The sequence below is a fragment of the Buttiauxella sp. BIGb0471 genome, from assembly GCF_024807715.1.
Classification (GTDB): Bacteria; Pseudomonadota; Gammaproteobacteria; order Enterobacterales; family Enterobacteriaceae; genus Buttiauxella; species Buttiauxella agrestis.
The window spans coordinates 346,030-461,372 of sequence record NZ_JANUEU010000001.1; the positions used below are offsets into that span (position 1 = coordinate 346,030).

The following is a 115,343-nucleotide window of genomic DNA, read 5'->3' on the forward strand; positions in this document are numbered from 1 at the left end:
GGGCTGTTTGTGCAGTTTGCTATGGCAATCTGGCTGGTGGTGAGCACTGGGCTGGATCTCGGCTTTTGGTCGATGGTGCTGGGGATTGCGGTATTTGTCGGCTGCGTGTCGATGGTTTCTTCGAATGCGATGGCGGTTATTCTTGATGAATTTCCCCATATGGCGGGAACCGCCTCTTCATTGGCAGGGACATTCCGCTTTGGTATCGGTGCATTAACGGGCGCATTGCTCTCGATTGCGACCTTTAACACCGCGTGGCCAATGATTTGGTCGATTGCGGTTTGCGCTACGTGTTCAATCGTTTTCTATGTCTATGCCAGTCGCCCTCGCTTAACCACGAAATAATCCGAAAGTCTTAAAACGGGTATCGCCAGATGCCCGTTCTTTAATCCAAATCAACGAAAATCCCACCCAAACGCCTACAATTTGTTTCTCAAATGTAAACGCATCAACAACAAAAAGTCACATTCTTGTAGTTAAAAAGGTTGAGTTACATCGCAGAAAGCGTTACATATAGCGCCGAAACGTGTGCAGCTCCACAAAAATAAAACGTTAAATGTGAAATGGTAGACAAATAATTACAACGGATGTAAGCGGTTTCCAGGTTGTTTACACACAATTAACCAACATTGTGTTAACCTTTATGTAAATCGTTTGTGAAATAATTTTGGATTTTTTTGGGGATACCACAGTGAATACGTTACAGCTTTCCATCGTTCATCGCTTACCACATAGCTATCGTTGGCTGGCAGGTTTTGCGGGTTCCAGAGTTGAACCGATTCCGCAAAATGGGCAGGGTGCCGAAAATTGTCTGATTGGCCTTAAATTGCTGAGCGACAGTAACAGTGATTCAGCCTGGCCGACGATGCAAAAATTAAGCCTCGCGTTACGAGATATTGAAGTGGATTCTGCGGTTGTCGAGTGTGAAGGCCAGCCTTGTCTGTTTGTTAATCGCCAGGATGAACAAACCGCAACCTGCCGCCTGAAAAACTTTGGCGTCGCGATTGCTGAGTCTTTCTCCAGCGCTAATCCATTTTAACGCTTAAATTCATCAGGCAAGTGCGAGTAACTGGCGTGTATATTCCGCCTGAGGCGCGGCAAAAATTTGCTGACATGCCCCTTGTTCCACCACTTCACCCTGCCGCAGCACCACAACCTGATGGCATAAAGACTTCACCACTCGCAAATCATGGCTGATAAAAATGTAGGCCAGCTGATGTTTTTCCTGCAATGACTTCAGCAGTGCAAGAATTTGCGCCTGGACTGAGCGATCGAGCGAAGAGGTCGGTTCATCAAGAATAATCAACTCTGGCTGCAAAATGAGCGCCCTGGCAATCGCAATGCGCTGTCGCTGCCCGCCTGAAAACTCCGCTGGATAGCGATGCATTGTTTCCGGATCTAATCCCACTTCCTGCATGGCAACGATCACTTTCTGCTCGCGTTGCGCAGCACTTAACGCAGGTTGATGGACGCGCAAACCCTCTTCAATAATCTGTAAAACATCCAGTCGCGGATTTAACGATGAATTGGGATCCTGAAAAACGACCTGAATACGACGGCGCAAAGGCAGCAGCTTTTTGCGGTTAAGTTCATGCAACGCCACCCCATCGAACCAAATCTCACCGCTGGAATGAATGAGCCGTAACAACGCAAGGCCAGTGGTACTTTTCCCCGAACCCGACTCCCCAACCAGGCCGATACTTTCACCGGCTCGAAGTGAAAAACTCAGATCTTTAATCCCATAGTTGTAGCCGATGGTTTTCTTGAGCAGGCCCCGACGAATGGGGAAGGCGACTTGTAAATCATGAACTTTGAGTAGGGGAGAAGTCGACTCGTCAACCGGGCGCGGGCTGCCAGAAGGTTCTGCCGCCAGCAGTTGCTGAGTGTAGGTATGTTGCGGCGCAGATAACAATTTCACCGCCGAGTTTTGCTCAACACATTTGCCGTAGCGCATGACCGCCACATTATCTGCCAGCTTTTTGACGATACTCAGATTATGCGTGATAAACAACAGCCCCATATTTAGCTCTTGTTTGAGTTCTTTGAGCAGTTGCAGAATTTGCGCCTGCACGGTGACGTCCAGTGCGGTCGTCGGTTCATCGGCAATCAGCAGTTCCGGGCGGGTGAGCAGCGCCATTGCAATCATTACGCGCTGGCGCTCGCCACCGGAAAGCTGGTGCGGAAAGTCATTTAAACGATTTGCCGCGTTGCGAATGCCGACTCTATCGAGGCAAGTCAGCATTTCTGCGCGTGCCGCTTCACGGCGCATGCCACGGTGCAGGGATAACACTTCATAAAGCTGCTTTTCAATATTATGTAACGGATTGAGCGAAACCATTGGCTCCTGGAAAATCATGGCGATTTTATTACCGCGCACGGTACGAAGCAGTCGTTCAGGCGCGTGTAATAATTCCTGGCCTTTAAAGAAGATTTCGCCAGCGGGATAAAGCACCGGCGGGGCGGGCAATAAGCGTAAAACTGATAATGCCGTAACGCTTTTTCCGGAACCTGACTCGCCAACCAGCGCCAGCGTTTCGCCCGCGTTCACCTCAAGTGATAAATCATCCACCACTTGCCTGATGGTATCGCCGCTGCGAAAAGCCACGGATAAATTCTTAATGGACAGCAGTGGAGTCGTCATATCAGTGCGCCTTACTCGGGTCAAAGGCGTCGCGCACTGCTTCGCCAATAAAAATAAGTAACGTCAGCAAAATGGCCAGAGAGAAAAATGCGGTAATCCCAAGCCACGGAGCCTGAAGGTTATTTTTCCCTTGCAACAGCAATTCACCGAGGGACGGAGAACCAAGCGGTAGTCCGAAGCCTAAGAAATCCAGCGAGGTGAGAGTGGTAATGGAACCACAAAGAATAAACGGCAAAAATGTCAGCGTAGCCACCATGGCATTTGGCAGCATATGACGCAGGATGATTGACCTGTCACTCACACCCATGGCCTGCGCGGCGCGAATATAGTCGAAATTTCGCGTACGGAGAAACTCAGCACGTACCACGCCCACCAGACTCATCCAGCCAAACAAAACGGTAATACCCAGCAGCCACCAAAAATTCGGCTGAATGACGCTCGAAAGCAGAATTATCAGGAATAACGTCGGCATTCCTGACCATACTTCGATAAAACGCTGCCCCCATAAATCCACCCGCCCGCCGTAATAGCCTTGTACCGCTCCTGCAAGGATGCCAATAACGCTGGAAAATAGCGTCAGCATCAGGCCGAAGAGGATTGAAATACGCGTGCCGTAAAGAATACGCGCCAGCACATCGCCGCCATTAGCGTCTGTTCCAAGCCAGTTCTGGCTGCTCGGGGGGGAAGGAAAAGGAACCGTGGTGGCAAAGTTAATCGCATTAGAACCAAAGCGGATCGGCGCCCACAGCACCCAACCATTTTGGTTCAGGCGCTGCGCAAGCCACGGATCCTGATAATCAGCAGGGGTTGCCAACGGGCCGCCGAAATCGCTTTCACTGTAATTGGTGAGGAAAGGAAAATAGAGACGTTCCTGATAATGCACGATGAGCGGACGATCGTTGGCTATCAACTCAGATCCAAGACTGAGCAAGAACAGAACGCCGAATACCCATAGCGACCAATAGCCACGTTTGTTTTGGCGTAAACGCGCCCAGCGGGCCTGATTAACGGGACTTAAATGGCTCATCCTCGCCCCTCGAAATCAATACGCGGATCAACCAGCGTGTAAGTAATGTCGCTCAGAATATTAAGCAGTAGACCAATCAGGGTAAAAATGTAAAGCGTGCCAAACATCACCGGATAGTCGCGAGAAATAGTCGAGTCATAGCCGAGCAATCCCAGTCCGTTAAGTGAAAACATCACTTCGATCAGCAGCGACCCGGTAAAAAACATACTGATGAACGTGGCAGGAAAACCGGCAATCACTAAAAGCATGGCGTTGCGAAACACATGCCGGTAGAGAATCTTATTTTCATCCAGCCCCTTGGCTCGAGCCGTAACGACGTATTGCTTGCGGATTTCGTCGAGAAATGAGTTTTTCGTCAGCATCGTTAACGTTGCAAAACCGCCGACGACGGTCGCCAACACCGGCAGCGTTATGTGCCAAAGATAATCAATGATTTTCCCGTACCACGGCAGGGTATCGAAATTGGTAGAAACCAGACCACGCAGCGGGAACCAGTCCAGATAACTGCCGCCGGCAAACAAAACAATCAGCAAAATAGCGAACAGGAAGGCTGGGATCGCATAGCCAATAATAATAAAAGTGCTGCTCCAGATATCAAAACTGCTGCCATTGCTGACCGCCTTGCGTATGCCGAGCGGAATCGACACCAGGTAGATAATTAAGGTGCTCCACAAACCAATCGAGATAGAAACCGGCAGGCTTTCTTTGATGAGATTTAAAACCGATGCGCTGCGAAACAGGCTGTTGCCGAAATCAAAGCGCAGGTAATCGCCCAGCATTTTGAAGTAGCGTTCATGAATGGGTTTATCAAAGCCGTAGCGATGGGTGATTTCGGCAATCACTTCCGGGTCGAGGCCGCGAGCACCGCGATACTGGCTGTCAGTTGCGTTAGCTACGCCAACACGCGCATGGCCGCTGCCCATGGTATCTGTTGCCATACCAGGAACGCCGACGCCGTGACCCAACTGTATGGCGGCGATAGCCTGATCAACAGGGCCGCCTGGCGCTATCTGAACAATGAAAAAATTAATGGTGATAATCGCCCACAACGTAGGGATGATTAGCAGCAAACGACGTAACAGATAACTTCCCATGTTGTGCCCTTAACGTCGGTTTTCTGGTAGTTGAGCGGCTTTGTTTACGTCATACCACCAGGTATCAAACCCGGTGGTATATAACGGATGAATCGCAGGTTTTGAGAATTTACTCCACCAGGCAAAGCGGTCTGCGGCCATGTACCACATAGGAATCATGTAATAATTCCACGTCAGAACACGATCCAGTGCGCGGCCTAACGGCAGCAGTTTCTGTTTATTACCTTGATTAGCCACAATTTCAGAGGCCAGTTTGTCGATGACCGGGTTTTTTACGCCAGGGGCATTGTAGGTGGAATCGACATATTCGGATGCCCACGCGATTTGTACATCAGCACTGGGGTAAGGCATTGCGCTGTAGAGCGTCGGCATCATGTCATAATCGCGGGTACGCAGGCGGTTGGTCAGTTGCGAGTTATCGACCTGGCGAATTTCCATCGTGACCCCCAGGCGTTGCAGGTTGTGCTGGAAGGGTAAAATCCATTGTGTATTACCGGTAGTGGCCGTCAGTAATTCAAAGACGAAGGGTTTCCCCGTTTTAACATTGATAAGTTTTTGGTCTTTAAGTTCCCATCCCGCCTCTTTGAATAACGTCAGAGCTTTGAGTAGATTGTCACGATCAAAACCATTGCCGCTGGATTTTGGCGGGTTGTAGACAGTCGTGAAGATTTCTGGCGGTAAATCTTTTTTCATCGGGGCCAGTAAAGTCAGCTCATCGGCATCAGGGTAATCACGAGCGGCATACTCGGTGTTCTGGAAATAGCTGTTGGCACGGCTGTAGGCGTTATAAAACAGCGCCTTGTTCATCCATTCAAAATCAAATGCCAGGCCAACGGCTTCGCGGACTTTTCGGTCTGCAAAGATCGGGCGTTGGACATTAAAAGCCAGCCAGCGCGTATCTTGCGCCGCTTCGTTAGGCTGTTCTTCTTTGACGATGAAATGATTAGCGAAGTTTTTGCCGATGTAACGGGTTGCCCAGTTCTTGGCCGATGCTTCGTTGCGAAAATCAAACGCACCGGCTTTGAAGGCCTCGAAGGCGACATTATCGTCAAGATAATAATCATAACGGATGGAGTCAAAATTCCAGCGCCCACGGTTGACGGGCAAATTGGCGGCCCAGTAATCCCTGACGCGTGAATAGGTGATGTACTGCCCCATGCGCCACGCGGTAATTTTATAGGGGCCGCTGGCTGGAGGTGGTTTAGAAAGCGGGTCGCTGAGCTTATGGTCTTTCCAGAATTGCTCAGGGAACACTGGCAGAGAGAACAGCCCCAGCATTCGTTCTTTGCTCGGTTCTGCCAGCTCGATGCGCACCGTTAAAGGCGCGATAGCTTTGACCTTCGCACCTTTATAAATCAGGCGAAACTGCGGTACACCTTCGGTCATGAATTTATTAAAGGTGAAAGCAACGTCGCTGGCTTTTATCGGGGTGCCATCGTGAAAACGCGCCCTGGGATTGATTTCGATTTCAGCCCAGGCAAAGTTGTCAGGGTAACGCGCCATTTCACCAATTAACGGGTAGTAGCTGCCGGGTTCATCATCGGATGTGGTAAACAGCGTGTCATAAAGAGTTTCAGTGCGCACACCGGCATTGCCACGCAAAGCATAACGGTTGAAATTATCAAAGGTCCCTATCGCCGAGAGCGTGATGTTTCCGCCCTTTGGGGCCGCAGGATTGACGTAATCGAAATGGGTGAAGTTAATGGCGTATTTAGGCTCACCTAAAACGGCAAATGAATAACTTTCCTTGATGTTTTCGGCCTGGCTTTGGAAAGTCATCAGGCAAAGGCTTAGCAGAGCGAAGGCGCGAGCTAACATCGTATGGGCCAATCCTTGTAACGTCATGATGATGAATCATAAGTTATACCCACGATACTTCAAGCCGCATCTTTGTCAGACGTCAGGAGTTACTCTGAAAAACCCGCACCTTTAAGCTCATCGTACGTTTTTGTTTCCTCTTCCCATTTCTTCAATTGCTCGAAGGTGAGAGGGCGTGCGAAGTAGAAGCCCTGCAAGTAATTAACACCCTGTTCCATTAGCCATCTGGCTTGCTCTGGCGTCTCAACACCTTCGGCAACGGTGGTCATGCTCAGTTTTCGGGCAAGCGTTAACACCGCATCAAGCACCGGAGAAGTGACCGTTTCAAGGCCAATAGAATTCACAAAGCCTCTGTCTATCTTGAGATAATCAAGTTTGAAACGCTCAAGATAAATCAGTGCACTGTGTCCGGTTCCAAAATCATCAACCGCAATTTCATACCCTTGCTCGTGCATCCAGTGGAACAGACAGCTGGCTTCGTTTTCCTTAACCATATCGCGTTCCGTGATTTCAAAAATTAGCTGAAAATGAGGAGGGGGTAATGAGGCTGCAAAAGCCTGAATATCTTCTTTGAAAGTGGGGGAGTGCAGATGGCTGGGAGCCAGATTGACACCGAGTCGCGCTCCTGCGGGTAAAACTTGTTGCAGCCTTCTGGCATCACGCGCAATTAACTCAAATAAATGGCGTGTGAGGGGAACAATCAGTTGCTGTGCTTCTGCAAAAGCAATAAATGCATCGGGGGGGATAGACCCGGCAATAGGATGGTTCCAGCGCATCAAGACTTCAACGCCGGACATTTTCAAGTTTTTGGCATTCACAACCGGTTGATAAACGACATAAAACTGCCCGCGTTTAATCCCTGTGAGAATTTCTTTACCTGAGCGTAATCGTACCGTCAGTAACCAGGCGCATAACGCTGCGCCAATAATACCGAAGACAAGCCCGGTCAGGATGGAGATTTGAATATCTTCAACGGGCCAGGTTTTGCCGTACAACGCTATCCTGATGGGATAGCCTTTGATGGAGACCACGCGAGTGGGATGCTGCGGCAGCTCAGATACATTCATCACATTGCTGGAAAGGGTGGTCAGCGCTTTGTCGCCAGCGATTATCGCCATCGATAGCACATCACTTTGGCGGGTGGAGAACAGTAAATAAGGTGTGAGGTTCACATTCAGCGTCGCGAAAACACCTTTCCCTTGAATCACCGGGTTTTTAAACCATGCGGCAATCGTGGGTTTGCCCGGCATCATGGGAGTGCCATGTAAGATATCAATATCGATATTGGCGTTGATGTCTATATCAGGGACAAGCTCATGCATATCGAGCATCATGCCGCCCGTTGCAGAAGAGCAGTAAGCAAAACCATCACGAACTAAAACAAAAGCGCGAACGTTAGCGTTAAAAGCAGCGCTTGATGTCAGCTCGCCCGAAACCTGGTGGCAATCAGAAAGGGTTAATGGCTGAATACCGCTCGTCGTGGATTGAAGATCTTGAAAAAAGTTACTCAGATAATCGCGGATATCTGTGGAAAGCGTGTCATAGCTTGCCTCCCGCTTACTGTGTAGCGTCAGACTGGTTATTCCACCGATCAGCAGTGCGGTAAGTACACCAGCCAAAATACTGAAGGCGGCGATTTGCCGGACTGAGGTGAAGTATCGTGAAAAAAGTATTTTCGAAAACATGGATAAATGGTTCCTGCATGAGCAAGAGACTTATTGTTTATAAGTATTTTTTCCGACTATAACGCAAAAGTTGCAACTGCGTCATAAAGTTTCGAACGTAAATTATAAATATTGTTAAAACGGATAAGCGAATGAATTCTAAGCCAAAATTTAGGCAATAAAAAACGCTGCCTGGGCAGCGTTATTTTATCGTCTCGTTGTTTTGCTTTTTTTGCAGTACAGCCAAGGGAGTAACTGTCTGCAGTCAGTGCATTAACTGCGGCTCAATACACGGCGCGCTTCGTTATAACGCTTTTTCCAATACGGCTCGTCCATGCTTGAAATCGTCACACCACTGCTGGTGGAAGCATGTACAAACTGATTATTACCGATGTAGATACCAACATGTCGACCCGTTGAACCTGCGCGGAACAGAACTAAATCACCCGTACGTAATTTACTACGTGAAATTGATTTACCTGAATCCTGCTGTTCAGACGTTGAACGAGGCAATTCTAAACCAAATTGTTCGCGGAATGTACGCTGCACGAATGCAGAACAATCAATTCCACTTCTATTGCTGCCACCAAGACGATAACGAACGCCTTTCCAGCTTGCATATTGATCCATGAGACGTGATTTCACATCTACATTACGGACCATCTCTTCGAATTCATCCTGAGAAGCTTGCAGTAAAAAACCATCTTTATTGCCGACTGCATGCTGCTCAGAATGCATATTTGCTGTGTTTGTCGAACTACATGCTGACAGCATTACTGCCACAGCAACAGCGGGAATTACCCGCAAGATATATCTCAAAATAGGCTGAGATTTGACCATTATGTTTGTTATCCCTTGGTGTCCTTAACGATAAATATCGTTATACAAAATGCCAACGTGACGAGACTAATTATCTGGGCTCCATGAAACAATTGCTTAAGAGCAAAACTGTGGCATGACGCACAAATTTATTCACACTGCGAATGTATTGGCTTAAAAGCACAAAACGTATCCGAGGTTACCCTATCAACACTGGCGTGGCGAGAGGTTTTGAAGGTTTTTTTATAAGAAATTGTGATGTTAAAAGAGAACAAGAAATATTGCGCAATTGTTAACCATTGCTGGTGTTTATATATGCAGGTGATTCATTTGCCTGGAGAAGGTGAAAGGTTAAATATTAGGCCATTGGCGGTGTTGGATAAAAAAACATCAGTGAACGTTTCCGAACCCTGATGTTTAACGGGAAATGATGTTTATATGATGTTGCTTGTTTATTTCTTTCTGCCCGGCAAATAACGGTCCAGTAGGCTAATTAACCTGTCGCTTAATGGGGTTAATAATGCCCAGGGTAAACAGACAAGCGCCACAGATAACGAGCCAACGAAGATATCGGTGAACCAATGCGCACCAATCATCACGCGCGGCAACATGAAGATCAGGAAAATTATCACCGCAATGGCAAACGCTTTTTTGCCGAAATATCGCAGCATGAAACCAGTGAAAATCAGAAGCATTAATCCATGATCGCCAGGGAAACTGTCTGACGAAGCATCCTTAGTGGGGAAATGCAGCAATTCGCTGACGCGATAAATATCGGTGAAATAAAGCGTCGGGCTGACGTGAGATTCCGGAATTAAATGGCCGAGCTGATTAATGATAATTGCGCAAAATAGCATCACAATTCCCATGATAACCATGCGACGGCGACCGATTGCGGACTCTTTGCGCCAGTACCAGAAAAACAATGAACCCATGGCTAAAAGTGAAATACCATCGAACACCCGGTTATTGGTTATTGCCACCAGTTCCAGAAAGGCGCGGCTTTTAACCAGTGCCTGGTTGAAGAAATGGAAGATCGTGGAATCAAGCACGAACCATGAACCATGGCCCGCGGGCAGATACCAACTAAAAAATAATGCTAAACCCAGGGCGTTTAGCACCAGAATCAGGGGGAGTCGAATATTATTCATGCAAAACCACAAAATCATTAACAAAGGTGAAAGGGTAGACTTACAAACTTAAACGTAGCTTCAACAACGAGTTTTGTAACGCGTTCCAGTCCACTTCACCGCTATGAATCAACTCTATACGGCTATCTGGCGGAGCAACGTTCTGCGTCTCGATATGAAAATCCTGTCCCTGACGATTAATGCGCACTAAACCCTCCGTGATGCGCAGGACTCCTTTCACGCGTTCAACGGGAACAAGTCTAGCCCATTCCAGAATACCCACTGTGTCAAAAAGTGTGTCTGCATCAAAAATCCAGCCGCAGCCTGTATAGCCCTGGCCGCTATTAATGCTGCGTCTCCAGCGTTGATGCTCAGGCAAACTGAGGGCGGCAAGCCCACGCGCCGCAGCATGGCTATGGCTATGTTCCGGGCTGGATGGCAGTTCCCGCAGGTTCAGCCGTGGTTTGTCGAGCAGGTTGATATCAATGTTGCCGTTCTGCGCATGGATAACTTCACGTTCACCGCCTTCACGTTGTAGCCATTCGCTCAGGGCGCTCCGGCTCACTTCGCTTGCGTGGTCTTCTTTATTAGCAATGATGATATCGGCGGCGGCGAGCTGGTCGCGGAAGTTGTCATTATTGACTGTGCGTTCGTCCAGCAACTGGCGTGGATCCAGCAAACACAGTGTCGCGTTGAGTTCAATCCACGGTTGGTAAACTTCGGCGGTGAGCATATCAAGAATTTGTTTCGGATGACCGAGGCCGGTGGGTTCGATAAGCAGGCGGTCAGGTTTGCCCTGGCGCAGCAAAGTATTCAGGCCGACCTGCATCGGCAGCCCGTTCACACAACACATGCAACCGCCGGGGATTTCTTTCAATAATGCGCCGCTGTCGGCTAACAACGCGCCGTCGATACCGACTTCGCCAAATTCGTTGACTAGCACCGCCCATTTTTCATGTTCAGGTTTATTGGCCAGCAAATGCAAAATCGTGGTGGTTTTTCCGCTACCGAGGAACCCGGTAATTAAGTTAGTTTTAGTCACAGGCGCTCCGGACAGGTTAACTGAATCTTTAAGTTTCCCTATCCTGAACGACATTGACCAAAAATTGAAGCGTGAACGGTCTTCATGTCCCTATGAAGACATTTTGATGATATTAATCGACAAGTTTTGCTACAGCTGCGCGCGCGCCGTTGGCTGATAATTCATTCCATGCGGAAGTGACGCGAGTTACAAATTCTTCATTCAATGGCAAGTCACTGCCAAAGATTTCGTGCAGGCTGAGTAGGGCGTTGACGCGTTCATCATCGGTGCTGTTTTCGACCAGTGTTTTGATTTTCACCGCCAGCGGGTCGCGAATATCAATCTCGTTCCCGGCATCATCGCTGCCGCTTACATAGCGCATCCATCCGGCAATTCCCAGCGCCAGGCACGGCCACTCATCGCCTTGTTGCAGATGCCAGCGGACACTCTCGAGCATGCGTTGGGGCAGCTTCTGGCTGCCGTCCATCGCGATTTGCCAGGTGCGGTGTTTCAGCGCTGGGTTATCAAAGCGCTCAAGCAAGTTATGCGCATACTGCGGCAAACTCACGCCGGTGACACGTAAAGTCGGTGCCTGTTCTTGCATCATTAAGCGGTGCGCAGCCTGGCGGAAATTCTGGTCGGCCATACAGTCATTAATATGCTGGTATCCCGCGAGGTAGCCAAGATAAGCCAGGAAAGAGTGGCTGCCGTTGAGCATCCGAAGTTTCATTTGCTCCCACGGCATCACGTCATCGACCATTTCTACACCGACTTCTTCCCACGCTGGGCGGCCTGCCACAAAATTATCTTCAATCACCCACTGAATAAACGGCTCGCCTGAAATTGCACATGGGTCTTCAACGCCTAACACATCTGTAATTTCTTGTAGCGACTCGGGCGTTGCCGCAGGCACGATTCTGTCGACCATGGTACTCGGGAAGGTCACATGTTCGCGGACCCAGTCGGCTAATTCCTGGCTGCGAGTTTCCGCCATACCAATGACTGCGTTACGCACCACATGGCCGTTATCAGGAATGTTGTCACAGGACAGCACGGTAAACGGACGCAGGCCGCGTTCACGACGGCGATTCAGGGCTTCAACCAGAATACCCGGTGCGGAATGGGGCTCAGTCGGATTTTGTAAATCGTGAATAATGCGTTCGTTATTGCTATCAAGCTTGCCGGTTGCCGGGTCGATGCAATATCCCTTTTCAGTCACGGTAAGAGACACAATCGCGACCTGGGGTTCGCAGAACTTCTCAATGATGGCATCCAGCCCATCAAGTTTAGCATTTAGGCATTCGTTAACCGCCCCGACAATAATCGCCTGGTTGCCGTCACGACCCTTTTCCAGCACGGTATACAAATGATCCTGCGCGCGCAGTGCACTCATTAACTTATCGCCGCTAAACAGACTTATTTCGCAAATGCCCCAGTCACCGCCTAGCTTATTGAGCACCCGGTCAGTCAACAGCGCCTGGTGTGCGCGGTGAAACGCACCAAAACCAAAATGGACGATGCGGGTTTTTAAAGCCTTGCGGTCATAACCAGGCTGTTGAATGACGGCAGGTAACGTGACTGAAGCAATTGTGTTCATAAAATGCAAATCCTGATTAACCAATTAGTAACATGGCTTAGTCTAAAGTTATATGACAACAAATTAAATTGGTGTGCTGCCTTTATCCCTTTAATGTGAGCTGGATCAACCAATATCACCGCAAAATTTGACCGGATAGAAGAATCCGGTATGGTAGTCAGCAATACAGTATTTATGAATTGGTATGACAACTTAACTGAGGAACTGTCGATGGAACAAACATGGCGTTGGTATGGCCCAAAAGACCCGGTATCTCTGGATGATGTGCGTCAAGCGGGCGCGACCGGTGTCGTTACTGCTCTGCATCACATCCCAAATGGTGAAGTCTGGCCGGTTGCCGACATCAAAGAGCGTCAGGCTGTATTGGCAGCAAAAGGGCTAACCTGGTCCGTGGTAGAAAGTATTCCGGTCCATGAAGAAATCAAAACGCATTCCGGTGACTACGATAAGCATATCGCCAACTACCAGCAGAGCATTCGTAACCTGGCTGAATGTGGCATCGACACCGTGTGCTACAACTTCATGCCGATTCTGGACTGGACACGTACCGACCTGGAATACCAATTGCCAGACGGTTCAAAAGCGCTGCGTTTTGACCAGATTGCTTTTGCAGCGTTTGAGCTGCACATCCTCAAGCGCAAAGGCGCTGAAGCGGATTACAGCGAAGAAGAGCAGCGCCAGGCGCTGGACTACTTCAACAATATGTCTGATGCCGAAAAAGAAAAATTGACCCGTAATATCATTGCCGGGTTACCTGGTGCGGAAGAGGGTTACACCCTTGACCAATTCCGTGCACGCCTGGCGGAATACGATGGCATCAGCAAAGATCAACTGCGTGAAAACATGGCCTACTTCCTGCGTGCGATTGTTGCCGTAGCAGAAGAAGTTGGCGTGCGTCTGGCGGTTCACCCGGATGATCCACCGCGTCCGATTCTGGGCCTGCCGCGTATCGTTTCAACCATTGAAGATATGCAGTGGCTGAAAGAAACCGTCGACAGCATTTATAACGGCTTCACCATGTGTACGGGTTCTTACGGCGTTCGGGCTGATAACGATCTGGTGCGGATGATTGAAACCTTCGGCGATCGCATTCACTTTACTCACCTGCGCGCAACGTGCCGTGAAGATAACCCGAAAACCTTCCATGAAGGCGCACACCTGCAAGGTGATGTGAACATGGTTGCGGTAGTGAAAGCGATTTTGACTGAAGAACAGCGTCGTAAAAACGCCGGTGACGTGCGTCCAATCCCAATGCGTCCGGATCACGGCCATCAGATGCTTGACGATCTGCACAAGAAAACCAACCCTGGCTACTCAGCGATTGGCCGCCTGAAAGGTCTGGCTGAAGTACGTGGTGTGGAACTGGCTCTGAAACAGACGATGTTCCCGGATCTGCTGAAGTAAGATTTCAAGCCCGATAGAAAACGCGCCTTCTGGCGCGTTTTTTTATGGCTGCATCATAGACCTATTTATACAGACCCAGGTTACCCGTGAGCCCGGTGATTTTTTTCTTCGGTCCAATTAACCCGATTGCGACCAGCTCGATGTTATTGCTCGAAACAGCAGCAATACGTTCCCCATATTCATCATATGTCTTACAAGACTGCGCCAGAGCGCTGAAGGGCATCGTATAAATCTCTTCGTCAGCTTCAGCAATGTTGAGCAGCTCCTGTATATAAGCTCCGGGTGCCAGCAGAATCGGCAAAGGGGCATATATAACGCCAGGATAATTGACGGCATCTGCACTTTGCATGTCAGGACCCACCAGATTTTCCACCGTATGGCCGAAACTCATACCAATAACGCTGGCGGCGTTGATGGCAAGCCCAGGGCTTAGGTCTTTATCAATAATAATTGTGCTTCGATGTAGGCTGGCGTCGAACTTCATATTTTATCCTCGCAGGGGAATCTGGAATGGCTCGTGGAGTCGCTCTTTGTGTTCAATATAATGCGGGAAGCTCGCGGGAAATTGCTGTCTAAATAGCTTGAAAAATGCACGTAATAAGGCAGGATTAACCTAATTATTACCTAAAATTAAAAGGATCTGACCTAATGGCCTTAAGCACAACAGATGTAAAGATTCTTGCTCTCTTACAAAGCGATGCGCGTATGACGAACCAGTCTGTGGCCGATTCCATTGGGTTATCCGCTTCACCTTGCTGGCGAAAAATACGCAAGCTTGAAGAAGATGAAGTGATTCAGGGTTACCGCGCAGTAATTAACCGTCGCAAAATCGGCCTGGCAGTCATGGTGTTCGTTCGTGTAACCATAGACAGCCACAGTGAATCAGAAGCGAAGAAGTTTGAAGAGGAAGTCGCGGCACTTGAGGATGTGGTTGCGTGCTACAGCATCGGTGGCGATGCCGATTTCTTATTGCAGGTGGTGGCGCGCGACCTGGATTCTTATGCGGATTTTGCCATGTCAGTAGTACGTCGTTTACCGGGGATTAAAGAGATGCAGAGTATGTTTGTGCTCAAGGAGATCAAACCGCTGGTGAGCTATCCGATTAAAAAATAATTTTGCCCAAAATAAAAACCCGCCGCAGCGGGTTTGATGTCTGTCGGTTAAACCGCAAAACACTGGTTAGTCTGCGCGACCCATAGAGCGCTTTTCAGCGATATGAATACGGATCTTCTCACCTGTCACCATATATTCTGGAACCTGAATCACCAGGCCAGTAGACATCGTTGCAGGCTTGGTGCGGGAGCTTGCTGACGCGCCTTTAATGCCCGGTGCCGTTTCAACAATTTCCAGGTCCACAGTCTGCGGCAGTTCAAGTGCGAGCAGTTGGCCATCCCAGGTCAGAACCTGCATGTCTGGCATGCCGCCTTCAGGAATGAATTGCAGCTCTTCTTCAATCTGATCTTTGGTGAAGATATACGGGGTGTAATCCTCTTTATCCATGAACACGTATTCGTTGCCATCAATGTAAGAGAAGTCAACGTAACGGCGGGTCAGAGTGATGGTGTCGACAATGTCATCGCCTTTGAAGCGCTCTTCAACTTTCTGGCCAGTGCGGACATCAGAAAAACGCATTTTATAAAGCGTTGCTGCGCCACGGGCGCTAGGTGCCTGGATATCGATATCTTTAACAATCAGCAACTTGCCGTTGTAATTCAGTACCATACCCTTTTTGATTTCGTTAGCTCTTGGCATCGAAGTTTCCTGTAAAAAATTGAGGAGCGAAAATATTGCGTCAAATTACTCGCGAGGCGCATTTCAGGCAAGCGGATTTAATGGATAAATCGACATAGTAAAGCTGCGTCACTACTGCTACAGTCCCGACTCTTGTCAGCCCACCGGAGCATTGATGATGGACTGCCGTCCCGATTGCGGCGCGTGTTGTACCGCGCCATCTGTATCAAGCCCGATTCCGGGCATGCCCAATGGCAAACCTGCGAATACAATTTGCGTTCAGCTCGGCGCGGACATGCGCTGTAAAATCTTTACTTCGCCGTTGCGGCCAAAGGTATGCGCCAGCCTGCAAGCGTCCCGCGAAATGTGTGGTACCACGCGCCAACAGGCAATGGATTACCTGATTTATCTCGAAGCGGCGACCGCGCCTTAAATGTCCTTTATTCTCACCATGCAATACGCGGTGATAGCTATCATGCCCAGCGCGATATAAAACACCGTGTGGTAGTTCCAGATCTCCGCCACCACACCTGCCATAGAGCCTGCGATAATCCAGCCGACACGCGTGGTATTAGTATAAAGCGTCGTTGCGGCACCGGCCTGGCCAGGCATTAAATCCTGAAAATAGAGCATGCCGATACCGGCCAGAATGCCGATGAAAATCGCATTCAGCAGTTGCAAGCCGAGCAGCATATATTCGTTGTGGATCGTCAGCATCCCAATGTAAAACAGCAGGCCAGCGACGCCCGCAATACGCATCAGTAAACGTTTTCCAAAGCGTTTAGCGTAATATCCGGCGATCAGCATGGTTGGGATTTCAAGCCCGGCTGCAGTTCCCATCATCACGCCCGCCAGTTTCTCCGGCAGATGCAATTCATTAATGATGTAGAGCGGCATATTAATGATGTAGAGGCTGTTACAGCCCCACATCATGGTACAAGCGACAAACAGCAGCAGGGCATCGCGACGGTTACGGCGTGGCGCTTCAAGTTTGGTGGTTTTCGCTACCCCCTCTTTACGCATCGACGGTAATAACATCCGTACCATCACGCTGCACACCACAAACGCGAAAGCCGCACACAAATACATGGTGGTAAAGCCAAAACCGAGCGCCAGCGCGTAAGCGATAGGCGGGCCAATCACCCATGCCAGCGAAACCTGCGCACGCAAAATAGAGCTGAACATCACCGCTTCGCGACCCGTGTGGTCGGCGTGTTCGCGCGCAAGGGCAAACATTTGTGGGTTGGCGGTCGAGCCAAAGCTACTCAGGAATACACCGACGAACAGCAACACGAAATAGTTGCGGTTCCAGGCAAACAGCACGCAGGCGAGAGCGCCCAATAAGCAGCAGACAAAAATCAGCGATTTGCGGTCGCCTTTACGGTCAGAACGGCCAGCCAAAAACTGACTGACTAAAATACCGATGACGGCGCTACCGGTGAAAAAGAAACCGACCATCGCTGGACGGACATGCACTTCTTCAGTCAGAAACAAACTCAGAGTCGGGGTTTGTAATGCTCCCGCAATTCCGGTTAAAAAAGCTACAATCAAAAAGGCAGAAGAAGTGATATCAAGGGGCTTACGGGTTGCCGCTATGGGGGAGTTTTGCATTCTCTCGGAGTCGCTTATCAATGAACGCGCGGAGTTTACGCGCCTTGTCTGTAAATAAACAGTTGTTCAAATCAAAAGCGACACGAATAGATAAAACGCCGTTCCTTATTGTGTTCAGCAAAAGCTGACGCTCAATAAAGCCGTGCTGAAAGCACTGTGATGTCGCTCACTTTTGCGGCGTTAGACGCGGCGAAAATGTGCGTAACCTCTAAATTTCGGTAACGAAATCACAACAACTCTTGCCTGATTCGCGGGGAATCATCACACTCCTTGAAACGTTTCAGCGTCGTCTTATTTTGTATCAGGAGTGGGATGGCGCATTTTTTCTCATTGCAGCTGAATCGTTTCAATTCAGCAGGAGAGGAGAACCATGTTCCAGTTATCTGTACAAGACATCCACCCAGGCGCAAGCGCCGGGAATAAAGAAGAAGCCATACGTCAGGTTGCCGCTGCGCTTGCGCAGGCCGGGAACGTCAGCATTGGCTACGTTGAAGGTATGCTGGCCCGTGAGCTGCAAACCTCGACCTACCTTGGCAACGGCATTGCCATTCCACATGGCACTACTGATACCCGCGATCTGGTGCTGAAAACCGGTGTTCAAGTGTTCCAGTTTCCGCAAGGAATCGAGTGGGGCGAAGGCCAAACTGCCTATGTTGCTATTGGTATCGCCGCGAGTTCCGACGAGCACCTTGGTTTACTGCGTCAGCTGACGCATGTGCTGAGTGATGACGACGTTGCTGAACAACTCAAAACGGCAACTTCAGCAGAAGAGCTGCGTGCGTTGCTGATGGGCGAAAAACAGTCTGCATCTTTACTGTTTGATAACTCCTTACTGGCGTTGGATGTGACCGCAACCGACCTGATGACGCTGCAAGCATTGAATGCCGGGCGTATTAAACAGGCGGGTGCTGCAAGTGCTGCATTCGTCAGTGATGTTGTTTCCAGCAAACCGCTCTATCTGGGGCAGGGTATCTGGCTGAACGACAGCACCGAAGGCAATCTCGCCAGTGCGGTGGCTATCAGCCGTCCTGCTTCTGTTTTTGAAGCTGAAGGCCAACCGGTATCGCTTTTGATGACGGTTGCAGTGGCCGACGACCAACCTTTGCAAGTTCTTAATCGCCTGAGCGACATGCTGATCAATAACACGGCTGACCGGTTGCTGAACGCAGATGCGCCAGAGCTGCTGACGCTGCTGACTAGTGATGAAGCCGTGACTCAAAACAGCCTGAGTGCCGAGTTCCAGATTCGTAACGAACATGGTTTACACGCCCGTCCTGGTACGGTGCTGGTGAATACCATCAAACAATTTAATAGTGAGATTACCGTGACAAACCTTGATGGCAGCGGGAAACCGGCCAATGGTCGTAGCCTGATGAAAGTCGTCGCGTTGGGCGTGAAAAAAGGCCACCACCTGCGTTTCACCGCTCAGGGTGATGATGCTGAACTTGCGCTGAAAGCTATCGGTGAAGCGGTTGCCGCCGGTCTTGGTGAGGGGGCTGTATGAGTCGTCGCGTCGCAACAATTACTCTGAACCCGGCTTACGATTTAGTGGGTTACACCCCGGAAGTTGAACGCGGGGAAGTGAACCTGGTGCGTACTACCGGCCTGCATGCCGCAGGGAAAGGTATTAACGTTGCTAAGGTACTGAAAGATTTAGGCATCGACGTCACCGTGGGTGGTTTCCTCGGTAAAGATAACCAGGACGGATTCCAGCAGTTGTTCAGTGAACTGGGCATTGCCAACCGTTTCCAGGTGGTACAGGGTCGCACCCGTATCAACGTAAAACTGACGGAAAAAGACGGTGAAGTGACCGACTTTAACTTCTCCGGTTTTGAAGTGACCCCGGCAGATTGGGAACGCTTTGTTGCCGATTCCCTGAGCTGGCTCGGCCAGTTTGACATGGTTTGCGTCAGCGGCAGCTTGCCGGCAGGTGTATCTCCAGAAGCGTTCACCGACTGGATGAAGCGTCTGCGCAGCCAGTGCCCATGCATCATTTTCGACAGCAGCCGCGAAGCATTAGTCGCTGGCCTGAAAGCCGCTCCGTGGTTAGTGAAACCTAACCGCCGCGAGCTGGAAATCTGGGCGGGTCGTAAACTGCCAGAAATGAAAGATGTGATTGAAGCCGCTCACGCCCTGCGTGAACAGGGGATTGCACACGTGGTGATCTCTCTGGGTGCCGAAGGTGCGCTGTGGGTTAACGCATCCGGTGAATGGATTGCAAAACCGCCAGCTTGTGAAGTCGTCAGCACTGTAGGTGCCGGGGATTCCATGGTGGGCGGACTTATCTATGGCCTGTTAATGCGCGAGTCCAGCGAACATACCTTACGCCTTGCGACCGCCGTCGCCGCTTTGGCAGTAAGCCAGAGCAATGTCGGTATCACCGACCGTCCTCAACTGGCGGCCATGATGGCCCGTGTTGATCTGAAACCTTTTAACTGACAGCAGGAGAGGAACAATGAAAACGCTGCTGATTATCGAACCAGGTCTTGGGCAAGCTCGCGCCTATCTCGCGAAAACGCTGCTCGGAAGCGCTGCGGCTAAAGCACGCTTGCAGATTATCGACAATCCAAACGATGCTGAAATGGCCATCGTTGTAGGGACTGCCATTCCTGCTGATAGCTCGCTGAATGGCAAAAAAGTATATCTGGGTGATATCGACCGTGCAGTTCAGCACCCGGAACTGTTTTTAGGTGAAGCGAAAGACAAAGCGAAGCCTTACACCGCTCCAGCTAATGCAGCCCCGGTTGAACTGGCGAAAGGGCCGAAGCGTATTGTCGCGGTGACGGCTTGCCCAACGGGTGTCGCGCATACCTTTATGGCGGCAGAAGCCATTGAAACCGAAGCTAAAAAACGTGGCTGGTGGGTAAAAGTCGAAACACGCGGCTCTGTAGGCGCGGGTAATGCGATTACTCCGGAAGAAGTGGCAGCAGCAGATTTAGTGATTGTTGCGGCTGATATCGAAGTGGACCTGGCGAAATTTGCCGGGAAACCGATGTATCGCACTTCAACTGGCTTAGCGCTGAAGAAAACAGCGCAAGAGCTGGATAAAGCCGTTGTTGAAGCTAAACCTTTCGAAGCGAAAGGGCAGAGTGCTGCCAGCGCTACAGAAGGGAAGAAAGAGTCCGCAGGCGCTTATCGCCACTTGCTGACAGGCGTTTCGTTCATGCTGCCGATGGTTGTTGCGGGTGGTCTATGTATCGCACTGTCGTTTGCATTTGGTATCGAAGCGTTTAAAGAACCCGGCACATTAGCCGCCGCACTGATGCAAATTGGTGGCGGTTCAGCCTTTGCGCTGATGGTTCCGGTTCTGGCAGGTTACATCGCGTTCTCCATCGCTGACCGTCCAGGTCTGACGCCAGGTCTTATCGGCGGTATGTTAGCGGTGAGTACCGGTTCTGGTTTTATCGGCGGGATTATTGCGGGCTTCCTCGCAGGTTATATTGCGAAGTTGATCAGCACTAAGCTGAAATTACCTTCCAGCATGGAAGCACTGAAGCCTATCCTGATTATTCCTTTGTTCTCCAGCCTGATTGTCGGGCTTGCGATGATTTATCTGATTGGTACGCCAGTTGCGAAAATCCTCGAAGGCCTGACTCACTGGCTGCAAACCATGGGCACGGCGAATGCGGTTCTGCTGGGCGCAATCCTTGGTGGCATGATGTGTACTGACATGGGCGGGCCGGTAAACAAAGCGGCTTATGCGTTTGGTGTCGGTTTGCTGAGTACCCAAACTTACGCTCCGATGGCCGCTATTATGGCCGCAGGTATGGTGCCACCGCTGGCAATGGGTCTGGCAACGCTGGTTGCGCGTCGTAAATTCGACAAAGCGCAGCAAGAGGGCGGTAAAGCAGCGATGGTTCTCGGTCTGTGCTTTATCACCGAAGGAGCAATCCCGTTCGCCGCGCGTGACCCAATGCGTGTATTACCGTGCTGTATCATTGGCGGAGCGGTGACTGGCGCAATCTCTATGGCGGTCGGCGCTAAACTGATGGCACCACATGGCGGATTGTTTGTGCTGTTAATTCCAGGCGCTATTACCCCGGTTGTGGGTTATCTGATTGCGATTGTGGCGGGAACACTGCTGGCGGGTCTGTCTTATGCCTTCCTGAAACGTTCTGAAACAGAGTTAGCGGTTAAAGCGGCATAGTTCCGGCATAGTTCCGAAGGTCGGATAAGCGCAGCGTCATCCGACAAAAATAGCAAGCTCCCGGCATCCACCGGGAGCTTTTTTTATGCCTACGCGGCAGCGGTTTCGTGCTGCTGAGCTTTCAACCAGGCAATCTCTTCAGCCCAGATATCCGGATTCGTGGTTTCCAGAATTAACGGAATACCGTCAAAACGGTTATCGCGCATGATCCAGGCAAACGGCGTGTGGCCGATGTTCCCTTCACCCAGGCTGTTATGGCGGTCAACACGGCTACCAAAAGCACTTTTGGCGTCGTTAAGGTGCATACCGCGCAGATACTGGAAGCCCACAATTTTGTCGAACTCAGCGAAAGTATTTTCGCAATCAGCTTCCGTCCGCAAGTCATAACCCGCCGCAAAAGCGTGGCAAGTATCAATACAAACGCCGACGCGGGATTTGTCTTCCACACCATCAATGATGGCGGCCAGATGCTCAAACCGGAACCCAAGATTGCTGCCCTGGCCTGCGGTGTTTTCAATCACCGCCGTCACGCCTTCGGTTTTATCCAGCGCGATGTTGATCGACTGCGCAATGCGCGCAAGGCACTCTTCTTCAGGGATTTGCATCAAATGGCTGCCGGGATGGAAGTTCAGCAGCGTCAAACCCAACTGCATGCAGCGTTCCATCTCATCAATAAAAGCTTCGCGGGATTTTTCCAGCGCTTCTTCAACCGGGTGGCCGAGGTTAATCAGATAACTGTCATGGGGGAGGATTTGACCCGGACCGTAATTGTACTTTTCACAGGCGCGTTTGAATTGGGTGATAACTTCTTCGGTCAACGGTGCTGCACGCCACTGACGTTGGTTTTTGGTGAACAGGGCAAAAGCAGTGGCTTCCAGCTCGTGTGCGCGAATTGCGGCATTTTCCAGACCACCTGCGGCACTAACATGTGCGCCAATAAACTTCATCATTCTTTCTCCTGTCAAAACCCGCTACCGGGAAACGAACAATGATAGCGGGTTCAGGAGGAAATATCAGGCCATTAAATGGTGGATGCCGAGGTTAATCGCGCCGCCACCGACAATCAGCCAGACAAACAGCACCAGTGCCATCAGCAGCGGGCGCACACCGGCCTTTTTCAGCGCGCTGAAGTGCGTGGTCAAACCTAACGCCGCCATCGCCATTGCCAGCAAGAATGTATCCAGTGTAATCAGGGCATTAACTGCCCATGCTGGCAACAAGTGCAGCGAGTTAAACATTGCCACCACAATAAACAGCACTGCAAACCATGGGATGGTGATTTTGCTTTTCTGCGCCTGACCTGCTGGAGCGAGCTGTTTAACGCGCGCTGCCAGGAAAATCAGGAACGGAGCCAGCATCATTACGCGCAGCATTTTAGCAATCACGGCTGCGTTTTCAGTTTCAGGGCTGATAGCATGGCCCGCCGCCACCACTTGCGCCACTTCATGCATGGTCGAACCGGTGTAAATCCCAAAGGTTTCCGGTGTGAACCACTGTGTGACATACGGATAAATCATTGGATAAATGAAGATAGCTAGCGTACCGAAGATCACCACCGTTGCGACGGCTACCGTCACTTTACTGGCTTCGGCTTTAACCACCGGTTCGGTTGCCAGAATCGCTGCCGCACCGCAAATGCTACTACCTGCACCAATTAACCAACTGGTTTGTTTATCCAGCCCGAACACTTTTTGACCCAGCCAGCAGGCGAGGGCAAAAGTGCTGGTTAATGTCAGAACATCAATAATCACGCCGCTGGCACCGACGTCGGCAATTTGTGAAAACGTCAGTCGAAAACCGTACAGAATGATCCCCAGGCGCAATAAATGCTGCTTGGCAAACAGCACGCCACCATCACAGTGCTGCCAGATTTTGGGGTAGAGCGTGTTGCCAATCACCATCCCGCACAAAATAGCGAGCGTCAGTGCTCCCAGGCCAAGTGCCGCAACGGACGGAATATTGCCCAGCCACAGCGCCAACGCTGTAATTGCCCCTGCCAGCGCAAGCCCTGGCAGAAAGTGCCACAATGTATGTCGATGAGTGGGAATTGATAACGTAGCCATAACCTTCTCCTTTGTATAGCCGTCATACTTCAAGCCGCAGGTGCGTTGGCTGCACGCGCTCACCCGAATCACTTACCGGCGTAAGCTCATCGGGTTTCTCGCGCTTGCCGCCTTCCTGCAACTCGAATTATTTTGGCTTTATTGGCAAAAGAATAAGTCCTGCTGGTTTAAAAATAAAATTGATTATATATTTATAATTAATCTGAATAAGTGTTAAGGCGTGCTTAATATGCATATCACCCTACGGCAACTTGAAGTGTTTGCCGAAGTGCTCAAAAGCGGTTCCACTACTCAGGCTTCGCAAATGCTGGCGCTGTCGCAGTCAGCGGTGAGTGCGGCGTTGTCGGATCTTGAAGGGCAGTTGGGCGTGCAATTATTTGACCGGGTCGGTAAGCGGCTGGTGGTCAACGAACATGGCCGCTTGTTGTATCCGCGCGTGGTGGGTTTGCTGGAGCAGGCAATTGAAGTCGAACAGCTATTTAAAGAAGACAACGGCGCGATTCGTGTTTTTGCCAGTAGCACTATCGGCAACTATATACTGCCGGAAATGATTGCCCATTATCGCCGTGATTTTCCCTCGCTCCCCCTCGAAATGAGCGTCGGCAATAGCCAGGACGTGATTAACGCCGTGGCGGATTTCCGGGTTGATATCGGCCTGATTGAAGGCCCAAGCCACATGACCGAACTGGTGACAGAGCCGTGGCTGGAAGACGAGTTAGTGGTATTTGCACCACCAGATGCGCCGTTATTACAACAACCCGTCACGCTGGACACGCTGGCAAAACAGCCGTGGATCCTGCGCGAGAAAGGCTCCGGCACCCGCGAAATCGTGGACTATCTGCTGCTTTCGCATTTGCCGCAGTTTCATCTCGGCATGGAGCTGGGAAATTCAGAAGCGATTAAACACGCGGTGCGTCATGGCTTAGGGATTAGTTGCTTATCGCGCAGAGTGATTGCCGAACAGCTGGAAAGCGGTTCGCTGGTGGAAGTTCCGGTGCCGCTACCGCGCCTGGTGCGCACGTTATATCGCATTCACCATCGCCAGAAACACATTTCTAATGCATTGCTGCGTTTTTTGAAGTATTGCGATGAATAGTTATTTTTAGCAGATTAATATCTGGAATCATAAGAATAAGCCTGGCCTGGTTGGCAGGTTTATTCATTTTTTAACTTTATTATTTAATGATTGATATTTAACTTGTTAGTATCATTATCGTCACTCCGGTATAACGGCATTATTGTTTATGGCTGCTCATATATAAACGAATTTCAAACGGCATTTAAATAACAGATAAGTCGCTATTATTCGTATTGCATATATAAAAGTGCAATGCGAAGCTGTGCCGGAATTCAATTATAATATATAGGGTTGTTATGAAAAAGTTACTTATTGCAGTCGTTGCTTCTATGGCGTTAGCCGGTTGTGCGCAACAAACCTTTACCATCAAACATGATATTGCTGAAAAGCCGACTCAGGAAGTTAAACAGGCCTTCTTCGTCCAGGGCTTAGGGCAAACGCAGACGATTGATGCCGCTCAGGTCTGTGGTGGTGCGGATAAAGTGGTTCGTACTGAAGTTCAGGAATCCGGAATGGATGTGCTGTTGCGTGTTGTCACGCTCGGGATTTATACCCCGCGTGAAGCCCGCGTATATTGCTCTAAATAAAATATAAAGCCAGTGATTAATACTGGCTTTAATTATCTCATTAAGTTTTTTATTAGCAGTTTGATTGACTCATCGTTTATATATCGCCCTTTAGGATGGCGTTTTTAAACTCAAGGGTTTTCATCATGAAGAGTCTGTTTATTACCGGTGCCACCGGTTTTTTGGGCGGGGCTGTATTAACGCGCGCACTTTCCGATACATCTATTGAATCCATTTTGTTACTGGTTCGGGCAAACTCTCCAAAAGAGGGCGTAGAAAGAATCAGAAATAACCTCGCTAAATTTGGTTGCAGTGAAACCTTACTCACAAAAATAAACGAACGAAATATTTTACTCGGCGATTTAGCTAATTCAGAAGACTTTTTGAATGACGACCGACTTTCTGGCGTGACTCATGTTATTAACTCTGCGGCAGTCGCCTCCTTTGGCGATAACGCACTGATTTGGAAGGTGAATGTCGAAGGCACGTTGAAGTTCGTTAAACGCATGGCCGATGTGGCGGGCTTAGTTCGTTTTGTGCACGTCGGAACCGCAATGTCATGTGTTCCTGAAGCCGGAACGCTGGTCACTGAAAGCATGACGCGCAAGCCTGAAGAAGAGCATCTGGTCCAGTACACCTGGTCAAAATCCACCATTGAACAATTGATGATTGAACATTGCCCACAGCTTCCTTTAGTGATTGCCCGTCCGTCTATTGTCGTCGGTCACAGTGAAGAAGGCTGTCGTCCATCGAGCAGTATTTTTTGGGTATTCCGCATGGCGCTGATGCTCGGGAAATTCATGTGCTCTCTGGAAGATAAGATTGACGTTATCCCCGTCGATTATTGCGCCGAAGCCTTGCTGTTATTAACCAAAAGCGCGGTACTGAGTGAAACGGTTTACCATATTTCCGCAGGCGATACCGGCAGCACGCAGTTTATCGAAATCGACAAAGCCATGGCCGCAGCATTGAATCAGCAACCTATTTCTTCCCACTACCAACAAGTGGATTACAGCGAGCTGGTTAAAGGTCGCCGCGAATTCAAGTCTATTTATGGCCCGTGTAATGAACGTCTCATGCTCAGAGCGATGCGTTTATACGGTGAATTCTCAATGCTGAATGTGCGTTTCTCGAATAAAAAACTGCTGGATTTAGGGATGTCACCGCCGCCTCGTTTTGTTGACTATATTAACCGCTGCGTGGAAACCACCCGCGACTTTAGTATTCCGGAGTTGATGAAGGTCGATTTTAAGTAACCCTTTGAACTCAGTGGGGAAGGGATTCCCTCACATCATAACCCGCGTAATAACCCTTTCTCTGGCCTGTATCATAAGTGCTTTACTTATAATCCGGCCCGGATCATGAAGCTCTCTTATAACAGCGTATTTCTTCTATATGTATGAGACTGGTTTGCTACAATCTCGCCTCATTTTTAGGAAGGACCGCAATTTTCTATGGTTTCTCAAGATAAAACAACACAAGCGCCTGGCTTACGTCGTGAGCTAAAAGCGCGCCACTTAACGATGATCGCCATCGGCGGTTCCATCGGTACCGGGCTATTTGTTGCCTCTGGTGCAACCATTTCTCAAGCGGGCCCAGGCGGCGCGCTGCTCTCCTATATGCTGATTGGTCTGATGGTGTACTTCCTGATGACAAGCCTGGGCGAGCTTGCGGCTTATATGCCGGTTTCTGGCTCTTTCGCCACCTATGGGCAGCAATACGTTGAAGAAGGCTTCGGCTTCGCACTGGGCTGGAACTACTGGTACAACTGGGCGGTGACCATCGCGGTTGACCTGGTGGCATCACAACTGGTGATGAACTACTGGTTCCCTGACACCCCAGGCTGGATCTGGAGTGCGCTGTTCCTCGGCATCATGTTCTTGCTCAACTACATTTCCGTTAAAGGTTTTGGCGAAGCAGAATATTGGTTCTCACTGATTAAAGTCGTCACCGTGGTGGTGTTTATCGCCGTTGGCGTGATGATGATTCTGGGCATCTTTAAAGGTGCGCAACCTGCTGGCTGGAGCAACTGGACAATTGGCGATGCGCCATTTGCGGGTGGCTTCTCGGCGATGATAGGCGTGGCGATGATAGTCGGTTTCTCCTTCCAGGGAACTGAGCTTATCGGTGTTGCGGCGGGCGAATCTGAAGATCCAGGTAAAAATATTCCACGCGCGGTTCGTCAGGTATTCTGGCGTATCCTGCTGTTCTATGTGTTCGCGATTCTGATTATCAGCCTGATCATTCCTTACACCGATCCAAGCCTGCTGCGTAATGATGTGAAAGACATCGGCGTCAGCCCATTCACGCTGGTCTTCGAGCACGCGGGTCTGTTGTCTGCGGCGGCTGTCATGAATGCGGTTATTCTGACGGCGGTACTTTCTGCGGGTAACTCCGGGATGTACGCATCAACGCGTATGCTTTACACCCTGGCGTGCGACGGCAAAGCGCCACGCATTTTCTCTAAGCTTTCCCGTGGCGGAGTGCCGCGTAATGCGCTGTACGCAACAACTGTTGTCGCGGGCCTGTGCTTCCTGACATCTATGTTCGGGAACCAGACCGTTTACCTGTGGCTGCTGAATACTTCAGGTATGACGGGCTTTATCGCCTGGTTGGGGATTGCCATTAGCCACTACCGTTTCCGCCGTGGTTATGTGAAGCAAGGGCTGGATCTCAAAGACCTGCCGTATGTTTCTGGCTTCTTCCCGCTGGGGCCAATCTTTGCTTTCGTCCTGTGCCTTATCATTACTCTGGGCCAGAACTACGAAGCATTCCTGGCTGATAAAATCGACTGGGCTGGCGTGACTGCCACTTACATCGGTATTCCGCTGTTCCTGGCGATCTGGTGGGGCTACAAAATTACTAAAGGAACTCGTTTCGTGAAATACAGCGAAATGACTTTCCCGAAAACGTTTAAAAACGAGAAGTAAAAGTCAAAGTAAAGCAAAAAGGGCGCGATTATCGCGCCCTTTTTGCTTTTGGCAGTCAATAACATTTCATGCCCTTCCCCTGAATGCAGTAGCCAAACATTACAAATTTTAACAATTTGATTGATAACTATTCTCGTTTATTTTATGGTGTCGCCACACTTTACCCCGGCTGGATGTTGGTGAGTAAGGCTTGCAGTCGCTTGCCAATGTAGCAAGCGTCGCATTAGGAATGTGAGCGCAATCTATTTGTTAAATATTGTTTGCCATTCACCTCATGGAGAAAGGAATGTTAAGGTTGAATCCCATCGTCCGGGGAGGACTTTGCGCGTCAATAATCAGTGCTGCGTTTCCAGTCATTGCCACTGAATACGAAGACACCGTGGTTGTGACTGCGTCCGCCAGCGAGCAAAGCCTCAAAGATGCGCCTGCCAGTATTAGCGTTATCACTCAAGAAGATCTGAAAAAGAAACCGATCCAGAACCTGAAAGATGTCTTGCAGGAAGTTCCCGGTGTGCAGCTCACCAACGAAGGGGATAACCGCCAGGGCGTCAGTATTCGTGGCCTGAGTAGCAGCTACACGCTGATTCTGGTGGATGGTAAACGAGTGAATTCGCGCAATGCCGTATTCCGTCACAATGATTTCGACCTTAACTGGATCCCAGTCGATGCGATTGAACGTATCGAAGTGGTGCGTGGGCCAATGTCCTCGCTCTATGGTTCCGATGCGTTGGGCGGCGTGGTCAACATTATCACGCGTAAAGTCGGCAAAGCCTGGCACGGCACCGTAACAGCAGATACCACGATTCAGGAAAAACGCGATCGGGGTGATTCTTATAACAGTAATTTCTTCGTCAGCGGCCCAATCGTTGACGACCTGCTCGGGGTGAAAGTTTACGGCAACCTCGGCAAGCGCGAGAAAGACAAACAAGAATCTTCCAATACCAGCGCCACGGGTGAAACGCCACGCATCGAAGGCTTCACGTCGCGTAGCGGCAGCGCCGAATTTGCGCTGACCCCAACTGAAAACCAGGATATGACTTTCGGTTACGGGTTTGACCGCCAGGACAGAGATTCTGACTCGCTGAATAAAAACCGCATGGAACGCCAGGATTACTCCATTTCCCACAATGGTCGTTGGGATTATGGCAATACCGAACTGCGCTTCTATGGCGACAAAATTGATAACCTCAATCCGGGCAATAGCTCGCCAATCACCTCACGTAATAACAGCCTCGACGGTAAACTGGTTCTGCCATTAGGCGAGATAAACCAGTTGCTGACCTTCGGCGGTGAATGGCGTCACGATAAGTTAAGTGACCCGGTAAACCTGACTGGCGGCACCAGCTCCGAAACATCCGCCAGCCAGTACGCACTGTTCCTGGAAGACGAATGGCGGATTTTCGAGCCGCTGGCGTTGACCACCGGCATCCGTATGGATGACCACGAAACATACGGCGACCACTGGAGCCCGCGTGCCTATCTCGTTTATAGCGCGACAGACACCGTCACAGTAAAAGGTGGTTGGGCGACCGCGTTTAAAGCGCCTTCTTTATTACAGTTAAGCCCGGACTGGACCAGCAACTCTTGCCGTGGCTCTTGTAAGATTGTCGGCAGCTCCGATTTGAAACCAGAAACCAGCGAAAGCTTCGAGCTTGGCCTGTATTACGCCGGTGATGAAGGCCTGCTGGATGGCGTAAGCGGGAGTATCACCACCTTCCAGAACGATCTGGAAGATATGATTGATATCAACCGTACCGCCAATCGTGCGCTGGCACCGTCCTATTCGAATTTTGTGGGTTTTGACAGTGCGGGGAACCCTATCTTCAAATACTACAATGTCAATAAAGCGCGTATTCGCGGCGTGGAAACCGAGGTGAAAGTACCGTTTAACGATCAATGGAAATTGACGTTGAACTACACCTATAACGATGGTCGTGATTTAAGTAATGGTGGTAACAAGCCGTTGTCTTCTCTGCCATTCCATACCGCAAACGGTACGCTGGACTGGGTACCACTGGATGACTGGTCGTTCTATGTTTCTGCCAACTATACCGGCGAGCAGCGTGCGACAACCAGCAGCGAACCCACGCCTGGCGGTTACGTAGTGTGGAATACCGGTGCAGCGTGGAAGGCGACGAAAAACGTTAAACTGCGTGCGGGTGTGCTGAACCTGGGTGACAAAGACTTGAGTCGTGACGATTACAGTTACAACGAAGATGGTCGTCGTTACTTTATGGCGGTGGATTACACGTTCTAAGTTTTTGCCCTCACCCTAACCCTCTCCCAAAGGAGAGGGCCGGGGTGAGGGGAAAAATACTAAGCCAAATGCTCCGCATGAAAACGCAGATGGTCTTCAACGAACGACGCAATGAAATAATAACTGTGATCGTAACCCGGCTGGACGCGAAGCGTTAACGGCCAGTTCTTCTGCCGCGCCACTTCCGCAAACTGTGCCGGTTGTAATTGATCGGCCAGGAACTGATCGGCATCCCCCTGATCGATAAGCACCGGAGTAGACTTGCTCTCGTCAGCCTGCATCAGCAAACAGCAGCTATCCCATTCACGCCATTTCGCTTCGTCAGCACCTAAATAAGCCGCAAAGGCTTTTTGCCCCCATGGCACACGCGTTGGGTTCACAATCGGTGCGAAGGCAGAAACGGAACAGTAGCGGCCTGGGTTTTTCAACGCGATGCTCAATGCACCATGGCCACCCATCGAATGCCCGAAAATAGACGCTTTGTCGCTAATACTGAAGTTATCAGCGATCAACGCGGGCAGTTCTTCATTAATGTAGTCGTACATACGGAAATGCCCGGCCCACGGTTCTTCGGTGGCATTCAGGTAAAAACCTGCGCCCTGGCCGAGATCGTAACTTTCGCTATTAGGCACGTTTTCACCGCGTGGGCTGGTATCCGGCATCACCAGCACAATGCCCAATTCAGAAGCGACACGCTGCGCACCGGCTTTGGTGGTAAAGTTTTCATCGTTACAGGTTAAACCAGACAACCAATAGAGAACCGGTGGAGGAGTGGTGCGCGGCGTTGGAAGAAAAATACTGAACGTCATCTGGCATTTCAATACTGTGGAATCATGGCGCCAGCGCTGCTGCCAGCCTTCAAAACATCGGTGTTCTTCTAGTAGTTCCATCCAGAGGTCCTTATTTATATTCAAGATCGATGAATAACTTTCACTTCTCCCCAGTCTAGTCATGCTGCATCATGCTGGCAACGAAATCGTAACAATCGGGGGTTGTGTGGCGGCACGTATCGCGTTGACGGGATTTTTAGTGTTAGTCGTCGCAATGGGCATTGGCCGTTTTGCGTTCACGCCGCAAGTCCCGTTGATGATAGCAGAAGGGCAACTTACCTTAACCAGCGCGGGTTTGGTAGCAGCGATTAATTACCTCGGTTATCTGGTTGGCGCGTGGGATGCCATGCGGGCGCACCGGCGTGTCGAGATGCGATTAATGGCTGGCGTCTGGGGGGCGGTGATTTTAACACTGCTTTCAGCCACCGTAGATTCCGCACTGTGGCACGCGTTAATTCGTTTTCTTATTGGATGTGCCAGCGGCTGGGCGATGGTATTAATTGCGGCCTGGACGAACGAACAACTGGCGCATTTAGGTAAACCCGGATTAAGCGCTGCGGTATTTGCAGGGCCGGGGGCCGGAATATTTATCAGCGGTTTGCTGGCGGTTGCGATTCACAGCTACGGGTTATCGGCCAGCCATGCGTGGTTGGTTTATGGCGTTTTAGCGCTGCTATTTATTGTGTTAATCGCCCGCAACTTACCGCGCAAGGGCGAACTACATCGCCCGGAAACTGCACCAGAGCCGTTGGTTTTAACGCCGCAGCTTAAACGCCTGGTCTGGAGTTATAGCCTGGCGGGATTTGGCTATATTCTTCCCGCGACATTTCTATCGCAAATGGCCAGCGCCCGCTTCCCTGGCAGCGCGTTTGCGCAGTTCGTCTGGCCTATATTCGGTGGCGCGGCAGTGTGCGGTATTTTGCTCGGTATTGCTGCGCGTCATTTGTTGCAAAGTCACCAACGCCTGGCGCTGGTTCTGTGGCTACAAGCCCTTGGGGTATTCGCCTCAGATATGATTCCCGGTATGTTCGGGCTGGTGTTAGGTTCGTTGCTGGTGGGCGGAGGCTTCTTATGTGCGGTGCAATTATCGCTACTCTGCGGGCGCGAGCTGGCACCAAAACATACCCGCTATATGGCAGGATTACTGACCACCGGTTATGCGATGGGGCAGTTAGTTGGGCCGATGCTCTCGGCATTATCGACGTCACTGACCGGGCAGCTTGAGCCTGCATTATATGTCGCCGGTTTCGCGTTATTGATTAGCGGTGGCCTGGTGTGGCGAAGGTATTGACGATTTCAATAATTATCGTTCGCACTACTGGATTATGCGACCGCGCTCACGCACAATGAGCGCACACTTTGCCCCTATGAGGGCAGGGGTCAGCCACACCTGCAGGAGAAAACAACATGTCATCACTCAGTCCAGAAGCCGCACTGGTTCACGAAGCATTGGTTGCTCGCGGTTTAGAAACCCCGCTGCGCCCACCTGTGCGTGAGCTGGATAACGAAACCCGCAAGCGTGAGATTGCCGAACATATGACGGAAATCATGCAGTTGCTCAATCTCGATTTGAGCGACGATAGCTTGATGGAAACCCCGCATCGCATCGCAAAAATGTATGTCGATGAGATTTTCTCCGGTCTCGATTACGCCAATTTCCCGAAAATCACCGTCATCGAAAATAAGATGAAGGTTGATGAAATGGTCACGGTGCGCAACATTACGTTGACCAGCACCTGCGAACACCACTTCGTGACTATCGACGGGAAAGCGACCGTTTCGTATCTCCCGAAAGACACGGTGATTGGCCTGTCGAAAATTAACCGCATTGTGCAGTTCTTTGCCCAGCGCCCGCAGGTTCAGGAACGCTTAACTCAGCAAATCCTGATTGCTCTGCAAACCCTGCTTGGCACCAACAATGTGGCGGTATCTATTGATGCGGTCCATTATTGTGTGAAAGCGCGTGGTGTGCAGGATGCGACAAGTGCGACCACGACCACGTCGTTGGGTGGATTGTTTAAATCCAGCCAAAACACTCGCCAGGAATTTCTGCGCGCTGTGCGTCATAACTAATCATTAAGTGAGCTGGGTGTATGGAGAGAAATATCACGCTGGATTTTGTCCGTGGCGTCGCTATTCTCGGCATCCTGCTGCTTAATATCGTGGCCTTCGGTTTACCGAAGGCGGCGTATCTCAATCCAGCCTGGTCCGGCTCTGTCACCGACAGCGATGCCTGGACATGGGCGATTCTCGACCTTTTCGCTCAGGTCAAATTCCTCACGTTGTTTGCGCTGCTATTCGGTGCAGGTTTGCAGATGTTGTTACATCGCGGCAAACGCTGGATCCAGTCACGCCTGACGCTACTCGTTCTGCTCGGCTTCATGCACGGCATTTTGCTGTGGGATGGCGATATTCTGCTGGCTTACGGTCTGGTTGGGCTGGTGTGCTGGCGGCTGATCCGCGACGCTCCGGGGATTCGTTCCCTGTTTAATACCGGCGTGATGCTTTATCTCACCGGGGTTGGGGTACTGCTGTTACTGGGCTTTATTTCAGGCGACACGCCAAACCGCTCGTGGATACCAGACGCGGCCAACTTGCAGTATGAGCAGTGGTGGAAGCTAAACGGTGGCACCGAGGCAATCAGTAATCGTATTGATCTTCTCTCCTCGAATTTAGTGGCGCTAGGAGCGCAGTATGGCTGGCAACTGGCGGGCATGATGCTGATGGGCGCGGCATTAATGCGCAGCGGCTGGCTACGTGGCGAGTTTAGTTTGCATCATTATCGCCGCACGGGTTTGTGGCTGATTGTGGTGGGTATGTTAATTAACATTCCGGCGATTTACGCCCAGTGGCATGTGGGCTGGATGTATCGCTGGTGCGCTTTCTTGTTGCAAGCCCCGCGAGAATTGAGCGCGCCGTTCCAGACCGTAGGTTATGCGGCGCTGGCATTTGGCTACTGGCCACAGCTTTCACGTTTGTGGCTGGTGAATGCCGTGGCGCATGTTGGGCGCATGGCGCTATCAAACTATTTACTGCAAACGGTGATTTGCACCACGCTCTTCTTCCGCATGGGCTGGTTCATGAAGTTTGATCGTTTATCCCTGCTGGCCGTAGTGCCTGCCGTGTGGGTTATTAACATTCTCTTCTCTATGCTCTGGCTGCGTTTCTTCCGCCAGGGGCCTGTTGAATGGCTGTGGCGGCAACTCACCGCACGGGCCGCAGGGGTATCACTGAAACATCCAGCAAGATAATGATATACATCACAAACGTTAACGATATGTATGTAACCGTTTTCATTGATGTGATCATCCTCACGTAGTCGTTCACAACTCACTGCCAAAATAGCCACCTTGCCAAATACAGGGTGCATCCATGAGACTTATTCCTCCAGCGTCAGGTCGATACCTATGATCACCATTCGTGACGTTGCCCGAATCGCCGGCGTCTCCGTGGCGACAGTATCCCGCGTACTCAATAACAGCGCATTAGTCAGCGCCGACACGCGTGAGACTGTGATGCATGCGGTGGCGCAACTGGGATATCGCCCGAATGCCAACGCCCAGGCGTTAGCCACGCAGGTGAGCGACACCATCGGCGTGGTGGTCATGGATGTTTCCGATCCGTTCTTTGGTGCGTTGGTCAAAGCAGTGGATGTTGTGGCGCAGCAGCACAACAAATACGTTCTGATTGGCAATAGCTACCACCAGGAAGAAAAAGAACGTCATGCCATTGAAGTGTTGATTCGTCAGCGCTGTAACGCATTGATTGTTCATGCTAAAGCACTCAGCGATCAAGAGCTGGGTGAATTCCTTGATCAAATTCCGGGCATGGTTTTGGTCAATCGCATTGTGCCAGGTTATGAGCATCGCTGCGTGGGGCTGGATAACGTCAGCGGTGCCTTAATGGCAACACGAATGCTGTTTAATCAGGGCCATCAGCGCATTGGTTATCTGGCCTCAAGCCACGCGATTGAAGATAACGCCCAGCGCCGGGAAGGGTGGATGCGGGGCATGACCGAGCAGGGGATAACCCCGCCGGAAAGCTGGGTTGGCGTCGGTTCGCCGGATATGCAAGGTGGCGAAGCGGCGATGGTGGAGCTGCTTGGGCGCAATTTGCAACTCAGTGCGGTGTTTGCCTACAACGACAGCATGGCCGCAGGTGCGTTAACTGCCTTGAAAGATAACGGGATTGTCGTGCCGCATCATGTATCCATCATTGGCTTTGATGATATTCCTATCGCGCGTTACACCGATCCGCAGCTTACAACAGTGCGTTACCCCATTGTTTCAATGGCTCGTCTGGCGACTGAACTGGCGTTACAGGGTGCCGCGGGGACGCTCGATAATGGTGCAACACACTGTTTTATGCCGACATTAGTCCGCCGCCATTCAGTGGCTCCTCGGCAAATTGCGGCACCGATCACTCTCTGAATAAAGTCTTTTATGTAACCGGTTTCAATTTGTGAGTAAATTCACAGTTAATTAACATTGCGATGACTATGATGTCAGCGTTTTATAAGCTGAAACTATATGTAACGGTGATTAATCAGTTTACGTATAGGTATTAAGCCAAAACTATCAAAAAAGCAGTTATGGATCGTTACGAAACACGGAAGAGTTTTTTTAACAGAGAAAAATTTTCGGCATTCAGTAACGTTTTCTTAACAATGCTGCCTGCCTGAATACCACTGAACTACCCTGCAAAAAAACCGGAGATACCATGAATAAGAAGGTTTTGACCCTGTCCGCCATTATGTCTTGCATGTTGTTTGGCGCAGCCGCTCATGCAGCTGATACCCGTATTGGTGTGACCATTTATAAATACGACGATAACTTTATGTCGGTCGTGCGCAAGGCAATCGAAAAAGACGCAAAAGCATCTCCAGATGTAGAGCTGCTGATGAACGACTCCCAGAACGACCAATCCAAGCAGAACGATCAGATTGACGTGCTGTTGGCAAAAGGCGTGAAAGGTCTGGCAATCAACCTGGTTGACCCTGCTGCTGCTGGCACTGTTATCGAAAAAGCCCGTGGTCAGAACGTACCAATCGTGTTCTACAACAAAGAGCCTTCTCGTAAAGCGCTGGATAGTTACGACAAAGCTTACTACGTAGGTACCGACTCTAAAGAATCCGGTGTGATTCAGGGCGACCTGATTGCTAAACATTGGGCAGCAAACCCAGCGTGGGATCTGAACAAAGATGGTCAGGTTCAGTTCGTTCTGCTCAAAGGCGAGCCAGGCCACCCGGATGCTGAAGCTCGTACCACTTACGTTATCAAAGAGCTGAACAACAAAGGTCTGAAAACCCAACAGCTGCAGTTAGATACTGCAATGTGGGACACCGCTCAGGCGAAAGATAAGATGGACGCATGGTTGTCCGGTCCGAATGCTAACAAAATCGAAGTGGTTATCGCCAACAACGATGCGATGGCAATGGGTGCCGTAGAAGCGTTGAAAGCACACAACAAATCTTCTATTCCAGTCTTCGGTGTGGATGCCCTGCCAGAAGCGTTGGCAATGGTTAAATCTGGCGCAATGGCCGGTACTGTTCTGAACGATGCCAACAACCAGGCTAAAGCAACCTTCGATCTGGTGAAAAACCTGGCCGCTGGCAAACCAGCAGCAGAAGGCACTAACTGGAAAATCGAAGACAAAATTGTCCGTATTCCTTACGTTGGTGTTGATAAAGACAACCTGGCTCAATTCGTCGGTAAATAAGTATCCCGTTCAGGATATGGCTTTAAGTGTGTCGAATCCGGGCGAATTTTCGCCCGGTATCAGGCCTGATAATCAGCCACACAGGTATAACTATGGTTGACACAAATACAAATCAGTCGTCGGAATATTTGTTGGAAATGACCAACATTAATAAATCATTCCCCGGCGTTAAGGCACTGGATAATGTTAATTTAAAAGTTCGTCCTCATTCCATTCACGCATTAATGGGTGAGAACGGTGCAGGCAAATCAACATTATTAAAATGTCTTTTTGGGATCTACAGCAAAGATTCCGGCAGCATTCTTTTTCAGGGACAAGAAGTTAACTTTTCCAGCACTAAAGAGGCGCTGGAAAATGGTATCTCCATGGTGCATCAGGAATTGAACCTGGTTTTACAACGCACCGTAATGGATAACATGTGGCTGGGGCGTTACCCAACCAAAGGTGTATTTGTCGATCAAGACAAAATGTACCGCGATACCAAACACATCTTCGATGAACTGGATATTGATATTGACCCTAAAGCTCGCGTGGGCACTTTGTCAGTATCGCAAATGCAGATGATCGAAATCGCTAAAGCGTTTTCTTACAATGCCAAAATCGTCATTATGGATGAGCCAACATCCTCACTGACAGAAAAGGAAGTTAATCACCTTTTCAAAATCATTCGTAAGTTAAAAGAGCGCGGCTGCGGCATTGTTTATATCTCTCACAAAATGGAAGAGATCTTCCAGTTGTGTGATGAGATCACCATCTTGCGTGACGGACAGTGGATTGCCACCCAGCCTTTAGAAGGGTTGGACATGGATAAAATTATCTCCATGATGGTCGGCCGCTCACTGAACCAACGTTTCCCGACAAAAGAAAACGTACCGGGTGAAGTGATTTTGGAAGTGCGCAACCTCACTTCTTTGCGCCAGCCTTCGATTCGTGATGTCTCCTTTGATTTGCATAAAGGGGAAATTCTCGGCATTGCCGGTCTGGTCGGTGCAAAACGTACTGATATTGTTGAAACGCTATTTGGTATCCGCGAGAAGTCTGACGGCACCATTATGCTGCACGGCAAAAAAATTAATAACCATTCGGCGAATGAAGCGATTAACCACGGTTTTGCGTTGGTCACAGAAGAGCGTCGTTCAACCGGTATTTATGCGTACCTGGATATCGGCTTTAACTCGCTGATTTCTAATATTCGTAATTATAAAAACAAAGTTGGTTTATTAGATAACTCCCGCATGAAAAGCGATACCCAATGGGTTATCGACTCAATGCGTGTCAAAACACCGGGCCATCGTACTTCTATTGGTTCGCTGTCCGGTGGTAATCAACAGAAAGTTATTATCGGTCGTTGGTTATTAACACAGCCAGAAATTTTAATGCTGGATGAGCCTACCCGTGGGATTGATGTCGGCGCTAAGTTTGAAATTTATCAGCTTATTGCTGAGCTTGCCAAAAAAGGGAAAGGAATCATCATTATTTCGTCCGAAATGCCGGAGTTGTTAGGGATTACAGATCGTATTCTGGTCATGAGCAATGGTCTTGTTGCCGGAATTGTAGACACTAAAACAACCACGCAGAACGAAATATTACGTCTTGCGTCTGTGCACCTTTGATAATTTAGGGGCTATTAAAAATGAGTGCGTTAAATAAGAAAAGTTTTCTAACTTATCTGAAAGAAGGCGGCATTTATGTCGTTTTGCTGGTCTTACTGGCGATTATTATTTTCCAGGATCCCACGTTTTTAAGCTTGATGAACTTAAGTAACATTCTGACCCAATCATCAGTGCGTATTATTATCGCACTGGGTGTGGCGGGGCTGATTGTGACCCAGGGTACAGACCTTTCGGCGGGTCGTCAGGTTGGCCTGGCGGCGGTCGTTGCAGCAACGCTTTTGCAGTCTATGGAAAACGTGAACAAAGTTTTCCCTGAAATGAGCACCATGCCTATTCCGGTGGTTATCCTGATCGTCTGTGCGATTGGCGCCATCATTGGTCTGGTTAACGGTATTATCATCGCTTACCTGAATGTGACGCCGTTTATCACCACATTGGGCACCATGATTATCGTTTATGGTATCAACTCCCTGTATTACGACTTTGTTGGTGCGTCGCCAATTGCCGGGTTCGACAGCGGATTCTCGACCTTTACCCAGGGCTTTATCAAGATGGGTAACTTTAAGCTCTCGTACATCACATTCTATGCGTTGATTGCGATTGGCTTTGTCTGGGTGCTGTGGAACAAAACGCGCTTTGGTAAGAACATCTTCGCCATCGGTGGTAATCCTGAAGCGGCTAAAGTTTCTGGTGTAAACGTTGCCCTGAACCTGATCATGATTTACGCGCTGTCTGGTGTGTTCTACGCGTTCGGCGGGATGTTAGAAGCGGGCCGTATCGGTTCTGCGACCAACAACCTGGGCTTTATGTACGAACTGGATGCGATTGCAGCGTGCGTGGTTGGCGGTGTGTCATTCAGCGGCGGTGTGGGAACAGTGGTAGGTGTCGTAACCGGTGTTATCATCTTTACGGTGATCAACTACGGCCTGACGTATATCGGCGTGAACCCTTACTGGCAGTACATTATCAAGGGCGCGATTATTATCTTCGCGGTCGCGCTGGATTCACTGAAATACGCTCGTAAGAAGTAATCTCTACGGTTTACCAAGACCCGCACAGGACGATATGTGCGGGTTTTTTTATGCACTCTATTTCTTCTCTTTCTTCTGCAATTCCAGCAACTGCTCTGGTGTAACTGCCGGATAAGCTTGCGCATCTTCAGGCACTTCATGCATGGCAGGAATAGGGACTAGCGGCCCGAGGAAACGCGGCTCACGTTTGAAGATATACAAATCTGCCAGCGCACCCAGACGCGCACCAAACTCCCTGATACGCACTGTCATCATATTTTTTGGCGAAGGGACTGCATAACACTGCGCCTGAATGCCCATATGCAGAGCAATAAAGAGGGCGCGTTCGCAGTGAAAACGCTGAGTGATAATAATGAAATCATTGGTATCGAAGACTTTTCGCGTACGAACGATAGAGTCCAGAGTACGGAAACCGGCGTAATCGAGCACGATATCGGCAGGATCAACCCCACCGGAAATCAGGTCTTTACGCATGGTCATGGGTTCGTTATAGCTTTGCAGCGCATTATCGCCGCTCAACAGCAGGTAGTTTACCTTGCCGCTGTTATAGGCATTTAACGCGCCCTGAATGCGGAACTGGTAGTACTGATTAATTACGCCGGTGCGGTAATACTTGGCGGTGCCCAATACCACGCCAACCTGGCGATAGGGCAAATCTTGCAGTTCGTCGTAAACGTAAGGTGCAGTTTTCCAGCTTATCCAGCGGTCAAGACAAAGCGCAGCCACCACAGCCAAGCCGATTATCACCAACAGGCTATAAAACAAGCGCTTCAACATGGACTTGCGGCTCAATAAAGGGATGGAATTTTATCCAAGGCTACTTTACCTGGTGGTTAAGAGCAAGATTAGAGGAATTGGTTGGACTAAAAATCACCAATGCGAGCGCTCTCGCGCCCGCATCGTTCTCATCAATTCAACAGTGCGCGGTCGATATTCATACAACCTAACGCTTTTAACGTGGCGGCTGTTGCGTCCCATTGTGTCAATGGCGCTTCGGCTTTTTCAGCCAGAATCGCACGCTGGATATCATTGTAATCGTAGCCGGAAAGGCTCAACAGATTCAGCGCCGCTTGCAGCGGGGGTAGGGAAGGGTTGAATGCGGCGTTTTCCGCATAACTACCGGTGAAAATTGTCCCATCGCGCATTTCCAGCGCGACACCCGAAGGCGCATTACTGTAGGGCGCATGGCTGCGGTTTGCGGCCGTGATGGCGGCATGGCTGAGTTCATCGCCTTGCAGCGTAAAGCCATGATCCATTTCATCCAGCAACAACGTTTTGATTTCTAAATCACGCGGACCAAATGCATCTGGCAGATAGTCGCCAAGAGTTGCAGGCTTGCGGCCCGGCAAATTAATGCGCAATGCCACACCGCTGTTCAGTTCATTCATAAACTGGCGGCAATGGCCACACGGCGTGTAGTTGACGGTAATCGCGGCGAGGGCTTTTTCGCCACGCATCCACGCATGGGTAATCGCACTTTGTTCAGCATGAACGGTTTGCTGCATGGTGGAGCCAAGAAACTCCATATTGCCGCCGAAATAGAGATTTCCGCTGACGCCACGTGCTACCGCACCTACATAGAACTGCGACAAATCCGCGCGTGCACAGGCTGCTGCAAGCGGCAGCAAAGCAAATGCCAGCGCGTCATCATCAAGCCCGGTCTGGGCTTTCAATGATTCCACTTCAGTGGCGCTAAACATCGCCGGGAAGTGGGCATCAGCAATCAAGGGTTGCAAAGCGGCTTGCAGTGAAGCCGGGAGTTGTGCGAGAGCAGCCTGAAAACGTGAGCGCATGGATCGTAGCCTCATAACAAGTAATTGAATCGTAGTTTACGGTTCTGTATGGGCTTTATATGTGATCTTTCTCTAATTACAAATGCAACTTATGAAATAAAGAATGAAATTGCGCGATCTCTCGCAAGTTTTAACCAAATACAGCCAAAATCACCGGGAATAAGAATGGGGCAACCAGCGACGTAATAATGCCGCAAATCACCAGCGCCAGTGAGCTGAATGCGCCTTCCTGGAAATCCAGTTCAGCACAACGCGCAGTCCCAAGGGCGTGAGAGGCAGCACCCATCGACAGGCCGCGCGACGCTTTGGTTTTAATACCCATCAGATTCAGAATGCTATGGCCAAATACCGCGCCAAGAATCCCCACGAAAATCACGCAGACGGCGCTAATTGCCGGGATGCCGCCGATACTGCCGCCCACCGCCATGGCAATCGGTGTTGTGACAGACTTAGGCAAGATTGACGCGGCGATTTGTGGTGTAGCACCCATTAATAATGCAACGGATGTACCGGTAATCATCGCTACCATGCTGCCAATAAAACAGATGGTGATAATGGATTTCCAGCGTGCACGAATCTGGTGAAGCTGTTCATACAGTGGGAACGCGAGGGCAACTACCGCCGGTTGTAGCAAATCGTTCAGCACTTTACTGCCAGCGAAATAGTGATCATAGGGCGTGCCGGTAAACACCAGAATAGGGATGATAACAATCATCGAAACCAGTAACGGGTTCAGCAGCGGTGACTTATAACGCATTCCGATTTGGCGGGCGAGAAAGAAGGTCACCAGCGTTAAAGGCAAAGACCACCAGATATGATGCATCATTTTGTTTCACCCTCGCTTTCACCCACGACTTTACGTTCTCCGTGTACCAAATGAGAACTCCAGCTCACGATAACTAATACCACTAAGGTACTGATAAAGCAGGAGACAACCACGGGACCAAATTGCTGTTTTATCACATCCACATACTGCATGACGCCCACACCAATCGGCACAAAAAGAAGCGCCATATAACGAATCAGCAGGTGGCAACTTGGTTTAACCCATTTCGCTGGCAGGATTTGCAGAGAGAGCAAAACAAACAGAATTAACATGCCGATAATGCTGCCAGGAATGGTGATCGGCAACAGCGAGGCAATAGCAATGCCCACATATAAGCATATGTAAATTAATACAAATGAACGCAGGTACTGCCAAATTACGGTGAGCGAATTACGCATGGTGATGACCCTTTAAGAAACGCATTCATCATACAATTAAAGCTGAAAATGTGCTACCGATCACATCATGAATTATGAGCATACCAAATATTCCAAATTGGAACGTTCCAGAATGTTTTGGGCAATCTGCCAAATCCCATTTTGCAGGCATAAAAAAAGCGACCCGTAGGTCGCTTAGTTATGCTCGAAAGGTTCGATTAGTTCAAACGTACCGGCATACCGGAACGGTTCAGAATCGCCTGATCCAGCACGGTGCTGTCAACGTCTGGCTGAGCGGTAATGGCAGTCACGTTGCTTTTCAGCGCGATTGGCACGATCTCAGTTGAGTTGAACTGCTCTTCAGTCGTGGACAGTGGGTTATGCACTTCTACATAGCGCGTACCATCTGGCTCAACGGTGGCTTTCACCGGTTCGTTGATGAACTGAACGCGCGTACCGACTGGCACTTTCTCGAACAGGAATTTGATGTCTTCGTTACGCAGACGCACACAACCGTGGCTCACACGCAGGCCGATACCAAAGTTGGCGTTGGTGCCGTGAATCGCATACAGACGGCCAATGTACAGCGCGTACAGACCCATTGGGTTGTCCGGACCGGCTGGAACAACGGCTGGCAGCGGCGTACCGGCAGCAATATATTCTGCGTGCATTTTCGCCGTTGGTGTCCAGGTCGGGCCTGCTTTCTTACGTTCTACCTTAGTAGTCCAGTTCAGCGGAGTATCTTTACCCAACTGGCCGATACCGATTGGCAACACGATAACGGTGTTGGTGCCAGCCGGGTAGTAGTAAAGGCGCATTTCAGCACTGTTAATCACGATACCTTCATGAACGGTATCCGGCAGAATTAACTGCTGAGGAATGTTCAGGATGGTGCCAGGCTTTGGCAGATACGGGTCAACGCCTGGGTTCGCTTCCAGCATGTTGGAAAGACCCATCTGGTAACGCGCGGCATATTCTTCCAGCGGCGCAGTGCTGCCTTCAGGAATAGTAACAACCTGGTTTTGACCAATCAGACGGCTGCCATCGGTTGGCAGAGGATAGGTCACGGCAGAAGCTGTCTTACTGAAAGACACGACAGCCACAAATGCCAGTAAAATTGTGCGTAGTTTCATATTCATGTTATGTGAAGTATTTCTGGCCATGCAGGCTAGTTAGTGAAGAAACGGAGCGATTTGAGCGCGCATTATATGTGCATTCCATCGACCTGGGAAATCAGATGTGGATTAAATCACACTTTTTTGCACTTTGATTATTTTATCACCAGCGCACAAGCAGAGCGATCTACACGTTGAGTTATGGCATAATGTGCCCGATCTCACATATTACAATTTTATCAGGACATCTCTGTGCTAGTTTCCAGTAACGTCACAATGCAGTTCGGCAGTAAGCCGTTGTTTGAAAATATTTCTGTCAAATTTGGCGGCGGCAACCGTTACGGCTTGATCGGCGCCAACGGTAGCGGCAAGTCTACCTTTATGAAGATCCTCGGTGGCGATTTAGAGCCAACACTGGGTAACGTTTCACTCGATCCTAACGAGCGCATCGGTAAATTGCGTCAGGATCAGTTCGCCTTTGAAAAGTTCACCGTTCTCGATACGGTCATCATGGGCCATGCCGAACTGTGGGCTGTAAAAGAAGAGCGCGACCGCATTTATGCGCTGCCAGAGATGAGCGAAGAAGACGGCTATAAAGTGGCCGATCTGGAAGTTCTCTATGGCGAAATGGACGGTTACACCGCCGAAGCGCGTGCTGGTGAATTACTGCTTGGCGTAGGGATCCCTGTTGAACAGCATTACGGCCCGATGAGCGAAGTCGCTCCAGGCTGGAAACTGCGTGTGCTTCTGGCGCAGGCGCTGTTCTCAAACCCGGATATCCTGCTGCTCGATGAACCGACGAACAACCTCGACATCGACACCATTCGTTGGCTGGAAACGGTTCTCAACGAACGTAACAGCACCATGGTCATCATTTCGCACGACCGTCACTTCCTGAACATGGTTTGTACGCACATGGCGGACCTGGACTACGGCGAACTGCGCGTTTATCCAGGCAACTACGATGAATACATGACGGCGGCAACACAAGTTCGTGAACGTCTGTTGTCTGATAATGCGAAGAAAAAAGCGCAGATTGCTGACCTGCAATCCTTCGTTAGCCGCTTTAGTGCCAACGCCTCGAAATCTCGCCAGGCGACTTCTCGTGCGCGTCAGATTGATAAAATCAAACTCGACGAAGTTAAAGCCTCCAGCCGTCAGAACCCGTTCATTCGCTTCGAGCAGGACAAGAAACTGTTCCGTAATGCGCTTGAAGTGGAATCACTGGCGAAAGGTTTTGACAACGGCCCGCTGTTCAAAGGCGTTAACATGCTGTTGGAAGTGGGTGAAAAACTCGCCATTCTGGGTACCAACGGCGTGGGTAAAACCACTCTGCTTAAAACGCTGGTCGCTGAACTGGCTCCAGACGCAGGTACAGTTAAGTGGTCTGAGAATGTGCAAATCGGCTATTACGCACAGGATCACGAATACGAGTTTGAAAATGACCTGACCGTGTTCGACTGGATGAGCCAGTGGATGCAAGAAGGTGATGACGAGCAAGCGGTGCGCAGCATTCTGGGCCGTCTGTTGTTCAGCCAGGACGATATCAAAAAGCCTGCGAAGGTGCTGTCCGGTGGTGAGAAAGGCCGTATGTTGTTTGGTAAATTGATGATGGAACGTCCGAACGTTCTGGTCATGGACGAACCAACCAACCACCTGGATATGGAATCCATTGAATCGCTGAACATGGCGCTGGAAATGTACCCGGGCACGCTGATCTTTGTCTCTCACGACCGTGAGTTTGTGAGCTCGCTGGCCACCCGCGTGATTGAAATTACGCCAGAGCGCGTGGTTGACTTTACCGGCGGCTATGAAGATTACCTGCGCAGTAAAGGTATTGATAACTAAGTTTTAGCTTAGAACACCCTCACCCTAGCCCTCTCCCCCAGGAGAGGGAACTGACGGTTTTCACCCTCTCCCTGAGGGAGAGGGTCGGGGTGAGGGTTACAACTTAAATCTTCCAGAAATCCTGCACTTTCCCGTCTACAACCAAACGGCGTTTTTCACCCGCCGGTAGCGTTAACGTCATCTCTTTCCAGGCCGGCTGATAATCACCTCTACGAGTGAAGTTCACATGAATTTCATCTGCGGTGCAGTGAATTTCCCAGTTCAGCCACAGCGCGTTGCCTTGCTGATACCCCCACGTTTCGCCGTCATCTTCAAACAGACTACCGTGAGAAACGCCTGTGCCTTGCAGAGGGTACACTTTCAGCTCGCGCACCGTGTCAGCTTTGGCATCCACGTGAGTAATACGTGCCGAATGAGGCAGGGCTGCACCCGCTCGCACCAGCAACGGCAAGCGTTCCAGCGGTGCATCAACCACAATACTTTGGCCGCCGCTATACCACTGGCCGGTATAGTAGTCGTACCAACCCGCGCCGTTTTCCGGCAGCCAGACTTCACGCTCTCGCTGGCCTTCTTCCACCACGCTTGCCACTAACAAATCACGGCCAAGCATGAAATCGTCACACTCTTCGAAGGTTTTGGCGTCGTGCTCGTGGTCAAGGAACGTTGAACGCAGCATCGGTTCGTCGTCGGCATGCGCCTGCCACAGCAGGGTGTAGAAGTACGGCAGCAGACGATAACGCGTTTCGATAGCGCTGCGAATGGCTGGCGTCACTGACGAATACATCCATGGTTCGTTGACGGTTTGGTCGTCATTCCACGAGTGAATAGTGAAACGCGGGTGCATCACGCCATTTTGTACCCAGCGTACAAACAGCTCCGCATCAGGTTTGTCGCCAGAAAAACCGCCGACATCGTGCCCAACGTTATACAAACCAGAAAGGCTCATGCCCACACCCATGCGGGTGTTGTAACGCAGTGTATTCCAGTTGGTGCGGTTATCACCGCTCCAGGTTTGCACGTAACGCTGCATCCCGGCGCAACCGGAACGGGAAATCAGATATGGACGTTTTTCCGGCGCAAAAGCCTGCTGCGCTTCGAGCGAGGCACGCATCATCAGCAGCGGCATCACCGGGCGGATATTTTTGATGGCAATTTCTTCGCCAAAGCCGTAACAGCGGGCTTCGCCGTCCCACACTTCGTATTCGTTATTATCATTCCAGGTGGAGTCGATACCCATTTCCAGCAGTTGCGTGGTGACGCCGTTTTGCCACCATTTCACCGTTGCCGGATTGGTGAAGTCGAGATGCGAACCTTCGTCATCCCAGAAGATCGAACGCTCCGGGCTATCTTGCTCCGAATCCTTAATAAACAGTCCTTGCTCAACCACTTCCTGGTAACGCGGATGATCCTGCAACAGACATGGCTTGATGTTAGCTGCCAGTTTGATCCCTGCGGTGTGGAATGCCTGGGACATCACTTTCGGCTGCGGCACCTTGTCGTAGTTCCAGTTAAAGACATAGCGCTTGTTATTGATTGAGGTGTAGCCCGACGACAGCTGGAACGAATCGCAAGGAATGGCATGCTCTTCACACAGTTTGATAAAGCTCATCAGCTGGTTTTGCGCGTCTGGTGCATCGGTGTAATGCATGGTTGAGCCGCTGTAGCCGAGGCTCCATTTCGGGCCAAACAGCGTTTTACCGGTCAGGCGCACAAACGCTTTGGTGACATCTAAAACCTGCGGGCCGAGGAACAGGTAATAATCGACATCGCCCGATTCTGCCTGCCAGCGGCGGTACGGCAGGTGGTAGTTGTCAATTTCGTTACCCAAATCCAGCCAGCAGCTGCTCAGGTTGTCGTAAAACATCCCGAAGCTGACATCCGGGCGGCGTGTGATGGTAAACGGAATATGTTTGTACAGCGGGTCAGTGGACTCTGCGTTATAGCCCATCGCATCCAGGTTACGCATTTCGTAGCGTTTCCCGGTGCGCTGCAACGGACCGGCTTTCTCGCCCAGACCATAATAACGTTCTTCTTTAAAGCGACGCTGATAGTGCGCCACACCGTCGCCGTAGGCGTTCAGCAGATATGCGCTGGTCGGGCGGTCGCAGGCGAGCAATTGCCACTCGCCATTGTCATTTTTGTATTCCCACTCCAGCCACAAAGGCTGGTGGACGGTCACCCGCAATTTATCGGTGCTGATACACAATGTTTCATCGCGCTCTTCCACCGTGAAACCAGGTAACGTAAACCCTTGCAGGCTTTCACGGTCACGGCCTTCCCACGGCACATCATTCTCTGGCGCAATGCTCCAGGTGCGGTTCAATGCCAGCTTGTTTTCGCGTTTAATCAGCACGCGGAACATGCCTTGCTCCAGCACAAACAGGTTCAGGCGATGTTTGCCGTCCACGCTTAACTCAACGTGATTGGCGTCAGACTTCAGCAGTGTCCAGTTCTTCAAAGTTTTCATCGTTCACAATCCATTTCATGCACGCTTGGTGCGGCGTTCAGCAATAAAAGAAACCAGGAATACAGCGCCAATCAGGTCAAAGAAGCCCATGGCGATAAATAAAGGGTTGTAGCCAATCTTGTCGGCGGTAACGCCAATCAGCAGCGAGAACAGGAAGCTGGCAATCCAGGCGGCAGAACCACGCATGCCGTTTACCGTCGCCATCTGGCCTTTATCAAAGGAGTCCACAACCAGCGCACTCAACATGCAGGAGATAATCTGGTGCCCGAAGCCGCCGACGGAAATCAACGCGATGGTGACGTACGGGTCTTTGGTGAGGGCAACCAGCGCCAGCGAAATCATCAGGAACGCACCGGTCACTGAACTTGCGACGATAGAGTTGGTGCGTGAACAGCCAAACCAGCGGGTGTAGATTTTGGTCAAATAACCACTGGCGACACTGCCGAGGTCTGCGGCGAGGAACGGCAGCCAGGCGAACATGGCGATTTGTTTCAGGTCCATACCGCGTTCGCTTGCCAGGTATAACGGCACCCAGAAACTCAGCACCGCCCAGGCAGGTTCAGCCATAAATGCCGGGATGGCGATACCGTAAAAACGTTTGTTTTTGCCGACGGTTTTCAGTGCGGTCAGGAACGGCATTTTCACCGCAGCAGGTTCGTTATCCTGCTTGATGAATTCCAGTTCTTCTTTGCTCAGATTCGGGTGCTGCTCCGGGTTGTGATAGAACAGCCACCACAAAATGACCCATAACATTGCCAGCACGCCGGTAAACATAAACGCGCCCTGCCAGCCGAAAGAGGCATGAGCAAAATAGATGATGGGCGGTGCCAGCATAGCCCCAATTGAGAAGCCAACGCCTGCCCAACCTGCGGCAATTGGGCGTTCTTTTTTCGGGAACCATTCGCCAATCGTTTTGGCGTTAGCGGGGGTTGCGGCTGCTTCAGCGCCACCCATAAAGAAACGCAAAATGGCCAGTTGTAGCCAGCTTCCTGCCCCTGCGTGCATGATGCAGACGACCGCCCAAATCCCTGCGCAAACTAAGAAGCCGAGTTTGAGGCCGATAACATCAATCAACCAGCCGCAGATTGGCTGGAACAGGGTATAGGCAAGCTGGAATGCACCGACAATCCACGAATATTGTTCAGTGGTAATGCCCAGGCTGCTTTTCAGCTCAGGTGCCAGAATACCCAGTGAGTTACGGGTAATGTAGTTAACGGTAACGCCTAATAAAAACAGGACTAGCACCCACCAGCGCAGGTTGCGAACGGTGCGTTTTGCCTTAACGGCGGTAACGCCGGGATTTATGCCATGACTCATTTCATTCTCCACGCAGAAGCAATGTCTATCGGAATGTTTGCCACAATTTTGTGATTGTGAAAGTTATATCTATTTGATTAATAATTATTTTATTGGCTTCTTGCCGCTGCAAAGGCAGGCACTTCTGCGGCAATGGAGAGAGCGTAAAACAGTTGGAAAAGGGTCAATAGCGACTTTTGTGCAAATATTTTCATATGAAAGTGAAATACGTGCGTTTGCTAACGAAAATACCTGTGGCAAAGCCATACACTTCATCATGAAAATTTTTTCATTGCCGAAATGGGCGCAGATCACAAAATGAGTAAAAAGCTAAAAATCACCGAAATCGCCGCTGAAACCGGACTTTCAATTAGCACCGTTTCGCGTGTGCTGGCGGGTAAGTCCAACACCAGCGAACAGGCTCGGCAACGTGTTTTGAACTGTGCCGGTCAAAAAGGCGTGCTTGCGGGGATGGCGGCGGGGCGCATGCTACTTAACAGTTTGGTCGTTTTCGCGCCACAGCGTGCCTTTGATGAGCGGTCTGACGTCTTTTATTATCGTGTCACGCAAGGGTTAAGTCAGGCGCTTTCCCCACATGAAGTGCGGCTGCGTTACTGTGCGCTGGAAGAAAACGACAGCGATGCCAACCTGTTTCTGAGCAAAATGAACGAGGTGGAAACAGAAGCGGCGATCTTGCTCGGCATTGACGATCCGCATATTCACGATCTGGCGGTGGATCTCGGCAAGCCTTGCGTGTTGATCAACTGTCGCGATCGCAAAATGCGTCTACCCGGCGTTGCGCCGGATCACCAGTTGATTGGCGATTTTGCGGCAAGTTACTTGTTCGAGCAGGGGCACAAATCGGTGGTCACATTACTGTGCCTGCGCCGCTACACCATGGAGTTGCGTCTGGCGGGGATTCGCGACGCATGGGATGCCAACAATCTGCATTTTGACGACGCACGCCATCTGATTACCGCCCAGAGTTTTAGCGCCAAAGAGAGTGAAAAACTGATTAGCGAATTTCTGGAAAAAACACCGCAGCATCAGCTACCGACAGCATTTTTAGTCGGCGGTGATTTTATGGCGGCAGGGGCGGTCAGTGCGCTGCAAAATGCCGGATTACGCGTGCCGCATGATATTTCGGTCATGAGCATCGACGGTTTTAATCTGGCTGCCATTCACGATGTGCCGCTGACCTCGGTGCATGTTCCGCGCGATCGGTTAGGTGAGGAAGCGGTGCATATTCTTCAGCAGCGTTTAATCCGCCCGGATGCGCCGATAGGGAATTTACTGCTTAACGGAACGTTGGCAGTGCGGGATTCAGTGCGCCGTATTCGTCCAAACAAGAGTCATACGGCGGTCAGTAGCGTGGGGCTTTATGATGAGTGATTGACCTTAATAGCAATTCACCAGGCTCTGCTGGTTGAGTTTACCCAACTTGCGACGAATAGAACCCATATGCCGGTAAATCGTTTTTGCTGTTACGCCTCTAAGTTGCGATATTTCATGCAGTGAAGCGCCCTGTGATAAATAGTTGGCAACCTGTTTCTCCGTTCTGGAAAGTTGTCTTTTTTTCTTCTCCTGCTCCAAATTGTCGTAAACCAGGCCAGCATTGGGTTGCTCACGCAGGCGTTGTTTGATTGCCTTCTCGTAATTCACCAGTGGACAATTAAGGTTAATCTCTTCCGGGAAATGAATGTGACCCCAGCATAAAGTGTTGTTCATAAGAAAAATATAATCTGAAAAATTATTCTGCTTTAACTGTGTCTGAATGAAACGATGAAATTCAAAGAAACTGCTAAGCATGCTAGTGTCGACAATAATTACATTTCGATACTGCATTAAATCTTCTGGTATTTTTTTTATGTAAATGCTTCAGTGCTAAGGTGATGAAAGAGCAGTGGGTGGCGTAATGAATTCCCTGGTGTGGCATAAAATAAATCCTCAATGTATTAACTCTTCAAATCAAGCTTTCTATTTATGACCATTACATCAATGTGGTATTTTGTTTTTTCGTAATGACTTTTTAGTCTCGGTGATGCAAATAACTCATCGGCTAGTTTGTTTACTTTTTGTCGGGTGAGAAATAATATGCATCGGCCAATGAGGAGCTTAAATAATAAACGCACTTTTGCTTGCCAGCCTGTTTTTGTACCGATGCTATAATTTCATAAAACGAGAGGTTGCTATGAGCAATTTACCTAAAATCAATCAACTCAAAAACCTCCGTGCAATCATCCAATATGGCAGCATTCGTGCGGCTTCTCAGGCCGTACATCAAACACAATCGGCAATGACGCGCAGCATCCAGGAGCTGGAAAAAACGTTAGGTGTGACCTTACTCGACAGAACCGCTCGCGGCGCACTGCTGACTGATATGGGAAGGCTATTTGAACCGAGAATGAACATGGTGCTAAATGAGCTTGAGCGTGCAGTTGATGAAATCCGCCAGTTGGAAAGTGCTGCTAACGGCACAGTTATGTTTGGTTGTTCCCATTTACCAGCCTTTGGCATTATGCCTGGCTTGTTAAAAAAATTTCAGGAACGCCATCCTAAAGCCTACCTGACGGTCATCGAAGGTCAGCTCTCAGAATTGCTGGGCTCGTTGCGCCTTGGGCGAATGGATTTTTTTATCGGTATCGTCACGCCGGATATAGCTTTGCATGAATTCAGCGAAGAACATTTGTCGGTGGCGAAATTCTGCGTGTTTGCCCATAAGGATCACCCGCTGGCGCATTGTCAGTCGCTGCTGGAATTACGGGATGCAAAATGGTACCTCCCTACGGCGAGCGCCGGTTTTTTTAATGCCATAGAGCAGGTTGTGTTTCCGGGCGGCAAAGGGCCGGGATGTTCCGTGTTATATGGTGATTCCACTACTATTGCGGAACAACTCATTTTGACTGAGGGTTATCTCTCAGTTGGGCCGCAGTTAATGCTCGAACTCCCATGGTTAAAAGATAAATTATGCCAGGTTAACGTAAAAGAGACTTTGCCAAACGGTAATTACAGTTTGATTTACCGTCAGCAACAAACATTAACGCCCATCGCTAAATTACTCATCAATGAAATTCGCCATGAGTTTATTAAGTAATATTCTCCTGATTTCTCTGATTATATTTAAAAAATAATAAAAATGTTGGCTTTCATCAGTCTGGATATTTTTTATGTTTCACAGTGGGAGTGAAGTTAATCTACCTAAGGTAAATATTATGTTTAGTCAATCCCATAAGCTTCAGCTCAATGATTTAATAGCCAGCATCATTAAATTTATTACACCGCTAATTATTATTCCGCTTTCCTTTTCTACCCTGGCTGCAACCATTAGCCAGGGCCAAACTGTCACGATTCCTTTTACCAATGGCGCACAAAACCCTGATGACCCATCAAGCCAAAACGAATGGAAAGTGGATGGTTTTATTGGCAATTTAATCAACAACGGCACATTGAACATTTTGTCTGAAAATGGCGTGAGCGGCTCCGTACATGCCTTTACTATGACGGCGGGTACCCAATCAGGGGCGTCGGGTACCGTGCTTATTTCAGGGCCTGGTTCAAAATTGGTTAACAACAGCTTCCTTGTCCTGGGGAATAACGGTAGCGGTAATATGACGGTTCGCGATGGCGGACACGTATCTAATATCTCTACTGGGCAATTAGGGGTCAATAGCGGGTCAGATGGTTTTGCTCACGTGACAGGGCCAGGATCAATATGGGACTCAAACAGCGAGCTGTTAATTGGTCTGGCCGGACAAGGAGCCGTGCAAGTCAGTGATGAAGGTAGGCTCTCAGCTAATCGCGTAACCCTCGCAAGAGACTCTGGTAGTTCAGGGACAGTGGTAATTGGTGCGCTAGAGGGCGTAGCTCCAGTCGCACCAGGAATCATAGAAGCCAATAGGATTTCAGCTGGAACAGGCACCGCTTCGCTGGTGCTTAATCACACTTCGCAAGATTATGTCCTGGACAGCAAGCTTAACGACGGTATAGATAACGCCGTGGGTTCTGGAACTGGGCTGGTGGGTAATTTCGTCATCGACTCGCTGGCGGGTACAACACATTTAAACAGTGACCATGGTGATTTCACCGGCACCTTGCAGGCGCGTGAAAACGGGACGTTAAGCGTCAACGGCGATATGTCCCAGGCCACGGTTTCTCTCCTTTCCGGTGGTGTGCTTGAAGGAAATGGGCGCGTCGGCAATACCACTAACGGCGGAACAATTTCCCCAGGAAATTCCATCGGCACATTAACTATCGATGGGGATTACCACGGTGCGGGTGGCACGCTGGTGATGGAAAGTGTCCTTGGCGGTGATAATTCCCCTGCCGACCGGCTGATCATTACCGGGAGTGCAACAGGCGACACCCACGTCGAGATCGTTAACCTGGGGGGTGAAGGTGGCTTTACCGAAAACGGCATTCCTCTGATTTATGCCGCACAGCTTTCCGACGGCAATGCCTTTAAGCTTAAGGGTGATTTTACTACGCCCGAAGGGGAACAGGCTGTGGTGCACGGAGCGTATGCCTATGCATTTCGAACCCTTCAATATGGCACCGGGCGCTGGTGGTATTTGACCTCCGATCTTAGCGACCCGCAACAACCTGTCGCGCCATTGCCGGAAGTGCCAACGCCAGGTACGCCTGAGCCTGGCACCCCAACCCCTGGCGTACCTGTAGTCGAAACACCAGAACCTGGTGTGGTAACCCCTGGCGTGCCTGTTTTCCCTGTCATTCCTGAAGGGCCAGATGAAATTGCGCCGCAACGTTACCACCCAGGGGCTGCACTTTATGAGCAGTACCCGCAGGTTCTCGCTGAACTTAATCGAGTTCCCACTTTGCAGGAACGCGTTGGCGATATTGCGGATGATAAGAAAATCGGTGCCTGGGGGCGGATGGAAGGCAATTACAGCAAAAATCAGCCTGTTGCCTCCACCACCGATGCCGATCGTAAAATAAACCTCTGGAAAATGCAGACGGGTGTCGATGGTGCAATCGTTGATAACCACAATGGCTTGCTGACAGGAGGTGTTAATTTTAGTTACGGACAGGTCAATGCCGATATCAGCGCATATTCAGGAAGTGGTGACATCGACACCACTGGTTACGGCCCGGGATTGACGCTCACATGGTATGGAAATAACGGCCTGTATGTGGATAGCCAAGTGCAGATGATGTTCTTCAATAGTGATCTTAATTCCAGTATCGTCGGCACGTCTTTGAAATCGGATAACAAAGGTAAAGGCTATGCTGGTTCAGTGGAGAGCGGCTGGCGTCTTGATGCGGGAAACGGTTATGCCATCACCCCACAGGCACAACTGGTATGGTCACGAGTGAGTTTTGATAGTTTTGACGACACCTTTGGCAGCAGAGTTTCACTCAAAGATGGTGATAGTTTGCTGGCGCGTCTGGGCGTAAGTGGTGACCACCGGGCTGAATGGCAAGCGAAGGACAGCACTAAAACTCGCAGCTACGTGCACGTGAATCTGGATGTGCTCCAGGAAATGGCGGACGGCAGTACCGTTAAGATTGAAGAGGTGAAATTCAGCTCTCGCGATGCCCGCACGCAAATTGCGCTTGGCGTGGGCGGTACACTGGACTGGAACGATGGGCGCTACGCGGTTTATGGCAAAGTTGGCGTTCAGGCGAGCCCGCACAATCCGAGTGATAACTATGGTGCCGGCGGGAATGTAGGTATTCGAATCAGCTGGTAATGCGCGAAAAGGTTGATGGCAGCAGAATGCTAAGCTGCCATCTGCCTGTTAGTTACCACACACTTCGCATTGCGAATTTCGCGGCAATTTCATTTCACGGAACTGGCAGGTCATCGCATCGTACATCACGATTTTTCCGCTTGCTGGTGTGCCGTAATGCGCCAGCAGTTTGATGGCTTCCATCGCCTGCAATGAGCCGATGACGCCGACCAGCGGAGCCATAACCCCTGCTTCAACACAAGTCAGTGCGCTGTCGCCAAATAAGCGGCTCAGGCAGCGGTAGCACGGCTCGCCATCCTGATAAGTAAAGACGCTGATTTGCCCTTCCATACGAATGGCCGCGCCCGAAACTAAGGGCTTTTTAAGCGTAAAACAGCACTGATTTAGCTGATTACGGATGGTCACGTTGTCAGTGCAATCCATCACCAGGTCATGCTCCGCAATCAATTCCAGCAACTGCGTTTCGTCTAACAGCGCGTTGACCGCTTCAATCTGAATATGTGGATTAATTGCTGCCAGCACATCGCGGGCAGAATCGACTTTGGGCTGCCCGATAGTGGCATCGCGATGCAGCGTCTGGCGCTGCAAATTGGACAGCGCCACGGTGTCAAAATCCAGCAATGTCAGTTGGCCGACGCCTGCCGCTGCCAGATACGGGGCGGCGGCACAACCCAGCCCGCCAAGCCCAACAATCAATACCCGCGCGGCTTTCAACGCTTCCTGGCCGTCAAAATCAAAACCGCGCAGAATAATCTGGCGGTTGTAGCGCAGCATCTCCTGATCGCTCAGTTCAGCGCCCATCGTTAGCCTCCAAACAGATGATTGAACGGCTCTACCTCAACCCAATCACCGGCTTCAACATGGCCGCGCTCACGTTCCAGCACGATAAAACAGTTGGCCTGGCTAAATGAACTGAAAATATGCGACCCCTGGTGGCCGGTGCTCAACACTTCTAATTGCCCGTCTTCGCCCCTGCGCATGATGCCGCGCTGGAAATCGAGACGGCCCGGCGATTTTTTCAAACGCCCGACGGTACGCGCGCGCTGGCGTGGCGGCAGGGCATTGCCTTGCTCGCCGCTGAGTCTGGCAAGCAGCGGTTGAACTAGCTGATAAAACGTCAGTGCCGCGGAAACCGGGTTGCCCGGCAGGCCGCAGAACCAGCTATTTGTCAGACGACCGAAAGCAAAAGGTTTGCCCGGCTTAATCGCCAGTTTCCAGAAACCAACTTCACCCAACTCTTCGAGCAATTGTTTGGTGTAATCCGCTTCACCCACAGAAACGCCGCCGCTGCTAATGACCACATCGGCCTTGCTGTCGGCTTCAATAAATGCGGCGCGCAGCGCTTCGGGGTCATCACGGATGATACCTAAATCGATAACTTCGCAGCCCAATTGTTCGAGCATGATATGCACCGCAAGGCGGTTGGTATCGTAGATTTGACTGTCGCCAAGGGGTGTTCCTGGCAGTTGCAACTCATCGCCCGTAGAGAATACCGCCGCACGCACTTTGCGCAGCACGGCGACCTCTGGAATACCTAACGAGGCAATCAGCGGTAATTCCGCCGCGGTCAGTTTTTTACCCGCAGGTAACACGCTGCCGCCCTGGCGAATATCTTCCCCACGCAGGCGAACGTTTTGCCCGTTTTTAACTTGTTCATTAAAGCGCACGCCGCTTTCGGTCACGGTCGCTTCTTCTTGCATCACGACGGCATCCGTTCCCTGCGGAACTGGTGCGCCAGTCATAATGCGAATGCAGGTTCCCGCAGGCCAATCGCCATCAAACGGCTGCCCGGCAAAAGCCTTTCCCGCCACGGGCAGAGCTGTTCCTGACGCCAAATCTTGCAGGCGTACCGCGTACCCGTCCATGGCTGAGTTATCAAAGCCAGGCACATCAATGGGAGACGTGACAGGGTGCGAAGTAATACGTCCACAAGCCTTGAGCAAAGGGATGGACTCAGATTCGGTGACAGGAACAATACGCGAGAGCATCTGTTCCATTGCGGTTTCAAGGGGGATAAGCCCGGCGGTAAATTCCATGAAAGCTCCTGCTACGCGGGGAAAAATATGTCGGACATTATGGCAGAGAATCGGGGCTGGCTGAATGTCCCATTATGGGTAATCCGGGATAGCGTTTTCCTTTACATCACATTTACATCTTTCTATATTCAAAAATCGTATTAGTTAACAGTCACTATTCTGATATTTATAGCTTTCGTAGTTTTTGTAGGTCGGATAAGCAAAGCGCCATCCGACAACACAACGGACTCCGACAATACAACGCACTCTGACAAGGCAATGTCGAAATGAGCAAAGCAGTAATCGCGATCCACGGTGGTGCGGGAGCCATCACTCGTGCACAACTCAGCCCCGAAAAAGAGCTGCTGTATATTAAGGCGCTCTCGGAAATCGTTGAGGCAGGCCAGGCATTGCTCGAGGCGGGCGGTACTGCGCTGGATGCCGTGACCGAAGCGGTTCGTATGCTCGAAGAATGCCCGTTGTTTAACGCCGGAATTGGCGCGGTATTTACCCATGACGGCACGCATGAACTCGATGCCTGCATCATGGATGGCAACACCCTTGAAGCCGGTGCGGTGGCGGGTGTCAGTCATATTCGTAACCCCATTCTCGCTGCGCGCCAGGTTCTGGAACACAGCCCGCATGTTTTGCTGATTGGCAAAGGCGCTGAAAACTTCGCCGAGCAGCATGGCCTTGAGCCCGTTTCACCCGATCTTTTTTTCACCCAACAGCGTTGGGATCAATTGCAAAGCGCCCGTGCAAATCAACAAACGGTGTTGGATCACGACGGAGGTGAACCTATCGATCCGGGCACCAAATTTGGCACCGTCGGCGCTGTCGCTCTCGATAAATACGGCAACCTGGCTGCCGCGACCTCCACCGGCGGCATGACCAACAAATTGCCGGGTCGTGTAGGCGATTCACCGATAATCGGCGCAGGTTGCTACGCCAATAACGCCAACGTTGCGGTGTCCTGCACCGGCACGGGCGAAGTGTTTATGAAAACCCTCGCGGCTTACGACATCGCAGCCCTGATGGAATATGGCGGGCTGAGTCTGCATCAGGCGACCGAGCGCGTCGTCATGGAAAAACTTCCAGCGCTGCAAGGTAGCGGCGGAGTGATTGCTATTGATAGCGAAGGCAATGTGGCATTGCCATTTAATAGCGAAGGGATGTACCGCGGCTACGGTTTTGTCGGTGATGCCCCGAGCGTCGGAATCTATCAAAGCCTGGAGGGCTGATGCCCAGAAGTCATGAACTTCCCGAGGACGAAGTGCTGTCGGTCAACGCGCTCAATGTGAGTTTTCGCCAGGAAAATGCCGACATTCAGGCGGTGTCAGACCTGTCGTTTACGCTAAAACGGGGTGAAACGCTGGCCATTGTCGGGGAGTCTGGCTCGGGAAAATCAGTGACGGCGCTGGCGTTAATGCGCCTGCTGGAAAAATCCGCAAGCCGTGTTGAAAGCGATTACATCCTGCTGCGCCGTCGCAACGGCGAGGTGATCGCGCCTGCCGAATTAAGTTCATCGCAAATGCGCCATGTGCGCGGTGCCGATATCGCAATGATTTTCCAGGAGCCGATGACCTCGCTCAATCCGGTGTTTCCGGTGGGAGAACAAATTGCGGAATCTATCCGTTTGCATCAGGGGTTGGATAAACACGCGGCGATGGAAGAGGCCAGGCGCATGCTCGAACGGGTGCGCATTCCGGAAGCGAAAGCGATTCTTGGCCGTTATCCGCACCAGCTTTCAGGCGGGATGCGCCAGAGGGTGATGATTGCCATGGCGCTCTCGTGCCGTCCGGCGGTGCTGATTGCCGACGAACCGACTACCGCTCTGGATGTGACCATTCAGGCGCAAATCCTCCAGCTCATTCGCGTTCTACAAGATGAAATGCAAATGGGCGTGATATTCATCACTCACGATATGGGCGTAGTCGCGGATATCGCCGATCGTGTGCTGGTGATGTATCGCGGCCAGGCGGTGGAAACCGGCACCGTAGAGCAAATTTTTAGCGCACCGGTTCATCCTTATACCAAAACGTTGCTGGCAGCGGTTCCGCGCCTGGGCGCGATGAATGGCCGTGATTTGCCGCGTAAATTTCCGCTGGTTGACCCTCAGCACCCCGATAAACCCGAAGCGGAAACCGAACAAAACACCATTGCCCCCGGTTCCGTTCCCATTTTGCAAGTCAGCGATTTAGTGACGCGCTTTGATATTCGCAGCGGTATTTTTAACCGTGTCACCAGCCGGGTGCATGCGGTCGAAAAAGTGAGTTTTGATTTGTGGCCCGGCGAAACGTTAGGGCTGGTAGGGGAGTCGGGGAGCGGCAAATCTACTACCGGGCGTGCGCTGCTGCGACTGGTGGAAACCCAGGGCGGCAGCATTCACTTCAACGGCCAGCGCATCGACACGCTTTCCAATGCCGACATGCAGCATGTGCGCAAAGACATTCAGTTTATCTTCCAGGATCCGTACGCCTCACTCGACCCGCGCCTGACGGTGGGCTATTCGATCATGGAACCGCTGCTGGTGCATAACGTGATGCCCAAAGAGCAGGCGCAAGAACGCGTGGCCTGGTTACTGGAGCGCGTCGGGTTGCAGGCGGAGCATGCGTGGCGTTATCCGCACGAGTTTTCTGGCGGGCAACGCCAGCGCATTTGCATCGCCCGTGCATTGGCGCTCAATCCAAAAGTGGTGATTGCCGATGAATCTGTATCGGCGCTTGATGTGTCGATTCGGGCGCAAATCATCAACCTGATGATGGATCTCCAGCGCGAATTTGGCATCGCTTACCTGTTTATTTCTCACGATATGGCGGTGGTGGAACGTATTTGCCATCGCGTGGCGGTGATGTATTTAGGGCAAATTGTCGAAATTGGCCCGCGACGCGCCGTGTTTGAAAATCCGCAGCATCCGTATACCAGAAAATTAATGGCAGCCGTTCCGGTGGCTGACCCCACGCACCGCCGCCCCAAACCCGTTTTGCTTTCCGATGATATCCCCAGTTCCACGCATAAGCTGGGGAGTGAACCGCATGTTGCAACGCTTGTGAATGTTGGGCCAGGGCATTTTGTCGCTCGCCCATAATAAAAATTGAGTCCGGCAAGGATAATCAGGAGAACACAATGACCATGTTTGAGAATAAAAAGTGGCTGTTGGCCGCAGGGCTTGCGACCAGTGTGATTGTCGCACCGGCATTCGCGGCGAAAGATGTTGTTGTTGCTGTTGCGTCCAACTTCACCACACTCGACCCGTATGATGCCAACGACACGCTGTCGCAGGCGGTAGCGAAGTCGTTTTATCAGGGGCTATTTGGCCTTGATAAAGAGATGAAACTGCAAAACGTGTTGGCCGAAAGTTACACCGTTTCTGACGACGGACTGGTTTACACCATCAAATTACACCCTGGCGTTAAATTCCAGGATGGGACTGATTTCAACGCCGAAGCGGTGAAGATTAACCTCGATCGCGCCAGCAATCCTGAAAACCATCTCAAACGCTACAACCTGTATAAAGCCATTGCCAAAACCGAAGCGGTTGACGCTAACACGGTAAAAATTACCCTTAAACAGCCGTTCTCGGCGTTTATTAATATTCTCGCCCACCCGGCAACGGCGATGATTTCCCCGGCCGCGCTGAAAAAATACGGCAAAGAGATTGGTTTCCATCCGGTCGGCACTGGCCCGTATCAGCTTGATACCTGGAACCAGACCGATTTTGTGAAGGTGAAGAAATTCGACGGTTACTGGAAGCAGGGCCTGCCTAAGCTCGACACCATCACCTGGCGTCCGGTTGTTGATAACAACACCCGAGCGGCCATGCTCCAGACCGGCGAAGCGCAGTTTGCCTTCCCAATCCCTTACGAGCAGGCTGGCGTGCTTGAGAAAAATGACAAACTGGAGCTGGTGGCTTCGCCTTCCATCATGCAGCGTTATCTCAGCATGAACGTGACACAAAAGCCGTTTGATAACCCGAAAGTGCGTGAAGCCATCAACTATGCGATTAACCGCCAGGCGCTGGTGAAAGTGGCGTTTGCCGGTTATGCAACGCCAGCCGAAGGCGTAGTACCGCCGTCTATCGACTTCGCACAAATTTACAAACCGTGGCCGTATGACCCGGCAAAAGCGCGCGAACTACTGAAAGAAGCGGGCTATCCAAATGGTTTCGAAACCACGTTGTGGTCATCCCACAACCACAGCACCGCGCAGAAAGTATTGCAGTTCACTCAGCAGCAACTGGCGCAGGTTGGCATTAAAGTGAAAGTCACGGCGATGGATGCCGGGCAGCGTGCCGCGGAAGTGGAAGCTAAAGGCCAGAAAGAGAGCGGCGTGAGAATGTTCTACACCGGTTGGTCGGCCTCGACAGGTGAAGCGGACTGGGCGCTGTCGCCGTTGTTTGCCTCATCTAACTGGCCGCCAACGCTGTTTAACACCGCGTTCTACAGCAATCCGCAGGTGGATAAAGACCTGAGCGAGGCGCTGAAAACCACCAATCGTGATGAGAAAGCGAAACTGTATAAAGACGCGCAGGACACCATCTGGAAAGAGAATCCGTGGGTGCCGCTGGTGGTCGAAAAACTGGTTTCCGCACACAGCAAAACCCTCACCGGTTTTTATGTGATGCCAGATACCGGGTTTAGTTTTGATGATGCGGATTTGAAAGAGTGATGATTTTTGATGTGCGTTTACGCCCTCACCCTAACTCTCTCCCCCAGGAGAGGGAACAATCCGGTTTTCCCCCTCTCCCAGGGGGAGAGGGCCGGGGTGAGGGCGATAAAACAATGAGACAGGCCAATGTTTAACTATTTCCTCAAACGCCTGCTGGGCCTGATCCCGACACTGCTTATCGTCGCGGTGCTGGTGTTTCTGTTCGTCCATATGCTCCCAGGCGACCCGGCGCGTTTAATCGCCGGGCCGGAAGCGGATGCCACCGTGATTGAAATGGTGCGCAAACAGTTGGGGCTGGATTTACCGCTGTGGCGGCAATTCTTGCACTACATCGGCAACATTGTGCAGGGGGATTTCGGCACCTCGATGGTCTCACGCCGCCCGGTTTCCGAAGAGATCGCCAGCCGCTTTATGCCGACTTTCTGGCTCACTATCACCAGCATGATTTGGGCGGTTATTTTTGGTCTGTTCACCGGCATTATTGCTGCCGTGTGGCGTAACCGCTGGCCGGACAGACTCAGCATGACGATCGCGGTTTCCGGTATTTCATTTCCCGCGTTTGCACTCGGCATGCTGCTGATGCAGGTTTTTTCCGTCGAACTGGGCTGGCTGCCGACGGTCGGTGCCGATAGCTGGCAGCACTACATTTTGCCGTCTGTCACGCTGGGGGCGGCGGTCGCTGCGGTGATGGCGCGTTTTACGCGTGCTTCGTTCGTGGATGTGCTGCAAGAAGATTACATGCGCACCGCACGCGCCAAAGGGGTGAGCGAAACGCTGATTGTGATTAAACACGGTCTGCGCAACGCGATGATCCCGGTCGTCACCATGATGGGATTGCAGTTCGGTTTCCTGCTCGGCGGTTCGATTGTTGTCGAAAAAGTCTTTAACTGGCCAGGCCTTGGGCGCTTGCTGGTGGATTCAGTCGAAATGCGCGACTACCCGGTGATTCAGGCGGAAGTGTTGCTGTTTTCGCTGGAATTTATTGTTATCAACTTAGTGGTGGATTTGCTGTACGCCGCCATTAACCCGGCCATCAGGTACAAGTAAGGATGCGACTCTTTAACTGGCGACGCCAGGCGGTACTGAACGCGATGCCGATTGTTCGGCCAAACCAGGTGCGCACGCCGTGGCACGAATTTCTACGCCGCTTACGCAAACAGCCGGTGGCGATGCTTGCCGGGTTATTCGTGCTGTTTCTGATTGTGGTGGCGCTTGTTGCCCCGTGGATTTCGCCGTTCGATGCGGAAAACTATTTCGATTATGACCGGCTAAACGATGGCCCGTCGATGCTGCACTGGTTTGGCGTGGATTCTCTCGGGCGCGATATTTTCAGTCGGGTTTTGGTCGGAGCACAAATCTCGCTGGCGGCGGGGGTATTTTCGGTCTTAATCGGGGCGCTGATCGGCACGTTCTTCGGGCTGCTGGCGGGATATTACGAAGGTTGGTGGGACCGGGTGATTATGCGCATTTGCGACGTGCTGTTCGCCTTCCCTGGGATTTTGCTGGCGATAGCCGTGGTTGCGGTAATGGGCAGCGGCATGTCGAACGTGATTATCGCCGTCGCCATTTTCAGCATTCCGGCCTTTGCCCGCCTGGTGCGCGGCAACACGCTGGTGCTGAAACATCAGACGTTCATCGAATCTGCACGCAGTATCGGCGCATCGGATGCGACGATTATTTTCCGCCATATTCTGCCGGGTACGGTTTCGTCGATTGTGGTCTATTTCACGATGCGTATCGGGACGTCGATTATTTCGGCGGCGAGTTTGTCGTTTTTGGGCTTAGGCGCACAGCCGCCGACGCCGGAGTGGGGCGCGATGCTCAACGAAGCGCGGGCCGATATGGTGATAGCACCTCACGTCGCGCTCTTTCCGAGCCTGGCAATCTTCCTGACGGTGCTGGCGTTTAATTTGCTGGGGGATGGATTGCGGGATGCGTTGGACCCGAAGATAAAAGGGTGATTTCAAAGAAAAAAGGCGGATGACGCTTACGCTTATCCGCCTTACAACTCTATTTCGTAGGTCGGATAAGCGTAAGCGTCATCCGACATTCAGAACTTAAACCACTGAACCCCACAAGTCATATTCGTCCGCGTTTTCAACTTTCACGCGCACCACATCACCTGGTTTCAGTTTGGTGTCGCCGTTCAGGTAAACCGCGCCGTCGATTTCTGGAGCGTCAGCCATGCTGCGGCCAATCGCGCCTTCTTCGTCAACTTCATCAACGATAACCAGAATTTCGCGGCCCACTTTTTCTTGCAGACGTTCAGCAGAAATCTGCTGTTGCAGCTGCATGAAGCGGTTCCAGCGCTCTTCTTTTACTTCTTCTGGCACAGGATCGGCCAGTTCGTTGGCCGTCGCACCTTCAACCGGGCTGAACTTGAAGCAACCGACGCGATCCAGACGTGCTTCTTTCAGGAAGTCGAGCAGCATCTGGAAGTCTTCTTCGGTTTCGCCTGGGAAGCCAACAATAAAGGTGGAACGCAGCGTCAGATCCGGGCAGATCTCACGCCATTGCTTAATACGCTGCAACTGGCGATCAACGCTGCCTGGGCGCTTCATCAACTTCAGAATTCGTGGGCTGGCGTGCTGCAGTGGGATATCCAGATACGGCAGGATCTTGCCTTCCGCCATCAATGGAATCACATCATCAACGTGCGGATACGGGTAAACGTAGTGCAGACGTGTCCAGACGCCGAGTTTAGCCAGTTGTTCACACAGGCTAACCATGCTGGTTTTCACCGGCTCACCATTGTAGAAACCGGTGCGGTGCTTAACGTCCACGCCATAAGCTGAAGTATCCTGAGAGATAACCAGCAACTCTTTCACGCCTGCATCTACCAGACGCTTCGCTTCGGACAGCACATCGCCAATAGGACGGCTGTCGAGATCGCCACGCATGGAAGGGATGATGCAGAAGGTGCAACGGTGGTTGCAGCCTTCGGAAATTTTCAGGTACGCGTAGTGACGCGGGGTCAGTTTCACGCCTTGTTCCGGTACCAGGCTCAGGAACGGGTTATGTTTTGGTTTCGGCACATAGTGGTGAACGTGCTGCAAAACTTGCTCGTAGCTATGCGGGCCGGTGATTTCCAGAACTTTAGGGTGCACTTCGCGGATTTGATCTTCTTTGGCCCCTAAACAGCCGGTCACAATCACTTTGCCATTTTCGTTCAGCGCTTCGCCGATCGCTTCGAGCGACTCTTGTACGGCACTGTCGATAAAGCCACAGGTGTTAACGATAACCATATCGGCATCATCATAGCTAGGCACTACATCGTAACCTTCGGTGCGCAGCTCAGTCAGAATCCGTTCAGAATCAACGAGGTTTTTTGGGCAGCCGAGGGATACAAAGCCAATACGGGGTTGTTGCATACGGGTTACGCTCACAAAGTAAACAGAAAATAAAAGCCGGGCGATTCTACACGGGTTTTGGGCAAGGCTCTACTGGTTGTTTTTAAACTGCCGCGCAAACAATTTCAGACGATTGGATAAGGCTTATTTTTGCTTAGCGGGTAAGCTGGCTCTATTATCTCCCCGCTTCGTTTGCTTGAAGTTTATATTGAAACCTCCCGCTCAAAGAGAGAACCGCAATATGCGTAAGATTTTAGCCCTTTCCGGGATGCTGACGGGTGCCTTGTTGCTGTCGGCTTGTAACGTGATTCCAACCCCACTCAACACGCCTCCTGCAACCGCGCAAAAGTTTGTCTGTGGCGGCGAAAAACTGGCAATAGATGGCGACTACGCCTGGTATAACGGCGACCGTTATTCCTATCAAAATATGTCCGGTGGGCAGGCGTTTTATCGTTACCACAGCAGTAACTTCGGCCTGAAGAAAGTCGGTGAAAACCGAACGATGCTGATTGGCCTTGATGCCAAACCTTGTGTTGCGGCGAATTAATGATGCAGCCACACTGTCGCCTGGCGGGCCTGAGTACGCTGCTGCTCGGTTTTACGCTGGTAGGGTGTGGAACGCTGTCTAACGTCGCCCCGGAGGCCGAAGCGCCGCAAAAGGCGCAGCGTGTTTGTGGCGCTTCACAAGCGCGTGATATCAACCAGTGGCTTCCCACCATGGTTGAACAGCAATCGCCCGCGATGGTGGTGGGGGTGATTGAAGCCAATGGCCAACGCCATTACTGGCATTTTGGTGTCACCGATAGCGAACATCAGTATCCGGTCGATGAGCACACGCTGTTTGCGGTTGGCTCGCTCAGTAAAGGCATGACCGCCGAAGCAACGGCGGTGCTGGTGGCGCAGGGGCGCCTGCATTGGTCAGATACTCTTGAAACGTTGCTGCCGCCATCGGTGCCGTTAAGCGATGACGCGAAAAAAATCACCCTGCTGCAATTGGTGACGCACACTTCTGGTTTGCCACGGCAAAATATGGACTTGCCGATGCTGACCGCGTTTATTCGCTATCTGGGTAACGGTGAGAATTTCTATGCCCATCTTGATAGCGACGATGTGGTGAATGACCTGGCTGATTTCTCAAAACCGCACAATGACGAGCCACGTTATTCCAACCTTGGCTACGCGGTGCTGGATTATGTTCTGCGTTATCAAACTGGGCAGCGCGCCGACCAACTGGTTCAGTCGCTGATCTTTGACCCACTGAATCTGCGTAACAGCAGCTTTACTCCTCAGAAATTAAGAAGTTACCCCCAGCGGGCGATTGGTCACGCGGGTAGCCAGCCAAAGTTTGTTCCGCGTGGACAAGTGGTGCCGGACTGGCAATTCCACGGCAATATGCTGGGCGCAGGCGGTTTGTACACCGACACCGCCGATTTGCTGACGTTTGCCGCAGCCCATCTGGATAGCACGGGCGATCAAACGCTGGATAAAGCGATTAACGATACGATGCAAATCTACTATCCGCATAACAACGAGCGGCGTGACAAAGAAGCCGCCAATATCGCCTGGGTCACGGACACTTATGGCGAGCAAGCGATCACTTATCAGGTGGGATATATCGGCGGCTACTCCAGCTATATTGGTATTGACCGCGTGAATCACTTCGCTGTGGTGGTCTTGCAAAACAGCTTCACCTGGCAAAATAACCTTGGGCACAGTGTGTTACGGCAAATGCTTGAAGAGAAGCAGCAGGCGGCCACTTGTCGGGCTCCTACCGCTGCGTAATCCCTTGTTTCGCTGCGATTGTTAGCTTTGTAAAGCTTATTGCCATGGATCAAAAAACTCGGCAAAAAAAACAGGTCCGCTTAAAGTTTATCCATACTATAAGTGTGTGTTATTGATTTGAACCACACGGAGGATAAATGTATGACTGGGGAGCCACTCAAACGCGATCTCTTGAAAAAGATGATCATCGCAAAAATAGACATTGCCGCTTATCTGCGCATGAGAAAAGCGAAAGGGTATATGTCTGTCGCTGAAACTGAGCATCTGCGCGATAACTTGTTCGATTTGTCGAATGAATATCGCGAGAAGTCTTTACGCCTCAAATCTCATCTTGCGTTGCAAGAAATAGCCAGCCTGAATCAAGGAATGAGCGCGGTGTGTTCTGCCGCAGTTTGCCTGATGACCGGGCGTCACGATTGCCCGCAATACATTGCCATCGATGCTGGAAAACTGGAAAGTTGCCTGTCTGATTTGTCCGACAGCCTGAAAGAGATTATGGGCCACCAACTGGCGGTAGAAACGTGACAATCAGGGGGAGTTGACTCCCCCTGTTTAAGTTTTTGTAAAATTCCGCGCCCTCCTGACCTGGAAGACTAACCTTATCGGATAAACCGATAAGGAGATGTCCATGCCACGGCTGCCGTTTCGCACACTCATCGCCGCTTCACTCTTACTTTCAGCCAGCATGACTTATGCCGCCGGGGTGAAAGTTGAAGTGCTGCAAAGCAAACTTGATCACCCCTGGTCACTGGCTTTTTTACCTGAAAATCAGGGCATGCTGATTACATTGCGTGACGGGCAATTACGCCGCTGGCAACCGGGGGAGGGCTTAAGCGATCCGATTGTCGGTGTGCCAAAAGTCTGGGCGCATGGGCAGGGAGGTTTACTGGACGTGGTGCTGGCACCGGATTTTGAAAAAAGTCGCCGCGTCTGGCTCAGTTTTGCCGAAGGCAATAGCGATGATAAAGCCGGAACCGCTGTCGGTTACGGCACTTTAAGCCGCAATATGGAACGCCTGGAAAACTTCAAAGTGGTGTTCCGCCAGACGCCGAAACTCTCGACCGGCAATCATTTTGGCGGACGCATGGTGTTTGACGGCAAGGGTTATTTGTTTATCGCTCTGGGTGAAAACAACCAGCGTTCGACTGCCCAGGACATGGATAAACTTCAGGGCAAACTGGTGCGCCTGACGCAAGACGGCGAAGTGCCGCAGGATAATCCGTTTGTCGGCAAGCAGGGCGCGCGCAGTGAAATTTGGTCTTATGGGCACCGTAACCCGCAGGGCATGGCATTGAATCCGGCCAATGGCGAGCTGTGGCTCAACGAACACGGCCCGCGTGGTGGCGATGAAATCAACGTAGCAAAGGCAGGTAAAAACTACGGCTGGCCGCTGGCGACCTGGGGCATTAATTATAGCGGGCTGCCGATCCCGGAAGCGAAAGGCGAAATTGTGGCGGGCACTGAACAACCCATTTATTACTGGAAGGTGTCCCCTGCGGTGAGCGGCATGGCGTTCTATAACGCCGATAAATTCCCGCAGTGGAAAGGGAAGCTGTTTATTGGCGCGCTAAAAGAGAAAAACCTGATTGAGCTGACGCTCAGTGGCGACAAAGTGACCGAACAAACGCGTTTGCTGGACGACCACGGCGAGCGGATCCGTGATGTGCGCGTCGGCCCGGACGGTTTTCTGTATGTCCTGACCGACGAATCAGATGGGCAATTGCTGAAAATCAGCCCATCCAGCTAAAGTTTCTAACTCAGTGGAATCATAACGATTTTCTTAAATGCCGGGCGCTGGGTCAGTTGTTGATACCAGCGTTGCAGGTTCGGAAAATCATGCCACTGCACGTCGAGATTGAGCAGGTTGTAAACGCTCGGCGCAAGGGCGATATCCGCCACGCTGAACGCATCGCCGCCCAGCCATTTTTGCTGCGCCAGTTCGGCTTCAACGATGGCAAACAGCGCGTTACATTGCTCGATACTCTCGTCGATAAGTTTTTGACTGCGATCTTCCGGCGCGATTCGCACCAGGCTGAAAAATACGCCACGGTGCGGGCCTGCCAACGTTGTACCTACCCAGTCCATCCATTTTTCGCCACGCGCACGCGTCGCGGGATCTGCAATCCACAACGACTCTTTGCCATACTGCGCGGCCAGATAACGCACGATAGTATTGGACTCCCATAACGTCAGGTCGGTAGCGTCATCATGAATACAGGGCACTAACGCGTTAGGGTTCATGGCCAGATATTCGGCATCGTGGGTTTTACCAAACTTCCCGCCAGCAGGAACCGAGTGATACGCCACGCCTAACTCTTCCAGGCACCACAACACTTTCTTCACGTTTGTTGAATTGTCTCTGCCCCAAACAGTAATCATTTTGTTTCCTCTATGTTGGTTTTCATCCCAGTATGCCGTGCGCTGATGAAGAAAACAGCAGCGAAACTCAACGGCAGGTAAAAAACTCATCAACGTGGCGGCAAGTCAGGCAGTTATCGAATAAACTTAAAAAACTTTACCAACACTATGTTTCATTATGTGGTTTCACAAGTTAGCTTACTGGCAACTTGAACGATTGAGTAACGGCGTGTGTCGTGACTTTTATAGAATGGATACTGGGTGGTGTTATGAAAACTTTGCAAATCCCTGCTTCGCTTCGAGCATTACTGGCAGGGTCGACCCTGCTGTTGGTAGCCGCGCCAGCGGTTAGTGCAGAACAAACTGCTGATGCACCGCAAGTTGATGCTAAAGCCTGGATCTTAATGGATTATGCCAGCGGCAAAGTATTGGCCGAAGGGAATGCTGATTTGCAGCTTGATCCGGCGAGCCTGACCAAACTAATGACCAGCTATGTCGTCGGGCAGGCTATTAAAGCGGATAAAATCAAGCTGAACGATATGGTCACTATCGGCAAAGATGCGTGGGCAACGGGCAACCCGGCGCTGCGTGGTTCGTCGCTGATGTTCCTCAAGCCGGGCGATAAAGTCTCGGTTGAAGATCTGAACAAAGGCGTGATCATTCAGTCTGGTAACGATGCAAGTATTGCGATTGCCGATTACGTTGCAGGCAGCCAGGACTCGTTCGTCAGCCTGATGAACAACTATGCGCAAAAGCTGAACCTCACCAACACCACCTTCAAAACCGTACATGGCCTGGATGCACCGGGGCAGTTCAGTACCGCGCGTGATATGGCGCTGCTGGGCAAAGCGTTAATTCATGATGTGCCTGAAGAGTACGCTATCCATAAAGAGAAAGAGTTCACCTTCAACAACATCAAGCAACCGAACCGTAACCGCTTGTTGTGGAGCAGCAACCTTAACGTTGACGGTATGAAAACCGGCACGACCACCGGGGCAGGCTACAACCTGGTTGCATCGGCCACCTCCGGCGACATGCGTTTGATTTCCGTGGTTCTGGGAACCAAAACTGACCGTATTCGTTTTAACGAAAGTGAAAAATTGCTGACGTGGGGCTTCCGCTTCTTCGAAACCGTGACGCCAATTAAACCGGACGCCACGTTTGTAACCCAGCGCGTGTGGTTTGGTGACAAGAGCGAAGTGAATCTCGGAGCGGGCGAAGGTGGTTCGGTCACTATTCCTCGCGGCCAGTTGAAGAACCTGAAAGCGAGCTTCTCGCTGACCGAACCTCAGCTAACCGCGCCGCTGAAAAAAGGCCAGGTTGTCGGCACAATCGACTTCCAGCTTAATGGCAAATCTATCGAACAGCGCCCGCTGATGGTGATGGAAGCAGTAGAAGAGGGCGGTTTCTTTAGCCGGATGTGGGACTTCGTATTAATGAAGTTCCATTCCTGGTTCGGCACATGGTTTAGTTAATTACCACTGCAAAGTCACACTCTCCGACGCGGCAAATTCAACAAATGCCGCGTCGGGTTTTTCATCACTGATGATCAAATCAAAACTAGCAAGCGGCCCCATACAGGCTGAACGCACTTTGCCGAACTTGCTGCTGTCCACCACCAATACCCGCTGCTGCGCCATCGCTAACGCCCAATGTTTTACTGGCAACTCATCAAGATTAAAACAGGTCGCGCCGTGACGTGTATGAACGCCCGCCGCCGAGAAAAAGGCGATATCCGGGCAGAAGTTATTCAGACATTCCTGGAAATTAATCGGTTTGAAAATCGCATTGCTGGCGTGAAATTCGCCGCCGCTCAAAATAACCCGGCAGCCGGGTTTATCCTGCAACGCCAGAAATGTGTTTAACGAGTAACACACTCCGGTAAATTCCAGCTCATCGTCCAGCGCTTCAATGATGTAAGGCGTGGTGGTGCCGCAATCAAAGAATACCGTCTGGTGCGGGCGAACTAATGCCGCAGCGATACGCGCCGCATGGCGTTTTTCTTCAATACGACGGGTTTTCTGGTCACTTAACAGATAGTGGTTAGCCGTGACGCTGCGGGGTTCAAGAACCACATATCCCCCCAGCAAAACCACCGGCCCAGGTTCGCTATTAAGGTCCCGTCGAATCGTCATTTCAGAGACACCGAGTAAAGCCGATGCCTCTTTAAGGTGAATTTTGTCGCTGCGTTTAAGCGCCTGAATCAGGCGATTGATGCGTTCGTCGCGTCGGGTTTCCATGGTGAGCAGCTAAACCTTATTGTGTTCCCTCAACAGGGATAGGGTGAGAGCGTGAGTTAACGCATCTTACCTTTGCTCAAAGGGTTAGTCACGCACCCAACCTTTGCGGATGGGCAGGGCAAAGCAGAAACGATAGGCCTGATGCAAGCGCGCATAAAGCGACTCGCCAAGTAGGTTCCAGACCATTTGCGCCAACAGGCAAGAACACAAGCCCACCAGCAAACCGCCGAGCATATCCAACGGCCAGTGCACGCCAAGATAAACGCGTGACCAGGCAATCGCACAGGCGATAACAAAAAGTACCACGCCTGACCAAACCCGATGCCAGAACAAAAACGCCAGCGCGAAGGTGAAAATCACCGTACCGTGGTCGCTTGGGAAAGAATCATCTGGCGCGTGATGCAGGAAGTTATAGCCAAACCCGCTGACAAACGGCCTGTCGTGCGGGAAAGCATGGCCGATAATCCACGATAGCGACACGCTAACGATAATGGCCAGCGCGGTCTTAATCACGACGACACGTTGCGCGGTCATCTGGCGGCGTTGCCCCCACAACCACAGAATGGCAATCAACAATGGCACGATGTTAATCAAATCTTTGGCAATAAAAATGGCAAATTTAATCAACCATTCGGGCGATTCAGGTGTGGCATTCATCAGCAAAAAAAGAGACTGATTCAATTGTTCAATCATAACGTTATGAGTTCCTTAACCCGTCAAATGAAGATGATGCCGTACCCCCTGCATCGTGACCATAGGACGACAGCCTACTTTGAGCTTCTTAAGAAATCCTTAAACGACTGAACGATTGTGCTTGTTAAATAACAATTCACTATCTACCGCGAAGCCAATTTATTACACTTCGTTCGTTTTTCTTCTCCTTCGAGTTTTTCATGCAAAATAATAAGCGACTGGGTCGCCAGGCACTGCTATTCCCGCTGTGCCTGGTGCTCTATGAATTTTCTACGTATATCGGCAATGACATGATCCAGCCCGGCATGCTGGCGGTTGTCGAACAATACAACGCGGGAATCGAATGGGTGCCGACCTCCATGACTGCGTATCTGGCTGGCGGCATGTTTTTACAGTGGCTGTTAGGGCCGCTTTCGGATCGTATTGGCCGTCGCCCGGTGATGTTGACCGGCGTGGTGTGGTTTATCGTCACTTGTCTGGCGACGTTGCTGGCGCAAAACATCGAGCAATTTACTTTCCTGCGATTCCTGCAAGGGGTCAGCTTGTGCTTTATTGGCGCGGTCGGTTATGCGGCAATTCAGGAATCGTTCGAGGAGGCGGTGTGTATCAAAATCACGGCGCTGATGGCGAACGTGGCACTCATTGCTCCGCTGCTTGGCCCTTTGGTTGGGGCCGCGTGGATTCACTACGCGCCGTGGGAAACCATGTTTGTGCTATTTGCAGCCCTTGCCGCATTCTCATTCTATGGTTTGCATCGCGCGATGCCGGAAACCGCGACGCGTCTGGGTGAAAAACTCTCGCTGCGTGATTTAGGGCACGACTACAAGCTGGTGCTGAAAAACGGGCGCTTTGTGGCCGGGGCGCTGGCGATTGGTTTTGTTAGCCTGCCGTTGCTGGCGTGGATTGCGCAGTCACCGATTATCATCATCAGCGGTGAAAAGCTGTCGACGTACGAATATGGTTTATTGCAGGTGCCTATCTTCGGCGCACTGATTCTCGGCAACCTGGTGCTGGCGCGTTTAACGTCACGCCGCAGCGTGCGTTCGCTGATTATCATGGGCGGCTGGTGGATTGTGCCGGGGCTGGTGGTGGCCGCTGTCGCAACCGTGGCTTCAACTCATGCTTATTTGTGGATGACTGCCGGGTTGAGCATTTACGCCTTCGGTATTGGTCTTGCCAACGCAGGCCTGGTGCGCCTGACGCTGTTTGCCAGTGATATGAGCAAAGGCACAGTTTCGGCGGCAATGGGCATGTTGCAGATGCTGATTTTCACCGTCGGTATCGAGTTGAGCAAACATGCTTATCTGTTTGGCGGCAATGGTTTGTTCAGCCTGTTGAATTTGCTCGGCGGTGTGATTTGGTTAGGTTTGATGTTTGTGTTTTTGAAAGATAAAAGCGTGGGTAATCGGACGGACGCCTAGCTTTAGCTGTTGGATGACGCTTCGCTTATCCAACCTACAACTTATCTCCCCACAACAAGCAAAAAAATACCCCGGCATGCCGGGGTATTTTGTTTGTAGCGTTCGGTATTACTTAACCGCCATACCGGCTTGCGCACCGCTGTCAGGGCTTAACAGGAAGATATCTTTCCCGCCAGGACCTGCCGCCATCACCATCCCTTCTGAGATGCCGAAGCGCATTTTACGCGGTGCCAGGTTTGCCACCATAATGGTCAAACGGCCTTCAAGTGCTGCCGGGTCCGGGTAAGCAGAACGAATGCCGGAGAACACGTTGCGTTTCTCACCGCCAAGATCCAGCGTCAGGCGCAGCAGCTTGTCAGAACCTTCAACAAATTCCGCTTTCTCAATCAGCGCCACGCGCAGATCCACTTTCGCAAAATCATCAAAGGCAATGGTTTCGCCGATTGGGTCATCGGCCAGTGGGCCAGTCACCGGAGCGGCTGCGGCTTTCACTTCTTCTTTCGATGCTTCAACCAGCGATTCAACCTGTTTCATTTCAATGCGGTTATACAGCGCTTTGAAGTTATTCACTTTGTGATTCAACAGCGGGGTATTGATGCTATCCCAGGTTAATTCACAGTTCAGGAAGGCTTCAGTGCGCTCCGCAAGCGTAGGCAGAACCGGTTTCAGCCAGGTCATCAGCACGCGGAACAGGTTGATACCCATGGTGCAGATGGCTTGCAGGTCAGCATCGCGGCCTTCCTGTTTTGCCACAACCCACGGAGCTTGTTCATCTACGTAACGGTTCGCCACGTCTGCCAGCGCCATGATTTCACGCACTGCTTTACCGAATTCGCGGCTTTCCCACGCTTCGCCAATAGTTTGCGCAGCGTCGGTAAAGGTTTTGTACAACGCCGGGTCAGCGATTTCAGCAGACAGCTGGCCGTCAAAACGCTTGGCAATAAAGCCTGCGTTACGGGATGCCAGGTTGACAACTTTGTTGACAATATCGCTGTTCACGCGCTGCACGAAATCTTCCAGATTCAGGTCGATATCGTCGATACGTGAAGAGAGTTTCGCGGTGTAGTAATAACGCAGGCTGTCGGCGTCGAAATGGTTCAACCAGGTGCTGGCTTTAATAAACGTGCCGCGAGATTTGGACATCTTCGCGCCGTTCACCGTCACATAGCCGTGAACGAACAGGTTGGTTGGCTTGCGGAAACCGCTGCCTTCCAACATCGCAGGCCAGAACAGGCTGTGGAAATACACGATGTCTTTACCGATGAAGTGGTACAGCTCGGTCGTAGAATCTTGCTTCCAGTATTCGTCAAAGCTTTCGGTATCGCCGCGTTTGTCGCACAGGTTTTTGAAGGAGCCCATATAACCGATTGGCGCGTCCAGCCAGACGTAGAAATATTTGCCCGGCGCATCAGGAATCTCGAAGCCGAAGTACGGCGCATCGCGGGAAATATCCCACTGTTGCAGGCCAGACTCGAACCACTCCTGCATTTTGTTCGCCACTTGCTCTTGCAGCGCGCCAGAACGAGTCCATGCTTGCAGCATTTCGCTAAATGATGGCAAATCAAAGAAGAAGTGCTCGGAATCACGCATTACTGGCGTTGCGCCGGAAACCACGGATTGCGGGTTAATCAGCTCGGTTGGGCTATATGTTGCGCCACACACTTCGCAGTTATCACCGTATTGGTCCGGGGCTTTACATTTCGGACAGGTGCCTTTTACGAAACGGTCAGGCAGGAACATGCCTTTTTCCGGGTCGAAAAGTTGAGAAATGGTACGGTTTTTAATGAAACCGTTCTCTTTCAGACGGCCATAAATCAGCGACGCCAGCTCGCGGTTTTCGTCGCTGTGCGTGGAATGATAGTTATCATAGCTGATGTTAAAGCCAGCAAAATCAGTCTGATGCTCCTGACTCATTTCGGCAATCATCTGTTCTGGGGTAATCCCTAATTGCTGTGCTTTCAGCATGATAGGAGTACCGTGTGCATCGTCTGCGCAGATGAAGTTGACCATGTTTCCGCGCATTCGTTGGTAACGGACCCAGACGTCAGCCTGGATGTGCTCCAGCATGTGACCAAGGTGGATTGAGCCGTTAGCGTACGGAAGTGCGCACGTTACCAATAATTTTTTCGCGGTATGAGCCATAGTAGAAATTGCATCTTCTAAAGAGAAAAGGGCCTTAGATGTTAACTGAGAGCCGCCTTGCGGTAAACCACACAAGGTGAACAAGGAAATTTTATCGTGCCTGGTGGCTTCTGGTATGCTTAACAAACTGCAATGTCCGACAATAAAAACATAAGGAGCCGGGATGAATTCGCAATCCCCGTCAAGTCGTTCCCCCGAGCAGCTACGCGCTATGGTCGCCGGGACACTGGCCAATTTTCAGCACCCAACCCTCAAACATAATCTGACCGCGCTTAAAGCGCTGCATCACGTGGCTATGCTGGATGACACGTTGCACGTCGAACTGCTTATGCCGTTTGTCTGGCGCAGTGCGTTTGAAGAACTGCAAGAACAGTGCAGCTCAGATTTATTGCGTATTACCGGCGCGAAAGCGGTGGACTGGAAACTGAGCCACAACATCGCCACGCTAAAACGTGTGAAAAATCACCCCGGCATTAGCGGCGTGAAAAACATTATTGCGGTGAGTTCAGGCAAAGGCGGTGTGGGGAAATCCAGCACGGCGGTAAACCTGGCGCTGGCGCTGATTGCCGAAGGTGCAAAGGTCGGGATTCTGGATGCGGATATTTACGGCCCGTCGATCCCAACCATGCTGGGCGCGGAACACGAGCGCCCAACGTCGCCTGATGGCACGCACATGACGCCAATCGTGGCGCATGGCCTGGCAACAAACTCCATTGGTTATCTGGTGACGGATGAAAACGCGATGGTGTGGCGCGGCCCGATGGCCAGCAAAGCACTGATGCAAATGCTGCAAGAAACCATGTGGCCAGATCTCGATTATCTGGTGTTGGATATGCCGCCGGGAACGGGTGATATCCAGCTCACGCTGGCACAAAATATCCCTGTAACCGGGGCTGTTGTGGTGACCACGCCGCAGGATATTGCGCTGATTGACGCCCGCAAAGGCATTGTGATGTTTGAGAAAGTCGATGTGCCAGTATTGGGTATCGTTGAAAACATGAGCATGCACATTTGCAGCAATTGCGGGCACCACGAGCCGATTTTCGGCACCGGCGGCGCGCAAAAACTGGCGGATCAGTACCACACCAAACTGCTGGGTCAGATGCCGCTGCACATTACGCTGCGTGAAGATCTCGATGCCGGTAAACCGACGGTGATTAGCCGCCCTGAAAGCGAGTTTACGGCGATATATCGCCAGTTGGCTGGGAGCGTTGCAGCCCAGCTATATTGGGGTGGGGAAGTGATCCCTGCGGATATCGCGTTCAGAGCGGTGTAATTTAAAACCACCCTCATCCCTGCCTTCTCCCTAAGGGAGAAGGAGAACACCGAGCCCCCTCTCCAGGGGGCTGTCTCTTAGTCACAACTCAACCTGACAAAATTGCCGGGGCGAAGGCTATTTATTCCCAAAATCAAAAATTATTGAAACCCTTCAAAGAAAGTTAAGCGTGAACGTTGTATGTTACGCGCCCTCAAAGACTCAACGGCGGCCGCAATGTACGAATTTAACCTGGTATTACTGCTACTTCAGCAGATGTGCGTCTACCTGGTTATCGCCTGGTTGATGAGTAAAACGCGGCTGTTTATCCCGCTGATGCAGGTCACAGTACGTTTACCACACAAATTACTTTGCTACGTCACGTTTTCCATCTTCTGCATTATGGGCACCTATTTTGGCCTGCATATCGACGACTCCATCGCTAACACGCGGGCGATTGGTGCGGTGATGGGCGGGTTGCTCGGCGGCCCGTTAGTGGGCGGACTGGTGGGCTTAACCGGAGGCTTGCACCGTTATTCGATGGGTGGAATGACGGCATTAAGCTGCATGTTTTCAACCATCGTCGAAGGATTGCTGGGCGGGTTGCTACACCGTTTTCTGATTCGCCGTGGGCGTAGCGATTTGCTGTTTAACCCGCTGACCGCAGGCGGAATTACACTGCTGGCCGAATTCTTCCAGATGGGCATCATTCTGCTGATTGCCCGCCCGTTTGCCGATGCGCTCAATCTGGTGAAAAGCATTGCCGCACCGATGATGGTCACTAACACCGTCGGTGCCGCGCTATTCATGCGTATCCTGCTGGATAAACGCGCGATGCTTGAGAAATACACCTCGGCATTTTCGGCTACCGCGCTAAAAGTGGCGGCCTCGACCGAAGGGATTTTGCGCCAGGGCTTTAACCAGGAAAACAGCATGAAAGTAGCGCAGGTGCTGCATCAGGAGCTGGATATCGGCGCAGTCGCCATCACCGATAATGAAAAGCTGCTGGCCTTTACCGGCATTGGCGCTGACCACCATTTACCGGGTCGCCCCATCTCGTCTGATTACACCTGGCAGGCGATTGAACGCGGTGAAGTAGTGTATGCCGATGGCAACGAAATACCGTACCGCTGCTCGCTGCATCCCAACTGCAAATTAGGCTCGACGCTGGTGATCCCGTTGTATGGCGAAAATAGCCGCGTGATTGGCACCATCAAACTGTATGAAGCGAAAAACCGCCTGTTCAGCTCCATTAACCGCACGCTGGGCGAAGGGATTGCGCAACTGTTATCGGCACAGATTCTTGCCGGGCAGTACGAACGGCAAAAACAGATGCTCACGCAGTCCGAAATTAAGCTGCTGCATGCGCAGGTAAACCCACATTTCTTATTTAACGCGCTGAACACGCTGGTGGCAGTGATTCGCCGCGACAACGAACAAGCCTGCCAGCTGGTGCAATATCTCTCGACGTTTTTCCGTAAAAACCTAAAGCGCCCAAGCGAGATTGTGACCCTGGCCGACGAAATTGAGCATGTAAATGCGTATCTGCAAATCGAGCAGGCACGGTTTCAATCGCGTTTGCGCGTGCAGCTGAATGTCCCGCAGGCGTTGGCGCAGGTGCGTTTACCGGCGTTCTCATTACAGCCGATAGTCGAAAACGCCATAAAGCATGGCACTTCGCAACTGCTTGGCGTCGGTGAAATCACCATAAATGCCTGCCAGACTGGCGAGCATTTGCACTTGTCCGTAGAAGACAACGCCGGTCTATACCACGACAACCCCACGGCGACCGGGCTGGGGATGAGTCTGGTAGACAAGCGCTTGCGCGCCCGCTATGGCGATGACTGCGGCATAAAAGTGGACTTCGAATCAGACCGATTTACCCGTATTACCCTACGTTTACCTCTGGAGGAAACCCCATGTTAAAAGTGCTGATTGTCGATGACGAGCCGCTGGCGCGTGAGAATCTGCGAGTCATGCTGCAAAACGAGACCGATCTGGAGATTGTAGGGGAGTGCGGCAATGCGGTGGAAGCGATTGGCGCCGTGCATCGTTTGCGCCCGGACGTGGTGTTTCTTGATATCCAGATGCCGCGCATCAGCGGCCTGGAAATGGCGAGCATGCTGGATCCTGAACAGCGGCCCTGGATCGTGTTTCTCACCGCCTTTGACGAGTACGCGGTGCAGGCATTTGAAGAACACGCCTTCGACTATTTGCTTAAGCCAATTGACAGCAAACGCCTGGAGAAAACGCTGCATCGTCTGCGCCATGAGCGAGGGGATCAGGACATCACGCTACTCGCACCCAATCAGGAAGATCTCAAATTCATTCCATGTACCGGGCAGAGCCGCATTTATTTGCTGCAAATGGAAGAGGTGATGTTCGCCAGCAGCCGAATGAGCGGGGTTTACGTCACCAACGCGCAGGGGAGCGAAGGTTTTACCGAACTCACGCTGCGAACGCTCGAAAGCCGCACGCCGCTGGTACGCTGCCATCGGCAATACCTGGTCAACATGGCGCATCTTAAAGAGATCCGCTTCGAAGACGGCGGCCAGGCAGAATTAATGCTGCGTGACGGGAACTCTGTCCCGGTGAGCCGCCGCTATTTAAAAAGCCTGAAAGAGGCACTGGGGTTGAAAGCGGTCTAGTTTAAAACGAGTTAGTTTTATGTAGGGTATATGCGGTCATGCCGATATACTCCCCGCTTTCAAGATTTGGAACGAGAGAACCACCACTATGATGAATAACGACGTATTACGCAGCGTGCGCTACATGCTGAATTTGGGCAATGACGACATGGTGAAAATTTTCGCCCTGACCGACACGGCCGTTACTGCAGAGCAAATTGTTACCTGGACCAAAAAAGAAGACGAAGAGAACTTCAAACTTTGCCCGGATATTCTGATGGCAAACTTCCTTAACGGTTTGATTTACTTCAAGCGCGGCAAAGACGAAAGCAAGCCTGCACCAAAAATTGAACGCAAGATGACTAATAACATCATCCTGAAAAAACTGCGTATTGCGTTTGATTTGAAAACTGACGATGTGCTGGAAATTTTAACCAGCCAGGAATTCCGCATCTCTATGCCAGAAATCACCGCGATGATGCGTGCCCCTGAAAACAAGAATTTCCGTGAATGTGGCGACCAGTTCCTGCGCTACTTCCTGCGTGGTTTAACTTCTCGCGTACACGTCGCGAAGAAGTAATATTTATCGCGCTTATCTACTCAACGAATGCATTTCGTAGGTCGGATAAGCGCCAGCGTCATCCGACATTATCCCCGCGCTTCGTTTTTCCGCTTCACAATATCCGCCATCACCGCCAGCGCAATTTCTGCGGGCGTTTTGCTACCCAGCGGCAAGCCAATCGGCGCGTGAATGCGTTGTAACTCCTCCGGGCTTAACTCTGCCAGATTGTGTAATCGCTCCAGACGGCGGGCGCTGTTCTTCTGTGAACCCATCGCGCCAATGTAAAACGCAGGCGTATTCACCGCTTCCATCATCGTTAAATCATCCATACGCGGGTCATGGGTGAGAGCGACAATCGCCGTGTTGGCGTGGCAGGAATTTTGCTCGAGGTAGTTCGCCGGGAATTGTTTAATTAACGTGATTTCGGATTTCAGAAGGGCGGCAAAGTTTTCCAGCGCGTCCGGGCGATTCTCGCAAACTAACACTTCAAATCCGAGTGAACTGGCAAAATCTGCGCAGTACAGCGCAACGCTCGACAGCCCGGCAATCAGCAAACGTGGGGCGGCGGCAATATGCAACATTACGTGTTGCCCGTTGCGCTCGACCTGGGTGATATCGGCAAAGCCAGTCACTTCCAGATGGCAGCAAGGTTCAGGGAGCGTCAGGCATTTTTGCAGGGCGAAATGGCCGCTTAACGCATCGCCCATTTTCTCAAGGTAGGCAATATTCCCTGCGGTGGCCGGTAAATACTCGACCAGAATATCCAGCACCCCGCCGCAAGGCAGCGCAATACCCGGTTCCAGCCCGCCTTCGCCGTAGCGCACAATCTGGCTGGCTTGCTGATATTCACCTTGCGCAATGCGTTGTAAAAAATCCTCTTCCACACAGCCACCGGAAAGCGAGCCGCAGAAGCGACCATCGTTAGTTGACGCCATCAGCGCACCTGGCGAGCGCGGCGATGAACCGTAAGTATTGAGTACCGTACACAGCCAGACAGGCTGTCCGGCAAGCCAGTCACGCGCCTGGCGAATCACATTCATATCAAGATGCTGCATGTTTATTCTCCTGGTCCAGGTGCGATGGAAGGTCGATATCGCATTGCGAATCGCCATCTTCAATCTCGATAAAATGCACCGCTTCTGCACGCAGCAACTCGCGCGCGCCGTTATCACCTGTCAGGCGACTCAGTTTGTCGTACCAGCGATGAGCGAAACCCACCGGGTGGCCGGGTTGCGCATTCACGCGAGGGCGTACCAGTTCGTGAAGCGCCAGCGCATCCGCAACCTGGACAAACATGGTGGGGGGAACAAAGGGCATATCGGCCAGATGAATCAGCCAGCCATTCCAGTGGGGGTTAGCGCTAACCCCTGCGGCAATAGATTCTCCCAGACCTGCGCTTTCGATAAGCGTGAAAGGGATTTGTTGTGCACGACACAGTTCCTGAATATGAATATTTTCCGGACGCGTCACGACGTGAACCGCAAGATGCGTTGCGCAGGCATGGCGTAGCGTTTGCGCAAACACACTGCAATTGTTAAGCCGCGCATCGAGTTTATTGCCATTTCCACCCGCTTCTCTGAACCGTTTAGCGAACCCGGCTGCGGCGATGATAATGCCCACATTCCTGCTCAAGACTGATTCCTCGGCACTTTTTGACACACTCGTCACGTAAATTTGTTGCGCAATAGTTTGCGCAACTATGTTTTTTTTATGAAAATGAGATGTTAATTCTTACATGCTTTAACGCAAATGCATATACTTATAATAACTACGGAAATGAATGTCTGGCCTTCACAAACAGTTCAAAAAAAAGACAATTATAATTTTAACGGGACGTTTTATGAGCAATTTTAATCCATCGCGGCGCCGCTTTATTAAAAGTGCCGTAGTCGCAGGAGTCGCAGTTTATCTTGCCCCTCTCTACAGCCGCGCTTACGCCGCGCTGTTTGAAGAAAAGATCCTCAATTCCCCCGAGTGGGATGCCAAAAATAAACGCATTCGTTTCCGTATTGATGGCCAATCGAAAGTCATGGGGCACAAAGTTTTTGCCCGTGATATTCGCGCTGTGGATATGCCGCACTGGCCGCAGAAACAGGCGCACGCCTTAATTTTGCGCACCACAAAAGCCAACCGTCTGTTTAGCGGCATCGACCTGTCTTTATTGGGCGATGACCTGAAACCTGACCGCCTCGTCACCGCTGATGATCTGGCGCGCGACGGTCTGGCATTCCCGGCGTTTTACGGCGAAGACATGCTGCTGCCGACGGGCAAAACGCCAGCGTATTTAGGCCAGGCCGTGGCGATTTTGATTTACCACGATTTTGCCCGTTTCCGCTTTGCCAAAGACAAACTGAAATTCAAAGACGAAGTGATCCAGTACGGTGCCGAAACCGGCCCGCTCGAACGTGACCCATGGGGCACATTCCGCTTTGTGCGCGTCGGCGGTGCCACCTCACAGGACGACGATCATTTCTCCAGCCTAAAAGACATGCCAATTTTCCCGGTGTCGATGAAAAAGCATTTGCCGGTTTGGCCTGAAGGGCGTGAAGGCGGCAAGCTGGATCAGGAAGGCATGTATTACGCAGGCATGATTGCCGATGAACTTAAGAACCCGCCGGATGACTGGCTGGTGATGCAGCGCCGCTACACAACGCAATCCATCGACACCGCCGCCCTTGAGCCGGATAACGCCAACGGCTGGTTCGACGAAGCGACGCAAACGCTGCACATGGTAGTGCCGACGCAATCCCCGCAAGAAGTGGCCGATGAAATGCCGCGCATGCTGGCAAAAGGCATTACGCCGGTAAAACAGCTGATTCTGCACCCGTGTTACACCGTGGGTTATGGTTCTAAAGATCACTACAACTTCCCGTATTACGGGGCGGTAGCGGCAATGTATGGCGACGGGCATCCGGTGCGCCTGGCCAACGATCGTTACGAACAGTTCCAGAGCGCGTTAAAACGCCACGCATTTGATATGAACTACACCATCGCGGTGAATAAAAAGACCGGCATTCTGCAATCGTTTTTGGGCGATATGACCGCCAACGGCGGCGGGCGCAGCAACTTTACGCCGTCGGTATCGATGGTGGGCGCGACGGCCGCGCAGTCTATTTATTACTTCCCGAAGAGTGATTTGTCGGCGGTGGGCGTGGCCTCACGCGCCATCGACGCCGGTTCCGCTCGTGGCTACGGCACGCTGCAAAGTATGGCTGCCACCGAAATGATGGTCGATGAAATCGCCGCGCAACTGAATATTGACCCGATTGAATTTCGCATGCGCAACGCGCTGAAATCCGGCATGAAAAACACCCAGGGTGCCATTCCTGCCGGGGCGATTCGCGTGGATGAAGTGTTGGCGAAAGCCGCGAAAAATGAAATCTGGCTCAAACGTGCGGAACGCAAAGCTGAATTTGAAATGAAAAACCCAGGTAAGCGCTACGGCGTGGGCTTTGGGTGCGTGCAAAAAGACTTTGGCACCGGAGCGGAAACCTCGTTTGCCCGTGTTGAAGTGAGTGCTGACGGGCGCATTTCCTTGCACCACAGCGGCGCGGAAATGGGCACGGGTATGTCGACTTCGCAATCCGTGCTGTGCGCGCAGTGGCTGGGCAAACCTGCCGACGAAGCCAATTTCTCTGTGACGGACTGGTCAACGCTGCCGATTGTCACCAGTGGCGACCCTTACATTATGTCCCAGGAAGAGCAGGATAAACTGGCGGCGAACCCGGCGTGGTCGCCATCTTACTGTTCGCCATCGAGCGCCAGTAACTCAGCCTATTACTTCTCGCACAGCACGCGGGAAGCGGCACGTTTAGTGTTTGAGCACGGCTTGTGGCCTGCGGCGATGGCAATCTGGTCAACCGGTATTGGTGGCGGCCAGGCGGCTCCATTAGTGGTGCGCATTGAAGACGCCCGCTGGGTGGAAGGCGGTTTAACTGCCGCCGGAATGGAAATTTTAAGCCTCGATCTACTGGCGAAAAAAGCGCATGAGATGGGGCTGATGACCGGTGCCGCGGTGCATGTCTTTAACCGCTGGCAGTGGGCAGAAGCGGATTTCAAAATTGGCGAGCAGAGCAGACGCCTGCCTATCGACGGCCTGTCTGTGCGCAACGGCAATGGCGAATTCACCACGCTTGCCCGTGAGCATGTCTACTACCCGCCAACGCAGCGTAACAACGCGGCGGTGACATACTACAGCGCCGTCGGCACGCTGGCGGAAGTTGCGGTCAGTCTCGCAACAGGCGAAGTCGAGCTGCTCAATCACCATTCAATTATGGAATGCGGAAACTTGATCGTGCCGGAGCTGGTTTCCGGTCAGTTGCAGGGCGGCCTGGCGATGGGTATCGGCCACGCGCTCCACGAATATTTACCTCTCTATGAAGACGGACCCGGTAACGGAACATGGAACTTCAACCGTTATCACCTGCCGCGTGCCAGTGATGTTGCGGTCTGGAAACAGACTGGCGATATCCTCCCCGCGCTTTCGGAAACTGACCCGCCAAAAGGTATGGCTGAAGTCGTGATGATCCCGGTTGTTGCCGCGATTGTGAATGCGATTGCCGATGCCACCGGCCACCGTTTCCGTGATTTGCCCGTCCGTGCTGAAAATATTCGTGAGGTATTACCATGAGCATCAAAACTAAACCAATGACCCTGACCATCAACAACAAACCGTACGGCCCGATTGACGTGCCGGAAGGGTTGATGATGATCGATTTCCTCCACGAATACGTTTATCTAACCGGTTCACGCCTCGGCTGTGGCCAGGGTATTTGCCACGCCTGCGTGGCGATTGTCGATAACCCAAGCGGCACGAGCGAAGAAGTGCGCACCTGTATCACTGGCGCACATTTCTTTAACGGCAAAAAAGTCCGTACCGTAGAAGGCCACGCCAAAGTTGATGAGCAGGGCGAAGTCGTCGAACTCTCGCCGATTCAACAATCCTTCCTCGATCATTACAGCTTTCAGTGCGGCTACTGCACGCCGGGCTTTGTGAACGCTGCAACGATTTTTGTTGAGAAGCTGAAACGTGAACCGATTGCTCGTGAAGACCTGGAAGGGGCGATTTCTACTGCGCTGGAAAACCACATCTGCCGCTGTACCGGTTATGTGCGTTACTACGAAGCGGTACGCGATGTGGTGCTGAAAACGCCGGGGCTGCTGAAGGAGGCGGTGAAATGAAAAAACGTCTCGCGCTCATTGTGCTGGCAATAGTCGTCATTATTGTGGCGATTTTGTACTGGCGGGAATACCGCACGTATGACGGCCCGGTGCAGAAAGTCACTGCCAGTAAAGAGCAAATCGAACGTGGGAGTTATCTGGCGAAAGCGGCTGACTGTGCGGCTTGCCACACGGCATCTGGCGGCGCACCGCTGGCGGGTGGCTATCCGCTGGAATCCCCATACGGCACGATTTATGGCAGCAACCTGACGCCATCTGCTGACTACGGGATTGGCCGCTGGACGAAAGATGATTTCTACAAAGCGTTGACCGAGGGCGTTGGCCCAACCGGGCGTCATCTGTTCCCGGCAATGCCTTATACCTCGTACAAAAACATTTCGCGCCAGGATTCTGACGACATTTATGCATATCTGATGACGCGTCCGGCGGTGGACGTTAAGACGCCGGATAACGAAATGACCTTCCCGTTCAACCAGCGTATCGCGCTGATTGGCTGGAATATTTTGTTCCATGACAAAGATCCACTTCCTGCGATTTCCACCGGTGATTCAGCCGACTGGCATCGCGGCCGTTATCTGGCCGATGTGCTGGGGCACTGTGGCGAATGCCATACCGAGCGCGGTTTACTCGGCCAGATGAAACTCGATAAAGCCATGCAGGGCGGGGAGTTAGGGCGCTTTATGGCACCGGATATTACGCCAAAAGCCTTAGCACAGCGTGGCTGGACGCCGCAGGATGTGAAGCAATTCCTCACTACCGGCATTGCGCCACAGGGCAGCGCGTTTAGCGAAATGCACATGGTGGTTGACCTGAGCACGCAGCATCTGACGCCTGAAGATCAAAAAGCGATGGCAACGTATTTGATGGGCGAAGCGCCGCCAGCCGCGGTGTCTGCAGCACTCGGTAACGGTAACGAAGCTGGGCGAATGACATATCTCGATCAGTGTGCCGGTTGCCACGCTCGTGAAGGCGAGGGCAAACCGCACGTTGCCGTTTCAATGCTTAATAACGCAACCCTGCGCCAGCCTGATGCGAAAAACCTGATTGTCTCGGTGATGGACGGTCTGCCTGCGCAGAACTTCCCGAACGGGGAAAGCATGCAAAGTATGCCGGGCTTTGGTGAGCGCCTGAACGATGAGCAAATCGCTGAACTGGTGAATTACCTGCGTGTGACGTGGGGTGGTTTACCGGGGGATGTGACGGCGGAGCAGGTCAAGGCGCTGAGGCCAGCGCAGAAGTAAACTGGGTGATTATGCCTGAAGGGTGAATGTTCCGTTCACCCGAAAGTTCACTGATCCCACATAGGTTAGTGAACGGTGAACGTGCCAGGTGGAAAACGACATCCCCCTGGCGACCCAGTCGCCCGGTGATCGCTCTCTTTCGCTGCTCCCGGCAGCTCAACCCTGACTTATGGGGAACACTGGGGCAATTTATACCGGGACTAAGGTCAAAACCCAAACCAGCCAGGCTTTTGACTTTAGCTTTTGACTTTAGCTTTTGACGTTGCCCTTGTTCCCGGCTTCAATCGCGCCGGTTTTTACCCTTCAGTCGTGGTCACGTGGTCGGGAACCACGTGAGAGAGCGATCGCCGGGAGCGAATCGCGAACGACCGCGAATGTTGGGTAAAAAACGGTGTTTACCGCGAAGCGGCGATTGACTTGCCGGGCGCCAGGATTGCCAAGGAGAGGGCGTTCTCTCCTTGGCACGTTCACCGTTCGCTGATCCATGTAGGAACGGTAAACTTTCGGGTGAACGGAAAATCACTGTACCAGACATAGAAAACCACTCACTCCCCCTTTCTAACCGCTCACGCGCCAATACAACCGCTCACTAAAACTCCCGCTTATTGCACTCCCAACCCATGCCAGCATAGCGCTGAACTTTTTATCTATGGCTCTGGAGTGGGTTATGCAACACGCATTAACGTTTGTTATCGCGACCCTGTGTATTCTGGCTATCTGCTATCGCCTTTACGGGGTGTTTTTCGTCCGTAAAGTTCTGAATGCTGATGACTCTGAAATCACACCGTCACATATTCTTGAGGACGGCAAAGACTACGTCCCGACTAAAAAATGGGTTAACTTCGGCAGTCATTTTGCTGCGATTGCCGCCGCTGGCCCGTTAGTTGGACCGGTTCTGGCTGCACAATATGGCTATCTGCCAAGTTTCTTATGGTTGCTGATTGGTTGTGTGGTAGGCGGGGCGGTGCATGACACCGTGGTGCTTTTCGCCTCCATGAAACACCGCGGTAAGTCGCTCTCAGAAGTGGCAAAAGCGGAGCTTGGCCCGGTCGCAGGGTGGTGTACCGGTCTGGCAATGTTATTCATCATCACTATCACCATGGCAGGTTTGTCGATGGTGGTGGTTCACGCGCTGGAACGTAACCCGTGGGGGACGTTTGCGGTGTTCATGACGATACCGGTGGCGATTTGTGTTGGCCTGTGGGAGCGCTATACCGGCAGTATGCGCGGTGCGACCTGGGTTGGGATTATCGTTATCTTCGCCTGCGTTATTATCGGGCCGTACATTCAGGAATCGTCTTTCGGCGAATGGCTGAGTCTGCGCGCTTCAACGGTGAGCCTGGTGCTGCCATTCTACGCATTCTTTGCTACCGCGCTGCCGGTTTGGATGCTGCTGACGCCGCGTGGTTATCTCTCAAGCTTTATGAAAATCGGCGTGTTTGGCGCACTGGTCGTTGGCGTGGTGTTCATTAACCCGGAAATTCAATTCCCGGCAGTGACGCAGTTTATCCACGGTAATGGCCCGGTTCTGGCCGGTCCGGTTTGGCCGTTTATCTCGATTACCATCGCTTGTGGCGCGATTTCTGGCTTCCACGCGTTTATCGGCTCAGGCACCACACCAAAACAAATCGACAAATGGAACGACATTTTGCCGGTTGCTTTTGGCGCCATGTTGGCGGAATGCGTGGTTGGCGTGATGGCGCTGATTGCGGCGACCGCACTCCATCCTGCGGATTACTTTGCGATTAACTCCGCGCCTGAGGTGTTTGCAGGTTTAGGCATGAACGTGGTGAATTTGCCGCAGTTGAGCGAATCTATCGGCCTGGATTTATACGGTCGTACCGGCGGGGCGGTGACGCTTGCAGTCGGCATGGCTGATATTTTCACCCGCATTCCGTGGTTCAGCCATCTGGCTTCTTACTTCTTCCAGTTCGTGGTGATGTTTGAGGCGGTCTTTATTCTGACGGCGGTGGACTCCGGTACGCGAGTTGCGCGTTATCTGCTGCAAGATTTCCTCGGTGACATTTGGGCGCCACTCAAACGTACTAACTGGATGCCGGGTGCGATTGGTTGCAGTATCGTGGCCTGCGTGTTGTGGGGTTACTTGCTGAACTCGGGTGATATCAACTCGGTGTGGGCATTGTTTGGCGTATCCAACCAGTTAATGGCTTCTATCGGCCTGATGATTGGCGCGACCATTATCCTGCGCATGTCGGAAAAACGCTGGTACGTGCTGACTTGCCTGGTGCCGTTGTCATATCTGTATGTGACGGTGAACTACGCGGCATACTGGATGGTGAAAAACGTCTACTTCAACAGTGCGGCGAAAGGTTTCAACATTTTCAACGGTACGATTTCCATTGTCATGGTCGCACTGGGCCTGGTGATTATGGTGGCGTCGATTCAACGTTGGTTCGTGCTATGGAGTGCTCGCGGGAATTCAGAGCCGATTGAATTGTTGTCTTGATAAGAGTTGATTTGAACAGTGCTAAAAGCCGGTCCTCCGTGACCGGTTTTTTAATTACTGAAAAATAACTGAATTAGCGTGATCGGCGCGGTATTGAATCTTCACGCGTTGGCCGTTCAGGGTGTATTCGGTGTAAGGGTAAACTTCTTTCCAGCCCGCAGCTTTCAGTTTTGCTTCAACCTGGCTGGTGGTTAAGTCCATCAGATCTTTTTTCTCGAGCTTTTTCGCACTTGCGGTGCTGGTGCTGCTGACCTGTTGCAGTGCGCCATGTTTACGCGATGCAGACCATTCGCCGGTCATTTCATCACCGCTGCGGGTGAAACTTAGGGTATAGCCCGCGCCTTTCCACTCGGCAAAATCAGGGTTGTTAATGGTTTGGGTCGCTTTTTTGCCATTGATGGTCACGGCTTTATTGTTGACCACAACTTTGACGGAATCACCTGCCGCTTTCCAGCTGCCGTTGGCTAAATCGAGTGCCATCGCCGCAGGAGATAACACCAAACCGCCCACCAGGGCTGCGACTACCACGTTAAATTTGCTCATCATTAACTCTCTTATGTATTAGATCTTCTTAATTATTACCCATTGGGAAAGTTTAAGAAGATGAATGTTCTTGCGTGGCGAGATAATGCTGCGGAGTACGTTGGCCGTTGTTGATATAAATCAAATTGGTGAATGTGTTTTCGGTAAGTATTCTTAAAAATAATGATTGGCGATTGAGAGGCGGTTGGCACTTACATTTGAAACGCCACTGGCACTCGTTCGGCCAATGGCGTTGCTGATTTTTACTCGACTACAGGCTTACTTATCGGTTGCTCAAGCACCATGGTTTGCGTCTGGCTCAGGCTAACGCCCGCCGCACGTAGCATTTTGAGGATCTCATACAGCAAATCACTGCGCGTGGAACTCACCATACGCGGGCTATTCACATAACCCGTCACACTCAGCACGATGCCGGTTGGCCCCAGTTCTTTGAAGCTGACAGACGGTTTCGGATTTTCCAGAATGGATTCATGCAGGTTATAGGCCTCAAGCAACAAATTACGCACTTGCTCCGGGTCGATATCCAGCGGGAAGGTGAGGGCGATGGTAGCCACACCCTGGGCATTTCCCATGGTGGCGTTACGCACGTTCTGCGAAATAAGCTGCGAGTTCGGTACAATTACCGTGGATTTGTCGCCTAACTGAATCTCGGTGGCGCGGACGTTGATGCGGCGAATATCGCCCTCTACGCCGCTGATACTGACTAAATCGCCCACTTTCACCGGGCGCTCGGTTAACAGAATCAGGCCGGAAATAAAGTTCTTCACGATTTCCTGTAAACCAAAACCGATACCTACCGATAAGGCGCTCACAATCCACGCCAGTTTGTTCCACTCAATGCCGAGCATTGAGAGCGTGAGCATGATAATCAGCACGTAACCGACGTTGGTAAACAGCGTCACCAGCGATGCGCGCAGGCCGCGATCCATATTGGTTTTTGGCAGGAAGTCGTTATCCAGCCAGCGGCGTGTGGAGCGCAGCACGTACCAGCCAATCACCAGACACAGCACCGCATTTAACGCATGTGCCGGGATAATATTCATCCCTTCGAGGCCTTTTCCGCCCCACATATCGGCGATTTTTGTGAGCAACTCCATCGGCGTCGTGGTGCCAAAGGTGCCATTCAGTAGCGCCACGGCGGCCATCACTAACAGTGACGTTTTCCCTAATGCGGAAAACAGCGTTGCCGCGAGTGACAGGTGGCGGTCATTGAGGCTCAGCGTACTTTTGAGGATTTTCCCGCTCTGGGTAGAAGGCGAGAATACCGCTTCACACAGGTCAACCACGAAATGAATCAGCAGATACAGGCTGGAAACCACCAGACCAATCCACAGCAATTCAAAGGTGACGAAGCGCGCCAGCGGGATGTAACCAATCAGCAGAGCCAGCAGGATAACGAACGCGGTGAGGCTGATGACGAGGTGAATTAAGCCTGCCACCGTTGAGCGGGCTTCGGTTTGCTCGCCGTCGGCGCGCATTTTACGGCGTATGCGGTTGACGCGAATCGGTGCGACCAGGCAATTGAGCGCCACCAGTAATGCGGAAAGGCCATTACCAAATAGCGTGGCGGCAATGCTCGCGCCGACCAGAGCATTCAACTGTTCAATAATACCGAAGATAAAGATAAAAGTGGCGAGCAAAATCGGGAACGAAGAGAGTGTTTTCGCCAGCGGATCGGCAATGCCCGGCAGACGCCAGGAAGGGTGGCTGTTTGATAACAGCGCAATCCCCAGGCCGGCAATCACCGCTGAAAAATAAGTTAGCTCAACTAACTGCTCGGCGAACTCGTTGATCCACGCGGAAGTATCAGGCAAGCGAGTGAAGATATAACACAGCAGTTGCATGCTGATACCCAGCGTCAGCATGGTGCTTAACGTGGTGAAACACGCAAGGAAACTGCGACGAAAACGCCCTTGCGGCAGCCAGCGGGGCAAAACCCAGTTCATGGGGCTATCCAGGCCTCTGCGGCCAAACAGCCCGATTCCCAGCGCTAACAGCAAATAGATGCTGGTGCTCAGGCGCCATTCTTCGCTCCAGGCTTGATCCCATGCCTCGCCAACTTGTGTGCCAAAATCGCCAAACCGAACGGCGTCTTTATCGCTGGGTTCAATGACTGGCGACCAGAATTTCTCGCCGAGAATACTGCCGGTATTTAGCGCGATTTGGGTTTTCAGCGCGTCACGGCGCAGGCCGGAAATTTGTGACGATAGGTTTTGCGCCCCAACGGAAATCGCTTTGGTTTGCTCAATTTGGGTGGTGAGCAAAGTTTTGCTGCTGTTGAGCTGCTTGCGTTGGCTGACCACCTGCGGCGTTTCTGCAAGCGTACCCGGTGCGGGTGGCGGCCCCAGAACATCAAGCTGCGCCTGGATTTGAGTTAATTGCGGAGCCAACGCTACGGCGAGTTTATCGGCCTCGCTTGCCAGCTTTTGTGAATCGTCGTTAAGGCTGGTGAACTGCTTGTCCGTTTTTGCGGTTGAGACTCGCTGTTTTAGCGCATCAAGGCGCTTTTGCAATGCAGGCAGCGCGGTGCTGGCATTGATCTTAGCCGGCTCTTCAGTGGCAGTTTGTCCTGTGGAATCATCCGCATGAGAGAGGAAAGGAGTCAATATCAGGCAGGACAGGAATGCCAACAGTAACGGCATTTTGAACATTTTTTGCATCATCAGGATCGATCCAGTGAATCAATAAATTAACGGCTTAAAAACAATTTGCTAAGAATATCTTGTATTGGTGTAAATGGGTAGTTCCGGGAGGCTAATTCAGCCAATTCCCTCCGCTATTTCTTAGGGCTTTATAAGACATACCTTAGAGATAATAAAGGCTTGGTACATATTATTGAATGTGTATTTAACTTAAATTATGCAGCGTCGAAGAGATGGTGTTTTAAATTTCGATTTAAATATCACTGATGACGATAAATAAACATCTCCACAAGGACTGCGGAGAGGGAATAGGCTATCTATGGCCCGAGTTATTTAACCGGAATAATGAAGGATGCATTATTCGAACAGGGTATTTTAATAATTAAAGGAATCTCCATGAAATTCAGCAAAATTGCATCCTCATTGGTTGCCGGGATTGCATTAGTCAGCGGTGCGGCTCAGGCCGATGCGGTGAGTGTTAATGGCGGCACAGTCCACTTTAAAGGTGAGCTGGTGAACGCGGCATGTGCGGTAAGTACTCAGTCTTCCGATCAAACAGTGAAGTTGGGTCAATATCGTACTGCGGCATTTACTAAAGTGGGCGATACCTCCGCTCAGATCCCATTCACTATCGTTCTGAACGACTGTGACACCACTGTTTCAACTCTGGCGTCCGTGGCATTCTCCGGCCAGGCAGACGGAACTGACCCTACACTGCTTGCCATCAACTCCGGTGATAACAGCACCACGGCAGGCGGCGTAGGTATTCAGATTCTGGACAGCAAATCAAAAGTGCTGACCCCGGATGGCTCTACCTTCTCAACCGCGCAGACCCTGATTGATGGCACAAACACCCTGCCATTCACCGCGCGTTACAAAGCAACCGCCGCTACTGCAACAGCAGGCCAGGCCAATGCTGACGCGACTTTCGTGATGAAATACGAATAATAAGTCTGAACAAGGATGACGAAAGCCTCAGGGATGGGGCTGATGCAATGCAACTCTTTGGAAGGCGACAATGATAAGGATAATCCTGTTGTTCCTGCTATTCGCAAACAGCGTGTCGGTGCAGGCAAACCGCGTTGTGGTGGTAGACGGCGGGAAGGTAAAAATGCAGGGCTCACTGGTGAACGGCGGCTGCTCTGTGGCATCGGAAAGCCAGGAATTTACCGTGCAAATGGGACAATACAAAAGCTCCTTCTTTAAAGAGGTGGGTAACTACGCGCCTGTCAGTATTCCCTTTGCGATACATCTGACCGATTGCGATACCGAAACCTCTGATTTAGTGGGAATCTCCTTTCAGGGCGTAACGCCTGAGCAAGACCCGCAGGTATTTCTGGCCTCGACCCGTATCGGTGAGATTGATTCCAGCTCGGGAATTGGTCTGGCGTTATTTGATAGTGAACAAAAGCTCATTATTCCTAATGCCGCACCAGGATATTTTGTGTCAATTAAAGAGCAAGAAACGACGCTGCATTTTACCGCTCGCTATCGTTCGGTGACACAACAAATGACGCCTGGAAATATCCATTCCGATGTCTGGTTTACGCTCATTTATCCCTGAATCATAGAATTTAATAATAGTCATAATGATGGTGCCGTGTGATGAATAATTTATTTAAACAGGGCTCGGCCGCAATGCTGTGTCTGTTAATTTTTTGCTTTAACGTACAAGCCGCGGGTGGTATTGCGCTGGGCGCGACACGCGTTATTTATCCTGCTGATGCTAAACAAACTTCGCTCTCGATTAATAATAGCGACAACAAAGAGCGCTACCTTGTAAATTCGTGGGTCGAAAATAACCTCGGCGTTAAAGATAAGACGTTTATTGTGACGCCTCCTCTTTTTGTCAGTGAACCCTCAAGCGAAAACACGCTGCGTATCATTTACGCAGGGCCGCCATTGCCTGCTGACCGTGAATCCGTTTTCTGGATGAATGTGAAAGCCATTCCGTCAGTCGATAAAAGTAATCTCGAAGGCAGCAACGTGCTGCAACTGGCGATCCTGTCACGCATCAAGCTGTTTGTGCGCCCTAAAAACCTGCAAATGCAGCCAGAAGAGGCGGTAAAACAGCTGCGCTTTAGCCGCAGCGGCGAGCACCTGCGTGTTCACAATCCCTCTCCTTATTACATCAGCACGGTCAATCTGAAAGTCGGCAACGAGAAACTGGCCAATACCATGGTCGCGCCAAAAAGCGTGGCGCAGGTGATTATTCCCGCAGGCATAAAAGGCGCTATCTCGTTCCAGACGGTGAATGACTACGGTGCGGTCACGCCTGTGCAAGCAGGCGTAATGCTGTAATGCAGGTAATCTGCACAAAAAGGATACCTGGCAGATGAACAATAAGTCACTCGCCCCGCTGGCGGGGATGATAATGGCAGCGCTCTGTCCCGGAACGAGTTCAGGTGAAAGCTTCTTTAACCCTGGGTTTTTATCGGCAGAAGACGCCGCCGTTGCGGATTTGTCGCGTTTTGAAAAAGGCAGCGACCAGGCTCCGGGTGAATATCGCGTGGATATCTGGCGTAACGATGAATTTATCGCCACCCAGGATATTCGTTTCATTGCCAGCGACGCCAAAAGCGGAAAAGTAAAATCAGGCGGTCTGGTGCCGTGCCTGGACACTGACTGGCTCAAGCGCCTCGGTTTAAACATGCTCGCCTATCCAGCGCTTGCCAGGTTGAAAGCCGGTGAGTGTGTGCCGATGGCCGAGCTGATTCCGGGTTCCGAAACGCACTTTGATTTTGCCAAATTACGCCTGGATATCAGCTTGCCGCAGGCATCGCTGCTCAATAGCGCCAGGGGCTATATTCCCGCCCAGGAGTGGGATGAAGGTATCCCCGCAGCTCTGTTGAACTACAGCTTTACCGGCAACCACGGCAGTTCCGACGATAACTACTATTTAAGCCTGCAAAGTGGCCTGAACTATGGCCCGTGGCGGCTACGTAACAGCGGAGCCTGGAGCTACACCCGCGGCGATGACTATCGTTCCAGCCACTGGAATAACATCAGCACCTACGCGCAACGGACGATAATTCCGCTCAAAAGCGAACTGGTGATGGGCGACAGCAACACTGGCAGCGACGTGTTCGACAGCCTCGGCTTTCGCGGCGCACGGCTCTATTCGGCGGATAGCATGTACCCCGATAGTCTGCAAGGTTACGCGCCAACGGTGCGCGGCATCGCGCGGACTAACGCCAAAATCACCATCCGCCAGAACGGCTTTGTCATTTACCAAAGCTACGTCTCGCCGGGCGCATTCGCTATCAGTGACCTGAACCCAACCTCTTCGAGTGGCGATCTCGACGTTACCCTGGAAGAAAAAGACGGAACCCAGCAAAAATACACTGTGCCTTACTCCACCGTTCCGCTGTTGCAGCGTGAAGGACGATTGAAATTTGATGTGGTCGCCGGGGATTTCCGCAGCGGTAGTGACCAACAAAACACGCCATTCTTTACCCAGGCTACGCTCGTCGCCGGGCTATCTGATGGCTATACCGTTTACGGCGGCACGCAGCTTGCCGGGGATTACACCGCAATGGCGCTGGGGGCAGGCAAAAACCTCGGCGAATGGGGCGCCATTTCGATGGATGTTACCCATGCGCGCAGCCGACTTGCGGATGACAGCGAGCATCAGGGCCAGTCATTGCGCTTCCTGTACGCCAAATCACTCAGCGATTACGGCACCAACTTCCAGTTATTGGGCTACCGCTATTCGACGCGTGGGTTCTATACGCTCGACGAAGTGGCCTACAAAAATATTGAAGGCTATGAATACGCCACGGATGACGCCGGTGGGAATAAAACGGAACCTGTTGTGCAGAGCTACCACAATTTGCGCTACAGCAAACGTGGGCGTTTTCAAATTAACGTTTCTCAGTCTCTGGGCGATTACGGGTCGCTGTATGTTTCAGGCAGTCAGCAAACTTACTGGGAAACCAATCAAAACAACACCTGGTATCAGACCGGATATGCCAGCGGCTGGCGCGGGATTAGCTATTCACTTTCGATGTCATGGAGCAAATCAGTCGGGATTTCCGGGAACGATCGCATCATGGCCTTCAACCTTTCTGTGCCGTTCAGCACCTTGCTGGGGCATGGATATTCGCGGACCAGCACACTCGACCGCGCTTATGCCACTTTTGCTGCCAGCAATAATTCTGATGGCGATGCCACGGTACAAACCGGCATCGGTGGCACGCTACTGGAAGGACGAAACCTGAACTACAGCGTGACTCAGGGCCATAGCGATACCAACGGATACAGCGGTAGTGCGAATGCTAACTGGCAGGCGACGTACGGCACGCTGGGGCTGGGTTACAACTACGACCGGGATCAGCACGACTTTAACTGGCAGGCATCGGGCGGTGTGGTCGGTCACGCCGATGGCGTCACCTTTAGCCAGCCGCTAGGCGATACCAATGTGCTTATCAAAGCGCCGGGAGCCAGCGGGGTTGGCGTTGAAAATCAGACCGGGGTGAAAACTGACTGGCGAGGTTACGCGGTGATGCCGTATGCCACGGTTTATCGCTACAACCGCATCGCGCTGGATACCAACACCATGGACAACCACACCGATATTGAAAATAACGTCAGCAATGTGGTGCCGACTGAAGGCGCAGTGGTTCGTGCTGAATTTAATGCGCGCATTGGTGTGCGGGCGATCATCACCGTGACGCGAGGCGGAAAAGCCGTGCCGTTCGGCTCCGTGGTGCGTGAAGAAACCAGCGGTGTCACCAGCATGGTCGGGGATGAAGGGCAAATTTATCTCAGCGGGTTGCCGCTTCAGGGAAAACTTCTTGTTCAGTGGGGCGATGGCAAAGGTTCACAGTGTTTCGCACCGTATATATTACCGCCGGAAAGCCTGTCTCAGGCGGTTGTCGTGGCGAATGCTACCTGCTCATAGAATGGTTGAGCGATTCAGGGATCTGTTTATGAAATTGATGACATCACTAGCGGGAACCGTGCTGCTGACTTGCTCACTGCCTGCATTTGCGACGGTCTGCCACAACTCGAACGGCGTGCCGACGGATATTTTTTACGATCTGTCTGATGTGTTCACCAGCGCAAACAATAATGTCGGGCAAATTATCACGCTGGCGGCAAAATCAGGCTGGGTGGGGGTCAATGCGACCTGCCCGGCGGGAACTCAGGGCGACACCACCATGCGCAGTTATGTGAGTAACTTGCCGGTGCAAGAAACCATCGGCGGGTATCAATACATGAAACTCAATGACTACCTGGAAGGGGCCATGAGTATCACGGACAGTTATTCCGGGCAGTTTTTCCCGCCGAAAAATTACATCCAGATGGGACACCACCCCAATGTGCCCAAGCAAAAGCCTTTTGGGGTTCAGGACTCGCAGCTGATTTTTAAGCTCAAAGTGACACGGAAATTTATCAATATGGTGCCCATCCCAAGGCAGACCATGTTTACGGTGTATGTCACCACGCGAAACACCGACCCGCTGACTACCCCGGTTTATACCATCAGCTACAGTGGGAAAATCGAAGTGCCGCAAAACTGTGAGATCAACGCCGGGCAAATCGTCGAATTTGATTTTGGGGATATCGGCGCGTCGTTATTTAGCCAGGCGGGGGCGGGGAATCGCCCGCAGGGTGTGACGCCGCAAAGCAAAACGGTGGCGATAAAATGCACCAATGTGGCGGCGCAGGCCTATCTTTCCCTGCGCCTGGAAGCGGAAAAAGCCTCCGGCAAAATGATGGTATCGAACAATAACGATCTCGGATTTATCGTCGCCGATAGCAGCGGACAGCCACTGACGCCAAACGATCTCAGTAGCAAAATCCATTTCCGCCTTGATGATGCCGCCGCGGCGCAAGTGGGCATTCGCGCGTGGCCGGTGAGCGTAACAGGGAACAAACCTGCGGAAGGGCCGTTTAGCGCGCGGGGCTATTTGCGGGTGGATTATGACTAAAATCACCAGAGGCACCTTTTTGGGGGTTTTATTGTTGGTCGGCGGTGTGGTGAGTCATGCGCAAGCTGACACGCCACTTGGCGAAGTGAATATCGAACTGCGTGGAAACGTGGTGGATTTCAGCTGTTACGTCGAGATGGGGGATGAGGATAAAACCGTTCAGTTGGGACGCTGGCCGACAAAACAACTGCGTACCGCAGGCAGCACGACGCAAAGTATGCCTTTCACATTGAAGCTGAACGGCTGCCCGCCAGGCGCTGCATCGATAACGTTTTCGGGCAAGCAAGCCACCGGTAATCCCGGATTACTGGGGCTAAACGAGAGCAGCGGAGCGACAAATGTGGCTGTCGAATTGCGCGATAAAGACAAAACTCAGTTGCCGCTGGACCAGGCAAGCCAGGATGTGGCCGTAGATATCAACGGCAATGCCGTGCTAACTTTTTTTGCCAATTACATCGCACTGGCTGATAACCCCCAGCCGGGGCAAGCCAATGCGGATGCAACTTTTATGATTAATTATTATTAACCGATCGGGATGTATCTTAGTGACATAAAAAAACCGGGAGCTTATCCCGGTTTTTTTATGCTTTACTGTGATGTGTGTCGCGCGGCTATAATAATTCTTTCACTCGGGCATAATCGATAAGTTCGACAATGGAAGTGACATGCAGTTTTGAAAATATATTTGATTTGTGTGCACTAATGGTTTTGTTGCTCAACAGCAGTTGCTCGGCGATTTCTTTATTTGATAAACCATTAGCCAGATAACGTAATACAGTTATCTCCCGGTTAGACAATGGCATATCATCGGTTCCGCTTTTGCGCGAGGTCGGGTTGCTGATTAATTCGAGTGTTTCAGAGGGAAAGAAAGAATATCCCGACAGCAACATCTCCACGGCATGATAGATATCTTCCTGATCCTTTCTTTTACTGACAAAACCATTTGCCCCTGCCTGAATTGCCCGCCCGGCATAAAATCGCTCAGATTTTGATGAGAGGAAAAGTATGCGCGTATCAGCCTGTATGCTTTTGATTCTCTTTAATAAAGTAAAACCATCGATGGAAGGAAGTTCGATATCCAGGATCACTAAATCGACAGTGTGGGTGCGCATATAGTTAATCACCTCACGGCTATCGTCTGTTTTCATAACAACATCGATATTTTTATTTTTTTGTAACAGAACTTCTATCGACATTCTGACTATAGGATGTTCGTCCATAATAATTACGGATGCAGGTTTCATATTCTTGCCTCGGTTTTTTGAGAAACACATCGCATTGACGCAGAGTCACTGGCGGTGAAAGTGGTGAAACGTTTCACTGATGAGTATTTTATTTTGTATGCAAGATGCTTCCTTGAACTTAAAACAGTCCTTCAAATTTACTATTCCATAGTGGTTTTGAACGTAATAAAAGGAGTTATTTCATTAGTAAAAAGAATGTATTCATATTAGCTAAATGAATGGTTGGATTATACAGCCATATTATTTCAGAGAAAGGCTAGTGTTATCTTGATGCAATTATGCTGCGATCAAATTCTAATTAAATTGGTTAATTATTTGTTATTTGGATAATGCGCCTGTGTTAAGTTAAATGAATGGTAAAAAAGCTTGTTTTGAATATAAAGAATAGTGCGAAATATTAAATGTTTAATATTTGTTATCTGTAACATGGAATCATTACATGATTTATCGCGTTGACGTGGCATAGCAAGCGGAAAACCGATTTTCCAGGAATAGTTGTAATTGTGAAATATTTGATCTGATTTAACATAAATACAACATTGAAAATAGGCAATTTCCTAGCCTTCATCCGTAAGGTTGTTATTTAGCGCAGCTATTCTTTTCCTGACAACGGAGAGGATAATTTATTTAAAAGGTGTATGAGTGCCTTGTTGTTCTTGAGGCCAAGACGGGAGGCGATGCGCCCAAGCGTATACACAACAAAGTGGTAGGGTTTGTTGAATGACAGGGCTATCGTTTTCAACGAGTCACCTTTTGCCACAGCCAGCAGAATGTTCCATTCACGATGAGATAGCGGAGCAAGGGTTGAGAAAACAAGATCTTGCTCGTCCCGATTCAGGTTCAGTATTTTGAGCAACTCCGAAATGGTTTGCCGCCTTTCGACGACCGGGAAGCGGGAAGCTGCACCAATCAGTCTGGCGATGTTTTGGCAGCGGCAGGTAGCAAATTGCATGATATTGAGTTCGGGCCAGGTCTTTTGCCATCTCCGCGTCTTATCCAGCACATCAATAGCTGCCTCGCTCACGCCATCCAGATCTATCAACATACGCGGTTGCGGGTTTCGGCTAAGTAATGTTTCAGCCTCGTCCAGGGTTGCGCAAACGTGAGTGCGCTGGTGCTTAAAAACAGATTCAGTGAGTGCGAGAGATAAGTAGTTGTCGCCGGTCATAAGGATGATATCGAGCGGTTCCGCCAGAGACTGTTTATGAATCTGATGTTGCAGGTATTCCAGACGGTCGAAGACAAGCGGTGTCATTCTGGCATGGAGATTGGCAAGGCCACTATTTCTGATGCGGCGATATCTGCGTTTACGTGCGGCTATGTACAAATGCTCAGTCTTCTAGTGTGCGAATAAAGGGGACATTCGCTTTGCTACGGCAGGGAATCAATGCTGAATGAGACGTTATTTCCATATTTTTGTTGATAGCACAATGACGACTGAAGGGGAGTCGCTAAGGTTTCTCAGAAGCTGAATGTTCACAGCTTCTGATTATATCGTTGGAATGGATACTGACAGGGATTAAAAGTGTTAGATATTAGGTTTGGCTTAAGTACATATAAGCTGTTTCTTAAATAATATGTCAGTTATGGATTAAAAAAAGGAGGTTGGTTTTGAGAAATTTATGCAATTCGTATTGATCGCGAATACCCAATTTCCTCATGATTGCCTTACGATGTAATTTTGCGATATTTTCATCCAGTTTCATCAAACAGGCTGAATCTTTTAACGAGTGGCCCTTAGCGATATGTGAAAGCAACTGGCGCTCGACAACAGTGAAGCTGCGTGTGGTGCAGTATTGGCAAATCCCGGCAGGAATCGCAACGGTGTTTTTCCCATGTCTGGACGGTTCAAGCCACCAGGCTATTTTGCGGGTTATTTCATCAATTTCATCCTCTCTGAAGATAACCGGCAACATATACAAACATGGCCGAAACATCAGATTCTGATGTTCTTTTTGGCGGCAAATGAGAATAATTCGTTGAGACTTTGTTGTCTTAGGCATTTGATAGCAATCAGCAGTCACCCAATTATCATCCAAAGACAGAAATACAATATCGGCGCAATGATGGTGTTCGGGAGATAAAAAACAAAAATCTTGTTTAAGGTGCTGGCACACATTTGCAACGATAATTTTTATACCGTGAGTGAAATGGCTATTTTTTTCGCGTATCGCAATTGTAAGCATAAGATCTCTCATTGAGAAATAGATCGAATGGCGATGGTAATGAAGTTAACAGGCAAACTGAATAACTTGAGACTTAATCGACAAGTCGCTGAGGATGACTCAATACCAGGGGGTTTCCTGGTATGAAAAATGCAGGAAAATCATTCGCGAAGGGATTCGATAGCAACAGGTTTGCCGGTATGATAGCCCTGAAGCCAACCCACACCCATGGTGATGAGCATTTGTTTGATCTCTTCGCTTTCAACAAATTCCGCGACAACTTCCAGATTTTTGAATTTTGCGGCTTCGCAAAAAGACATCACGATAAAATGGTCGAACTTTTCAGCAACAATATTGCGGACAAATGAACCATCTATTTTAAGAATATCTGCTTCCAGGTTTTTCAGACGAGAATAACTGGAAGCTCCCGTTCCAAAATCATCAATTGCGATCTTACAACCCTGGTTACGCAACTCTCGCAATACATTTGCAGCATTCAAGTTATCGATAATATCTGATTCAATAATTTCGAAGATGATACGTTCCGGGCGAATTGACCAGGTGTTAAATAAAGTGAAAAGCCTGTCGAGGAAATCCGATTTGATCAGCGACTGCGGGGTTAGATTTATCGAGAAACGACTGTCCGCCTGAGATTGATCAAGAGAGTGCATAAAACGAAACGTCTGCTCTATGACCGTCATATCCACTTCTGCGAGCAGTCCGGCTTCTTCTGCCAGGGGCAAAAAGGTATTCGGGAAAAGCAAATTATTATTCCCCGCGTTAATCCGTATCAGGATTTCTTGATATCTGTCGGAACGGCTCGTGGAGACAATAGGCTGTGCCAGTAATACAAATGATTTTTGGTCTATCGACTGCTGCAACAGGTGGCGTATCACCGCTGGATTGACAGCGCTATCGCCAGCTTCATTCATATTCAGGTTTTCAGGTTTGCCATTTTGCAGCGATACAAAAGTGCTGGCATTGAGTTGCCCGACAACATACGAAAGATTGGGGATGTTGTTATCGTAACGCATCCAGGATAAGCCAAAGTTTAACCCTAACTCCATCTCTCCCCAGGAAAAACGAAACGAAGTCATGGCTTTATAATAGGAGTCGATAAGACTTTCATTCATGTTATCCAGACGCAAGAAAATGCCATATCCAGGACTGTAATAAATATTGTCATACCCCTTAAGCAGCGGTGTTAAGTATGCAACTACGGCTTTAACAAATTCAAAGCGGAAAGCAATACCATGAGCTTGTGTTAAAGAGTTTAATTCCGGGCACTGTACGGTACACAACCCTGCGTTCGGATATTGTATGAGATCTTTTTTAAGCGCTTGTAAATTGGGCAGGCCGGTATGAGGTTCAGATAAAGAGACGCGCTTAAGATGTTTGATGTAGTTAAGAATGCGTGTTGCCAATACACCAACAAGAACAATAGTCAGGGAAAATATGGCAATCATTGATGATGCAAGCGCCAGATGGCCGATGTAGTGCCCTACCGTAAATTCATTTTTTATCGATATATAATTATCAGTGTAATAGCCTAACAAAATGAGCATGAAAACCCATAATGGGCTTATGAGCGCATGGCCCAATCGGATTGAGCCCCAAAGCATTATTGGTAATAGTAATACTATGGAATAATCAGTGAATATTAAAATGTCATTTCTTGTCGTAATCATGCAGTACATAATAGCAATTAAAAGCATTGCCCATACTAGCTGACTTATTGCATGTGGCCCATTAACAATCAAATCTTTTAACTGGCGCAAATAACTTAAAAACCATGAGGGTTTGTAGCATGAGCGGAAAAGTAAATAACAAAATGGGACACCTGTAATACAGGATGTCAGCATCCACTGAACATTGATAAGCGTAATAACACTAAAAATATTTTCATCAGAGGCTGAGATAAAATGAAATTTAAGCAGTAACCATTGGTAGAGCGCGGTAAACGTAAAACTATTAAGGCAAATAAGCCAACATATGCGTTGCGCAGAGAGGCGACTGCGCCCAAAACTTACCCTGCCTCGTTTGCCCGTTGCGCAAAAATAGAGCGTGACACAGATTAAAGCGCTACTTAACTGTGCAGCGATACTCAGGAAATCAAACAGCGGATAGTGGTAAAAACTGTAAAGGGCAAACAGGGCTAACGTCGGGAGTGCCCTGCGATGGTATAAAATCAGCAATGCTGTAATGATGGGTAAGGTCAGATCATAAAACCGTAGCGGTATCCCAACTATTTCAACACTATGGCATAACTTCGCAGCAAGCGAATATAAAAAGAAAAATGTGACACATATTTTAATGTGCTGTTGAATGCTTGCTGAGAAAACCATATTTTTAGCGTAAAATCCTAAATGTGATTAATAAACGCGCGCTGCCCAATATAAGATATTTTAGAATATCATGTTTTTATTAAACGAACACTTAACAGTTTTGTGGTTATTAATTTCATATGGAACTTTGTGTTAGTTAATTGGAATATACGCCTGCGTGAAAATAACTTGTTGTTTCTTTGCTATGAATGTTGTTTTTCTTGGTTAGATGTTTTTAATTCTTGTGAATATGTGATTGTCATTATAATAATGTAATTCCATGATGACATTCTCTTGTTATATTCACAAAGCTATCACTGTTACGCATGAATATACTCTCTGCTAAAAATGTTAATTACTTGTTGATGCCCGCTATTAATTCTATGTATAAATTACTCTAAACAATACAGCGTGAAGAAAGGGCAACAGTATGGAAATAATCACACCGAGATTGATCCTCCGGCCACTTCGTTCGGAAGATGCCGAGCAAATTCAAAACGTATTTCCGCGCTGGGAGATTGTGCGTTACCTGGTTTCTACTGTTCCGTGGCCTTATCCACCTGGCGCGGCAAAACATTATGTCGATAATGTTGCGCTGCCTGCGGTAAAAGAAGGAAAGGGCTGGTTCTGGTCCATTCGGCGTAAAGAAAATCCGCAGGAATTAATTGGGCTAATTTGTCTGATGGATACTCCAGATAACAACCGTGGTTTCTGGTTAGTCCCGGAATGGCAAGGACAGGGCCTGATGAGTGAGGCCTGCGGTGTAGTGAATGATTTCTGGTTTGAAACACTCGAGAAAGACGTGTTACGCGCGCCAAAGGCCGTCGCCAATGACCGTTCCAAAAACCTTTCCATCCGTCACGGTATGCGGCTTATCCGCACCGAAAAATCGCAATATGTGAGTGGAGAAATGGATTCGGAGCTTTGGGAAATAACCCGCGATGAATGGCGGCAATTCAAAAAGTTAACGTCGTTGGCTTAACATCTGGCAGCACAGGCGGTTTACAGTCACTGTTGCGCGCATTATTCTTCTGAACGCAAAAATATGATTTATCAATGACTCGGGGTGCCCTTCTTTGTGAAGGCTGAGAAATACCCGTACCACCTGATCTGGATAATGCCAGCGTAGGGAAGTCAGATGCCTGCCTGGTCATCTCTTCTTCACGCCAGGCAGGAGCTTACAAGATGCAACCTGACCTGTTACCCGGCCACTGCGCCGCCTCGGTTTTACATAACTTACGCAGCACTCCCCCTTTAGTCCATTGCATGACCAATGATGTGGTGCAGGGTTTTACCGCCAACGTGCTGCTCGCCATTGGCGCGGCTCCCGCTATGGTCATTGAGCCTGAAGAGGCCGCGCAATTTGCCCCCATTGCCAGTGCATTGCTGATTAATATCGGAACACTCACCGCCGATAGCAGTCGCGCAATGCTGGACGCCATTCACGCCGCGAATCAATCCTCCACGCCATGGGTACTCGATCCGGTTGCCGTCGGCGCTCTGGCGTTTCGTACCCGATTTGCCCGCGAAGTTCTCGCGCTAAAACCTGCCGCAATCCGGGGTAATGCTTCAGAAATCTTAGCCTTAGCGGGGGAGCATTCCGCAGGCCGTGGCGTAGATAGCGCTGACGACGCACTTTCTGCATTACCCGCAGCCCTTAAACTGGCGCAGCTTACTGGCGCGGTGGTGGCCGTCACCGGCGAGGAGGATTACATCACCGATGGCGAACACGCCTGGAGCGTGGCGGGCGGCGGCGTGTTGATGACGCGCGTGGTCGGCACCGGTTGCGCGCTTTCCGCCGTGGTTGCCGCTTGCTGCTCACTGCCAGGGACGCGGCTGGATAACGTGGCTGCCGCCTGCCAGTTTATGAAATTCGCCGGGGAACAGGCGATTGCCGTGAGTCGCGGTCCTGGCAGTTTTGTCCCGGCGTTTCTTGACGCACTTTACGGACTTAATGCGGAGGCTCTGGCATGAAAGGGCAAAACCGTATTAACGCATTGACGATTGCTGGCACCGACCCGAGCGGGGGGGCGGGCATTCAGGCTGACCTGAAAACATTCTCGGCACTGGGCGCGTATGGCGCCAGCGTGATCACCGCGCTGGTGGCGCAAAATACCCGCGGCGTGCAGTCTGTTTATCGCATTGAACCGGCATTTGTCGCCGCCCAGCTTGATTCTGTGCTCAGCGATGTGCGCATCGACACCATTAAAATTGGCATGCTGGCTGAGACCGATATCGTTGAAGCGGTGGCGGAGCGGTTGGCTTTTTACAATGCACGCAACGTGGTGCTCGATACGGTCATGCTGGCGAAAAGTGGCGACCCATTGCTTGCGCCCTCTGCGGTAGAGAGCCTGCGTCGTCGGCTGTTGCCGCAAGTGGCGTTGATCACCCCGAATCTGCCTGAAGCCGCCGCATTGCTGGACGCACCACATGCACGCAGTGAGCGAGAAATGAAGGAACAGGGCGATGCGCTGCTGGGAATGGGGTGCGAAGCGGTGTTGATGAAAGGCGGCCATCTTGATGACGCCGAAAGCCCGGACTGGTTATTTACCCGCGACGGCGCGCAACGTTTTACCGCTCCGCGTGTCCAGACTCGCCACACTCACGGCACGGGATGTACGCTTTCTGCGGCCCTTGCCGCACTTTATCCGCGCTATCTTGACTGGCCGAAGACTATTTCGGCGGCGAAAGCGTGGCTATCTCAGGCGTTAGAGCAGGCGGATTCGCTGGAAGTGGGCCACGGAATTGGACCGGTGCATCATTTTCATCAATGGTGGTAATCGAGGTAATACCTGTATAAGACCATTGAGTTATACTGGTTTCACCTTATCTTCCGGACATTTGCGCGAAATGGAACAGGTTCACCTTCAGCTCATTGAACAACTCGTCCAGCGGTTTTCGCAGGCCGACAACACGCCGCTGTATTTGAAATTCGCCGAAACGGTGAAATCGGCGGTACGCAGCGGTGTGTTGCCGCAAGGGAATATTCTGCCGGGGGAGCGAGATCTCAGTCAGTTGACCGGTGTTTCGCGCATAACGGTGCGCAAAGCAATGCAGACGCTGGAAGATGAAGGGGTGGTGACCCGTTCCCGAGGCTACGGCACGCAGATTAACAACACGTTTGAGTATTCGCTGAAAGAGGCGCGTGGCTTTTCGCAGCAAGTTGTGTTGCGCGGTAAAAAGCCTGACACACTGTGGGTCAACAAACGCGTGGTGAAATGCCCGGCAGATGTGGCCGAGCAACTGGCGATTATCGCCGATAGCGATGTTTTCCTGCTGAAACGTATTCGTTATGTCGATGAAGATGCGGTTTCGGTGGAAGAGTCTTACGTGCCAACGGAATTAATCGCGAATGCTGATGACATCGGCGTTTCGCTGTATGACTATTTTCGCAGCCAGAATATTATCCCGCAGCGAACGCGCAGCCGCGTCAGCGCCAGAATGCCCGACAGCGAGTTCCAGTCGCATATTAAGCTGGAAACGCCGGTGCCGGTTCTGGTGATCAAACAGGTGGCGTTTGACCCGCAAAACCGGCCTATCGAATACAGCATTAGTTATTGTCGCAGCGATTTATATGTGTTTGTCTGCGAAGAATAATACCCGTCATACTTCAAACGGCATCTTTGTTGGCTGCGTTCGCTTGCCCGAATCGCTTAGTTGACTAAGCTCATCGGGACTCGCTCTCTTGCCGCCGCGATGTCGCTCGAATTATTTTGGGTATTGGCAGAGTTGTTCAATAAAGGGGGCGCAATCGCCACCGCGGTGGCTAACGACATAAGAAGCCACGGCATTACCCAGACTTACCGCATCGCCGAGGCTCCAGCCCGCCGCCAGCCCAGCCAGAGTACCACCCGCATGGCTGTCGCCTGCGCCAATCGTATCCACAACCACGGCTGGGAACGGCGCTGCCAGACCAATACTCTCCGCTGAAGCAAACCAGGCACCTTCTTTGTCGAGCCGCACTATTAACGGCGAATCGTAGCGCTCAAGCCATTTCTCGCAAATTCCTGCAATATCATCGCCCGCCACATTCAACCACTGCGCGGCAATTGCTGCTTCCTGGCGGTTAAGGGAAACCATCGGTTTGCAGGCCATAATCCGTGCCAGTAGCGGCTCAGGAATATCAGCAATCCGCGGGCCAAAATCGATAAATGCGCTCACGTCATGCAGCGATTCCAGCCAGTTCACCAGTAAGTCGGCACACGGCCCGGCAAGTTGATATCCAGACAGCGAAAGCAGGGTACCGGGCGCAAGCTGCAATTTATCCAGCCACTGTTGATTCCACTGGTGCTCGACGCCACGAAACGACATAAACGTTCTTTCGCCGTCCGGCTCCACCAGCGCCAGGCACCAGCCGTTATCACCGCTGGTGGTGTGGATTTCGCTGATGATTCCTTGCTTTTCCAGGCTTGAGCGAATGATATCCGCCCAGGTTCCCTGGCCAATCGGGAGCGCATTTTTTGAGGCAATGCCCAGGCGCGACAGCGTGAGCGCGATGTTCAGCGCGCAGCCGCCGATGTTCACGCTTTGCTGTTGCAGTTCGATATCACATCCGCGCCACGGCAGGGCGTAAGCGTCGGCTATGACGTCAATAACTGCCGAGCCGAGCACGCAAACCGGGCGTTTCGCCGTAAGTGTCGGCAGGCGGGAATGCAATTCACTGGCGTTCATTTTGCGCCTCCCTTTGCTGGCGATAGCCCATAAACAGGCGGCTGTAGCGCGTAAAATCAAGCTGGTTAACGTCATCAAGCTCGCGTTTAAGTTCGCTATCAATGCTTTCTACGCCGTGTAGCGCGCCACAAATCGCCGTCGCCATCGCACCAATGGTGTCGGTATCCCCGCCCAGGTTGGCGCATAAAATCGCGCAACGATTCGGGTTGGTTTGTGCCAGTTCCACCATCGCAATCGCCGCGGCGACAGATTCAATGGTACTGGTGCCGGTGCCGACCAGGTGGTAAACCTGCTCCATGCCAGACTCGGTGCCGCGCGCGGTTCTGGCAACATTTAACGCCAGCTCAATACGCGCCCCGAGGGACGCATTAAACGTAGTGACTCGCTTTTCCTGCGCGTGGCGAGCCACAGAAGGCAGTTCATCGCAAATGGTTTCCCAGCTAGCGCCTTCAATCGCTTTTGAAATCGCCCAGGCTATCACCACCGCGCCGGAAATCGCCAGATCGGATTTGTGCGTTGGGCTGGAGGCCAGCGCGACTTCATCAATGAACGCGTCGAGATTATGCGTCGGCAGCAGGCAACCCAACGGCGAGGCACGCATGGCCGCCCCGTTAGTGACGCCATTGTTTTCCAACTCGCTGACCGGCGTGCCTTGCTTAATTGCATTCAGCGCGATTTTGGACGTTGGCCCAAGCACATTCTTGTTGAAAGCATCGAAGCCTTCCGCCCAGTGCAGAATATTGCGCCCGATGGTGTCCGGGTTGACTGCACCGTGATGCTCGATAATCGCATCGGCCAGCGCCAGCGCCATCGAGGTGTCGTCGGTAAACTCGGCGCGGTTGAAATAACAGGCGGCGTTGTTTTCTGCTGGCCCCGGCAGGAAGCGGTCAATCCAGCCAAAGTGCGCTTTCACCCGCGAACGCGGCCACAACTCCGATGGCATTCCCATCGCATCGCCTAATGCCTGGCCGTAAAAGGCCCCCAGAATACGATTTTCCATCATTATGCTTCCTTTAAATCTTTGTCAGATTGGCTGCCAGCAACGGCAATAGTCGTGATTTCTTTGTCGGACTCGCGGAAAAACACCATGAACAACACGGTAATGACCGCAATCATCACCGCACCAAAGCCCCACATTCCCGCCCAGTTGAAGGTCTGACCGTTGACAGGTGTTGGGTAGGCGAACATTTTTTCCATCAGTTGTGCGCCGATACGATAACCAAGCAAGCTACCAAAGCCCTGGCAGCACAGCGTGATAAGCCCTTGTGCCGCAGTGCGCATATGCACCGGCGCTTTTTTATCGACGTAGATATAGGCAGTGACGTAGTAGAAATCGTAACTCACGCCGTGCAGCAAAATACCGAGGAACAGCAGACCGTAAGTAAAGATATGGTCGGCTCCACCGTACACGAAGAAACCGTAGCGAATGGCGGCGGTGATAAGACCAAGCAGTAATACCTTTTTAATGCCAAAGCGCTTAATGAAGAACGGCAGCGCCAGCATAAAGAAGATTTCGGAGAACTGGCCGAGTGTCATCCATCCAGTGGCGTTATGCATACCCACTTCGGTCAGATAGCCATTGGCGAAGATGTAATAGAAAGCCAGTGGCATGGCAAACAAGAAAGAGCAGAAGAAAAAGACCAGGAAGTTTTTGTCTTTCAGCAGCACGATGGCATCCAGCCCGAGCATCACTTTCACGCTCATTTTGCCGGTACTTTTCGGTGGCGTATTTGGCAGCGCCAGGGCGAATACCCCGAGCAGCGCAGAACTGCCTGCGGTGATAAGCAACGGGATGTTGGTCGGCGAAATATCGCTAAAGCCCAGCATTTGCGGCAGGAAACCGCACACTAACCCAGATGCAATCCAGCCGATAGTGCCCATCACCCGAATGCGCGGGAAGTCCCGCTCCACATCATCAACATTGGAAAATGCGATGCTGTTAGTCAGCGCGATAGTTGGCATGTAGGTCAGGGAATAGGCCAGCAGCAGCGGGAAGAAATAGACAAACTCGGTTTGTTGCGCTGCCAGATACATCAGCACCGCACCGACAAACATCAGCAGGGCGAGCACCTTTTGCGCGGCAAAAAAACGGTCAGTCAGCGAGCCGACCAGAATCGGCGAAAGAATTGCCGCGATGGCAGTACAGGCATAAGACCAACCAATTTCAGTCGGGCTAAAGCCACTTTTACTCAGGAAAAGCCAAAGAGGGACGAACCAGGCGCCCCAGATAAACCATTCAATAAACATCATGAATGAAAGGCTAATTGTTGTACGTTTCATATTTAGAACCTTCATGATTGTGTTGGGTACACCACAACAATACCAATCAATAATACCTTTTAAATACCTTTGTGTTGTTTCTTTGACCGCCGTTGCAAAAATACACCGCCTGGAGACAAACCGTTACAAGCCAAAACCCACCTAAAGTGCTGCCCTGGGTGGCGAAGGTTGCCAGTCACGACCAGGATTAGGGCTGCCTGTTTTATTCGAAGGCAGGCCAGGAATAACCATCGTCAGCGGGCAGGGTGCTCGCTGAAATAACGGGAGTGCATTATGACTGATATTGCGCAGTTGCTAGGCAAAGACGCCGACAGCTTGTTACAGCATCGTTGTATGACTATTCCGGCAGACCAGTTGTATCTGCCAGGCTCGGATTATGTAGACCGCGTGATGGTGGATAACAACCGCCCGCCAGCGGTGCTACGGAATATGCAAACGCTGTACAACACCGGGCGGCTGGCAGGCACCGGTTATCTTTCCATTTTACCTGTCGATCAGGGTGTGGAACATTCCGCGGGTGCATCGTTTGCCGCAAACCCACTCTATTTTGACCCGAAGAATATTGTCGAGCTGGCGATTGAAGCGGGCTGTAACTGTGTCGCTTCAACCTATGGCGTGCTGGCCTCGGTGTCGCGCCGTTACGCGCACCGCATTCCTTTCCTCGTCAAACTCAACCATAACGAAACGCTGAGCTATCCGAATACCTTCGACCAGACGCTATACGCAAGCGTAGAGCAGGCGTTCAATATGGGCGCGGTGGCGGTTGGCGCGACCATTTATTTCGGTTCGCCAGAATCACGCCGCCAGATTGAAGAGATCTCGGTTGCGTTTGAGCGTGCGCACGAACTCGGCCTGGTGACGGTGCTCTGGGCGTATCTGCGTAATCCCGATTTCAAAAAAGATGGCGTGGATTACCACGTTAGTGCTGATCTTACCGGGCAGGCGAACCATCTGGCAGCGACCATTGGCGCGGATATCGTGAAGCAGAAAATGGCCGAAAATAACGGCGGTTACAAGGCGGTGAACTTTGGTTACACCGACGACCGCGTGTACACCAAACTGAGCAGCGATAACCCAATCGATCTGGTGCGTTACCAACTGGCGAACTGCTATATGGGCCGCGCCGGGCTGATAAACTCCGGCGGTGCTGCGGGTGGTGAGACTGACCTGACGGACGCGGTCCGCACTGCGGTCATTAACAAACGCGCAGGCGGCATGGGGTTGATTCTGGGGCGCAAAGCCTTTAAGAAATCCATGTCTGAGGGCGTGAAGTTAATTAATGCGGTTCAGGATGTTTATCTGGATGGGAAGGTGGGGATAGCGTGATTGCTCGCTTGCCGGGGAGCGGTGATTTTCCGTTTACCTGAATGTTTAAGGTTATGGAAGTGCGGTGATGTTCCGTTCACCTTTGCGAACTGTGTTTCTACATATTCCTGCTCACGGTGAACGTGCCATGGGGATTACGACATCCCCCTGGCGACCCCGTCGCCCGGCAAGTCAATCGCCGCTTACGCGGTAAACACCGTTTTTTACCCAACATTCGCGGTCGTTCGCGATTCGCTCCCGGCGATCGCTCACTCACGTGGTTCCCGACCACGTGACCACGACTGAAGGGTAAAAACCGGCGCGATTGGAGCCGGGAACAAGGGCAACGTCAAAAGCTAAAGTCAAAAGCCTGGCTGGTTTGGGTTTTGACCTTAGTCCCGGTATAAATTGCCCCAGTGTTCCCCATAAGTCAGGGTTGAGCTGCCGGGAGCAGCGAAAGAGAGCGATCGCCGGGAGCGAATCGCGAACGACCCTGAACGTTGGGGATAAGCTGGGGTTTACCGCGCAGCGGCAATTTAATCACCGGGCGCCGGGGTTGCCAGGGGGCTGGCGTGAGCCACCTGGCACGTTCACCGTTCACTAACCTATGTGGGATCAGTGAACTTTCGGGTGAACGGAAAATCACTATCCCGCCATAGGCATCCCCCCATGTGAACGGAAATTCACCGCCCCCATCCCCCGTTATCTCCGTCACAATTCCATAACACTTTGTGAAAAACATCACTTTCCCCTGTGCAGATGTCCAAAAAATCACCCCTATTTAGGCACCTTTGAACGAGGCGAAGGTGCTTTTTTACGCATACAGTAGATGGTGAAACGCTGTTTTAAAATCACAAAAGGACACTAACAGCCGTGAAAATTGAATCTGTAAACGTCACCGTTTTTACTTACCCAACCCGCCGTGTTTCTGACAGCGCAGGTCACTCCCACCCAGGCCCTGAGAGCCTCGCAAAAATGGCGATGCTCACGATCACCACCGATGAAGGGGATTGCGGGTATTCTTTCGCGCCGCCAGAAGTGGTGCGCCCTTATGTGGTCAATGCGTTTTTCCGCAAAGTGTTAGTCGGGCAAGATCCGTTTAACCGCGAGCGCATCTGGCAAGATCTGGTGCACTGGCAGCGTGGCAGCGCCCATCAACTCACCGAACGTGCGCTGTCGTTTGTCGAACAGGCGCTGTGGGATTTGATTGGCCGCAAACTGAAAGTCCCGGTCTACAAATTGCTCGGTGGATTCCGTGACAAAGTCCCGGCCTACGGCAGCACCATGTGCGGGGACGAGCTGGAAGGCGGGTTATCTACGCCAGACGAATTTGGCCAGTTCGCTGAAAAACTGGTCGCTCGTGGCTACAAAGCCATAAAACTCCACACCTGGATGCCGCCTGTTGCGTTCGCGCCAGACCCAAAAATGGATGTCAAAGCCTGCGCCGCCGTGCGCGAAGCCGTTGGCCCGGATATTGATTTAATGCTCGACGGCTACCACTGGTATAGCCGCAGCCAGGCGCTGTACATCGGCAAGGCACTGGAAAAACTCAACTTCGCGTGGTTTGAAGAGCCGATGGAAGAAGAGAGCATGGCGTCTTACGTCTGGCTTTCTGAGAACCTGTCGATTGATGTTGTCGGGCCAGAAAGTCTTGGTGGCAAGCACCACAGCCGCGCCGATTGGGTGAAGGCGGGTGCCTGCGACATTCTGCGCGCCGGGGCGAACGGCGTCGGCGGGATTGCGCCAACCATGAAAGTGGCGGCACTTGCGGAATCCTTCGGTATGGACTGCGAAGTGCACGGCAACGGTGCGGCAAGCCTCGCCGTGGTGGGCGCGATTCGCAACTGCCGCTGGTACGAGCGTGGTTTACTGCATCCGTTCCTCGAATACGATGAACCCGCAGCCTACCTCAACAGTATCGTAGACCCGATGGATGCCGACGGTTTTGTGCATTTGCCACAGCGTCCGGGCCTGGGTGAAGACATCAATTTTGAATATATCGAGATGAACACCGTTAGCCGCGATTAACCCGCGCAAAAATAATAATCCCGGCGCGAAAGACGCCGGGGAATACTGACCCTACAAAAACGGTATCTATCATGAATCGAAGCTCCCGGCTGGGGGCGTGGCTGCTCACGCTCCTGTTCATGTTCGGCAGCAGTTCGGTGGTGGCCAAAACACCCCCTGACCAGCTGATTATCGGCATGAATATGAATAACCTGCTCACGCTTGATCCGGCCGCGATGACCGGCAATGAAGTGGTGGGGCTGGTGGTCAATCTCTATGACTCGCTGGTGGAATTAGATCCGGCAAAACTTACTAACGTGCGCCCGGCACTGGCAACCTCCTGGGATATCTCAGATGACGGCAATCGCCTGACCTTTCACCTGCGCGATGGCGTGAAATTCCACTCTGGCAACGTACTCACCGCAGACGACGTGGTGTGGTCGATGCGCCGTGTTTTGCACCTCAATTTGGCGCAGGCATCAGTGTGGAAATCCTACGGTTTTAGCAAAAAGAACGTCGATGAACATGTGAAAGCCCTGGATGCTTCAACGGTGGAAATCACGCTGCCGAAAGCCAACGACCCGCAACTGGTGATTTACTCGCTGGCCGCCCTCGGTAGCGTGGTGGTACTGGACAGCAAAACGGTCGAGCAGCATGTGCAAAACGACGACTGGGGCAATCGCTGGCTAACGACCAATGAAGCCGGTTCCGGCCCGTTCAGCCTCGAAGTGTGGCAGGCGAAAGACGTGCTGCGCATGAAGCGCAACCCGGATTACTGGCGCGGCGAACCGAAACTGGCACGCGTGGTGTTCCGCCACTTCCAGGAATCGCAAACCCTGCGCCTGATGATTGCCAAAGGCGACCTGGATATTGCCAGCAACATGGCGGTTTCGGACGTTAACGCCCTGCGTAAAGACCCGGAATTGACGGTCGATGCAGTAAAAAAAGGCACCATTTATTACGTCGCCATGAGCATGAAAGAGCCGCATTTCGCCAACCCGAAA

The 115,343-nt window shown here is 51.2% G+C and carries 97 protein-coding genes and 1 riboswitch (2 of these 98 only partly in view); of the genes, 56 read left to right on the plus strand and 41 right to left on the minus strand.

The features are described from left to right. A protein-coding gene (locus M2371_RS01635; RefSeq protein WP_259266711.1) for a Bcr/CflA family multidrug efflux MFS transporter crosses the window boundary here: on the plus strand, positions 1-345 show its 3' end. It extends 852 nt beyond the left edge of the window; only the last 345 of its 1,197 coding nucleotides appear in the window; its start codon lies off the left edge, out of view; it ends in the stop codon at positions 343-345. A gap of 346 nt (positions 346-691) precedes the next feature. Then, entirely contained in the window at positions 692-1,039 is a 348-nt protein-coding gene (locus tag M2371_RS01640) for a YejG family protein (RefSeq protein ID WP_034497123.1), read from the plus strand. Between the two features lie 12 nt (positions 1,040-1,051). Here M2371_RS01640 and yejF read toward each other — a convergent pair whose 3' ends face one another. The 9 genes from yejF to M2371_RS01685 form a co-directional block, all read right to left on the minus strand. Next, a complete protein-coding gene (yejF, locus tag M2371_RS01645) occupies positions 1,052-2,641 on the minus strand; it encodes a microcin C ABC transporter ATP-binding protein YejF (protein ID WP_172893602.1) in 1,590 nt (529 codons plus the stop codon). A 1-nt stretch (position 2,642) separates the two neighbouring features. Continuing rightward, entirely contained in the window at positions 2,643-3,668 is a 1,026-nt protein-coding gene (locus tag M2371_RS01650) for an ABC transporter permease (RefSeq protein WP_259266712.1), read from the minus strand. Continuing rightward, positions 3,665-4,762, minus strand: a complete 1,098-nt coding sequence (locus M2371_RS01655) for a microcin C ABC transporter permease YejB (RefSeq protein WP_034497056.1) — start codon at positions 4,760-4,762, stop codon at positions 3,665-3,667. Before M2371_RS01655 ends, M2371_RS01650 begins: the two co-directional genes overlap by 4 nt. Before the next feature lie 9 nt (positions 4,763-4,771). Further along, positions 4,772-6,580 (minus strand): extracellular solute-binding protein, encoded by a 1,809-nt coding sequence (locus tag M2371_RS01660; RefSeq protein ID WP_172893604.1) that lies wholly within the window; start codon positions 6,578-6,580, stop codon positions 4,772-4,774. Positions 6,581-6,669: 89 nt separating this feature from the next. Continuing rightward, complete coding sequence (locus M2371_RS01665) at positions 6,670-8,265, minus strand: cyclic di-GMP phosphodiesterase (protein WP_259266713.1); 1,596 nt, start codon at positions 8,263-8,265, stop codon at positions 6,670-6,672. 252 nt (positions 8,266-8,517) lie between these two features. After that, entirely contained in the window at positions 8,518-9,084 is a 567-nt protein-coding gene (gene mepS / locus M2371_RS01670; protein WP_034497047.1) for a bifunctional murein DD-endopeptidase/murein LD-carboxypeptidase, read from the minus strand. Positions 9,085-9,515: 431 nt separating this feature from the next. Next, positions 9,516-10,214 carry a phosphatase PAP2 family protein gene (locus M2371_RS01675; RefSeq protein WP_172893606.1) on the minus strand — a complete coding sequence of 233 codons (699 nt, stop codon included), beginning with the start codon at positions 10,212-10,214 and terminating at the stop codon, positions 9,516-9,518. 40 nt (positions 10,215-10,254) lie between these two features. After that, positions 10,255-11,235 carry a GTP-binding protein gene (locus M2371_RS01680; RefSeq protein WP_259266714.1) on the minus strand — a complete coding sequence of 327 codons (981 nt, stop codon included), beginning with the start codon at positions 11,233-11,235 and terminating at the stop codon, positions 10,255-10,257. 112 nt (positions 11,236-11,347) lie between these two features. Further along, entirely contained in the window at positions 11,348-12,811 is a 1,464-nt protein-coding gene (locus M2371_RS01685) for a mannitol dehydrogenase family protein (RefSeq protein WP_259266715.1), read from the minus strand. A gap of 210 nt (positions 12,812-13,021) precedes the next feature. Between M2371_RS01685 and uxuA the strand changes: the two genes are divergently transcribed. Next, positions 13,022-14,215 (plus strand): mannonate dehydratase, encoded by a 1,194-nt coding sequence (gene uxuA, locus M2371_RS01690; RefSeq protein ID WP_034497037.1) that lies wholly within the window; start codon positions 13,022-13,024, stop codon positions 14,213-14,215. 61 nt (positions 14,216-14,276) lie between these two features. Here uxuA and M2371_RS01695 read toward each other — a convergent pair whose 3' ends face one another. Then, positions 14,277-14,699, minus strand: coding sequence for a DUF2000 domain-containing protein (locus tag M2371_RS01695; RefSeq protein WP_259266716.1), 423 nt, complete (start codon positions 14,697-14,699; stop codon positions 14,277-14,279). Between the two features lie 164 nt (positions 14,700-14,863). Here M2371_RS01695 and M2371_RS01700 point away from each other — a divergent pair, with 164 nt between their 5' ends. Then, positions 14,864-15,328, plus strand: coding sequence for an Lrp/AsnC family transcriptional regulator (locus M2371_RS01700; RefSeq protein WP_115627776.1), 465 nt, complete (start codon positions 14,864-14,866; stop codon positions 15,326-15,328). Between the two features lie 66 nt (positions 15,329-15,394). On the opposite strand, the gene yeiP is transcribed toward M2371_RS01700, so the two are convergent. Continuing rightward, a complete protein-coding gene (yeiP, locus tag M2371_RS01705; protein ID WP_034497033.1) occupies positions 15,395-15,967 on the minus strand; it encodes an elongation factor P-like protein YeiP in 573 nt (190 codons plus the stop codon). A 157-nt stretch (positions 15,968-16,124) separates the two neighbouring features. Between yeiP and M2371_RS01710 the strand changes: the two genes are divergently transcribed. Further along, positions 16,125-16,379: a YkgJ family cysteine cluster protein gene (locus tag M2371_RS01710; protein WP_115631783.1), complete on the plus strand. Its 255-nt coding sequence runs from the start codon at positions 16,125-16,127 to the stop codon at positions 16,377-16,379. Here the strand turns inward: M2371_RS01710 and setB are convergent. Beyond that, complete coding sequence (gene setB, locus M2371_RS01715; protein WP_259266717.1) at positions 16,376-17,557, minus strand: sugar efflux transporter SetB; 1,182 nt, start codon at positions 17,555-17,557, stop codon at positions 16,376-16,378. The genes M2371_RS01710 and setB overlap by 4 nt on opposite strands. 370 nt (positions 17,558-17,927) lie before the next feature. On the opposite strand from setB, the gene fruB reads away from it, so the two are divergent. The 3 genes from fruB to fruA are packed head-to-tail and all read left to right on the plus strand — an operon-like array spanning position 17,928 to position 21,704. Beyond that, a complete protein-coding gene (gene fruB / locus M2371_RS01720; protein ID WP_034497028.1) occupies positions 17,928-19,061 on the plus strand; it encodes a fused PTS fructose transporter subunit IIA/HPr protein in 1,134 nt (377 codons plus the stop codon). Then, positions 19,058-19,996, plus strand: coding sequence for a 1-phosphofructokinase (gene fruK / locus M2371_RS01725; RefSeq protein WP_115627779.1), 939 nt, complete (start codon positions 19,058-19,060; stop codon positions 19,994-19,996). The genes fruB and fruK overlap by 4 nt, the downstream gene beginning before the upstream one ends. Positions 19,997-20,012: 16 nt before the next feature. Next, the gene (gene fruA, locus M2371_RS01730) at positions 20,013-21,704 is read left to right on the plus strand and encodes a PTS fructose transporter subunit IIBC (RefSeq protein ID WP_259266718.1); all 1,692 of its coding nucleotides are present in this window, start codon (positions 20,013-20,015) and stop codon (positions 21,702-21,704) included. An 89-nt stretch (positions 21,705-21,793) separates the two neighbouring features. On the opposite strand, the gene nfo is transcribed toward fruA, so the two are convergent. Further along, positions 21,794-22,651 (minus strand): deoxyribonuclease IV, encoded by an 858-nt coding sequence (nfo, locus tag M2371_RS01735; RefSeq protein ID WP_259267249.1) that lies wholly within the window; start codon positions 22,649-22,651, stop codon positions 21,794-21,796. A gap of 66 nt (positions 22,652-22,717) precedes the next feature. After that, complete coding sequence (locus M2371_RS01740; protein ID WP_034497019.1) at positions 22,718-23,767, minus strand: YeiH family protein; 1,050 nt, start codon at positions 23,765-23,767, stop codon at positions 22,718-22,720. A gap of 229 nt (positions 23,768-23,996) precedes the next feature. Between M2371_RS01740 and yieE the strand changes: the two genes are divergently transcribed. The 5 genes from yieE to cirA all read left to right on the plus strand — a co-directional run bounded on the left by yieE (position 23,997) and on the right by cirA (position 30,598). Further along, entirely contained in the window at positions 23,997-24,863 is an 867-nt protein-coding gene (gene yieE, locus M2371_RS01745) for a DNA-binding transcriptional regulator YeiE (RefSeq protein ID WP_259266719.1), read from the plus strand. Positions 24,864-25,141: 278 nt separating this feature from the next. After that, a complete protein-coding gene (locus M2371_RS01750) occupies positions 25,142-25,432 on the plus strand; it encodes a Bor family protein (protein ID WP_034497014.1) in 291 nt (96 codons plus the stop codon). Between the two features lie 125 nt (positions 25,433-25,557). After that, entirely contained in the window at positions 25,558-26,667 is a 1,110-nt protein-coding gene (locus M2371_RS01755) for an SDR family oxidoreductase (RefSeq protein WP_259266720.1), read from the plus strand. A 198-nt stretch (positions 26,668-26,865) separates the two neighbouring features. Beyond that, positions 26,866-28,341, plus strand: coding sequence for an amino acid permease (locus M2371_RS01760; RefSeq protein WP_172893617.1), 1,476 nt, complete (start codon positions 26,866-26,868; stop codon positions 28,339-28,341). 286 nt (positions 28,342-28,627) lie between these two features. After that, entirely contained in the window at positions 28,628-30,598 is a 1,971-nt protein-coding gene (gene cirA, locus M2371_RS01765) for a catecholate siderophore receptor CirA (RefSeq protein WP_259266721.1), read from the plus strand. Between the two features lie 59 nt (positions 30,599-30,657). Here cirA and fghA read toward each other — a convergent pair whose 3' ends face one another. Continuing rightward, the gene (gene fghA / locus M2371_RS01770) at positions 30,658-31,488 is read right to left on the minus strand and encodes an S-formylglutathione hydrolase (RefSeq protein ID WP_259266722.1); all 831 of its coding nucleotides are present in this window, start codon (positions 31,486-31,488) and stop codon (positions 30,658-30,660) included. 106 nt (positions 31,489-31,594) lie between these two features. On the opposite strand from fghA, the gene M2371_RS01775 reads away from it, so the two are divergent. From M2371_RS01775 to mglC, 7 genes are all read left to right on the plus strand, one after another. Then, positions 31,595-32,719 (plus strand): YbfB/YjiJ family MFS transporter, encoded by a 1,125-nt coding sequence (locus M2371_RS01775; protein ID WP_172893620.1) that lies wholly within the window; start codon positions 31,595-31,597, stop codon positions 32,717-32,719. Between the two features lie 116 nt (positions 32,720-32,835). Then, the gene (gene folE / locus M2371_RS01780; protein ID WP_034497002.1) at positions 32,836-33,501 is read left to right on the plus strand and encodes a GTP cyclohydrolase I FolE; all 666 of its coding nucleotides are present in this window, start codon (positions 32,836-32,838) and stop codon (positions 33,499-33,501) included. Positions 33,502-33,521: 20 nt separating this feature from the next. After that, a complete protein-coding gene (gene yeiB / locus M2371_RS01785) occupies positions 33,522-34,679 on the plus strand; it encodes a DUF418 domain-containing protein YeiB (RefSeq protein ID WP_259266723.1) in 1,158 nt (385 codons plus the stop codon). A 156-nt stretch (positions 34,680-34,835) separates the two neighbouring features. After that, the gene (gene galS, locus M2371_RS01790) at positions 34,836-35,858 is read left to right on the plus strand and encodes an HTH-type transcriptional regulator GalS (RefSeq protein ID WP_172893623.1); all 1,023 of its coding nucleotides are present in this window, start codon (positions 34,836-34,838) and stop codon (positions 35,856-35,858) included. Between the two features lie 289 nt (positions 35,859-36,147). After that, entirely contained in the window at positions 36,148-37,146 is a 999-nt protein-coding gene (mglB, locus tag M2371_RS01795) for a galactose/glucose ABC transporter substrate-binding protein MglB (RefSeq protein WP_034496996.1), read from the plus strand. 92 nt (positions 37,147-37,238) lie between these two features. Continuing rightward, positions 37,239-38,759 carry a galactose/methyl galactoside ABC transporter ATP-binding protein MglA gene (mglA, locus tag M2371_RS01800; protein ID WP_034496994.1) on the plus strand — a complete coding sequence of 507 codons (1,521 nt, stop codon included), beginning with the start codon at positions 37,239-37,241 and terminating at the stop codon, positions 38,757-38,759. Between the two features lie 20 nt (positions 38,760-38,779). Next, positions 38,780-39,790 (plus strand): galactose/methyl galactoside ABC transporter permease MglC, encoded by a 1,011-nt coding sequence (gene mglC, locus M2371_RS01805; RefSeq protein ID WP_034496992.1) that lies wholly within the window; start codon positions 38,780-38,782, stop codon positions 39,788-39,790. A gap of 57 nt (positions 39,791-39,847) precedes the next feature. Here mglC and sanA read toward each other — a convergent pair whose 3' ends face one another. From sanA to ldtB, 5 genes are all read right to left on the minus strand, one after another. Beyond that, the gene (gene sanA, locus M2371_RS01810; RefSeq protein ID WP_259266724.1) at positions 39,848-40,567 is read right to left on the minus strand and encodes an outer membrane permeability protein SanA; all 720 of its coding nucleotides are present in this window, start codon (positions 40,565-40,567) and stop codon (positions 39,848-39,850) included. A gap of 131 nt (positions 40,568-40,698) precedes the next feature. Continuing rightward, positions 40,699-41,583: a cytidine deaminase gene (gene cdd / locus M2371_RS01815; RefSeq protein ID WP_259266725.1), complete on the minus strand. Its 885-nt coding sequence runs from the start codon at positions 41,581-41,583 to the stop codon at positions 40,699-40,701. 130 nt (positions 41,584-41,713) lie between these two features. Beyond that, positions 41,714-42,409, minus strand: a complete 696-nt coding sequence (locus tag M2371_RS01820) for a CidB/LrgB family autolysis modulator (protein WP_034496984.1) — start codon at positions 42,407-42,409, stop codon at positions 41,714-41,716. Next, positions 42,406-42,807, minus strand: coding sequence for a CidA/LrgA family protein (locus tag M2371_RS01825; RefSeq protein ID WP_034496982.1), 402 nt, complete (start codon positions 42,805-42,807; stop codon positions 42,406-42,408). The genes M2371_RS01820 and M2371_RS01825 overlap by 4 nt, the downstream gene beginning before the upstream one ends. A 197-nt stretch (positions 42,808-43,004) precedes the next feature. Further along, positions 43,005-43,925, minus strand: a complete 921-nt coding sequence (gene ldtB / locus M2371_RS01830) for a L,D-transpeptidase (RefSeq protein WP_172893625.1) — start codon at positions 43,923-43,925, stop codon at positions 43,005-43,007. Between the two features lie 228 nt (positions 43,926-44,153). On the opposite strand from ldtB, the gene M2371_RS01835 reads away from it, so the two are divergent. Continuing rightward, a complete protein-coding gene (locus M2371_RS01835) occupies positions 44,154-45,749 on the plus strand; it encodes an ABC-F family ATPase (protein WP_172893626.1) in 1,596 nt (531 codons plus the stop codon). A gap of 103 nt (positions 45,750-45,852) precedes the next feature. On the opposite strand, the gene M2371_RS01840 is transcribed toward M2371_RS01835, so the two are convergent. Both M2371_RS01840 and M2371_RS01845 read right to left on the minus strand, forming a co-directional pair. Then, positions 45,853-48,216, minus strand: coding sequence for a glycoside hydrolase family 31 protein (locus M2371_RS01840; RefSeq protein ID WP_259266726.1), 2,364 nt, complete (start codon positions 48,214-48,216; stop codon positions 45,853-45,855). Positions 48,217-48,231: 15 nt separating this feature from the next. After that, on the minus strand, positions 48,232-49,533 hold the full coding sequence (locus tag M2371_RS01845; protein WP_259266727.1) for an MFS transporter: 1,302 nt from the start codon (positions 49,531-49,533) through the stop codon (positions 48,232-48,234). A 297-nt stretch (positions 49,534-49,830) separates the two neighbouring features. On the opposite strand from M2371_RS01845, the gene M2371_RS01850 reads away from it, so the two are divergent. Then, positions 49,831-50,904 (plus strand): LacI family DNA-binding transcriptional regulator, encoded by a 1,074-nt coding sequence (locus tag M2371_RS01850; protein ID WP_259266728.1) that lies wholly within the window; start codon positions 49,831-49,833, stop codon positions 50,902-50,904. A 6-nt stretch (positions 50,905-50,910) separates the two neighbouring features. Here M2371_RS01850 and M2371_RS01855 read toward each other — a convergent pair whose 3' ends face one another. Continuing rightward, the gene (locus M2371_RS01855) at positions 50,911-51,357 is read right to left on the minus strand and encodes a helix-turn-helix transcriptional regulator (protein ID WP_259266729.1); all 447 of its coding nucleotides are present in this window, start codon (positions 51,355-51,357) and stop codon (positions 50,911-50,913) included. Between the two features lie 346 nt (positions 51,358-51,703). Between M2371_RS01855 and M2371_RS01860 the strand changes: the two genes are divergently transcribed. Together M2371_RS01860 and M2371_RS01865 are read left to right on the plus strand one after the other, a co-directional pair. Continuing rightward, entirely contained in the window at positions 51,704-52,606 is a 903-nt protein-coding gene (locus tag M2371_RS01860) for a LysR substrate-binding domain-containing protein (RefSeq protein ID WP_259266730.1), read from the plus strand. Between the two features lie 118 nt (positions 52,607-52,724). After that, positions 52,725-55,220, plus strand: coding sequence for an autotransporter outer membrane beta-barrel domain-containing protein (locus M2371_RS01865; protein ID WP_259266731.1), 2,496 nt, complete (start codon positions 52,725-52,727; stop codon positions 55,218-55,220). A 48-nt stretch (positions 55,221-55,268) separates the two neighbouring features. Here the strand turns inward: M2371_RS01865 and moeB are convergent, their stop codons facing one another. Then, positions 55,269-56,021 carry a molybdopterin-synthase adenylyltransferase MoeB gene (moeB, locus tag M2371_RS01870; RefSeq protein ID WP_259266732.1) on the minus strand — a complete coding sequence of 251 codons (753 nt, stop codon included), beginning with the start codon at positions 56,019-56,021 and terminating at the stop codon, positions 55,269-55,271. 2 nt (positions 56,022-56,023) lie between these two features. Continuing rightward, positions 56,024-57,256 (minus strand): molybdopterin molybdotransferase MoeA, encoded by a 1,233-nt coding sequence (moeA, locus tag M2371_RS01875; protein ID WP_259266733.1) that lies wholly within the window; start codon positions 57,254-57,256, stop codon positions 56,024-56,026. 266 nt (positions 57,257-57,522) lie between these two features. Here moeA and iaaA point away from each other — a divergent pair, with 266 nt between their 5' ends. The 5 genes from iaaA to gsiD all read left to right on the plus strand — a co-directional run bounded on the left by iaaA (position 57,523) and on the right by gsiD (position 63,864). After that, the gene (gene iaaA / locus M2371_RS01880) at positions 57,523-58,476 is read left to right on the plus strand and encodes a beta-aspartyl-peptidase (protein ID WP_172893632.1); all 954 of its coding nucleotides are present in this window, start codon (positions 57,523-57,525) and stop codon (positions 58,474-58,476) included. Beyond that, positions 58,476-60,323, plus strand: a complete 1,848-nt coding sequence (gene gsiA / locus M2371_RS01885) for a glutathione ABC transporter ATP-binding protein GsiA (protein ID WP_259266734.1) — start codon at positions 58,476-58,478, stop codon at positions 60,321-60,323. Before iaaA ends, gsiA begins: the two co-directional genes overlap by 1 nt. Before the next feature lie 38 nt (positions 60,324-60,361). Further along, positions 60,362-61,903, plus strand: coding sequence for a glutathione ABC transporter substrate-binding protein GsiB (gene gsiB / locus M2371_RS01890; RefSeq protein ID WP_259266735.1), 1,542 nt, complete (start codon positions 60,362-60,364; stop codon positions 61,901-61,903). Between the two features lie 126 nt (positions 61,904-62,029). Beyond that, positions 62,030-62,950: a glutathione ABC transporter permease GsiC gene (gene gsiC, locus M2371_RS01895; protein WP_259266736.1), complete on the plus strand. Its 921-nt coding sequence runs from the start codon at positions 62,030-62,032 to the stop codon at positions 62,948-62,950. Between the two features lie 2 nt (positions 62,951-62,952). Then, the gene (gsiD, locus tag M2371_RS01900; protein ID WP_034496948.1) at positions 62,953-63,864 is read left to right on the plus strand and encodes a glutathione ABC transporter permease GsiD; all 912 of its coding nucleotides are present in this window, start codon (positions 62,953-62,955) and stop codon (positions 63,862-63,864) included. A 96-nt stretch (positions 63,865-63,960) separates the two neighbouring features. Here the strand turns inward: gsiD and rimO are convergent, their stop codons facing one another. Continuing rightward, positions 63,961-65,274 (minus strand): 30S ribosomal protein S12 methylthiotransferase RimO, encoded by a 1,314-nt coding sequence (rimO, locus tag M2371_RS01905; protein ID WP_259266737.1) that lies wholly within the window; start codon positions 65,272-65,274, stop codon positions 63,961-63,963. A gap of 220 nt (positions 65,275-65,494) precedes the next feature. Here rimO and M2371_RS01910 point away from each other — a divergent pair, with 220 nt between their 5' ends. The 4 genes from M2371_RS01910 (at position 65,495) to M2371_RS01925 (ending at position 68,782) form a co-directional block, all read left to right on the plus strand. Next, on the plus strand, positions 65,495-65,800 hold the full coding sequence (locus M2371_RS01910) for a hypothetical protein (protein WP_034496942.1): 306 nt from the start codon (positions 65,495-65,497) through the stop codon (positions 65,798-65,800). Beyond that, positions 65,800-67,035, plus strand: coding sequence for a serine hydrolase domain-containing protein (locus M2371_RS01915; protein ID WP_310473308.1), 1,236 nt, complete (start codon positions 65,800-65,802; stop codon positions 67,033-67,035). Before M2371_RS01910 ends, M2371_RS01915 begins: the two co-directional genes overlap by 1 nt. 141 nt (positions 67,036-67,176) lie before the next feature. Continuing rightward, entirely contained in the window at positions 67,177-67,560 is a 384-nt protein-coding gene (locus M2371_RS01920; protein WP_034496936.1) for a biofilm formation regulator BssR, read from the plus strand. Positions 67,561-67,663: 103 nt separating this feature from the next. Then, the gene (locus M2371_RS01925; protein ID WP_310473309.1) at positions 67,664-68,782 is read left to right on the plus strand and encodes a PQQ-dependent sugar dehydrogenase; all 1,119 of its coding nucleotides are present in this window, start codon (positions 67,664-67,666) and stop codon (positions 68,780-68,782) included. A 5-nt stretch (positions 68,783-68,787) separates the two neighbouring features. Here M2371_RS01925 and M2371_RS01930 read toward each other — a convergent pair whose 3' ends face one another. Further along, entirely contained in the window at positions 68,788-69,414 is a 627-nt protein-coding gene (locus M2371_RS01930) for a glutathione S-transferase family protein (protein WP_259266738.1), read from the minus strand. Positions 69,415-69,662: 248 nt separating this feature from the next. Between M2371_RS01930 and dacC the strand changes: the two genes are divergently transcribed. Further along, on the plus strand, positions 69,663-70,868 hold the full coding sequence (gene dacC / locus M2371_RS01935) for a serine-type D-Ala-D-Ala carboxypeptidase (protein ID WP_259266739.1): 1,206 nt from the start codon (positions 69,663-69,665) through the stop codon (positions 70,866-70,868). Here dacC and deoR read toward each other — a convergent pair whose 3' ends face one another. Next, positions 70,869-71,633 carry a DNA-binding transcriptional repressor DeoR gene (deoR, locus tag M2371_RS01940; protein ID WP_172893639.1) on the minus strand — a complete coding sequence of 255 codons (765 nt, stop codon included), beginning with the start codon at positions 71,631-71,633 and terminating at the stop codon, positions 70,869-70,871. Between the two features lie 84 nt (positions 71,634-71,717). Then, positions 71,718-72,326 (minus strand): undecaprenyl-diphosphate phosphatase, encoded by a 609-nt coding sequence (gene ybjG / locus M2371_RS01945; protein ID WP_172893640.1) that lies wholly within the window; start codon positions 72,324-72,326, stop codon positions 71,718-71,720. Positions 72,327-72,526: 200 nt separating this feature from the next. Between ybjG and M2371_RS01950 the strand changes: the two genes are divergently transcribed. Beyond that, positions 72,527-73,747 carry an MFS transporter gene (locus M2371_RS01950; RefSeq protein WP_172893641.1) on the plus strand — a complete coding sequence of 407 codons (1,221 nt, stop codon included), beginning with the start codon at positions 72,527-72,529 and terminating at the stop codon, positions 73,745-73,747. Between the two features lie 108 nt (positions 73,748-73,855). Here M2371_RS01950 and metG read toward each other — a convergent pair whose 3' ends face one another. Further along, the gene (gene metG, locus M2371_RS01955; protein ID WP_034496917.1) at positions 73,856-75,889 is read right to left on the minus strand and encodes a methionine--tRNA ligase; all 2,034 of its coding nucleotides are present in this window, start codon (positions 75,887-75,889) and stop codon (positions 73,856-73,858) included. Between the two features lie 163 nt (positions 75,890-76,052). Here metG and apbC point away from each other — a divergent pair, with 163 nt between their 5' ends. The 4 genes from apbC (at position 76,053) to M2371_RS01975 (ending at position 80,351) form a co-directional block, all read left to right on the plus strand. Beyond that, positions 76,053-77,165: an iron-sulfur cluster carrier protein ApbC gene (apbC, locus tag M2371_RS01960; RefSeq protein ID WP_034496916.1), complete on the plus strand. Its 1,113-nt coding sequence runs from the start codon at positions 76,053-76,055 to the stop codon at positions 77,163-77,165. Positions 77,166-77,381: 216 nt separating this feature from the next. Continuing rightward, a complete protein-coding gene (locus M2371_RS01965; RefSeq protein ID WP_259267252.1) occupies positions 77,382-79,070 on the plus strand; it encodes a sensor histidine kinase in 1,689 nt (562 codons plus the stop codon). Beyond that, positions 79,064-79,792, plus strand: coding sequence for a two-component system response regulator BtsR (gene btsR / locus M2371_RS01970; protein WP_172893642.1), 729 nt, complete (start codon positions 79,064-79,066; stop codon positions 79,790-79,792). The genes M2371_RS01965 and btsR overlap by 7 nt, the downstream gene beginning before the upstream one ends. Positions 79,793-79,880: 88 nt before the next feature. Beyond that, on the plus strand, positions 79,881-80,351 hold the full coding sequence (locus M2371_RS01975; RefSeq protein WP_034496898.1) for a DUF1456 family protein: 471 nt from the start codon (positions 79,881-79,883) through the stop codon (positions 80,349-80,351). Positions 80,352-80,419: 68 nt separating this feature from the next. Here M2371_RS01975 and M2371_RS01980 read toward each other — a convergent pair whose 3' ends face one another. Both M2371_RS01980 and M2371_RS01985 read right to left on the minus strand, forming a co-directional pair. Further along, complete coding sequence (locus tag M2371_RS01980) at positions 80,420-81,388, minus strand: XdhC family protein (RefSeq protein WP_259266740.1); 969 nt, start codon at positions 81,386-81,388, stop codon at positions 80,420-80,422. Beyond that, positions 81,375-81,965 (minus strand): NTP transferase domain-containing protein, encoded by a 591-nt coding sequence (locus tag M2371_RS01985; protein ID WP_259266741.1) that lies wholly within the window; start codon positions 81,963-81,965, stop codon positions 81,375-81,377. Before M2371_RS01985 ends, M2371_RS01980 begins: the two co-directional genes overlap by 14 nt. A gap of 208 nt (positions 81,966-82,173) precedes the next feature. Between M2371_RS01985 and M2371_RS01990 the strand changes: the two genes are divergently transcribed. From M2371_RS01990 to M2371_RS02005, 4 genes are all read left to right on the plus strand, one after another. After that, a complete protein-coding gene (locus M2371_RS01990) occupies positions 82,174-84,963 on the plus strand; it encodes a xanthine dehydrogenase family protein molybdopterin-binding subunit (RefSeq protein ID WP_259266742.1) in 2,790 nt (929 codons plus the stop codon). Further along, complete coding sequence (locus M2371_RS01995; RefSeq protein ID WP_172893645.1) at positions 84,960-85,514, plus strand: (2Fe-2S)-binding protein; 555 nt, start codon at positions 84,960-84,962, stop codon at positions 85,512-85,514. Before M2371_RS01990 ends, M2371_RS01995 begins: the two co-directional genes overlap by 4 nt. Next, positions 85,511-86,755, plus strand: coding sequence for a cytochrome c (locus M2371_RS02000; RefSeq protein ID WP_034496887.1), 1,245 nt, complete (start codon positions 85,511-85,513; stop codon positions 86,753-86,755). The genes M2371_RS01995 and M2371_RS02000 overlap by 4 nt, the downstream gene beginning before the upstream one ends. Before the next feature lie 667 nt (positions 86,756-87,422). Next, a complete protein-coding gene (locus M2371_RS02005; RefSeq protein ID WP_259266743.1) occupies positions 87,423-89,222 on the plus strand; it encodes a carbon starvation protein A in 1,800 nt (599 codons plus the stop codon). Between the two features lie 54 nt (positions 89,223-89,276). Here M2371_RS02005 and M2371_RS02010 read toward each other — a convergent pair whose 3' ends face one another. After that, positions 89,277-89,768: a hypothetical protein gene (locus tag M2371_RS02010; protein WP_172893647.1), complete on the minus strand. Its 492-nt coding sequence runs from the start codon at positions 89,766-89,768 to the stop codon at positions 89,277-89,279. Positions 89,769-90,007: 239 nt separating this feature from the next. Beyond that, positions 90,008-92,425 carry a DUF3772 domain-containing protein gene (locus M2371_RS02015; RefSeq protein ID WP_259267253.1) on the minus strand — a complete coding sequence of 806 codons (2,418 nt, stop codon included), beginning with the start codon at positions 92,423-92,425 and terminating at the stop codon, positions 90,008-90,010. Between the two features lie 378 nt (positions 92,426-92,803). Here M2371_RS02015 and fimA point away from each other — a divergent pair, with 378 nt between their 5' ends. The 6 genes from fimA (at position 92,804) to sfmF (ending at position 98,869) form a co-directional block, all read left to right on the plus strand. Continuing rightward, positions 92,804-93,355 (plus strand): type 1 fimbrial major subunit FimA, encoded by a 552-nt coding sequence (gene fimA / locus M2371_RS02020; protein WP_034496905.1) that lies wholly within the window; start codon positions 92,804-92,806, stop codon positions 93,353-93,355. Between the two features lie 70 nt (positions 93,356-93,425). Beyond that, positions 93,426-93,971, plus strand: coding sequence for a type 1 fimbrial protein subunit FimI (fimI, locus tag M2371_RS02025; RefSeq protein ID WP_172893648.1), 546 nt, complete (start codon positions 93,426-93,428; stop codon positions 93,969-93,971). A gap of 41 nt (positions 93,972-94,012) precedes the next feature. Then, complete coding sequence (fimC, locus tag M2371_RS02030) at positions 94,013-94,708, plus strand: type 1 fimbria chaperone FimC (protein ID WP_259266744.1); 696 nt, start codon at positions 94,013-94,015, stop codon at positions 94,706-94,708. Positions 94,709-94,718: 10 nt separating this feature from the next. Beyond that, positions 94,719-97,310 carry a fimbrial biogenesis usher protein gene (locus tag M2371_RS02035; protein WP_259267254.1) on the plus strand — a complete coding sequence of 864 codons (2,592 nt, stop codon included), beginning with the start codon at positions 94,719-94,721 and terminating at the stop codon, positions 97,308-97,310. A 28-nt stretch (positions 97,311-97,338) separates the two neighbouring features. Continuing rightward, a complete protein-coding gene (gene fimH / locus M2371_RS02040; protein WP_172893651.1) occupies positions 97,339-98,343 on the plus strand; it encodes a type 1 fimbria D-mannose specific adhesin FimH in 1,005 nt (334 codons plus the stop codon). Next, entirely contained in the window at positions 98,336-98,869 is a 534-nt protein-coding gene (gene sfmF / locus M2371_RS02045) for a fimbria assembly protein (RefSeq protein ID WP_172893652.1), read from the plus strand. Before fimH ends, sfmF begins: the two co-directional genes overlap by 8 nt. An 85-nt stretch (positions 98,870-98,954) precedes the next feature. Here sfmF and fimZ read toward each other — a convergent pair whose 3' ends face one another. The 4 genes from fimZ to M2371_RS02065 all read right to left on the minus strand — a co-directional run bounded on the left by fimZ (position 98,955) and on the right by M2371_RS02065 (position 104,097). After that, on the minus strand, positions 98,955-99,587 hold the full coding sequence (gene fimZ / locus M2371_RS02050; protein WP_172893653.1) for a fimbria biosynthesis transcriptional regulator FimZ: 633 nt from the start codon (positions 99,585-99,587) through the stop codon (positions 98,955-98,957). Between the two features lie 592 nt (positions 99,588-100,179). Further along, complete coding sequence (locus tag M2371_RS02055) at positions 100,180-100,842, minus strand: hypothetical protein (RefSeq protein ID WP_259266745.1); 663 nt, start codon at positions 100,840-100,842, stop codon at positions 100,180-100,182. A 325-nt stretch (positions 100,843-101,167) separates the two neighbouring features. After that, on the minus strand, positions 101,168-101,773 hold the full coding sequence (locus tag M2371_RS02060) for a fimbriae biosynthesis transcriptional regulator FimW (protein ID WP_172893655.1): 606 nt from the start codon (positions 101,771-101,773) through the stop codon (positions 101,168-101,170). A gap of 140 nt (positions 101,774-101,913) precedes the next feature. Next, complete coding sequence (locus M2371_RS02065; protein ID WP_259266746.1) at positions 101,914-104,097, minus strand: EAL domain-containing protein; 2,184 nt, start codon at positions 104,095-104,097, stop codon at positions 101,914-101,916. A 409-nt stretch (positions 104,098-104,506) separates the two neighbouring features. Between M2371_RS02065 and M2371_RS02070 the strand changes: the two genes are divergently transcribed. The 4 genes from M2371_RS02070 (at position 104,507) to M2371_RS02085 (ending at position 107,673) form a co-directional block, all read left to right on the plus strand. Beyond that, positions 104,507-105,058: a GNAT family N-acetyltransferase gene (locus M2371_RS02070; protein ID WP_259266747.1), complete on the plus strand. Its 552-nt coding sequence runs from the start codon at positions 104,507-104,509 to the stop codon at positions 105,056-105,058. 70 nt (positions 105,059-105,128) lie between these two features. Beyond that, positions 105,129-105,225: riboswitch (TPP riboswitch) on the plus strand. A 36-nt stretch (positions 105,226-105,261) separates the two neighbouring features. Further along, positions 105,262-106,050 (plus strand): hydroxyethylthiazole kinase, encoded by a 789-nt coding sequence (gene thiM, locus M2371_RS02075; RefSeq protein WP_259266748.1) that lies wholly within the window; start codon positions 105,262-105,264, stop codon positions 106,048-106,050. Further along, on the plus strand, positions 106,047-106,856 hold the full coding sequence (thiD, locus tag M2371_RS02080) for a bifunctional hydroxymethylpyrimidine kinase/phosphomethylpyrimidine kinase (protein ID WP_259266749.1): 810 nt from the start codon (positions 106,047-106,049) through the stop codon (positions 106,854-106,856). The genes thiM and thiD overlap by 4 nt, the downstream gene beginning before the upstream one ends. Positions 106,857-106,926: 70 nt before the next feature. Next, positions 106,927-107,673 carry a GntR family transcriptional regulator gene (locus tag M2371_RS02085; protein ID WP_172893683.1) on the plus strand — a complete coding sequence of 249 codons (747 nt, stop codon included), beginning with the start codon at positions 106,927-106,929 and terminating at the stop codon, positions 107,671-107,673. 111 nt (positions 107,674-107,784) lie between these two features. On the opposite strand, the gene M2371_RS02090 is transcribed toward M2371_RS02085, so the two are convergent. The 3 genes from M2371_RS02090 to M2371_RS02100 are packed head-to-tail and all read right to left on the minus strand — an operon-like array spanning position 107,785 to position 111,027. Further along, complete coding sequence (locus tag M2371_RS02090; protein WP_259266750.1) at positions 107,785-108,747, minus strand: PfkB family carbohydrate kinase; 963 nt, start codon at positions 108,745-108,747, stop codon at positions 107,785-107,787. Beyond that, a complete protein-coding gene (locus M2371_RS02095; protein ID WP_259266751.1) occupies positions 108,734-109,750 on the minus strand; it encodes an ADP-ribosylglycohydrolase family protein in 1,017 nt (338 codons plus the stop codon). Before M2371_RS02095 ends, M2371_RS02090 begins: the two co-directional genes overlap by 14 nt. Beyond that, entirely contained in the window at positions 109,750-111,027 is a 1,278-nt protein-coding gene (locus tag M2371_RS02100) for a nucleoside permease (protein ID WP_051873721.1), read from the minus strand. The genes M2371_RS02095 and M2371_RS02100 overlap by 1 nt, the downstream gene beginning before the upstream one ends. 273 nt (positions 111,028-111,300) lie before the next feature. Here M2371_RS02100 and fbaB point away from each other — a divergent pair, with 273 nt between their 5' ends. From fbaB to M2371_RS02115, 3 genes are all read left to right on the plus strand, one after another. Then, positions 111,301-112,353 (plus strand): class I fructose-bisphosphate aldolase, encoded by a 1,053-nt coding sequence (gene fbaB / locus M2371_RS02105; protein ID WP_034496834.1) that lies wholly within the window; start codon positions 111,301-111,303, stop codon positions 112,351-112,353. 852 nt (positions 112,354-113,205) lie between these two features. Then, positions 113,206-114,360 carry a mandelate racemase family protein gene (locus M2371_RS02110; RefSeq protein ID WP_034496832.1) on the plus strand — a complete coding sequence of 385 codons (1,155 nt, stop codon included), beginning with the start codon at positions 113,206-113,208 and terminating at the stop codon, positions 114,358-114,360. Positions 114,361-114,431: 71 nt separating this feature from the next. After that, positions 114,432-115,343 carry the 5' portion of an ABC transporter substrate-binding protein gene (locus tag M2371_RS02115; RefSeq protein ID WP_259266752.1) on the plus strand. Its footprint extends 720 nt past the window's final position, so 912 of the gene's 1,632 nt are visible here — the first part of the coding sequence; its start codon is at positions 114,432-114,434; the stop codon falls past the right edge of the window.

What these genes read in the sequence shown, in the direction of transcription:
- yejF (WP_172893602.1), bottom strand. Translation starts at nt 2,641, where the DNA reads ATGACGACTCCACTGCTGTCCATTAAGAATTTATCCGTGGCTTTTCGC.
- M2371_RS01650 (WP_259266712.1), bottom strand. Translation starts at nt 3,668, where the DNA reads ATGAGCCATTTAAGTCCCGTTAATCAGGCCCGCTGGGCGCGTTTACGC.
- M2371_RS01655 (WP_034497056.1), bottom strand. Translation starts at nt 4,762, where the DNA reads ATGGGAAGTTATCTGTTACGTCGTTTGCTGCTAATCATCCCTACGTTG.
- M2371_RS01660 (WP_172893604.1), bottom strand. Translation starts at nt 6,580, where the DNA reads ATGTTAGCTCGCGCCTTCGCTCTGCTAAGCCTTTGCCTGATGACTTTC.
- M2371_RS01665 (WP_259266713.1), bottom strand. Translation starts at nt 8,265, where the DNA reads ATGTTTTCGAAAATACTTTTTTCACGATACTTCACCTCAGTCCGGCAA.
- mepS (WP_034497047.1), bottom strand. Translation starts at nt 9,084, where the DNA reads ATGGTCAAATCTCAGCCTATTTTGAGATATATCTTGCGGGTAATTCCC.
- M2371_RS01675 (WP_172893606.1), bottom strand. Translation starts at nt 10,214, where the DNA reads ATGAATAATATTCGACTCCCCCTGATTCTGGTGCTAAACGCCCTGGGT.
- M2371_RS01685 (WP_259266715.1), bottom strand. Translation starts at nt 12,811, where the DNA reads ATGAACACAATTGCTTCAGTCACGTTACCTGCCGTCATTCAACAGCCT.
- uxuA (WP_034497037.1), top strand. Translation starts at nt 13,022, where the DNA reads ATGGAACAAACATGGCGTTGGTATGGCCCAAAAGACCCGGTATCTCTG.
- M2371_RS01695 (WP_259266716.1), bottom strand. Translation starts at nt 14,699, where the DNA reads ATGAAGTTCGACGCCAGCCTACATCGAAGCACAATTATTATTGATAAA.
- M2371_RS01700 (WP_115627776.1), top strand. Translation starts at nt 14,864, where the DNA reads ATGGCCTTAAGCACAACAGATGTAAAGATTCTTGCTCTCTTACAAAGC.
- yeiP (WP_034497033.1), bottom strand. Translation starts at nt 15,967, where the DNA reads ATGCCAAGAGCTAACGAAATCAAAAAGGGTATGGTACTGAATTACAAC.
- M2371_RS01710 (WP_115631783.1), top strand. Translation starts at nt 16,125, where the DNA reads ATGGACTGCCGTCCCGATTGCGGCGCGTGTTGTACCGCGCCATCTGTA.
- setB (WP_259266717.1), bottom strand. Translation starts at nt 17,557, where the DNA reads ATGCAAAACTCCCCCATAGCGGCAACCCGTAAGCCCCTTGATATCACT.
- fruB (WP_034497028.1), top strand. Translation starts at nt 17,928, where the DNA reads ATGTTCCAGTTATCTGTACAAGACATCCACCCAGGCGCAAGCGCCGGG.
- fruK (WP_115627779.1), top strand. Translation starts at nt 19,058, where the DNA reads ATGAGTCGTCGCGTCGCAACAATTACTCTGAACCCGGCTTACGATTTA.
- fruA (WP_259266718.1), top strand. Translation starts at nt 20,013, where the DNA reads ATGAAAACGCTGCTGATTATCGAACCAGGTCTTGGGCAAGCTCGCGCC.
- nfo (WP_259267249.1), bottom strand. Translation starts at nt 22,651, where the DNA reads ATGAAGTTTATTGGCGCACATGTTAGTGCCGCAGGTGGTCTGGAAAAT.
- M2371_RS01740 (WP_034497019.1), bottom strand. Translation starts at nt 23,767, where the DNA reads ATGGCTACGTTATCAATTCCCACTCATCGACATACATTGTGGCACTTT.
- yieE (WP_259266719.1), top strand. Translation starts at nt 23,997, where the DNA reads ATGCATATCACCCTACGGCAACTTGAAGTGTTTGCCGAAGTGCTCAAA.
- M2371_RS01750 (WP_034497014.1), top strand. Translation starts at nt 25,142, where the DNA reads ATGAAAAAGTTACTTATTGCAGTCGTTGCTTCTATGGCGTTAGCCGGT.
- M2371_RS01755 (WP_259266720.1), top strand. Translation starts at nt 25,558, where the DNA reads ATGAAGAGTCTGTTTATTACCGGTGCCACCGGTTTTTTGGGCGGGGCT.
- M2371_RS01760 (WP_172893617.1), top strand. Translation starts at nt 26,866, where the DNA reads ATGGTTTCTCAAGATAAAACAACACAAGCGCCTGGCTTACGTCGTGAG.
- cirA (WP_259266721.1), top strand. Translation starts at nt 28,628, where the DNA reads ATGTTAAGGTTGAATCCCATCGTCCGGGGAGGACTTTGCGCGTCAATA.
- fghA (WP_259266722.1), bottom strand. Translation starts at nt 31,488, where the DNA reads ATGGAACTACTAGAAGAACACCGATGTTTTGAAGGCTGGCAGCAGCGC.
- folE (WP_034497002.1), top strand. Translation starts at nt 32,836, where the DNA reads ATGTCATCACTCAGTCCAGAAGCCGCACTGGTTCACGAAGCATTGGTT.
- yeiB (WP_259266723.1), top strand. Translation starts at nt 33,522, where the DNA reads ATGGAGAGAAATATCACGCTGGATTTTGTCCGTGGCGTCGCTATTCTC.
- galS (WP_172893623.1), top strand. Translation starts at nt 34,836, where the DNA reads ATGATCACCATTCGTGACGTTGCCCGAATCGCCGGCGTCTCCGTGGCG.
- mglB (WP_034496996.1), top strand. Translation starts at nt 36,148, where the DNA reads ATGAATAAGAAGGTTTTGACCCTGTCCGCCATTATGTCTTGCATGTTG.
- mglA (WP_034496994.1), top strand. Translation starts at nt 37,239, where the DNA reads ATGGTTGACACAAATACAAATCAGTCGTCGGAATATTTGTTGGAAATG.
- mglC (WP_034496992.1), top strand. Translation starts at nt 38,780, where the DNA reads ATGAGTGCGTTAAATAAGAAAAGTTTTCTAACTTATCTGAAAGAAGGC.
- sanA (WP_259266724.1), bottom strand. Translation starts at nt 40,567, where the DNA reads ATGTTGAAGCGCTTGTTTTATAGCCTGTTGGTGATAATCGGCTTGGCT.
- cdd (WP_259266725.1), bottom strand. Translation starts at nt 41,583, where the DNA reads ATGCGCTCACGTTTTCAGGCTGCTCTCGCACAACTCCCGGCTTCACTG.
- M2371_RS01820 (WP_034496984.1), bottom strand. Translation starts at nt 42,409, where the DNA reads ATGATGCATCATATCTGGTGGTCTTTGCCTTTAACGCTGGTGACCTTC.
- M2371_RS01825 (WP_034496982.1), bottom strand. Translation starts at nt 42,807, where the DNA reads ATGCGTAATTCGCTCACCGTAATTTGGCAGTACCTGCGTTCATTTGTA.
- ldtB (WP_172893625.1), bottom strand. Translation starts at nt 43,925, where the DNA reads ATGAATATGAAACTACGCACAATTTTACTGGCATTTGTGGCTGTCGTG.
- M2371_RS01840 (WP_259266726.1), bottom strand. Translation starts at nt 48,216, where the DNA reads ATGAAAACTTTGAAGAACTGGACACTGCTGAAGTCTGACGCCAATCAC.
- M2371_RS01845 (WP_259266727.1), bottom strand. Translation starts at nt 49,533, where the DNA reads ATGAGTCATGGCATAAATCCCGGCGTTACCGCCGTTAAGGCAAAACGC.
- M2371_RS01850 (WP_259266728.1), top strand. Translation starts at nt 49,831, where the DNA reads ATGAGTAAAAAGCTAAAAATCACCGAAATCGCCGCTGAAACCGGACTT.
- M2371_RS01855 (WP_259266729.1), bottom strand. Translation starts at nt 51,357, where the DNA reads ATGCAGTATCGAAATGTAATTATTGTCGACACTAGCATGCTTAGCAGT.
- M2371_RS01860 (WP_259266730.1), top strand. Translation starts at nt 51,704, where the DNA reads ATGAGCAATTTACCTAAAATCAATCAACTCAAAAACCTCCGTGCAATC.
- M2371_RS01865 (WP_259266731.1), top strand. Translation starts at nt 52,725, where the DNA reads ATGTTTAGTCAATCCCATAAGCTTCAGCTCAATGATTTAATAGCCAGC.
- moeB (WP_259266732.1), bottom strand. Translation starts at nt 56,021, where the DNA reads ATGGGCGCTGAACTGAGCGATCAGGAGATGCTGCGCTACAACCGCCAG.
- moeA (WP_259266733.1), bottom strand. Translation starts at nt 57,256, where the DNA reads ATGGAATTTACCGCCGGGCTTATCCCCCTTGAAACCGCAATGGAACAG.
- iaaA (WP_172893632.1), top strand. Translation starts at nt 57,523, where the DNA reads ATGAGCAAAGCAGTAATCGCGATCCACGGTGGTGCGGGAGCCATCACT.
- gsiA (WP_259266734.1), top strand. Translation starts at nt 58,476, where the DNA reads ATGCCCAGAAGTCATGAACTTCCCGAGGACGAAGTGCTGTCGGTCAAC.
- gsiB (WP_259266735.1), top strand. Translation starts at nt 60,362, where the DNA reads ATGACCATGTTTGAGAATAAAAAGTGGCTGTTGGCCGCAGGGCTTGCG.
- gsiC (WP_259266736.1), top strand. Translation starts at nt 62,030, where the DNA reads ATGTTTAACTATTTCCTCAAACGCCTGCTGGGCCTGATCCCGACACTG.
- gsiD (WP_034496948.1), top strand. Translation starts at nt 62,953, where the DNA reads ATGCGACTCTTTAACTGGCGACGCCAGGCGGTACTGAACGCGATGCCG.
- rimO (WP_259266737.1), bottom strand. Translation starts at nt 65,274, where the DNA reads ATGCAACAACCCCGTATTGGCTTTGTATCCCTCGGCTGCCCAAAAAAC.
- M2371_RS01910 (WP_034496942.1), top strand. Translation starts at nt 65,495, where the DNA reads ATGCGTAAGATTTTAGCCCTTTCCGGGATGCTGACGGGTGCCTTGTTG.
- M2371_RS01915 (WP_310473308.1), top strand. Translation starts at nt 65,800, where the DNA reads ATGATGCAGCCACACTGTCGCCTGGCGGGCCTGAGTACGCTGCTGCTC.
- M2371_RS01920 (WP_034496936.1), top strand. Translation starts at nt 67,177, where the DNA reads ATGACTGGGGAGCCACTCAAACGCGATCTCTTGAAAAAGATGATCATC.
- M2371_RS01925 (WP_310473309.1), top strand. Translation starts at nt 67,664, where the DNA reads ATGCCACGGCTGCCGTTTCGCACACTCATCGCCGCTTCACTCTTACTT.
- M2371_RS01930 (WP_259266738.1), bottom strand. Translation starts at nt 69,414, where the DNA reads ATGATTACTGTTTGGGGCAGAGACAATTCAACAAACGTGAAGAAAGTG.
- dacC (WP_259266739.1), top strand. Translation starts at nt 69,663, where the DNA reads ATGAAAACTTTGCAAATCCCTGCTTCGCTTCGAGCATTACTGGCAGGG.
- deoR (WP_172893639.1), bottom strand. Translation starts at nt 71,633, where the DNA reads ATGGAAACCCGACGCGACGAACGCATCAATCGCCTGATTCAGGCGCTT.
- ybjG (WP_172893640.1), bottom strand. Translation starts at nt 72,326, where the DNA reads ATGATTGAACAATTGAATCAGTCTCTTTTTTTGCTGATGAATGCCACA.
- M2371_RS01950 (WP_172893641.1), top strand. Translation starts at nt 72,527, where the DNA reads ATGCAAAATAATAAGCGACTGGGTCGCCAGGCACTGCTATTCCCGCTG.
- metG (WP_034496917.1), bottom strand. Translation starts at nt 75,889, where the DNA reads ATGGCTCATACCGCGAAAAAATTATTGGTAACGTGCGCACTTCCGTAC.
- apbC (WP_034496916.1), top strand. Translation starts at nt 76,053, where the DNA reads ATGAATTCGCAATCCCCGTCAAGTCGTTCCCCCGAGCAGCTACGCGCT.
- M2371_RS01965 (WP_259267252.1), top strand. Translation starts at nt 77,382, where the DNA reads ATGTACGAATTTAACCTGGTATTACTGCTACTTCAGCAGATGTGCGTC.
- btsR (WP_172893642.1), top strand. Translation starts at nt 79,064, where the DNA reads ATGTTAAAAGTGCTGATTGTCGATGACGAGCCGCTGGCGCGTGAGAAT.
- M2371_RS01975 (WP_034496898.1), top strand. Translation starts at nt 79,881, where the DNA reads ATGATGAATAACGACGTATTACGCAGCGTGCGCTACATGCTGAATTTG.
- M2371_RS01980 (WP_259266740.1), bottom strand. Translation starts at nt 81,388, where the DNA reads ATGCAGCATCTTGATATGAATGTGATTCGCCAGGCGCGTGACTGGCTT.
- M2371_RS01990 (WP_259266742.1), top strand. Translation starts at nt 82,174, where the DNA reads ATGAGCAATTTTAATCCATCGCGGCGCCGCTTTATTAAAAGTGCCGTA.
- M2371_RS01995 (WP_172893645.1), top strand. Translation starts at nt 84,960, where the DNA reads ATGAGCATCAAAACTAAACCAATGACCCTGACCATCAACAACAAACCG.
- M2371_RS02000 (WP_034496887.1), top strand. Translation starts at nt 85,511, where the DNA reads ATGAAAAAACGTCTCGCGCTCATTGTGCTGGCAATAGTCGTCATTATT.
- M2371_RS02005 (WP_259266743.1), top strand. Translation starts at nt 87,423, where the DNA reads ATGCAACACGCATTAACGTTTGTTATCGCGACCCTGTGTATTCTGGCT.
- M2371_RS02010 (WP_172893647.1), bottom strand. Translation starts at nt 89,768, where the DNA reads ATGATGAGCAAATTTAACGTGGTAGTCGCAGCCCTGGTGGGCGGTTTG.
- M2371_RS02015 (WP_259267253.1), bottom strand. Translation starts at nt 92,425, where the DNA reads ATGCAAAAAATGTTCAAAATGCCGTTACTGTTGGCATTCCTGTCCTGC.
- fimA (WP_034496905.1), top strand. Translation starts at nt 92,804, where the DNA reads ATGAAATTCAGCAAAATTGCATCCTCATTGGTTGCCGGGATTGCATTA.
- fimI (WP_172893648.1), top strand. Translation starts at nt 93,426, where the DNA reads ATGATAAGGATAATCCTGTTGTTCCTGCTATTCGCAAACAGCGTGTCG.
- fimC (WP_259266744.1), top strand. Translation starts at nt 94,013, where the DNA reads ATGAATAATTTATTTAAACAGGGCTCGGCCGCAATGCTGTGTCTGTTA.
- fimH (WP_172893651.1), top strand. Translation starts at nt 97,339, where the DNA reads ATGAAATTGATGACATCACTAGCGGGAACCGTGCTGCTGACTTGCTCA.
- sfmF (WP_172893652.1), top strand. Translation starts at nt 98,336, where the DNA reads ATGACTAAAATCACCAGAGGCACCTTTTTGGGGGTTTTATTGTTGGTC.
- fimZ (WP_172893653.1), bottom strand. Translation starts at nt 99,587, where the DNA reads ATGAAACCTGCATCCGTAATTATTATGGACGAACATCCTATAGTCAGA.
- M2371_RS02055 (WP_259266745.1), bottom strand. Translation starts at nt 100,842, where the DNA reads ATGACACCGCTTGTCTTCGACCGTCTGGAATACCTGCAACATCAGATT.
- M2371_RS02060 (WP_172893655.1), bottom strand. Translation starts at nt 101,773, where the DNA reads ATGCTTACAATTGCGATACGCGAAAAAAATAGCCATTTCACTCACGGT.
- M2371_RS02065 (WP_259266746.1), bottom strand. Translation starts at nt 104,097, where the DNA reads ATGGTTTTCTCAGCAAGCATTCAACAGCACATTAAAATATGTGTCACA.
- M2371_RS02070 (WP_259266747.1), top strand. Translation starts at nt 104,507, where the DNA reads ATGGAAATAATCACACCGAGATTGATCCTCCGGCCACTTCGTTCGGAA.
- thiM (WP_259266748.1), top strand. Translation starts at nt 105,262, where the DNA reads ATGCAACCTGACCTGTTACCCGGCCACTGCGCCGCCTCGGTTTTACAT.
- thiD (WP_259266749.1), top strand. Translation starts at nt 106,047, where the DNA reads ATGAAAGGGCAAAACCGTATTAACGCATTGACGATTGCTGGCACCGAC.
- M2371_RS02085 (WP_172893683.1), top strand. Translation starts at nt 106,927, where the DNA reads ATGGAACAGGTTCACCTTCAGCTCATTGAACAACTCGTCCAGCGGTTT.
- M2371_RS02090 (WP_259266750.1), bottom strand. Translation starts at nt 108,747, where the DNA reads ATGAACGCCAGTGAATTGCATTCCCGCCTGCCGACACTTACGGCGAAA.
- M2371_RS02095 (WP_259266751.1), bottom strand. Translation starts at nt 109,750, where the DNA reads ATGATGGAAAATCGTATTCTGGGGGCCTTTTACGGCCAGGCATTAGGC.
- M2371_RS02100 (WP_051873721.1), bottom strand. Translation starts at nt 111,027, where the DNA reads ATGAAACGTACAACAATTAGCCTTTCATTCATGATGTTTATTGAATGG.
- fbaB (WP_034496834.1), top strand. Translation starts at nt 111,301, where the DNA reads ATGACTGATATTGCGCAGTTGCTAGGCAAAGACGCCGACAGCTTGTTA.